Raw genomic sequence first — 115,343 nt, forward strand, 5'->3', positions numbered from 1 at the left:
CCCGGAGGTACTTCAGTCGACCGGGACCGCCGTAATTGACCACCAACGGCTCGCTCAGGGGGATATAGATCTGCCCTTGCGCGTCGTCCTCTTCCTGAGCCATTGCGACCGAGGCCAGCGTCAAAGCGAGGAGGGTGGCCATGAGGGTTGGGCCCCAAAAGTGCATAAAGGCGTTGCCACGTGCGGAACGGTTGGGTTGTAACATCATCGAATACCTGTGAATCGCTCTGGGCCGGGTGTAGCCCCAGTGTGCACCAAACGGTAGCGCAGCTGGTGCGTTTTTGCGTACCATTGTAGCCTAACAGCCATAAGAGAACAGACTATGCCATTGACCGTCCGTTTCACCAACCTTCTGATCGTGCTTGCTGTCGTGGCGATGATGGCGGTGGCGTTGTATATGGAGCACGCCATGGGGTTGGAACCCTGCCCGCTGTGTGTAAGTCAGCGTATTTTTGTGATTCTTGTGGGTTTCTGGGCACTGCTGGCGTTGTTGCACCACCCGGGGAGAGTCGGCAGAGTCGTATACGGTACCCTCGGGTTGCTCTCCGCCGTGGCAGGTGGCGCGGTCTCGAGTCGGCAGCTCTGGTTGCAGGGTTTGCCGGAAGATCAGGTTCCCGCCTGCGGTCCTGGGGTAGAATACATTCTCGACACCTTCCCGTTTATGGACGCCCTGCGGGTGATGTTGACTGGCGATGGCAACTGCGCGGAAGTGGCCTGGTCGCTGTTCGGACTCAGTATTCCGGGCTGGACACTGATCGGTTTTATTGGATTGGGGTTGCTCCATCTCTGGCAGGTGTTGCGTCGGCGCTAATGGCGCTGAAATGATTTATCTTCTGTTGTAAGGACTGGCTATGTTGGACAATTGTAAAGACGCAAAAGAGCGCTGGGGTGGTGTGAGCACCATCATCGATCGCTGGCTCGAAGAGCGACGTAAAATGCTGGTGAATTTTTGTGAGCTCAGTGCACTCAAGGCACCGCAGGCTGATGACCAAGCCCGTGGAGCCAGGTTGCGTCATCTGTGTGAGGTTATGGTTGACTACGTCTCGGCCGGTCATTTTGAGGTGTACGACCAATTGGTAAAAGAAGGTCGCGAATTCGATGACGAAGACGCGCTCCAGGAAGCCAGTAAATTGTTTGCGCTTGTCGACCAGACCACTCAGGAAGTGCTCGACTTCAATGACAAGTATCTGGAAACGGATGACCTTGAGACCCTGGACCGGGATCTCTCATTTCTGGGTGAAACCCTGGAAACCCGATTTACCGCCGAGGACCGGATGATTGCGGTATTGCATACCGCACATAAGGACCTGGTGGCCTGATGCCCGCGGCGACCCCGTCGCCGCTTTGCGTGAGCGAGGCGTAGCCTTCATGGGTCACTCTTACCTTTCTGATGCCCGCGCGCTTTCGTCCCGCGCGGGTGTCGCCACATTGCTGCTGACGCTGGGGCTCACCTCCGGTTGTGAGCGCGGAGCCGAACCCTCAGCCAGTCTCGAAGTGGCGGCGCGCAGCGTCCAGTCTGGCGCGCTCTCCTGGAACGGTGGTTGGGCGGCCGTTGGTTCCGGCTATCACGGTGGCAGCCTCTGGGAGCTTGACTCCCGGGAGCGCCTCTACAACTGGAACCACAAGGCGGACAGCTTTACATTGCTGACCACCGCCAGCTTCTCCCCCGATAATAAATACGTGCTTACCACTGATGAGCGCACCCTCGTATTGTGGAACCGTGAAAGCGGTCAGGCTCAGCAGTACTGGAGCAGCCCGACAGAAATCCTCGCGAGTCAGCTCGGTCCCGATGGTGAAAGGGCACTCCTGGGCCTGGCGGATCACCGGGCCTCGCTGTACAACGTTCAGCGTGGAGGGATTATCCGCAACCTGGAACACAGCGACCGTGTGGGCGCCGTTGCGCTTAGTGCTGACGGCGAACGTGCGCTGACCGGTTCCGATGCCGGCACGGTGACGCTGTGGAATACCCGCACCGGTGAATCCATTGCTCATCAGCAACATGAGTCTCCCATTGAACTCGTCGCCATGGCGCCGGACGGCAGCATCCTGCTGTCCTCCGGCCGCTACGAGCGGGCGAAGCTTTGGGACGCTGACGGACAGATGGTGTGGGAACTGCCCCTCGATGAGGAACATGTGCGCCGGGGGACCCAAATCACCAGCGCCCGATTCAGCGACGACGGTGCCTGGCTACTGACGGGCCAGCCCACCGGCCGGGTGGACTTGTGGGATATTGAAGGACAACAGTTGGCTTTCAGCTGGCGGCTGCCCAAGCGCAAGTCGTTTCATCCGGTATCAGTGTCGGTGGTGGATTTGGCTTTCACGGACGATCCGGACCTTTATCGAGCACTCAGCTCGGACGGCTTTGTACACGACCTCAGTTATTGAGCCCGTCAATTATTCCAGTCATAAAAAAAGCCGCTTCTAGAAGCGGCTTTTTTGTCGAATCGGTCGGCCCGGCGGTGGTTATTCGCTGGCGCTGTCCGACTCGGCTGCAGCGTCACCGGAGGCGCTTTTTTCACCGATCTCCAACAGCTCGACTTCAAAAATCAGAGCGGAATTGGGAGGAATCGGGCCGTTGCCGCCGGGGCCGTAGGCCAGTTCGGCCGGAATGTACAGTTCATACTTTGAGCCTACTCGCATCAACTGAAGCGCCTCGGTCCAACCGGCAATGACGCTGTTCAGTGCGAACGTGGCGGGTTGGTCGCGCTCATAGGAACTGTCAAACTCGGTGCCGTCGAGCAGGCGACCGCGGTAGTGCACAGTCACAGTGTCGTCCGCGCTGGGCTTGGCGCCTTCACCTTCTTCAAGCACCTTGTACTGCAGGCCGCTCTCGGTTTCCATTACGCCTTCTTTTTCCGCGTTCTCGGCGAAGAACGTCTGAGCCTCTTTCTCGTTGGCTTCCGCTTCGGCTTTCTGCTCTTTTTCCCGGCGAGCCATTTCCTGTTCCTGGAACTGCTTCATCACCTCGCGCATTTCTTCTTCGCTCAAGCGCGGCTCATTGCCATCGCGCTTGTCGCGCAGGGCCAGGGCAAAGGCTTCTGGCTCGATGGTCACGCCACCTTGCTCCAGGTTCTCGGCCAGGTTGGTGCCGAAAACATAATTGACCTTCTGTTCGAGGGTTTCCAGTTTGACGGGCTCTTGTTCGGGTTCCGACTGGCTACAGCCGACCATAATGGCCGTGGCACCGAGTAATCCCGCGAGCATTCGTACATTGCGTTTCATGCGTTGCACCTTCTTTTATAGTGGTTTGTCAGTCTGCCCAAATCACAGGCGGTTCATTTCCAGGCGCTCCATGGTACCCCAAGTGAGCGGCGAAATGGGCGCTTTTTGCGGTGAGATTGCACCGTCTGAGGACCCCGTTTGTCCACAAATGCGGCTTTAGGTTCCGCAAACGGCGCCAAACCATCGAATTTTTTGCTAAACGCGCGTAAATTACTGTGCTGCCATACACATTTTTGCCAGACGATACTACAATAACGTCAGCTGTTTTCGCTGGTAATCGTTCACTCTCCAACTGCACAGGAATTTCACTATGGCCGCCAAGAAAAAAGCTACCGTCAGCGTGACCGACCTTGAGAAGCAGGTCGAAAAAGTCCAGGGGCAGCTGGACCAGGCTCGCGCCAAAAAACTGACCCAAGCCGAGAAAGAGGTGACCCAGGCTAAAAAGACTCTGGACACCGCCAAGCGCAAATTGAAAACGCTCCGGAACAAGAAGGTCGCCGCCGGCAAAGTGAAATCCAAAACCGCCGCCTCCCGCCAGCGTCTGAGCAAGGCCTCTGAGGCGGTGACCGCCCAGCAGAAGGTGGTAGATGCTGCACAGACAACGCTGGATGCGGCCAAGCAGGTTCACGAGGCTGCCAAAGCGGATAAGAAGCAGGCAGACCAACTGGCCCGTGAAATCAAAAAGGCCACCAAAGCGGTTGAGAAGAAGCTGAAGAAAAAAGCCAGCAGCAAGCGCACGACCCGTAAAAAAGCGGCAAGCAAAAGCCCGGGAGCAAGTAAGAAGGCCGCTTCGAAAAAGGCCACAGCCAAAAAAGCGACCGCGAAAAAAGCCACTGCCAAGAAAGCAACGGCCAAGAAGACCACCGCCAAGAAAGCAGCGGCTAAAAAGGCTTCTGTGACAAAAGCCGGTACCAAAAAGGCAGCCACCAAGAAAACAACCAGCAAAGCGGCCGCCAAAAAGGCGAGCGCTAAGAAGACGACGGCCAAAAAGGCGGCAAGCAAGACCTCCACCGCGAAGAAAGCCGCCAGCAAGAAAACGACGGCCAAGAAGGCGCCGGCTAAAAAGGCATCGACCGGTACGAAAGCCAGCGCCGCGTCCTCCACCAGTGCAGTCGCGCAAAGCAAAAAGCCGACAGCGACCGAAAAGCGGGCTCCCAAGGCTGCTCCCAAGCCCGAACCGACCCCCCCCGCACCGGGCTCTACCAGTGAGACCGGCTCAGGCGTTGATCGTAACCCCGAAGCGCCTCCGGTCGAAAAGGAGCGTCCGACCCCACCGGTCCCGGGGCATCAGAGTACACACCTGGTGGAGCCTGAGGATAAGGACAAGCCCAAGGCGGAGCCGGTATCTGATCGGCCCTCGTCCGGCAGCCTGTTCGGTCGGGACTTCTTTAACAGTGACGACAAGTTCTGATCGACAGCGATGCTGAAATCAAAACGGGAGGCGAAAGCCTCCCGTTTTTTTTGATGAGGTCATCGGAAAAAACCGTTTAACGGGTCAATAACAGTTGGCGCATTTCCTGCTCTTTCTCATCCGGTAAAGACAGCAGCCGGGCGTAGACGCTCAGGTTGGCGCCGGGCAGTATCCGCGTACGCTGCCCGCTTCCGAGCCAGGTGCGGGCGAGCTTTTCCAGCCGCTCTTGTACCGCGTGTTCCGCGTTCAACTCGGCGGCCTTGATGGCCTGGCGGCTGGCTTCCACGGCGGGGTCCCGGGTGCCGTAGTGGCGTTTGATGTGTTGGCGCATTCGCCGCAGGGGCTCGACGACTTCAGTGCGCCAGGGCGCGATATAGGCCTGGGCAAGGCGCAAGCGGGTCTCGTTGATCGCCAGGCCCTCCTTCTCCAGCCAGCACAGCCACAGCAGTATGTTCACATCCGCCCCCCAGCCGTCCTGAAGGGACAGGCACAGCGTCTCCACTCCGGGCCGTTTGTACAGTCCGAGGGAGAAGTCCCATAAATGGGTATTGAGTCGGGCGAGATTCACAGTCGCGTTCCTTCGACGTGGTTGGTTAAGGGGTTAAATGGGGGCGAGGGGGTGAGCCCCCTCCCGATAAGACCTGATAGAATACCGGCCATGATCCAATTTCAGCAAGTTTCTCTTCAACGCGGCCGGCAGTTTCTGCTCGAGCACGCGGACCTTACGCTGTTCCCCGGCCAGAAAGCGGGGCTGATCGGCCCCAATGGCAGTGGCAAATCCAGCTTCTTCCAACTGTTGCTCGGCGGCCTGCAAGCGGACGGCGGCCAGTGGGACATGCCCCGACAGTGGCGGGTGGCCCACATGGCCCAGGAGGTGGAAACCCTCGACCGCAGCGCCGTGGATTACGTGCTCGATGGCGATACCGAGTTGCGCCGTCTGGAGGCGGCCATCGACGAGGCGCAGCACGATGGCGAGCGGCTCGCAAAACTGTATGCCGAGATGGAGAACATCCAGGCTTACTCGGCGCCGGCGCGCGCCCAGCAACTACTGAGCGGCCTGGGGTTTGCGCCCGGCGACGAGGGGCGACCGGTCTCCGCTTTTTCCGGGGGCTGGCGCATTCGCCTGAACCTGGCTCAGGCCTTGATGTGTCCCTCGGACCTGTTGCTGCTGGACGAACCCACCAACCACCTGGACCTGGACGCGACCCTCTGGCTCGAGCAGTGGCTGCTGCGCTACCCGGGGACTTTGATCATCATTTCCCATGACCGGGACTTTCTCGATAACGTCGTGGATCGTATCGTCGCCCTCGAGGGGGCGAAGCTCAATCTGTACGTGGGCAACTACTCGGCGTACGAGCGCCAGCGGGCCGAGAAGCTGGCCCAGCAGGACGCCGCGTTCAAGAAACAGCAGGAGCAGATCGCGCATATGGAGGCCTACGTTCGGCGCTTTCGCGCTCAGGCCAACAAAGCCCGTCAGGCCCAAAGCCGCCTGAAGGCCATCGAGCGCATGGAAACCATCGCGCCCGCCCATGTGGATTCGCCCTTCAACTTTCGCTTTCTGCCTTCCGGGAAAATGTCCCGGCCGTTGATCAACCTCAACGATGCGGATATCGGCTATGGAGCCGCGCCGGTTCTGGCCAATGTGAACCTGGGGATTCTGCCTGAGACCCGCATCGGTCTGCTCGGCCCCAACGGCGCGGGCAAGTCCAGCCTGATCAAAACCCTGGCGGGGGAATTGTCGCTGAAACGGGGTGAATGCCACACCGGGGACAACTTCAAGCTCGGTTACTTCGCCCAGCACCAACTGGATGCGCTCGATCTTAACGCCTCTGCCGCGCAACACATCCTGCGCCTGTCTCCCGAAACCCGAGAGCAGGAAGTACGCAATTTTCTGGGCGGGTTCGATTTTCGGGGCGATATGGCGTTCGAGCCCATCACCCATTTCTCCGGCGGCGAAAAGGCGCGCCTGGCACTGGCGCTGATTGTCTGGCAAAAGCCCAACGTGTTGTTGTTGGATGAGCCCACCAACCACCTGGACCTGGAAATGCGCCAGGCCTTGACCTTGGCGCTGCAGGATTTTGAAGGCGCGGTACTGGTGGTGTCACACGATCGTCACTTGCTGCGCAGTACCGTTGATGAATTCCTGCTGGTGGCGGATGGCCGGGTGCAAGCCTTTGAGGGCGACCTGGACGACTATTATCGCTGGCTGTTGACGCGTCGGCAGGAGGACAACGCCGCCGAAGCCGCAGCCGCCCCCGCACCGGCTCAGGACAAAAAAGCGCAGCGACAGGAAGCCGCCGCACGCCGGGCCAAGCTCAAGCCGTTGACCGACAAGCTGAAAAAGCTTGAACGTCGCATGGAACAGCTCAACGCCACGCTGGGTTCGATCGAAACCGAGCTGTCAGATCCGGCGATTTATGAGGAGTCCAACAAGCAGCGTTTACAGGAACTGCTAAAATCTCAGGGCGAGACTCAGGGGGAGCTGGACGAGTACGAGGAAGCCTGGCTCAGTTTGAGCGAAGAGTTGGAAGAATCTGCCTAGGGCCATTGAATGTTTAACTTATCCCGCCTGTTCGGCGCCCGCGCGAGCCACATTGCGGCGATTGATCTGGGCTCCAACAGCTTTCATATGATCATCGCCCGCTGGGAGAACGAGCAGGTGACCCTGCTGGACAAACTGCGCGAGCCGGTGCGCATGGGCTGGGGGCTGACCGAAGACGGCCGGCTCGATGATGACGTCCGCGATCGGGCCCTGGCCTGTCTGGAGCGCTTCGGGGAACGGTTGCGTGACTACCCCTCGCGCAGCGTCCGAATTGTGGGCACCAAAACCCTGCGCAGCATCCACGATTCCAGCGAGTTTTTGCGTGAAGCTCAAAACCGACTCGGTCACCCGGTGGAAATCATCTCCGGGGAGGAGGAAGCGCGCCTGGTGTACCTGGGCGTCGCCCACTGCATCGCTCCGGGGGAGGGCCGCCGCATTGTGGTGGATATCGGCGGCGGTAGTACGGAGATCATTCTGGGCCAGGGCATGTTGCCAGAGCTGAAGGAAAGCCTGAGCATGGGCTGTGTGGCCTTGACCAAGCGATTCTTCCTGGACGGCAAGGTCACCGACAAGCTGGTCAAGAAGGCCCGTGTGGCTTGCCAGCAGGAAGTGGCGCCGGTGGTGGAGGCGTTCACCGAGCGGGGCTGGGAAGAGGTATTGGGCGCTTCCGGCACCATCAAGGCCGCCGCCAAAGTCTGTGAACAAAACGGCTGGACGGGCGGTGATGTGACCGCCGAGGGCCTGGAGAAGATCATCAAGGCCTACCGCGATCACGGCAAGCTGGACTTGAACCTTAAAGGCCTGCCCAGCGATCGGGAACCGGTGTTTCTCGGGGGCGTGATTGTTCTGGCGACGCTTTTTGAAAGCCTTGGCTTGAAGAGCATGCAGGCCGCTGACTGGGCGCTTCGCGAGGGGCTGTTGTACGACCTTAAAGGCCGTCTGGAAAACCGTGACATCCGGCAGGAAAGTGTCGATGCCCTTGCCAAGCGGTTTCACGTCAATGTGAGCAAGGCGCAAGCGGTGGAAGCCACGGCCCGCCATCTGGTGGACTCGGTCGCCGAGGGCTGGAATCTGGAGCCGAACGAGGCGTCGAAACTACTCGGGTGGGCGGCGCGTCTGTATACCGTTGGGTTGGACATTTCCCACACCGATTATCACAAACACAGTGCCTACATCATCGACAATGTCGACCTGGCCGGTTGTTCCAAGGCGGAGCAGTCCCAGTTGGCGGCGTTGGCATTGGCACACCGCAAACGCTTTCCCGCCAAGAAATTTCCCATGGACAATACCGATCTGGTCCATCTGGCGATTCTGTTACGGCTGGCGGTGATCTTTAACCGGGCTCAGAAAAAAACCGAACTGCCTCCCCTGTCGCTCAAGGCCGATGACAAGGCGTTGACCTTGGCCATTCCGGGCAACTGGCTGGACGCCAATCCTCTGACCCAGGCGGACCTGGAAGGCGAGGCGGGTTACCTTAAAGATATCGGGTACGAGCTGACCCTGACAGCGGCCTGACGTTTCTGCGGTGGCGGATGCGCAGGCTTATCCGCCTTACGGGAAAACTCTTGTAGGGCGGATAAGCGAAGCGCATCCGCCACCCAATCTAAATCTATACCGGCGTCAATTGCCGTGCCGCCCAACGTTCCAACAGAATCGCCTGCGAATCAATCGGCTCTTCGCCCCCTTTGGGCTGTAAATGCTGATAGCTGCCATCGGACTGAAGGAGCCAGGCGTGGGTATTGTCCGCCAGATACAGCTCCAGATCTTCGATAATCCGGTCCCGTATTTTCTTGTGCTTGATGGGAAAGCAGGTTTCCACCCGGTGGAACATGTTGCGAATCATCCAGTCCGCGCTGGAGCAGTAGAGTTCCGGATTGCCGTCGTTCTCAAAATAGAACACCCGACTGTGTTCGAGCAGGCGCCCGACAATGGAGCGAACCTGAATGTTGTCGGAAAGACCCTCCATACCGGGGCGGAGCTGACAGATACCGCGAACGATCAGGTCGATTTTCACCCCGGCCCGCGCCGCTGCGTACAGCTCGTTGGTGAGCTCTTCCTCGTAGAGCGAATTCATCTTCGCGATGATGCGTGCGGGCTTTCCGTTTTCAGCGTTCTCTTTCTCGGCGCGAATACGCCGCACCATACCTTTATGCAGCGTGAAAGGCGCATACAGTAAGCACTCCATTTTGGAGGCCTTGCCCATGCTGCTCAGTTGCAGAAAGACCCGGTAGACATCTTCCCCCATGGTCCGGTCACTGGTCATCAGGCCGTAGTCGGTGTAAAGCATGGTGGTTTTGGGGTGGTAATTGCCAGTGCCCAGGTGCACGTAGTAGCGCAGGGTACTGTCTTCCTCGCGGCGGGCCACCAGTAACATTTTGGCATGGGTTTTAAACCCGACCACCCCGTAAATGACGTGAATGCCGTAGCGTTGAAGGCGCTCAGCCAGGGCCACGTTCTGCTCCTCGTCAAAGCGCGCGCGCAACTCGACGATAGCCGTGACCTCCTTGCCGGCTTTGGCGGCCGCCACCAGGGCATCGACTACGGGGGAGTTGGAGCCGGCGCGATACAGCGTCTGTTTAATGGCCAGTACGTTGGGGTCCGACGCCGCCTCGCGCAGAAAATCCACCACCGCGTGAAACGAGTCGAAGGGGTGGTGCAGCAGAATGTCCTGCTTTTTCAGGGCCGCAAAATAGCTGTTGGTGCGCTTGGGCAGCTTGGGCATGGCCTGCACAAACGGCGGAAAATAATAGCGGCTGTCCTTGATCAGATCGAACAGGTCCGATAACCGGTTCATATTGACCGGACCGTTGATGCGATAGACGCCCCGCGTGGTGATTTCACAGCGCTTGACCAGGAAATCTTCAAGCTCCTTGGGGCAAGTATCGGCTACCTCCAGGCGGACTTCATCTCCGTACTGGCGGTAGACCAGCTCGCCCTGAACGGCGCGCAGCAAATCCTCGGTTTCCTCCTCATCCAGGAAGATGTCCGAGTTGCGGGTCAGGCGAAACTGGTAACTGTCGATCACCGTCATGCCGATAAAAATTTCTGCCATGAAATAGTGAATGATCGAGGAAATGAACACAAAGGTTCGGCCCTCACCGCCCACTTCCGGGGGCAGTTCCACCATATGGTTGAGAGAGCGGGGCACTTGAACGATGGCCCGTCCGGAATTCCGGCCAAAGGCGTCTTTGCCGTCGAGCTTGACGATGAAATTCAGGCTCTTATTCAGGATGCGGGGGAACGGGTGGGCCGGGTCCAGCCCGATGGGGCTGAGCAATGGCAGGATGTCGGTCTCGAACACTTGCTTGAGATGCGCCACCTGGGCCTCGTTCCACTCCTCCCGGCGCAGCACGCGGATATCGTTATCGCGCAGCATCGGCAGCAACTGGTCGTTGAGAATGCGGTACTGCTCGTCCACCAGGGTATGGGCGCGCCCGGACACCTCGGCCAGGGTCTGCTCCTGGCTCAGACCATCGGGGCCCGTGGGGCTGGATGCGTTCAGCTCCAGCATTTCCACCAGGCCGCCGACACGAACCTCGAAGAACTCGTCCAGGTTGGTGGCGAATATGCACACAAAGCGCAGCCGCTCCATCAGCGGCAGCGAATGGTCGTAAGCCTGATAGAGAACCCGCTTGTGGAATTCAAGCAGGCTGAGTTCGCGGTTGAAGAAAGCGTTGGACACCATGTAACCCTGTTGCGTCATAAATAACGCCGCCCACCTTATGACAAAAATATGACAAGAATAAGTCAGGCGCCAAAGCGGTCCCTTCCGCCGAGGCTACTGAATGCCAGTATAGCAGCTCGTTGGCGCCTATAATTTCATGTTGAAATCGCTTGGCGAAAGGATTGGCTTGCGGTTGAATGGGAAAGGCAGGTTTTGAGCTCGCTCAATGGCGGATTTCGTCGAACCAATCGTCCAGAGTACTAATGGGTCATTGGCTTCGCGGCAGCGGCCAGGGCATCCGGTGACAATGCGACAATAAATATGACAAATAAAGATGGTTTGGAGAGCGTTTACCTCTCTGTGAGAAAGGGGTTGATTCGACTCGTCTCCCGCCTGGTGCCCCCGAAAGAGATCGAGGACATCGTGCAGGAGACGTATGTGCGTATTTGCTCGGTGAAGCAAAGCGAAGAGATACGCCATCCGCGCTCGTTCATGTACCGAACGGCCCGCAATCTGGCGTTGGACCACCTGAAGCGGGCGGAAACCCGCATGAACGTCAGTATGGAAGACGACGGGATTTTTCCGGAGGTGGGAGACAATGAACCGGATGAAGTGTATCAACAGGTCTCGGCCAGGGAGGAGTTTGAGCAGTTCTGCGAGGCGGTCCGCCAGTTACCGCTGCAGTGCCGACGCGTTTTTGTATTGAAAAAAGTATACGGTTACTCCCAGAGGGAAATCGCTGAGAGCCTGAAAATCAGTGAAAACACGGTTGAGAAACACATTGCAGCGGGTCTTCGTCGGTGCCGTCAGCATATGAACAGTGTTTCTTCCGAATCGCATGGGGGCTCCCGGGTGAGCCATGGGCGAATATCATGAGTAATGTCTATCCGTTAAGAACGGAAGAACAAATGGCCGAAGACGCCAGCCTCTGGGTGACGAGGCTTGATCGTGGTTTATCGGCGGCGGAAACCGGGGCGCTGAACCGTTGGCTGGCGCAGCACCCTCGCCACAAGCACCATTTACTGGAAACGGCGCAGCTGTGGGACCGGATGGACAGTCTGTCGGTTCTTTCGGAGTTGTTTGATCCGCCCGTGCATCCGAAGCGCAGCGCTAACCGCTCCCGGACAGTGGGTTGGGTCGTGGCGGCGTCGGTGCTCGTCGCGGTTGTCGCCTTGGGGGTGCTGACGCCGTTATCGCCCTGGGCACCGACAACGGCAATGGATGAGCCCGCGAGAAGTGCCATGGACAGCACTATTTACGAAACCGGCGTGGGCGCCCACTCCACGGTGAATCTGCCCGATGGTACCCGGATGCTACTGAACACGAATACCCTGGTCTCGGTCGTCTATACCGACGAGCAGCGCCTTCTGGAGTTGATGCGCGGAGAGCTGCATGTGGAAGTCGCCCACGAGCCCGACCGCCCCCTACGGGTAAAAGCGGGCGATAAGGTGGTGGAAGCGGTGGGTACAGCCTTTAACGTCTACCTGATGGATGAGAAAAACTTTGATGTGATCGTCACTGAAGGGCGAGTGAAAATAAAAACCCTGAACAAGCAAGCCAGCAATGATGACGGCGCCGAGGTGCAGGAGCTTGCCAAGGGCGAGAAGTTGTCGGTTCGGGCCAGTCTTCCTGCCCCGGTCGAACCCATGGAAAAGGCGACCATTGATGACCGCCTATCCTGGCGCGAAGGCAACCTGGTGTTTCGCGGAGAGACGCTGCGCGAGGCGTTGGGAGAAGTCAGTCGTTACACCCCGTTGACCTTCGAAATCGCCGATGAGCGCATTGCGGACGTCCGGATTGCTGGCCTCTACAAGGCTGGGGATGTGGATGGCCTGTTGCTCGCCCTGCGAGAAAACTTCCGTATTGGCCATAGCCGCTCCGGTGATGGCACCGTCGTGCTTTCCTTGCTCGCCGAAGACGCCGTTCAGTAGCTGCCGGCCAGCCCCTCCTGTTTTTCTACCCTCGCCAGCGCTGTGCCCAGCAGCGCTGCCTTTCCCACTCGCAGCGGCGCCTGGCTTAAAGGCCGGGCATAAAAAAGGAGGCCTTTCGGCCTCCAAGCACTGAGCGTCTCAGGAGTTGCTCAACCAATGTAATCGATGAAGGGCACCGTCTTCCCTGTGGTGCCGAGTGTGTGCCTTAGAAGGAGTAGCGGGCACCGAAGAAAAACTGCCGTCCGGTGTGGTTGTATTCGCGGGTCAGGTCCATGGTGCCGTCCCCGGTACCGTAAATCCGCTCTTCCTCGTCCGTCAGGTTGATCACTTCAAGGGTGAAGGTCAGGTTGTCATTCAAGTCGTAGAACGATGAGAAGTCCACATGGGTGGGGCCGTACTTCACCTCGGAAACGTGACCGTTGCCGCCCGGCTCACTCAGGAGGTAATCGTCTCGAGTGTTGGCCGAGAGGCGAAGACCGTAGTTCTCCTCCTCGTAGTACATCGTAAAGTTGTAGGAGTTCTCCGACAGGCCGGTCATATCCTGCGCAGTGACGTGAGTAAAGTTCGTCACGATACCCAAGTTGGAGAGCTTGCCGGGCAGGAAGCGGAACGGCTGCTGGTAAATCAGCTCGTAACCTTTCACGTCAAACCCGTCGGTGTCGTTGACAGGAATGAAGTGGGTATACATCACTTCTCGTGGGTCCGCATCGAAAGACTCATCGTATTCCGGGTCCGAAAGAATCGCGGCATGGAACTCGGGGTCGACGAATTTCTCAATGATGTCCGTCGTCAGCGAGGTGGTCACGTTCTTGTAGAAGTAGGTGGCTGCGAGCAGCGCCTCTTCGGCAAAGTACCACTCCACTGCCAGGTCCACATCGTTCGACTCGTACGGATCCAGACCGGGGTTGCCCAGGTTGCTGACCGTTCGGGTGGTATAACCGAACTGGGGGCCCGCGATGTTCAGTGAACCCAGACTGGGGCGGGTCATGGTTTGACCGTAGGAGAATCGGGTCACCAGATCATCGGTCACTTCCAGAGCGAAGTTCATGGATGGCAGGAAGTTCTTGTAATCCCGCTTGACTTCAACCGGACTGCCGTTCAGCCAGGCCTTGGAGGTAACATCCGTTTTGACGCCGCGTACCCCAAAATTGGTGCGCAACAACATATCGCCTACATCGAAGTCCGCATCCAGCTCAAGGTACGCCGCCAGGGTTTCCTCCCCGACAATCCACGCGGAGCTGAGCTCGTCCTCGTAGACTTTATTGACGATGCCGTCGTCGTAAATCGCGCCGAAATCCGCCACTGGAAACGGTACCAGCTCCCCATCGAACCCCTGACCAAAGTTGGCAATGGGGAAATCTTTGGTATAACCGACGGCGGAAAAGGCATCCGGGTAATTGCCGACGCCCTGGCGCGACTCGATTTCCCGGTCGTTGTAGGCCAGGCCAGTCTTGATCGAGTAACGGTCCTGGGTGAAGGTCAGGTCGACCTTCGACGTCAGGTTTTCCTTGCGAACATAGTTCGATCGGTTGTTAGCCGTTGTCACCTGATAGTTGGCCGGGTCGTAGTAGTCATAACCCTCGCCCCAGGATACTTCGGGAACATGCGGGTTATTGCTGAAATCAAACGAGTAGACGTGCGGTTCCGAAATATAATAGAAGCGCAGCTCTTCACGATCCGCCTCGTTGGTCGCTTTGCCGAGCATGGCATCCAGGCTCAGGGAGTCGCTCAACTCGAATTCACCGGAGAGCACATACTGGTTGAAGTCGGATTCCGAGGTCTGGTCACGGCTTTCGATCCAGGACTCGACATCATCAAAGGTGCCCGCCAGTACTTGTTTGCCATCGGGGTGCACTGTGATTTCCAGTGGCGTCACTTCGTTGTGAGTGAGGAACCACTCCATGGAATTGTAATTGAGACGTTGGTTCGACAACTCCGAGTGCAGCACATCAAAGCTGATCAGCGCGTTATCAGAGGGCTTGTACTGAAGCGATGTGGTAATGCCCAGCCGCTCCTGATCGTTGCCAAAGTAATCCGCCCGGGGTAGGCGTGGGTTCCACAGGCAGTTGATGTCAGCCACCGACTCACCATTCAGGGCGCAGTCGCCCACATCGGGGGTGCCGTTGATTACCGGATCGGCGTCGCTGGGGTAGGTGTTGTTCGTGGCCACTGGTGTGGTCCAGCGCACGGTACCGAAGCCCTCCTGGCGAACCGTGCGTTCGGAGTAGGCCACCGAGAGCAGAGCGCCAAAGGTATCGTCGGCGAAGGTATCGCTCACCATCACGGCAATGCGGGGGTCACTCTTCTCGCTCAGGTCGTTGTAACCGCCCTGCACGGAGGTGGCAAATTTGAAGCCCTCGTAGTCGAAGGGCTTGGCCGAGTACAGGTCCACGGTGCCAGCGATGCCGCCCTCTTCCATCGACGCCGTGGTGGATTTTTGAATATCCACCCGGTTGAACAGCTCTGAAGCAAATACATGAAAGTCAAAGGCCCGGCCACTGTTTAACGTCACCCCTCCCGAGTCCAGGCCGTCACTGCCGGCCGGCACTTGCATACCATTGAGAGTGGTACGGGTGAATGAGGGACTGAAACCGCGAAGGGTAATGTTGCGGCCTTCACCTCCTTCGCGGGAGATGGCCACCCCCGGAACCCGCTGGATGGATTCGGCAATATTCAGGTCGGGGAATTTACCAATGTCCTCGGCCATGATGGTTTCTTTAACGTTCACCGCCTCCCGCTTCTGTTCAAGGCTCTTGAGCAGAGAGCCGCGATAGCCAGTGACCAGCACTTCTTCCAGACCATTGGGTTGAGCGTCCTGGGCAACGGCCTGGGCCCCTGCGAGTGACGACATGGCCAATACGACGGCCCGTGACAGTTGGTTTTTTTGTAGGAACATGGAATGTTCTCCCTCTATATCGTTATTCGTTCGTATAAAGAGCTGGCCATTGCGGTTGATTGACAGATGCAGGCCGGAACCTTCCAGAAGGGTGATGGCTGCATCAATCAGCGAGTAAGACCCCACAAGCTCCCGGGTTTGTGTCGAAATGACCTGGTCATAAGGCACGATCAGGGTCAGGTCGGACTGCCGGGCAAACTCAGTGAGTGCAATGTCCGCTCTCGTTTCGGGTATGTCGAACTGCGTTATTTTTGACAGGTCGTTATCCACCGGCTGTGCCTGACAGACACAGGTAGTGACAGAAACAGCCAATGTGCAAAACGTCTTGTTCAATTCAACAGACTCCGACGCGGTTTTTTACCGCTATTAACGATGACGAGTTAGAGAGAAGTTTCCTCCATACCCTTGAAAGTTTGTTCGGTTTTCGAAGCTCAGGGAATGGCTATTGTGAAGTATAGTCTTCTTGCGTGAGTTCATTTTGCTTATAGTCCTTTACTGATAAAGCATGCCCTTCCTTGTGGAAATACAATAACCCGTAGTACCTGGACGATTCAGTACCGGTTTTCCGCCAGAGATTGCCAAATGGGGGAAAAGAGGGTAAAACTCAATGAAAGCCGACGCGCTGAGATCGGCATACTTGTTGATTTACCTGAGCCTGTGGCCCAGCCGCCGCAGGACAATAATAATTATCGTTTCTGACGCGCCGCCATGGCTGGCGCCCGTCGCTGCCAGGGCCAACCAAACATCAACGCAATGCTTATCTGTATTTTTCGCTATCTGCTATCTCGCTCCGTGGTACTGCTGCAATCGGGGCTGTTGCTCGTTGGGCTATCGGCGGGAAGCTGGGCGGCAACCGCCAATTTGGCACCTGGCCTGTCGTTGACCTTGCCTGAACCGCTGGCCGTCCGGGTCGTTGAGCTTGAGGAGAAAGAGGGCGAGCTTATTCTGGTGGGTGAGATCGAAGAGCGGGAAAGCTACTTTATGGCCGCGCTCAAAATTGGCGCCTGGGAGCGCAATCACGTGTTATGGCGGCGTCTTGAGGATGCCATCCGCAAGCGCAGTGACAGCGGCAATTTCGTAACCGGTGTTCGGGGCAGTTTCACCACAGCAGAGGGAGAGGGCGTCTGGTACACGCTCTATGAGTACGAGTCCAATGAACGGCCGCTCAGACAGATTTACTACCTGCTCAAAAGCGATCAATCGGCTTACTGGATCACCTTGACGGTGGTGGAGGGGGTGGATGTGGCGCTGGTGCTGCCCGTTGTCAGAGCATTGATCCGGCGCGTGCAGCTAGCGCCGTAACGCGGCCGGACCTGTGCCTTGCGGTGTTACTGGCAATTATAAATGGAAAAGGTCTGACGGCCGTCTTTGGGCTCGGTCTTGGGCACGATGGTATCGCCCCCCAGCTCAACCGCTTCGTTCTTACCCATTGCTTCCAGCTCTTTGGCCACTTTCTCTTCGCTGCGCGCGATCGGCCCAAGGCTGTCCGCGACGCTGACGTTGGTGTCACTCAGCTTTTCGCAGCCGCGCACGTTGCCCATGGTGCCCACCACCACATCTTCCGCCTTTTCCGAGACGTTAACCCAGGTGCAGGCGCTGGCGGCAAAACAGGCGCTCAGGAGGAGCAGAGACAGTTTCTTCATGGAGGTATCCTCTCAATCAGTGAATAGGGTCCGTTCAACGTCCGGTGAGACTCCACCGTTGTGAGCAGGTTCCCCGAAGGGTGTGAACCCTTATACCAAAGGGCGCCCCCGCATCACAAGCGAGAGCGCCACAAAGCGGACGTGAACGGGGCGCTTCTAGTTGACTGGTTGGCGTTTTGCCAGCAGGGCCATGACCCCGGCTACCACAATCAAACCGCCGTTGATGACGGGGGCGATGCCCTCGAAGCTGTCACTGCCAAAACGCAGCGTGTGTCCGAGTACCAGTGCGACCAGCCCCGCCGCAGTCGCGGCCTGCAGCCAACGCCGGGTCTGGGCGTCCCGATCCCGCCACTGGGCCAGGGCGGCCGAGGCGAGAATTACGCCCCAGAAGATCAGCACTGATGGCAAGCCCAATACCACCTGGGTGATGGCGCTCAGCACAAAAGCCAGGGGCGTGCCCCAGACAATGCCGTTCCAGAGGTTGTTGAGGTAGTCCCGGTGTTTGCGCTTGGTGAGCCAGATGTTGATACCGCTGACGGAGACCACTGTCAGGGCCAGCCCCAGCGCGATGTAAAGCAACCGAACGCCGTAGCCGCCGAAGTGCCCGAAGTGGAGGCGGTAGACGGAAAAGATGGCCTGGCGGCCCGGCTCGCCGTCGCTGAAACCCACGCGGTTGAGGAAGTTGCCGGCGCCGTCGAACTGGAACTGTTCGGCGTAGATGAGCCGATCCGGGTAGTGGGTACCCACCAGCAGGTGTTCTTCCTCGGTGTCCGGGTGTTCGACGGTGACGTAAATGGGCGTGGCCCCTTCCGGCGACATCTCAATGGTCTGCCTGAGCGCCTTGCCGATTTCCAAGGGACCGTCGTGGGGCGTGACCTCCGGGTGGCCGCCGTACACGGCTTCAATGACCTCTTCTCGATCGCCGTCGAAAAACGCCTCGGACACCGCGAGGTTCAGCGGCCCCGCCAGACCGAAAAACGCCCCGGTGATGGCGATCATGATATGAAACGGTATGCCCCATACGCTCAGGCGGTTGTGCAGATCGGTCTGTTCCAGGCGCGCGTTGCCTTTGCGGCGGAAGTGAAAGGCATCCTTGAACAGCCGGGGGTGGGATAACAAACCGGAGATGATCAGGCCGCAGAGCATGGCCCCCAGGGCGCTGACCAGAATCATCCCCCAGCTTTGCGGCAGATGCAGGTACAGGTGCAGGTCCGTCAGCAGGTGCGTCCAGGGGTGTTCGGCGGTCTCACCGAGAGAGCCATCCGGATTCAGGGCCCGGGCGCTGTGATCGGACATCAACACCGTTCGGGGCATGCCGGGACGGGGCAGAAGCACGTAGGCGTGTTCAGTGGCTTCCTGGCCTTCCATAAAGGTCTGGTAGGCGCTGTCGATGGCGCTGGTATCGATGGTCTCGCTCTCCTCGACACTCGCAGTTTCCCAGCGCTCCAGTTCCGGGTAGACCACCGCCAGGGTGCCCGACAGGCAGACCCAGTACATAAGCACGCCGGTGAGCAGCCCCAGCCAGCTGTGGCTGGAAAGGGAGTTTTTCACCAGATTTGGAGACAGTTTAAAGGCCATGGGACAACACTGTATTTAGAGGAAGAGGTAAGCCGCTGCCAGAAGCCCGGCAACCAGCAGGAATAGAGTCGGGCGCCAGAGCTTGGGGTCGGCACACACCCAATAACTGGCGGCGCCCCAGACCACGGGGGCGATCAGTACGCCCAGAACCAGATAGTTGACGGGCTCCCAGGGCAACCAGCTGGTAACCGTGATGGTGACCAGGGCGCTGGCGAGCGCCGCCAGGGGCACACTGATGACAAAAACCAGAAGCTGGTAACCGAAGGCGCTCAGGCGCGGGAGCTGGAAGCCGCGTTGTTCGAGTTTGGTGTCACGGCTGGGCTGGCGGTCACGGGCCGTGCCATAAATCAGCCCCCAGGCCAGCAGGGCGGGCGCAAACAGCGCGAAGGTGACTCCGAATTCTATTGGCTGAGCCCAGACCCAGACCCCAACGGACAGGCACAACAATAACCAGCCGAAGGTTCGAATGGCCAGAGGCTTGGGTTGGCGGGCGCGCCAGCTGTAGAAAAGGCTCGCGATACCCGCAAGACCGGTGAGAGTGGCGGTGGTGCCGAGAATCCAGCTCATGATGTGCAGTTCACTCCAGGGTGAAAGGGTCACTGCCCACCCTTCCTGCGAGCGGGGATGTGAGCAATCGACATCGGTAAGGGTGCTTAGCGTAATTTTCGACATGATAACGAGATGACTTCTCATTATCAATATATTCCCAGCCGTGGCCCCTTGCGGATTCCTCTTGAGGCATTTCGCGACGGCCTGTCGCTAAATCGTCATTTAAACGACACGGTCCTGTCACAACGGGAACCTAGCCTCGGAGCGCGACTATTTCATTTGAAACGCGACAAAACTGAGGGAAAACACGATGATGCCTAGTTGGTTAAGACTCCTGATGGTGCTGTTTCTCGCAACCCTACTGGTTGCCTGCGGCAGTGACGATGACGACAACGACACAGAGGATGATGGCCCGGGCACCGAACAGCCGGGTGATGACGACGACACTGACGATGATGACGATTCGGATGATGATCAGAACACCACTCCGTCCAGCGTCTCGTTGAGCCTGATCGGGCGTTACGCCACCGGTCAGTTTGACGAGTCCGCCGCCGAAATCACCGCCTTCCACGCGGGCTCCCAGCGGGCGTTTGTTGTAAATGCCCAGGCCGGTGCGGTGGACGTGCTGGACCTGAGCGATCCCGCCAGCCCCACAAAAGCCGGCACCATCGAAACCACCGAGATTGAAGAAGGCTCTGTGGTGAACAGCGTGGCCGTCCACGGCGATCTGATTGCGATTGCCGTTCAGGCCCCGGTCAAAACCGACACGGGCTATGTGGCGCTGCATAATGCCGAGAGCCTGGAACTGATCACCTTGGTCGAGGTGGGGGCGCAGCCGGACATGGTGACCTTCACTCCCGATGGCGAGTACGTTCTCGCCGCCAATGAAGGCGAGCCCAGCGATGACTACAGCGTGGACCCGGAAGGCTCCGTCAGCATCCTGACCATCACCGACCTGGACGACATTCAGGTGCGTACTGCCGGCTTCCAGTCGTTCAACGAGCGCCAGGCAGAGCTGAAGGCAGAGGGCGTTCGCATTTTCGGGCCCAACGCCTCCGTGGCTCAGGACCTGGAGCCGGAGTACATCACCGTGTCTGAAGACAGCGGCCTGGCGTTCGTCTCGTTGCAGGAGAACAACGCCCTGGCCCGTATCGACCTCGCCTCCGCCACCGTTACCGACGTGTTCCCGCTGGGTTACCGGGAATCCGGTCTTGAAGACCTGACGTATGGCGGCAGCCGTGCCTTTGATGCCAGCGACGATGACGGCGAAATCAACATTCAAAACTGGCCGGGTGTGTGGGGCACCTATCATCCGGATGCTATCGCCAGCTACAGCGCCGGTGGGCAGACCTATGTTGTCACCGCCAACGAAGGCGACGCGCGCGCCTGGAGTGAAGACACTCAGGAATATTGGGACGGCGATACCACCAAAGGCTTTGTCGAGGAAATCCGGGTCAAGCACCTGGTTCATGCTGATGGCTTCGAGCGTCGCGTGGGTGACGACATGCCAGCGCACCTCGCGGCCATGGCCAGCGGAGCGCTCCTAAACCCGGAGACTTTTGGCTACTGTGGCGCGACTGCCGGCGACCCGGGCGATTGCCGGGAAGATGAAAACCTTGGGCGCCTGAACGTCACCTGGACGCAAGGCTACCGCGTGGACGACGCGGGTGAGCCGGTCATGTTCAACGCCCAGGGCATCGAGGACCCGGAAGGCGACCGCCTGATGTACGACCGGCTCTACGCCTTCGGAACCCGTGACTTCGCCATCTGGAATGCCGAGGGCGAATTGGTGTGGGAATCGCGCGATGGCTTTGAGCAGTACATCGCCAGTGATGATTGCATGGCAGGCTCCGAGCGCGACATCCCCTGCGCGGATTACTTCAACTCCGGCCACGACGATGGCGATGATTTCGACAGCCGCAGTGATGCCAAAGGCCCGGAGCCGGAAGGCGTCAGCATCGGCCATATTGGCGAAAAGGTGTTTGCTTTCATCAATCTGGAACGTATGGGCGGCATTATGGTGTACGACGTGACCGATCCGGCCGACGCCCAGTTTGTGGACTACTACAACTCCCGCGATAACTGGGTAGACAACCCGGAAGAGAATCTGGAAGCGGCGGGCGATCTGGGCCCGGAGGGTTCCACCTTCATCTCGGCGGAAGACTCCCCCAGCGGTGAGCCTCTGCTGATCGTGGGTAACGAAGTCAGTGGCACTACCGCCGTGTACCGGATCAACCTCGAATTCGAAGAATAAAATCTCACAACCATAACGGGTTGGGGGCACTCCCCCGGGCGCCAGGGACGGCGCCGTTTTCCCTTTCCTCCTGCGGCTTCGCCCGCGCCTGTCGTTAAATTCATTATTTTTCGCCTCCGGCCATCCAATGGCGACCGGTCATCGTATATAGGCGATATGTCTGCGTCTTGTTTTTGGAGAACCCTATGGTCGATCTCGTTCAGGTGGTCTATATCAGCCGCGCCACCTTCAAGCCGGCAGCGGCGTCCGGGGGTGTGGAGCCCCATGTCGCGCGCATCCTTCAGCAGTCTCGCACCAACAACCCACGCCTGGGGTTGGGCGGCGTGCTGTACTACGGAAACGGTTATTTCTTCCAGTGCCTGGAGGGCGATCGGCCTGTGGTGGAGGAGCTGCTCGGCAAGCTCAAGAAAGATGAGCGCCACAAAGACGTGCGAATCGTAATGGAGCAGAAGATACAGAAGCGAGAGTTCACGGACTGGTCCATGAAGTACATTCCCTCCAATGCGACGGTGAAGGGCCTCTTGTCCCGGCTTGGGTATAAATCATTCAATCCCTATGAGTTCGATGACAACGCCATCCGCAAGTTGCTCAGTACGCTGCAGGAGCTGCGTTCGAGGGCGGAAACCGTTGCCCCCAAGCCCTCCAGGCCCCCAGTCAAAAGCGTGGATGACACCTCGCCCCTGCCTTACATATTGGCCGGGGGTGTGGTGTTGGTGTGTGGGGTCCTGGTCGCGGTGCTGGTGCTTTGAGGGACGCGCTTGGGCCCCCAAGCGTCCTTACCACATGAGGTCGTCGGGAATGACGTAGTCCTTGTAAGGGTCGTCCTCGTCCACGCTGTCTTCAGTTTTCTGGTTGGCGACCACAATGTAGTCGGGGTCCCGCTCGGCGATTTTGTTGGACACCACTTTCGGGATCAGCTCGTAGTGCTCCCCCACGCGCACGATCACCAGCTGCCCGCGAATAATCTGCTGCTGCACCCGGGGGCTGACCAGGAGCTTCTTGATCTTGGTGCCGTCGGTAAAATTGTATTCGACTTCCCCTTCGCCACTGCTCCGTTTGGTTTGCCGGTGGGTCTCAATGAGTTGGCGAATCTGCGCTTCAATGGCCTTTTTCTCTGCCGCGGCCTGACGCTCGCGGTTCAGGGCCCGGTCCCGCTCGATTTTCTCTTCCCGAGCGGCCTGGGCCGACTGGCGAATCTCCGCATGGGGATCTTCACCTGTGTGGCGGGCCTGCTTTTTCTGCTTGCGCTGCTCTTTCTTGACCTGCTTGGCCTTTTTGTCGTCCACCAGGCCGGCTTTCTGCAGTTGATCCTGTAGGGAGGGCATAATCGTTACCGTTAGGTTGTGCTCGTTGGTGGTCATTATGCCAGCTCGGCGCGCAGCGGGAAACGGCGGGCCTCACACCTTCAAGGCGGCGAGTTGGGCCCCCAGATCCTGAGTGTCTTTCTGCAGGTGACGGGCCGAGTTGCGCAGCTCGCCGCTGGTGCGTGTGCTCTCACCGGCCGATCGGGAAATGTTGGTAATGTTCTGGTCAATCTCTTGGGAGACCTGGGACTGTTGCTGGGCGGCCGTGGCGATCAAGGTGCTCATTTCCTGGATCCGGTCGATGGACGAGAGAACGTTCTCCAGTGCCCGGTTGGCTTCACTGATCTGCTCGGAGCTGCTGTGCGCTTTCTCCGTGCTTGATGCCATGGAAGTTACCGCGCGCCGGGATTGGGTCTGCAGGCGCTCGATAATGCCCTGAATATCCGCCGTGGACTGTTGCGTGCGCTGGGCCAGCGTTCGTACTTCGTCGGCCACCACGGCAAAGCCGCGCCCCTGCTCTCCGGCACGGGCCGCTTCAATGGCGGCATTGAGCGCAAGCAGGTTGGTCTGCTCCGCAATGCCGGTAATGACCGTCAACACCTTGTCGATTTCCTGACTGTTGCGATCGAGCTCCTGCATGATGCTGACCGTGTCCGCCATGGTGGTATTGAGCTCATCGAAGGTGCGGCGGGCATCGCCCACGACGGTGTGCGTCCGGCCGACCTCTCGGTTGGCCTCGTCAGCCTGGGTGGCGGCATCGGAAGCGTGGCTGGCGACTTCGCCCACGCTGGCCGACATTTCGTTCATGGCTGAGGCGGCCTGTTCGAGCTCCCGGCTTTGGTGATGGCTGCTCTGCTCAGTGTTCGCGGCGGCCTGCTCCAGCGTCGCCATCTGAGTGACAATGGTGCCCGACAGTTGCTGAATGCCCCGCGTCAGATCCCCCACCTGCTGTATCACTGCGTTATACGCCGAGAACATCTGGCCCACTTCGTTGTCGCTGCTCTCGATCGTGATGGGGGTGGAAAAGTCGCCGTCGGACATCAGGTTCAGGCGCTCTCTGAGCAGGTTGATTTGCTGCATGAGCCAGTTTAAACCGAAAAAATAGCTGATCAGGGCAATGGCGGTGATGGCTACGCTGAGTCCGAGAACAATCGCCTGTTGTTGTTTCACGCCGGCATTGGCCGCCTCCGCCATCTGTCCCACGGCCTGATTCATGGTCTGAAAGGTGTGCTCGCTTTGCTGGTTAAGCGCCGCCAGCGTAGCGTTGGGGTCTGCGCCGATATAGTCGAAGATGATCGCTTTGTATTGATTCCACTCTTGCAAAACGTTCAGAAGGGACTGGTTGATCTCGGCTGTTTGGGGCGGCTGGATGCCTGCGCTCTCGTTGCCGTTGAGTAGATTCTGGTGGGACTGTTCAAACAGCTCAATGGTGGCGTTCAGCCCTGACGCGTCGAGTGCACCTTGCTCAGTGAGCATCGCCTCTTTCGCGAGACGCTGTATCAACATGCGTTGGCGGCCTGCCACATCGACCGTTTCGGCCGTGGCGCTCAAGGAGAGGTAAGACACCCCTGAAGCGGACAGCGCCAAAAGAATAATTAGGGAAAAAGACGCTGAGAACTGGGCATTGATGGATTTAAAGCCCAGGGCGCGCATGAACGCGTTCAAGGCGTAGGCGAGCTGGTTGCGCATGCTGAAGAACCACTGTGAATGAAAAACAAAAGCCAATGGGAGTGCCGAGGAGACGTCGACCCTTTTACGGGGTATCGTCACAGGCACGCCAATCTTAAGGGTTATGTTCTAGGAGTGAAGCAGAGCGGGGTGGAATTCGCCACCGCTTTGACCTTGGTCAAACTTTGCTAAAGATGATTTATGCCTCGGCTGTCAGGGAGACGGGGACGGACTTGAAAGCCGGGGTCTGGCTGCGTGGGTCCTGCTCCGTGCCGATCAGCACATTGGCTTCGGGATAGTAGGCGAGCAGAGAGCCGGCAGGCAGACTGAAGGGATACACCGTGAGCCCGGCCATCTCGCCGTGCGCGGAACGCAGGGTGGCAAGGCCTCCGGCCTTGAGCCCCAGGCTTGTCATGTCCTCCGGGCCCACCAGCACGCACCAGCGCTGCTCGGTTCCCCGGTAGCTGTCACTCTCTTCGTAAATGATGGAATTGAACTGGCCCTCGCTGCGAACGCTGGCCAGGGTAAAGGGGAAGCGCTCGTTCCCGCCCTGTTCGGGCAGGCGATGAACGTGAAAACGGGCCCGGCCGTTGGGGGTGTTAAAGCCGGGCCGGCTGATCAGCCGGCCGTGAATGGTGAACTCTTCCTTACTGTCGTCTATCAGGGCCAGTGGCGCCATGCCCGGTACCGTGGCGGCGATGGCGGAGCGCAATTGACGGTGCTCCCTGAGCGCCCCGAAATTCAGAGGGCTGCCGGGCATTAGCCGCTCGCCCAGTTCCGCCAGAATCGCGACTTCGGAGCGGACGTTGCTCAAGCGCCGAATGCCGCCGTCGCTCAGGCGAATGTAATTGAACATGGACTCCTGGGTGGTGCTCTGGGGCTCTTCATCCCGGGCCGCGACCGGAAGCACCAGCGCCTCGCTGTTTTCCATGCCGGTGACGTGGCCCCGGTTCAGGGTCGTGGTCAGGTATAGCTTGAACCCGATCCGGTCCAGCGCGCGGCGGGCAAAGGCGGCGTCGGGTGTGGCCGCGAACAGGTTGCCCCCCATTAACAGGGCCGCGTCCATCTCGCCCGCCTCGGCGGCGCGCAGGCAGGCGAGGGTATCCAGTCCTTTGCTGCGCGGCAGGGGCACCTCGAAATGCTGCTCCAGCGCCGTCAATACATCCTCAGCCAGCACTGGCTTGACGCCGATGGTGCCGATGCCCTGCACGTTGCTGTGGCCGCGCAGTGGCAACAGGCCGGCCGAGGGTTTACCCACCATGCCCCGCAACAGCGCCAGGTTGGCGATGGCCTCGACATTGTCCACGCCGTTGCGGTGGTGGGTGATGCCCATGCCCCAGGCAAAAATGGCGTTTTCCGCCCGGGCGTAGTCGCTCGCCAGCGCTCCAATATCGTCCCGGCTCAGTCCGCAGGCGTGGGTCAGGCTCTGCCATTCGGTGCTCTCCAGGTCTGCCCGGTAGGCCTCAAAACCTTCGGTATGCTGTTCGATAAATGCCGAGTCCAGGGTCGCCTGTTCAAGCAAGGCCTTGCCAATCCCTTTCAACAGCGCCAGGTCCGAGCCGATTTTGGGCTGGACGTAGCGCGAGGCGATCCAGGTACCCCCGCTGAGCATGGAGCGGGCGCTCTTGGGCACGGCGAAGCGCACCAGCCCCGGCTCCCGGGCAGGGTTGATCACGATCACCTGGCCGCCCCGTTCCCGGCAGTGCTGGAGCTGGTGCACAAAGCGCGGATGGTTGGAGGCCGGGTTGGCCCCGATCACGAACACCAGGTCGGCGCCGCCCAGCGCTTCCAGGCTGACCGTCGAGGTTCCCGTTCCCAGCGCGTTCCCCAGTCCGACCCCGGTGGCCTGATGGCAATAGTAGGAGCAGTTGTTGACGTTATTGGTGCCGTAAAGCCGCGCGAGTAACTGCAACAGAAAGCCGGCTTCGTTCGAAGAGCGGCCGGAAGAATAGAAAAAACTGCGGTCGGGCTCAGTGGCGGAAAAACGCTGAGCGGCCAGTTCCAGCGCCCGATCCCATTCGATGGGGATGTAGCGGTCGCTCTCCGCCGCTTTGTATAACGGGGTGTTCAATCGACCCAGATGCTCAAGCTCGTGGGCTGACAACTCCTTGAAATCAGTCAGGTTGTGCTGGAACAGCTCCCTGGGGATCGGAGGTTGGATATCCGTGGATTGAGCCTGAATGCTTTTGTTGCACACCGAAGGAAATTCATCCAGCTCATTGGTCATGCCCCCGCGTTGCCCGCCCATACCGAGGCCGCACGCCTTGCAGGCGTTGCGGGACTTCAACGCCTTGGTGGAATTCAACAGCCCAATCCGGCTCAGGGTCCGCAGGGTGTAGAGAACCTTCTTGGGGCCTCCGCCCACGATCCGGACGGGGTCGACGCTGGTGGGGGCTTGGGGACGTTCAGACATGCCGACCTCGGCTGATATTCGGTCCTTCAAGAGTAAGCGCGGCGGTGCGCCGATGCAATACGTCATTTAAGGGTTTGTGTGGATGTTAATAAAAATGCCACACAAGCAGGCTACCTTGCAGCTGCCTTTTATTTCCGGGTTGGAGCACACGTAAGGGATTTCCTCCTGACTGTACTGAAATAGAAGTTTTCCCAACACCTTCGTTGTAACCACGGATAGCGGCTAAGAGGGCCATATTTTGAATACCAGAACCAAGAATGCGGTAAGTTTTAATCGGCACAACCTGTCATTGGCGGTCGCCAAAGTGGCGCTGGGCTCAAGCCTTGTGGCCCTGCCTTTGTGGGCGAGTGCTCAGACCGAACCCAGTTCTCAACCACTGGAAGAAGTGGTGGTCACGGGGAGCTACTCCCGAAGCCTCGAGCGGGCTGTTGATATCAAGCGCGAAGTGGTCGGCTTCTCCGATTCGATTGTTGCCACTGATATCGCTGATTTCCCCGAACAAAACCTCGCCGAAGCCCTGCAGCGTATTCCGGGCGTGACCATCGAGCGCAACAAAGGCCTGGGACGTAAGGTCAATGTGCGTAGTCTGCCCAGCGAATTTACCCATGTTTCCATCAACGGTGTCTCAACCGCTTCGGGCAGTGGCGGTCGTGATGTGGAATTCGATATTTTTGCCTCCGAAATCATTCAGAGCGTTACGGTGAAAAAATCCCCGTCGGCAGCGGATGAAGAAGGTGGCATTGCCGGGTCGGTACTGATCTCCACCGCTCGTCCCTTTGATTACAATGAACCGCAACTCGTGGTGTCCACCGAGGCGGCCTACAACTCCATTTCGGAAGAAATTGACCCCAAGTACTCATTCCTGGCGAGCAATACCTTCGGCGATTGGGGCGCGCTGGTGTCCTTCTCCGCCGCTGAACGCACCAACCGCACCGACGCCAACTCCGGCGTGGACTTTCGCCCGATATCGCGCTGGCTGGAAAAAACCGGTGACTCCGAATGGCAGGCCGACCAGACCGCTGAAGTCCTGGAGCGTGATGCCGGTATCGTGATTGAAGACCGATTCAATACGGATGAAACCAATCGCGTGGTTTTCCTGAACAAAGTGGGCGATCGCGCTTATTTGAACGATCAGGACAAGTGGGGCGCGACCGCCGCACTGCAGTACCAGCCCAGTAGCGACTTCAGCCTGACCTTCGACGCCATGCTCGGGGGTTACGACACGGTGGAAGATGAGTACGACGCGGCGGCCTATTCGGCGTCCAGCATCAGTGCTCTGGAAAGAATTCATGCGTATGACAGCACCACTTTGTCGGACTACGGCGTGACCGTTCTGCGGGACGCCTCCTACGCGGCGACCCAGCATGAATTCCTGAGCAAGGAAAACGTTCACGAGACGGACTACAGCCAATTCAGTGTGGATATGGACTGGTTCCTGGGAGAGTGGGAAATCAATGCTCTGTTGGGTTACTCCGGGGCGGAAAAATTCTCGGACACCAGCAACCTGAAGCATGTCGCCTACGCCCCCTCGCGCTCGCGCTATACCGCGACTGGTGGTGAAACCATTCCGAGCGACAACCCGGATACCATCGATATGTACAACTCCCCGGAGTCGTACATTTTTGAATCCTACGAGGTCAACCAGGAAGCCATTCAGGACGACAAATACGCGGCGCAGCTGGATGTTATTCGCCCGCTAAACCTCGAGTTCATGCCGGCGTTGGCTCAAGTCCAGTTCGGGGCCCGCTACACAGATAAGTCCAAAGAGCGGAATCGGGGTACAACGGAAGTCACCGGCCCGACCGAAGGGGATAGTTCCTGGGTGGGGACTCGCACCCTGCAGGACAGCGAGCTGACAGAGATTTCGGACTTGGTGCCCGGCGGCGCCTATCTGTCGGAGCTGTCCGGCAGCCCGAGTTGGTCCCAGATCTCCAACGGCTACGCCCGTGACACCTTCCGTTACAGCGGCTTCGGGGTGGACTTTGCCGATGACCAGTACTACCGCGTCGACGAAGAAGTGCTGAGCCTCTACGCCATGGCGGACCTGGAATTTGATATCGCTCAGGTACCGGTCACCATGAACGCGGGCGTGCGCTCGGTGGATACCTCGGTGCTCTCGTTCGGCTATCACCAGGTTCAGAACAGCGACGGTTCGACCGGCTACACACCGGAGCCGATCTCTAAAGACGGCAGCTATACCGACCTGCTGCCCAGCTTCAACATGACCGCCGAACTGACCGACAGTGTTATTTTCCGCGCGGCCGCCTCCGAAACCCTGATGCGACCGGCCCTGACCGACATCGCTTACAAACGAACCGTGAGCGTCAGCGAATTCAAATACCGCGACGGCAACCCGGACCTGCAACCCACCTACGCGGACCAGTGGGAGCTGGGCCTGGAATGGTATCTGGATAACGGCGGCCTGCTGGCGGCCTCCTACTTTGAGAAAACCATCGAAGGCGTGGTTCGTGAATCCCTGACGGGTATCGTGCCCGACGTGACCAAGTACAACGCCAATGGCACCGTTGATGGCGTCTACGACTTTGAGGTCTATCAGAAGGTCAACGGCGAGGGTGACTACGATATCTCCGGCGTCGAGTTGATCGCCCAGTTCCCCTTGAGCGTCGTGCACTCCTCACTCGAAGGGTTCGGGATCAACGCCAACTACACGATGTTGGACAATTCTCTCACCGGCGAGTCCGACCTGGACATTCCGACACCGCCGGCCGGGTTGACCGACAGCACTTACAACTTCACGGTTTACTACGAACGCGGCGCCTTTGATGGCCGCGTGTCTTACAACTACAAGGACAAGTACGTGGAGCGGATCGAGCGCGACATGTACCCTGTGTACCGGGATGAATATGGTCAGACGGATGTGTCCTTCGGCTATCGTGTGACCGACACCATCAAACTGGTGCTGGAAGGCATCAACGTCACCGATGAAGAAACCACGGGTTACACTATCGATCCATCCTTCCCGACCATGTACGAAGTTTCTGGCCGCCGCATCATGTTCGGTGCAAGGGCCAGCTTCTAAACGCTCGGTAAGGTTGTGCTTATGACCCTCCCCCCTCGGGGGAGGGTTTTTTATTGGCCCCGCGTTGGCGGACGACGCTCAACATTCCCTCATTGCTATGATAAAACGGCTCTACTCAATTCCTCTGTACTGGTATTCGCTGGCTCTGTTCTGCACCGCTGCCCTGTTGATGCCAGGCTGTGCTTCGACGGTTCGCCCCCAGGAAGCATCGACCGGGGCAGGTACACCGGTCCGGATTGCCTTTATGCCGGATATTCATTTTCACGATGTCTACGCGACCTTCGAAGACGGCTCCTTCGACGGTATCGAGAACAGCATCAGTGGTGAGCGGGCGACCATACGAACCATGCAGGCGCAAATGACCTCCACGCGCCTGTTTAACGAGAGTTACTTCGCATTGTTGGCCGCCCTGGACGACGTGGTGGACAAAGGCATCACCCTGGTTGCCCTGCCGGGGGACTTCAGCGATGACGGCCAGCCGATTCATATCCGGGGGTTGCGCCGTATTCTGGAGCGTTACCACCGGGAGCATGGAATCGAATTCTTTGCCACACCGGGCAATCACGATCCGGTTAGACCTTTTGACACCCCTGGGGGTGAGTCGGACTTTCTGGGCGCGGATGGACGGGAGCAACGCATCTACAGCAAGGGGGCTCAGGAATGCGTGGGCTATGACACCGACTGGGCGCTGATCGACAGCGGGCGCCCCCTCAAAACCATTTGCACGGAAGAGATTCGGCACTTGGGTTACGAGGGCATCATGACGGAACTTGGCGATTTCGGTTTCTACCCCAAGCCGAACTACCGGTACTGGGAGACGCCGTACTCTCATTACGAACACTACACGTTTGAGCAGGCCCGAAAACAATCGGTTCTGGAGTACCGACAGTTTGAGATCTGCCGCAACGAGACGGAGCGCCGGAACTGCCATCAGGTGCCGGACGCCAGCTACCTTGTCGAGCCGGTTCCGGGCCTTTGGCTCCTGGCCATCGACGCCAACGTCTATATTCCCAAAGCAGACGCGGGCGACGGGGCCGCCAGTCAGCGCTTTGACGGCTCCGGTAACGCGGGGTACAACGCGATGCTCAGCCACAAGCGCCATGTGCTGGATTGGGTTCGAGAGGTGGTCGAAAGAGCCGAGCGTTCGCAAAAGCAACTGATTGCGTTCAGTCACTTTCCCATGACCGAGTTTTACGACAACCAATCGGATGCGATCGCCACGCTATTCGGTACTGATACCTTCCAGCTCAAGCGCCGCCCGAAGAGCCACGTGAGCCAGGTCTTGGCAGAGACCGGGCTCAAGGTGCATGTGGGCGGCCACATGCATATGAACGATACCGGTATCGTCCGTACTGAGCAGGGCAACACATTGGTGAACATTCAGGCTCCGTCCCTGGCCGCGTATCTGCCTGCCTACAAAGTTTTGACGTTGCACTCCGCGCGCGAGCTTGAAGTGGAAACCATCGTGCTGGATGAGGTGCCGCGCTTCGCGGAGCTGTTTGAGCATTATCAACGGGAGCATCAGCTCCTGGAGGCGTCCGAGCGAAAAACGGCCTGGAGTAAGGGCGTTCTTGACTCCACCAGCTACCGGGAATTTACCGAGTGGCATCTCCGTGAGCTGACCCGGCAGCGTTTTCTTCCGAAGGAATGGCCGGAATCGCTGAAGCAGCGGCTGTTGGCCTTGACCGGTGATCAGCTCTTGGCATTTTCGCAGTGGCCGGAGAACGAGTCGCTCGAATCGTTGCAGCGCCATGCCTCCTCCGATACTGAAAACTGGAGGCAGGCACAAGAACGAGCCCGAACATTGGCACAGGGAGCCGATCTGCAATTTGAATCGTTTGCCGGTTGGACCGGTTTTGAGTTGGCCGTCGACTTCTACCGCCTCCGCAATGCCGGAAGCCTGGCTTTGAATGATATCGACCGCGCCCGACTGTTGCAGTATGAATTGCTCGCCCGGGCGATGAAGAGCTCTGAGGGTGGGGTCAACCAGGAATCGATTTTCCGGCAACGCCTGGCGGAGCTGTTGGCTATTCTGCAAGGCTTAAAGGTCGGAGAGCCGGACAATCACTTCCGATTGCACCTGGATACCGGAGAAGTGATGCCCTGGGATTCACAGCAATCGCGTCGCTGACGCCTATTGCTCCACCTCACTCAGAGGACAGTACCGTGAAGGTGGGTTCTTTTGGTACACTCCGCGCCTTTTCTGATCGAGGTATTTATGCTGTTGCCCCGCATTGTTCTTTGTTCGGCGCTGCTGTCCAGCGCCAGCGCTTTTGCCATCTCCAATATTGAAAGTCAGCGCCCCGGTCCGCCGCCGGAGGGCTGGAGTGGTCAGTTGGAGTTCACCGCCAGCGGAAAGAGCGGCAATGTCGAGGAAAATCGCTACGCACTCGGCGGCCGCCTGGCCCATAAGACGGGTGACAACCTGGTATTTGCCATCGTGGAAGCGGCGGAGGCCAAGAGCCTGGGCACCAAAACCGCCGACGATGCTTTCGTGCACACCCGCTGGATGCATGAGCAAACCGATCGCGTCACGTTTGAGGGCTTCCTGCAGTGGCAGGAAAATGCATTTGCCAATCTGGTGTCACGTTACCTGGTAGGTGGTGGTGTACGCCTGCAACTGTTGGAAGAGCCGGACGTGTACGAGTTGGCGGTCGGCATTGGCGGTTTCCGAGAGTGGGAAGAAACCGATCTGGGGACGTTCAACCGTAGTACTGATACGTGGCGTATCAACAATTACTGGTCTTACCGCCAGAGTCTCAATGACCAGGTAAACTGGTATGCCACGGCGTATTATCAGCCCAGCGCGGAAGACTTTGATGATTATCGGGTGTTGTTTGATACTGGGCTGACCGTGCGTCTGACCGGATCGTTGCAGCTGCGGGTCAGCTACAATCTCGACCACAACAGCCACCCGCCCAGAAATTTGGACGCCACTCCACCGATTGACCGGGCCGAGACCAATACCCAGTACGCCACGACTTTCCTCTACGAGTTTTAGGGGAGGGACCGGGCCCAAGGCGCGTGGAAAGCGAGTACCGCGCGCTCCCCGCGACAGGGCCCTCAAGGGAGCTCATTTCAGGCTGGATCTGAAATGGGATACCGATTATTGTGTACGCTTCACCTGACACCCATGAAAAAGAGTCACGATTATGCCTCAAGCCGCTGCACGCCATATCCTGGTCGACAACGAAAACACCTGTAATGAGCTGAAAGCCAAAATCGAAGCGGGCGAAGATTTCGCTAAGCTGGCGCAAGACCACTCCAAATGCCCCTCGGGCCGCAGTGGCGGTGATTTGGGGACTTTCGGTCCCGGCCAAATGGTGCCGGAGTTCGACAAAGTCGTTTTCAGCGCACCGGTCAACGAAGTCCAGGGCCCGGTCAAAACCCAGTTTGGCTACCACCTGCTGGAAGTGACCCAGCGCCAGGACTAGTCAAGAATAGACAACCACCGCGCCCGATCCATTCTCCGGGGTCGGGCGTATGGTGTTAGTTGAGCAGGAAAGCCATTTCTTCGCTGGCTTTGCTCGGCGTCACTTCGAGAACCTCCGCGCTGACCACCTTCTCCGCCACAAACGGATCCCGGTTCACTCGCTCCTTTAGCGCCTCCATAGAGCAGTTGTGCGCGAGTATGGCGCCACCCTGCTTGGGCTGCAGAGTCCCCGACACCAGAAATACGCCGTCGTCAAAACCCTGGGCGAGCCATTGATTGTGGCCCTCCATCAACTCGCCCGCGCGGGACTTATTGTCTGAAAACTTCAAGAACACAATAAACATGGGGTCTCCTTCCTAATGAGGCCGTTGTTGTTGGCCGTTCTAAGTTTTAGCTGTGATCGCTTGAGCGTCCAGCCAGTCGCAGAGTTGCTGCACTTCCTGATTGATGAATGTTTCGTCGTGAAAAGCATTGGCTAGAGTCGCGACGCCCTGGCTGCGGGCCAGCAGGTGCATGGCCAGGTCATCAGCATCCTTTGCATGCCCCATTTTGACAAACTGATGGCGAAGCCAAACCCGGAACAGAGTGAACAGTTTATTGGCGTCGGCTTGAAGTGGGTGGCCGAGCTTTGCCAGCTCGGAACACAGGGTGCCGACAGGGCATCCGTAGCTCAGAATTTTGGCTTGGTTGACGATCAAAATTCGAATGAAGCAACGAATGCGTTCTTCGGGTCGGTCTCCCTCGGTTTCCCACAGGGACAGCATCTGCTGGGTATACGCCAGACGGGCCTGTATCACCGCGTCGAGAATCTCGTCCTTGGTCTTGAAGTGATAGTAAAAGTTGCCCCGCGAGATCTGGACATCCTGGGCGATATCCGAAAAAGACGTATGCTCGTAACCCCGTCGGTAGAACAGCCGGTCGGCGGCTTGGATAATTTCTTCGCGTTTGGTTGTTCGAGCCATTGTTGGGCCTGGTACGTTCTTTCTCTGCTTAAGCGGAGTTTGGGGGGAATGTAAAATGGATTTTAGGACGATTGTCCTAATTGGTCAAGGCGCTCTTCCGAGGAAAGAGTCTTTGGCCTTGAGCAGGGGAATGCGAAGAGGTGTTGATGTGGACTGGCGCGTCACCTCAACCAGGGACAGCCTCTCGTCTCCAGGCCTCACAGAAACTCTCGGCGCACCTCCATGACGCGCCCATCCACAGAGCGTTCGAGCTTATTTTCAATATCACTGCACAGCGACTCGACCTCCTTCCTGGACAGCGCCGTCACCACGAATGACCACTCGCTTGCCTCATGACGGCTGCGCTCGCCGCTTTCACAGACCGCAACGGCGGGGTTGCGTCCCAAGCGCTCATGCAGCCCACCCATACGTTGACGCTTTTCTTTGAGAGAGCCGCAGCCTGGGAGGGAAATTGTGCAGGTCAGAATGGCGATATGCATGGTTCACCTTCTTTGCGGTATACAGACTTGGTCATGGCTACTCTCTCCTAGAGAGAGGTATCCTTCCGCTCCGGGGCCGAGATGGCGTCCGCAACGGCCTTACCGTGGTGGTTTGAGCGTTTTAGCCTCTGAGCTGTTGGTAAAGATGGTCATTGTAGATGTGCAGAGTTAAGACCTTTCCTGTGGGAACGGTGATAACCAAGTCTTGGAGGTGGGTGTTTTCGTCTCCTTCAAGCAGCTTCTCTAGTTCTTGTTCGTAGTCATTAACCAGAACGAAGGAAAGGGGGCCGCTGCTCCGGTAGCCGCTATAGGCGGGTAAAAATGTAAGGTAATCGGATTCCGGAGCAGGAGTGTCGATAATCATTCCTACGTAAACTTTTCGAGACTCCAGGGTAATGGCTATTGGTTTGAAGGTTTGCGAAGCGTACAGACAAGTCGCATCAAAATCATTTTTCTTTAGCTCCCTGGAGAGAGCTTTGGTACGAGCTTTTGGAAGTTTATTGCACAGGGCTGCCGCAAGCCAGCCCCAAAAGAGCATGTGAATGGCAAAGGCAAAATTGTTGAGTTCTTCAGAAGCTGGGATGCAGTATGTGGACGCAGTAGCGTCGCAAGCCCAGTAGCTAGCAGTAAGAGAGAACCAGGCCAAAGGGGAAAGTACGAAGCCCGTCCCAAGTGCGGGGAGATAAAGCTTATGGCCGGACTGACGCGAAAGCTTGTACTTGGTAGCGTAGCATTTGGTGCAAAACACAAACCCACCCGCAGCGATAGCCAGAAGGGTGACAACGCTGGTCCCATTCATAGGAAGTCCTTCTCTGGAGAGACGATTTACCTAAAATTACGGCTTGCCAGCTTTGCATCTATCAGCTTGCGAAGATTCTCTTTGAACTCCTCTGACTTAATAGGTGTATCTTCTTTCATTTGGAGTTTGCCGTTGCCGACGATCCGATAAAACTTTTCGAGTGTCTCTTGGCGCCTAGTGCTAGGTCTCTCAGACTTATGTAAGTCGCATACGGTGCTCATGGTTTGTCCCTCCTTTCTATATTCTTGTGCTTTGACTATAGCACTTTGAGGGGGTTTAAGGCTTTAAATAACAAGTTGTTATATTGTTTTAATCGTAATTCATTTTTGTTATAACGGAGGAGTGCGGGGCAGGGGGCCTTTGTCTAAGGGTATCCCATGTGCCCTTGGCGGTGCGCAGCCTTGGCGCCAAATTCCCTTCTGAATCTCTGGGTTGGTTAGGTATACTGGGACACTTACTCGATAACGACTTTTTATGCTTGGAGGCGTTAATGAGTATAAAAAGGTAACGTAAATGACGGATCACCCAAAAGGAGCACGCCGCATGGTAACGGAAGAGGAAAAAGCAGTACTGCGCAAGAATCTGGAGAAGTACGAAGGGAAAGTGTCGCATATGTACTTGGATTCAAAAGGTTTTGTGACGGTAGGGGTCGGACACCTTTTAAGTACAGTCGCTTCCGCTCAGCTCCTGGCCTTCAAAAACAGCAAGAACCTGGCGGCGACCAAGGAAGAAATAAAAACGGATTACGACAACGTTAAGAAGCAGCCCGCAAATCGGTTGGCATCAATGTATAAAAAACATACAAAATTGAGACTGCCCGACGCTGAAATAGATAAGCTGACGAATAAGCATATCCAAAGCTTTGAGAGTGAGCTAAAGAGAATATATAGCGATTTTGACAGTTTTCCCAGCAAGGCCAGATTGGCTTTATTTGATTTGATATTTAATCTCGGAATGACCGAGCTCAATAACAACTGGCCAAACTTCAATGCCGCGGTAAAAGCAAAGGATTGGCAAAAAGCTGCAGATAGTTCGAACCGAAAATCCCCCATATCCGACGCGCGAAATAAATACGTTAAAGACCTTCTGGAAGCGTGCGTGGACAACTCCAAGAAAACCGCTGCTGCGGGAAACTCCAAATAGTAGGATACATTTATGCTTTCTCGTAAAGGCATTGACGGTGCTTTATCGTTACTGGTTACGATATTTTTATTTAATTTGGTGGGTTGTTCGGAAGGTCAGACTAATAACGAAGAAGCACATGCCATATCCTGGTACCCTGGCTTTACAATGCCGGAACTCCTGGCTGCCAACGTGGACATCGAAAAAAGGGAAGACCTAGCGGCCCTCTTGAGCAAGGATTGGTATGCTTCTATTGATGTGGCCAATACTCGCAGTGCTGAAGAGGACGCTTTTTCAAACTGCCAAGAGTACTTTCGAGAAGCTACGCCAAAAACCCGAACCTTGCGTGAACATGAGATGAATGCTTTTGTTGAGCTGGCCGTAATGTGCCGAGCAACAGAGCTGATGGTTGGCGCGAAGACCCCCAGAAAGTCCTATATTCCAGAGGATATTCTGACTGCATCCAGCCCGGAAAAATTTCCTTCGGAGATAGCGTTTGAGACGTCGAAGACGGAATCAGAGAAAAATCGCAACGATCCGCTGGTTAAGCATTGGGGTGATATAAATAAAATCCGGGAGGTGAACGCTGTATCTCCGTACGCTGTAGATTTCTATACGATGGGGGGAGTGCAGCGATTGGAGTTGGTCGGTCGTGGAGATTTTGATGGCGATGGGGTGGAGGACGTCCTTCTTTCATCTCGGGACTCCGTCGATGGAGGGAGTTACCAGCATCTGCGACTTTTCGTTCTGTCTGTTGACGCTGATGGAGACTGGAGGACAATTAAAAGTTACCAGTAAATTGATGACATGCTGAAGGCTCTTTTTGCTGTGTGCGTGCTTGTGCTATCGAGTGCGACCCGTTCGGATGAAGGTATCGATATTGGTTGCCTATATTCTGGCCAAGTCACCCAGGATCTAGAAGTTCCCGTTTCTGCCGGAGTCGTTAGTGAGAGCAGGGAACGTGACGAGAGCAGCGGTGAACACCTAAAGAGTCAAGAGTTGAGATTAGATAACGGCGATTTCGTATACATCGAGCAGAAGTATTGCTCCATGTATAACCTGACGGTCGTTTATCGTCTAACGGAGCTCAACGAGTCCAGCTTCTCGAGAGGGTTGGACGTTATTCATCGTATTATTGAAAGTGTGGATCAGGGCTATCATTTAAAGTCTCCTCTTAAAGATATCGTCAATATGACGATGAATCAGCGAGGCCTGACACTGAATGAATCCTTCGAGTATGGGCTGCCCCTGCAAGCGGCGCGGTCCTCGGATAATGTGGAGCATACCATCAGCTTTGTGCGGCTTGCGGAGAGCAACGACTTTCCCGCCGAAATTCAGTTCTATCTGGGGATTGGCGGCTTGTAGAGTGGCCGTGTTCGAGCCCTCGCGTTAAGAGCCGGGACCGAGGGCGTTCTAAAAGCAGGGTACGCCTTTAAAACGCCCCGTCGATGACTCAAGAGGTTCCAGAGGTTGCTCAGGTCGAGGGCCTCATGACTTCCACTGAGGGCCTGAGGTTAAGAACTGAATAGCGGCCGTCCCCGAGTAGTGACTGTACCCCGGCAAGTGCTGAGAGCAGCAGTGGGTATTCCCAGCCTCCCCCTTCATTGGTAAAAAGCCAGCCGTTGCCGGCGTGCGCCCATGTTGCCCCCAGTAGCACCGGAATCATCGCGAGCGCGAACCACCGCGTGTGGATACCCAGAAGGATCGCGATGCCCGCGGTCGCCTCCCCCGCGAAAACCACGTAAGCCAGCCAACTCGGCAGTCCGATACCGGAAAAGAAGGCGGCTGTGCCGGGTAGAGTGAAAATCACCAGTTTCAGATAGACGCTATGAGCCAGCAGCACGGCTCCAAGAGAGAGTCTCAGTAGCAGGGTGGCCAAATCGTGTTTTTGCAGTGCATTCATGGTTGAAGCTCCTCGGTTGATTGGTTCCCCTCCATATTGGTGCTTGCGAAAAGAAAAATAAATTGGCAATTTAGGAAAGTTGAGTTTGCATTTTTGCAAAGAGCGGCGAGGGGAGGCACTGTGGACTGGAACGCACTCAAGGTTTTTCTGGCGGTTGAACATACCGGCTCGTTGGCGGGCGCGGCCCGGGAGTTGGGCGTCAATCACTCAACAGTCTTCAGGCGGCTCAATGCGTTTGAAGACTCATTGGGAGTGCGCCTTTTTGAACGGCTCCCGACGGGCTACCAGTTGACGCCCTTGGGGGAGGAAATGCTGGAGCTCGCCCGGAGCATTGAAAGTGGCTTCGGAGACTTGGACCGACGCATAGCCGGCAGGGATGTTCAGCCGCGCGGGCGGGTGCGTATCACCGCGCCCAACAATATCGCCTACCGTTACTTGCCTCGTTATCTGGCCGACTTTCGCACCCGCTACCCGGATATTCGAATAGAGCTTCTGGTCAGCAACCTGGAACTGAATATGACCAATCGCCAAGCGGATATTGCTGTGCGTGCGACCTCGTCACCACCGCCGGAGCACCTTGTCGGTCGGCTGGTGAAGAAGTTGGACTGGGGTGTCTATGCCAGTCCGGCTTATCTGCGGCGATGGGGTACTCCCCGCGATTTGGAAGTGCTGCGTGCTCATCAGTCAATAGGCGCAACTGGTGGCATGCGATCCCTGCCGGCCTTTGTTTGGCAGGAAAGCCACTTGGCGGAGACCATAGTGGCACGTGCGGATGACCTGGTGGCCATGGCGGGGTTGGCCGAATCCGGTCAGGGCTTGGCCCTGCTGCCCAGCGATCAGGCAAGAGAGGGGCTTGAGTCCGTACTTCCTTTTCATCCCGGCAAGACATCCAACCTGTGGCTGCTGACGCACCCGGACCTTCGAAACGTGGAGCGCATACGTTTGGTAATGCAACATCTTGCGACCGAGTTTGAGAGCGACTCGACGCTGTAGACGGCCTGCAAACCTTCGCTACGTAGGGCAATAAAAAACGCTTGACTCCGCTCTTATTGCAAAGTACTTTGTTTTGCAAAGTTAATGTAAACCCACTGGAAAGGACGCTTGACCATGAAAAATGACGCTAAAAACGACCTCGCTTATATCCGTGAGCTGATGCTCGATACCCGCCGTGCCGCCTGTCTCAGTGGTGGTTACTTTATTGTCTGGGGCATTGCGGTGGGCGCTGCGCTCCTCGTGACCTGGCTGCAACTGACCCAAGACTGGGCCCCGACGCCTTTTATTACCTGGACGGCGTGTTTTGTGTTGGGCAGTCTGGGGAATTTCTACCTGGTTCGGCAGGACATGCGCGAACCGGTGCAGGCTCCGGCCGGCCGGTTGATCGGCATGGTCTGGCTGGCGCTTGGGGTGACGCAACTGATTCTGTTTTTTGCCGGACTGGGTACGGGTGCCATACCCGGCCAACACATGCCGGCGCTGTTTTGCGCCTTGATCGGTACCGGTGTCTTCCTGACCGGCGTGCTCGCCGGCTACCCCTGGTTGCGTAACCTGGCGTTTGGCTGGTGGCTCGGTTCGGTGGTGATGTTCGTGTGGCCGGGGCTGTATGTCTTGTTGCTGATGAGCTTGATGCTGTTGATTCTGTACGTGGTTCCCGGCACGATTCTGATTCGGATGAAACAGCGCCAGCAAGCTGCAGCGGGAGTATGACGGTGTCGGAGTTTGACCACACCCAGTTGGATGACCTGATTCACTCGCGCATCCGGCTGGCCGTCATGGCCGTGTTGGCTGGCGTGGAAAAGGCGGAGTTCACCTTTATTCGCGACAAGATCAAAACCACGGATGGCAATTTGAGCACTCACTTGAGAAAGCTCGAAGACAAGCAATACATCACCATTCAGAAAAAGTTCGAAGGGCGAAAGCCGGTCACTGAGGTGTCGCTAACGGACCTTGGAAGAAAAGCCTTTTCAGCGTACCTGAGCCATTTGGAAACCATGCTGGGGACTGCGGGGCTTGCCGGTCGCTGATAACTTTTTTATGCGAGTTTTCTAGGGCTTTCGCACCAGTTCGTTGTCCTCCCAAAGCCAATCTTGACGCTCGTAAGAGGCAGCGTTCAGCTTTACGTGAGAGGTAAGCGTTTTGTTTTCAGGAACTGGTCTTAACTCCGGGAAGTTCCCGATGTAACGAAAGCTATTTTTGTCGGCTTCAAACACCCAGTAGTCTAAATATAGGTTGGCGACGCCAAAGCTGGTGGTAATGGCAAGATCCCGGTGGCCATCGAAGTTGATGTCCTGAAACTCTACATACCCCTTGTCGCCTTCGATGATCGTGACGCCCGCCGATAGAGGTAGTTCTTGTTTCGCGCCGTCGATCTCTATATCGATTGCCGTCAGTGGCCTCTCATCGTACTCTGCGAGACCCAAATTCAATGTGACGTCTATGGAGTGTCCGTCTATAGCGACACTACAGTTGTTGATGCCATTGAAGGAAAAAAGGCAGCGGTATCGGGCATTATCGGCTAGGCCGTTATCTGAAGACTGCAATGGCTGTGCGCAAGCACACAAGCTGAAACTGACGAAAGCGAGGAGAATACATTTCATGCGTTGAGTTACACTTAAAGTAGGAAAAACTTTGCCCGGTTCAGGTACTTTCTTCGGTCGTCAAGACCGTTGTATCCACCATTAACACGGCGGGTCACGGCTCTCAGGTCGTCGTTATCGGCATATCTGTTCAGGTTTCTGCTATTCCAGAACCATAAGCTTACGTCCACTGCGTACTTGGGAAACCTGGAGATCATGGTTTCGTTACCTTTTTTCATCAAGTTCAGGCAAGAATGTTGTCCATATTCGGCGTAGTTGCTTCGCCCTGTTAGCTGGATAAGGCCTCTGCCCTTGAATCGCACACCATCACCTTTCTCGGTATTTCCCAAGTCGGTTCGACCCTCGTATGCTTGGCCGCTTGCGATCTCTTCTGTATAAGTGAGAGAAAGGCTCTCATGGCCGACTTGGGCCAAAAAATGAGCGATTCTGAGCGGTGTGTTGATGCTGTACTGCCCCATTAAGGAGGAGAATAGAGGATAGTAGGGATCCACGGTGCGGGTGGCGCTAAGAGCCATTATGGCGCGTAAGACGTTCAGGTTGAAACCTTTGGGTACCGAAGTTCGGATATGCCGTATCGTCGCTCCACCTGGGTCGACGCGCGAGTCCGGGCTTCCCATACGGACAACTTCTTTCTGGAAGCGTTGAATGGCAGTGTTGGTACTCTCCCCAATCATCCCGTCCACTGCGAGTTCTGGTGCTGAGGAAAGCCGACAGGCGTTGATCAAGTTTAGGGCAGCCTGAACTAGCTTGATATCCACGCTGTTGTTGGACCCTCCAACTCCTACACTTCCTTCTATATCCATGGTGCCTGTCATCTCCTTATTGGATTAAGTTGCTGTTAAACGCCAGAAAGCTTCTCTTTGGCTTTATATAGGCCTTAAGCATACTTCTTAAAATCGCTATTGAGCAATAGAAGTGATGGTTTTCAGGAGCTAAATGGCGAGCACGATTCCATATGTGCGAAATATGTGACCTCCGTCACGTGAATTATCTGTACGCACAGTGTTGTTGTAGTCGCATTCGTGCGATTTCGTCCGGTAGTGCTCCGCTTTGTAGCCGCCTTGGTGGGGGAGAGCTATTGAACAATAGGGGGGAGTTTTTTGGAGCTTCACGCAGAAGCGTGAGGAATCATCGGCCAAATAAAAAACGGAGGCGCCACTTATTATGGCGCCTCCGTTTTCGTGTGCGATTTAGAACGGACGAATGATCACTCGTTCTCGATGGCGTTGCGATAGCCATCGGCGTCGAGCGCATCGCTCAGCTCATCGGTGTCTTCCGGTTTGACCTTGAAGAACCAGCCGTCGTCGTAGGGCGATTCGTTGACGGTTTCCGGCGCATCTTCCAACGCTTCGTTGATGGCGATGACCTCACCGGAGACGGGAGAGTAAATGTCCGAGGCGGCTTTGACCGACTCGACTACGCCGGCTTCTTCGCCTTTGCTGACTGAGCTGCCCACTTCGGGTAGCTCGACAAATACCACGTCGCCCAGGCTGTCCTGAGCGTGGTCGCTGATGCCGATGGTGACGGTGCCGTCCTCTTCCACGCGGGCCCATTCGTGGCTGGGCAGGTATTTCAGTTCGTTGCGAATCTCGCTCATGGCTCGCTTCCTGTGGTCAGTATGAATGTGGTCAGAAAAAATTAAATGATCGATTGGCCGTGACGGACAAACGCTGGTTTGGTAATGGCGACGTTCACCCATTTGCCGCGCAGCTCCACTTCCGCCTCACCGTCGGCGTCCACCGGGATGCGGGCCAACGCAATGCTGTGCCCCAGGGTGGGGGAGAAGCTGCCGCTGGTAATGACGCCTTCGCACTCGCTGCCGTTGACCCGGACTTTTTGTCCGGCGCGCAGAACGCCGCGGCTGGTCAGCGTCAGGCCCACCAGTTTGTCTTGCACGCCCGCCGCTTTCTGGTCGGTAACGGCCTGGCGGCCGACAAAGTCCCGCTGCTCCGGAATCCAGGCGATGGTCCAGCCCATGTTGGCCACCAGGGGCGAGGTCTGCTCGTCCATTTCGTGCCCGTACAGATTCATACCCGCTTCCAGACGCAGGGTGTCCCGCGCGCCCAGGCCGCAGGGGGCCACGCCTACATCGGCCAGCGCCTGCCAGAAGGTGGCTGCCTGCTCATCGGGCATCAGTATTTCCAGGCCATCTTCACCGGTGTAGCCGGTCCGGCCGATAAACCAGTCTTTCTCTTCCAGTGCCTGGAATACCGAGAGCTGCTCAATACCTTCGGCAAACTGCGGTAGCACTTGAGTGACCTTCGCGCGGGCCTCGGGGCCCTGCACGGCAATCATGGCCAGGTGCGGCCGCTCGCTGATCTCGACATCATAGTCGGCGCTGATGTGCCTGATCCAGTCGAGGTCTTTTTCCCGGGTGGCGCAGTTGACGATCAGGCGGTAGTGACCCTCGCGCAGGAAATGTCCTTCCCGATTGTAGACGATCAAATCGTCCACGACGCCGCCGTCGTGGTTGAGCATGCCGCTGTAGAGGGCCTTGCCCGGCTTGCCGTCGAGTTTGCCGACATCGTTGGCCAGCAGATACTGCAAAAACGGTTTGGCGTGTTCGCCGTCAATGTCCACGATGGTCATGTGGGAGACGTCGAACATGCCAGCGGCTTTGCGCACTTGATGGTGTTCTTCCATCTGCGAGCCGTAGTGTAGCGGCATGTCCCAGCCGCCGAAATCAACGATTTTTCCGCCCATGGCCTGGTGGCGGTCGAACAGGGGGGTGCGGTTGCCCATAATGCGTCGGTCCCGAGCTGGAGTGGGCGGGAAGCGGTGCTTCCGTCAGACCCGTAAAAGCCCGCTATTTTAGCGACCTGGAGGCGCTTTAACCAGTGCGGTATTCGCCGCCGCTCCCGGGGCTCAAATCCCCGGAGTGTGACGTGGTTCACGGGGGGCTTGTTGTCCGATTGGAAATTTGGTTATTTCTCGCTTTCACGCCAGGGGTTGTTTAACTACAGTTAGGGCCCTTTCTCAGAAAGGGGCGCGCCCGGCTTGGGTCTCGGTTTGCAGTGGTGGCGCGCCATACAACAAATCAATAACAAGGAGTTTCCCATGCAATCGGCAATTAAAAAGCGTTCGGTCTGGGGGCGCTATGTGCGCAACTCAGCGCTCGCCGTGGCGGCGGTCACCGCCTTGGCGGGGCATCAGGTAGAGGCGGCTCAGTGCGAGCACGTGATCGTCAACGAATGGAGCGACGGCTATACCGCCGCCATTCGTATTCACAACGATAGTGGCAGTTCTATTGATGGCTGGAGCGTCAGTTGGCAGTACCAGACCAACCGGATGACCAACGGCTGGAACGCTCAGTTCAGCGGCAGCAATCCCTACACCGCCAGCGATATGGGTTGGAACGGTACCATCCAGTCCGGCCAGAGTGTCGAGTTCGGTTTTCAGGTGTCGAAAAACGGTGGCGCGGCGGAAAACCCGGAGGTGACCGGCGCCGTATGCACCGGTGGTATGTCTTCCAGTGCGCCGGCTTCCTCAAGCTCGGCGGCGGCCGAGTCCAGCGTTGCGCAATCCTCCGAAGCTTCCTCTGAGGCGATTTCCTCCAGTGTGGCGCAGTCGAGCTCGGAGCAGGCCAGCTCTGCTCAAAGCACGGCGCCCGGCGGCGCGCAGTGTAACTGGTACGGCACGCTCTACCCGCTCTGCGACAATCAGAACAGTGGCTGGGGTTACGAGAATAGCGAAAGCTGTATCGGGATTGACACCTGTTCCGGCCAACCCGACCCCTACGGACCTACTCAGGGCGGGGGTGGGCAGTCCTCCGCCGCCAGTGAATCCAGCGAGGCGCAATCGTCCAGCGTTGCTTCCAGTGTGGCGTCCTCAGCAGCGTCCAGCGCTTCCTCCACGGCCAGTGAGCTCGGGGACTTCGAGGGCGGCTGTGACGGCTACGCTACCCGCTACTGGGACTGCTGCAAACCCCACTGCGGCTGGTCCGGCAATGTGCCCTCCGGCGTGGAGCCAATGAACAGTTGTGGCCCCAACAACCAGGTCCTGTCTGACCCGGACGCAGCCAGCAGCTGTGACGGTGGCAATGCCCATATGTGCTACGGCCTGGCGCCCTACGAGGTGAGCGACAACCTGTCCTACGGCTATGCGGCCACCTCGAACGGTGATGTCTGCGGGCGTTGTTTCCAGATTCAGTTCACGGGTCAGTCTGAAAATGCTCCGGGAGACCCCGGCTCCTCGGCGTTGGCGGGCAAGCAGATGATTGTTCAGGCCATCAATATCGGCCATGACGTGGCGGGTGGGCAGTTCGATATCATGATTCCCGGAGGTGGTGTAGGCGCCTTCAACGGCTGCAGTAACCAGTGGGGCGTGTCCAACAGCGAGCTGGGTGCCCAGTACGGCGGCTTCCTCTCTGCCTGCAAAAGCGAGCTGGGCTACAACGCCAGCCTGGAGCAGTACAAGTCCTGCGTGACCAACCGGTGCGACAACATCTTCGGCAGCCGCGGGCTCACCAAGCTGCATGAAGGTTGCCTCTGGTTTGCCGAGTGGTTCGAAGCGGCGGATAACCCGTCGCTGCGCTATCGCGAAGTGGCCTGTCCCGCCGAGTTGTCCAACGGCTCGGGCATGAATCGCAGCGCCCTGGGCGATATCAGCCAGAGCTGCAACTGAGTTAACCTTAAGGCGTGAATGGCTCAGGGATGAGCGCTGTTTGAGCGACGCCGTCAGGGCTTGGAGTTGACGCTGACGGCGGATCTGGCGCGGGCCGGAATCCGGCTCTGTCGGATCATCAACATCACCGGTGGTGTGCTCAGCACTACCAGCGTCAGGGCGGGCAGGGCGGCCATGCGCCACCGTCCCTCACCGGTCAACTCATAGATTCTCACTGCCAAGGTATCCCACCCGAACGGCCGCAGCAGAAGCGTGGCCGGCATTTCTTTCATGGTATCCACCAACACCAGCAGGCCAGCGGTCAGCAACCCCGGTGTGAGCAACGGCAAATAGACCCGCCAAAGCACCCGCCACTGAGTGGCGCCCAGGCTGTGGGCGGCTTCCTGGTAGCTGGGGCGAATCCGCTCAAGGCTCGACTGCACCGGCCCGAAGGCCACCGAGAAAAACCGGATGGCGTAGGCCAGAATCAGGGCGAGCAGGGTCCCCACCAGCAGCTGTTGCTCGGGCTGCCCGGTCAGGCGCTGCAGGGGGTTGATGAACTCCCGGTCGATAAAGGCGAAAGCAATCATGATTCCCACGGCGAGCACAGAACCGGGCAGGGCGTAGCCCAGGCTGGCCAGGCGCACAGCGCCGCTGATCTGATGCCGGCCCAACAAACGTTGGCCATAGGCCACTGCCAGCGCGAGAGTCGTGGTGGTCACCGCAGCGGTGCCGCCCAGGACAAAGGTGTGTTGGACCAGGCTCCAGTAGCGATGGGTCAGGGCCTCAAGTCCCTGATGCCAGGTCCAGAGCACGAGTTGGCTAATGGGAATCACAAACGCCATTACAAACACCGTGAGGCAAAAGCCGCTGGCGAGCCAGGCGGCGAGGCCTTTGAGCTCGTAGCGTTGGACGTCGCGTTTGGGCGTCTGGTGAAAGCGACTCCGCCCACGGCCCTTCTGCTCGGCAAACAGAGCGAGGGCGACGAACAGCAACAGCAGTGAGGCCAGTTGCGCCGCAGCGGTGAGATTGAAAAAGCCGAACCAGGATTTGTAGATCGCCGTGGTAAAGGTGTCGTAATTGAACACCGCCACTGCCCCGAAGTCTGCCAGGGTCTCCATCAGCGCCAGAGACACGCCCACGGCAATGGCGGGGCGGGCCATGGGCAGGGCCACATGCCAGAAAGCGCCCCAGGGCCCCTGGCCCAGCAGGCGGGCGGCGTCGGTCAGGCCTCGGCCCTGAGCCATAAAAGCGCTGCGCGCGAGCATATAGACGTAGGGATAGAGCACGCAGGTCATGATAAAGACCACGCCCAGTGGCCCGCGCACCGGCAGGAACGGCGTTTCCGGCCCGAGCCAGCTGCGCCAGAGGGTCTGGATCGGGCCGGCGTAGTCGGTTACGGCGAGAAAGACAAAGGCCACCACGTAGGTGGGAACCGCTAACGGTAACATCAGCGCCCAGTCCAGCCAGCGTCGGCCGGGGAAGTCGCATACCGCGACCAACCAGCCCAGGCTGACCCCCAGCAATAGGGTCCACAGGCCCACGCCCACCACCAGAATCAGGGTGTTCTCCAATAACCGCCCGAGTTGGGTCTGAATCAGGTGTTGCCAGATATCGGTTTGGGCATCGCCCCAACTCAGGACGATGACGCTGACCGGCATCAGCACCAGCGCCGCCATAAACCAGACGGGCAGGTGCCAGAGCCGGGCCTGCCAGTAGTGGCGGCGCCGCTCTCGGGGCGGGACGGTGTCAGCCGTGGCAGTGTGGGTCAAACGCCAACCTTACAGTGGGTCAACAAAACAGTGGGAGGCGCCGGCGGGCACCTCCCGGGCGGGGGCCGGGCCTCTCCGCTTAACGGTAGCCGGCGCGGTCCATCAGTTTGATGGCCTCTTCCTGCAGCCGGCCCGCGGATTCTACATTGACCGAGTCGGCTTTGAAATCGCCCCACGCTGCCACAAAGTCGGAGGGCTCAACCTCGCTGTTGGCGGGGTATTCCTGGTTGAGCTCAGCGAATTGGTGCTGTGCTTCTGGGCTGGAGAGCCACTCGAGCAACTCGACCGCGGCTTCCGGGTTTTTGGCGTGCTTGGCCAACCCGGCACCGGAGACGTTGATATGAACACCGCGACCGCCCTGGTTGGGCCAGAACAGCGCCAGCTTGATGTCCGGGTTTTCTTTTTGCATCCGCCCAAAGTAGTAAGTATTCACTAGCGTGACATCGCACTGACCCGCGAGTACAGCCTCCATGGCGGAGGTGTCGTTCGAGTGGGGGGCCGTAGCGAGGTTCTCGACCCAGCCGCTGACGATTTCCTCGGTTTTCTCTTCACCCAGGGTGTTGATCATGGTGGCGACGAGGGACTGGTTGTAGACCTTCTTCGCCGTGCGCAGGCAGAGGCGCCCTTCCCACTGGTCATCCGCCAGGGCTTCGTAAGTGCTCAGTTCGCTCGGATCGACCCGCTCGGTGGAGTACACGATGGTGCGGGCGCGCACAGACAGGGCAAACCATTCGTTGTTGGCCGACTGCAGGTGGTCGGGGATGTTGTTCTCCAGCACGTTGGAGTCGATCGGTTGCAGTACGCCGGCCTGCTCTGCTTGCCAGAGGTTACCTGCATCCACGGTCAGCAGCAGGTCCGCCGGGGTGTTGCTGCCTTCGGCTTTCAAGCGCTGGATCAGAGCGCCGGCGCTGTCGGTGATGTACCGGACTTTTACACCGGTCTCTTCGGTATACCGGTCAAACATGGGCTGAATCAGATGCTCGGCCCTGGCGGAGTATACGGTGACGGTCGGCTTGGGCTTTTCGGCTGCTTGGGAGGGCGGCGCAGCCTGCTCGGCCGAATCGCTACAGGCGGTCAGTGCGAGGCCGGCCGCCGCGACAAACAGGCTTCCGAGCAGCGTGCGGGACAGAGTTTTCATAAGTAACAACCTATAAGAAACATCGGTAGATTAGAGGTGACTAAGGAGAAGTGTAACTTTGTCATTGATGATAAATATTCTTATTTACATAAGCAAACCCTTTCTTAACAAATTCCTACGGCCACAGTACCGGCTAAAAGCGACGCTGTTGATACCCGCACTTGGGGGAAGACTGCTTTGCGCTTACACTGAGGCCACGATTCAGGTACAGGGGAGTTCCCGGTGAAATTTTTACGACGCTTTCTCAAAGTTTTCGTGGGGCTGGTGCTGCTGCTCGTTATCGCCGCGGTGGCCCTGGTGTTTGTGTTCGATCCCAACATGTTCAAACCCCGCTTGGAGGCCATGGCCCGGGAGCAGGGTATTGCGCTGAACATTGACGGCAACCTCGGCTGGCAGCTCTGGCCGGCGCTGGGTGTCGAGGTGAACGATATTCGGGTGGCGGCGGTAGCGGCGCCCGAGGACACCATAGCCGCTATGGACCAGGCCAGCCTGCGGTTGGCGATTCGCCCGCTACTCGGTGGCGAGGTCTCGGTTCACCATGTTCTGGTAGACGGCGCAATGTTCGACCTTCAGGTAGATGACTCGGGCAAAGGCAATTGGGAGCAATTGCTGCCTGAGGAGACCCCCGCGAGTGAGGCTACGGTTTCGGACGCGTCTTCCTCTGAATCTCCGGCGGAGCCTCCGGCCGAAGAGGCGGCGAGTATGCAACTGGCGGTGGAGAAAATCACCATTGCCAATGCCTCTCTGCGCTACCGCGACCCGGCCCGGGGCCAGGACGTGTCGCTCTCGCCTCTGAACTTGGACGTTGTGGGGTTTAATCTTCAGGGCAACGCTTTCGATCTGGATCTGGGCTGGGAGGCCTCGGTGGAGGACCGGGAGCTGTTTGGCGATGACCCACTTGAAATGCAGGGTGAGCTGGCCGCGCAGGTCACTCTGGCCGAAGACTTTTCCCGCTTGGCCCTGGCCGACGGCCAACTGCGCCTTGATCTGGCCCGGGCGGGTGCCTCCGACGACATTCGCCTGGCTTTGAGTGCCACCGTAGAAGAGTTGCTGACCAGCCCGAGCTTTAGTGGCGAGTTGAATCTGCAGCCGTTCAGTCCCAGAACGCTGATGGCGGTTCTCTCGCTGCCCGCTCCGGAAATGGCCAGCGCCGAGGCGCTGACCCGAGTGGCACTCAGTGCGTCCCTGGAGGGCTCGGCTGAACGCATTACCGTGGACCCGTTGCGCTTGGAACTGGATGAGACCACCATCGAGGGCCGGGCCGCCGTGACCGACCTCAGTCGGGGCGCCATTGATGTCGCCCTGAGTGGCGACCGGATCAACATCGACCACTACTTGCCGCCGCCCTCCGAGGAGGACACACCGGATCCCGAAGCGGACGCCTCGGGAGACGAGCCCATTATCCCGCTGGAGACGATACGCGAGCTGGATGTCGCCTTTGGCCTCGACTTTGGCTCGCTCACCGTGATGGATCTGTCCATGTCCGAACTGAGCCTTCGGTTGTTGGCGGGCGAGGGCATCGTGAATCTGGAGCGCGCTCAGTTGCAGGCCTATGAGGGCCGCCTGGATGCGGGCGGGCAGTTGGATGCCACCGGCGATACTGCCGTGATTGATCTGGTGGCCGACCTGAGCGGTCTGGCCCTGGGCCCTCTGCTGAGCGATCTGGAGCTGGACGAAAAGGTTCAGTTGACCGGCGCGCTGAATGCCGATGTGTCCGCCGAAACCCTAGGCGTCACCATGAATCAGTTGACCGAATCGCTCACGGCGGAAGTCGCTTTCTCCGGGGCGCAGGTTCGCCTGGCACCGTTGAATGTGGAGCAAAAATTCTGTGAAATCGTCAGCCGCGTGACCAACAGCGATGCGGCCGCTCAAAAAGACTGGGCGGACTACACCGAGCTTACCGCTCTGTCCGGTCGCCTGACCGTGAATAACCAGGTCTTCACCCTGGAGTCTCTGCAGGCCGGGGTCGAGCGCTTGACGGTGGGGGCGCAAGGCGTACTTAACCTCAAGGAGTCCTTTTACGACTTTACCTTGCCACTGCGCCTGGGCAGTGAGAGCACCAGCGAAGGCGGCTGCCGGATCAGCAGCAACTACTGGCTGGACCGCAGCCTTTCGTTGCTGCGCTGCCGGGGGGATCTTGAAACGCTGAATCCGGTCAGCGACTGTCGCCCGGATGCCGAGGGCCTCAAGTCCCTGGTGAAGGATTTTGCCACCTACAAGCTCAAGGCGCAGCACGGTGAGAGTATCGAGGCGGAAAAGGCCCGCGCTGAGCAGAAAATCAAGGAAGAGAAAGCCCGGGCGAAGGAAAAGCTGGAGCAAGAAAAGCGCGAGCTGGAAGAGAAAGTGCGCGACAAACTCCTCGGCGGCGGTGAGAAAAGCGGCGATGGCGAAGATCCCGACGCCGAGCCGAGCGCCGAGGAACGACTGAAAAACCTATTCCGCCGCTAAGGCACGAGTTGCAATGACTGATACCGCTTTTGCCCGCGCCGTACTGCGCTGGTTCGATCGCCACGGGCGAAAACACTTGCCCTGGCAACAGGGCATCAATGCCTACCGGGTCTGGCTTTCGGAGATCATGCTCCAGCAGACCCAGGTGACCACGGTGATCCCTTACTTCGAGCGTTTTATGGAGCGTTTCCCGACGGTGGAGGCGCTCGCCCAGGCGCCGGTGGATGAAGTGTTGCACCTCTGGACCGGGCTTGGGTACTACGCCCGAGCCCGCAATCTGCACCGCTGTGCTCGCGAGGTCGTTGAACAGCATCGGGGTGAGTTTCCCCGCCACGTGGAAGCCTTGAGCGCGCTGCCCGGCATTGGCCGCTCCACCGCCGGGGCCATCGCCAGTATCGCCTACGGCGAGCATGCCGCCATACTCGATGGCAACGTCAAACGGGTATTGGCCCGCCATTACGCCGTTGACGGTTGGCCGGGGAAAACGGCGGTTCAGAAGGCGTTGTGGGAGTATGCCGAGCAGAACACACCCAAACGACGCGTGGCCGATTATACTCAGGCCATGATGGATCTCGGCGCCATGGTCTGCACCCGCTCCCGGCCGGCCTGCGAACAGTGCCCGGTGAATGACAGCTGCATCGCCCGGGCTCAGGGGAATATCGAGGAGTACCCCGGCAAAAAACCCAAAAAGGAAAAACCGGTCAAGGCGGTCCAGTTTCTGATGATGCGCAACCCCGCCGGGGATATACTGTTGCGGCAGCGCCCCTCCCAGGGCATCTGGGGCGGGCTATGGGGCTTCCCGGAACTGTCGCTGGAGCAGACGCCCGAGGCCTTCATCGAGGATCATTATGGCGTCTCCGTGGTCGAACAGGAACCCTGGGACACCTACCGACATACATTCAGTCACTACCATCTGGACATCACGCCGGTACTGTTGCAACTGGAACGGGAGCCGGAGCGTATCGCCGAAGCCGGTTCGCTCTGGTACCGCCTGGACCAGCCGAGTGAAGTCGGTCTGGCGGCCCCGGTCAAAAAGCTGCTGCGCCAACTGGCGGATCTGGACCCCCGGCAACTGTCACTGGTCGGGTAATTCACTCAGGAGGAAAACCATGAAAACAATAATAACCACCGTTTTGACAGGCGTGATACTGCTGGCAGGTTGGGCCCAGGCCGCGCCCGCCTTCAAGCCTTTTCAGGCTTACACGCGCCCGGCGGTGTCGCTTAACGGCGAATGGAAAATCATCGTGGATCCGTATGAAAACGGCTATTACAACTATCGTTATCAACCGTTCGATCAAATGGAGCAACCCTCTCGCAACGCCTACTTCATGGATGCCAAAGCCAAGCACGGGGGCGACCTGATCGAGTATAGCTTCGACGATGCCGACAGCCTGACCGTCCCCGGAGACTGGAATACCCAGAAAGAAAAGCTCTATTACTACGAGGGCTCCATCTGGTATCGCAAGTTGTTTAATGCTCCCAAAATTGAAGAAGGCCAACGCAGTTTTATTTATTTTGGCGCGGCCAACTATCGCACGGATGTGTACCTCAACGGGGAAAAGCTCGGGCAGCACATCGGCGGTTTCACCCCCTTTCATTTTGAAGTCACGGGAAAGCTCAAACCACAGAACAACTCCCTGGTCGTGAAAGTGGATAACGAGCGCCATAAAGACGGCGTTCCCACCCTCAACACCGACTGGTGGAATTACGGTGGCATTACCCGAAGCGTACGCCTGATTGTTACCCCCAAAGTTTTTGTGCGCGACTATAAGGTTGAACTGGAAAATCACGAAACCGGTGAAATCTCCGCCTATGCCCTGGTTGATGGCGCCGGCGCCGGGCAGGAGGTTCGCCTGACACTGCCGCAACTGGGCATCGATGAGACCGCCAAGACTGACGTCGATGGCGTAGCCCGGTTTCAGACCCAGACCGTCGGCACCCAGTTCTGGTCGCCCCAGAGCCCCCGCATGTACCAGTTGACCCTGCGCACCGGCAGCGACCGTCTGGATGATGAAGTTGGGCTGCGCACCATTGAAACCCGCGGCAAGCAGATACTGCTCAACGGCAAACCGATTTTCCTGCGGGGTATTTCCTTGCACGAAGAGTATGCCGTTGACGGCGGAGGCCGGGTGACTTCCGCCGAAGAGGCTCGGCACCAACTTCAGTGGGCCTCCGACTTGGGGGTAAACTTTGTCCGCCTGGCGCACTACCCGCACAACGAGCACATCGTGCGTTTGGCCGATCAGTTGGGCATCATGCTCTGGTCGGAAATTCCCGTGTACTGGACCATTAACTGGGAGAGTGAAGCCACCTACCAGAACGCCCAGGCGCAGCTCGAGGAGATGATCAACCGGGACAAAAACCGGGCGTCGATCATTGTCTGGTCCCTGGCCAATGAAACCCCGGTCAGCGAGGCGCGCAACCGGTTCATCTCCCGGCTCGCCGCGCACGCGCGGGAGCTCGACGACAGCCGCCTGCTGAGCGCCGCCCTGGAAAAACATTACAGCGAGGAAGACCCCGAGCTGGCCATTGTGGAGGACCCGTTGGCAGAGCTGATGGACATCGTCAGCTTCAACCAGTACATCGGCTGGTACGATGGCCGCCACGAAAAGGCTGCCCGGGTGCGCTGGCGTATTCCCTATGACAAGCCGGTCTTTGTCAGCGAGTTCGGTGCCGGTGCAAAGCAGGGCCTACAGGGCGATGCCAACACCCTCTGGACCGAAGCCTACCAGGCCGAGCTGTATCGCAAGACATTGGCGATGCTTGAAAAAATCGACGGATTTGCCGGCACCTCCCCCTGGATTCTGACCGATTTCCGTTCGCCCCGGCGGCCGCTGCCGGGCATTCAGGACGAGTTCAATCGCAAGGGGCTGATGTCTGAAACCGGCACGCCCAAGGCGGCGTTTCAGGTGCTCAAAGACTATTACCGACAGAAGGCACAAGAGCCCCGTGCCCTGGAAAACCCGTCGGAGAGTCAGTAGTATCCCGGGCCCGGCCAGACCGGCCTTAACCCCGGGCAGACCGGACTAACCAAAGGAGCCACGGCTTTATGTCCCGCACCGTATTATGCCGCAAGTACCAACGCGAACTCGAAGGGCTGGAGCAGCCACCGCTGCCTGGCCCCAAAGGCCAGGACATTTACGACAATATCTCCAGGCAGGCGTGGCAGGAGTGGCTGGCCCACCAGACCATGCTGATTAACGAGAAACACCTTAACCTCATGGACATGGGCTCGCGCACTTACCTCAACGAGCAGATGGACAAGTTCCTCTCCGGCGAGGCTTATGACAAAGCGGAAGGGTATGTTCCGCCGGAGTCGTCCACCTAGGGAGGCCCTACCCGTGCCGTCATCACAGACCGTTCGAGCGCTGCTGATTGTCAACCCGAAAAGCCGTCAGGGCGCTGAAGCTGCGCTGGAGGATGGCCTTGAGCGGCTTCGCCAGGCCGGCTTTACCGTGGAAAAACTGGTCTCCCAGGGCCCGGAAGAAAGCCGCCAGGCCGTGCTCGATCGCTGCAGCGAGCTGGACCTGGTGATCATGGGTGGGGGGGATGGCACCATCAGCTCCATGGCGCAGGTGCTCTACGACTGCAAAATGGCGCTGGCGGTGCTGCCTCTGGGCACCGCCAATGACCTGGCGCGCTCGTTGGCGGTGCCTGAAACACTTGAAGAGGCTTTTGCTGTCATCGCCGCCAACCACCGGCGCCGGATCGATCTGGGCATTGTGAATGGCCACTACTTCTTCAACGTCGCCAACCTGGGGCTGGGCGTGACCGTCTCCGAAGAGCTGACCGATCAGGTCAAAAAGCAGTGGGGGGTGTTCAGCTACCTCAAGGCGTTCTTTGCCGCCCTGGCCCGCATCCGCCAATTCAAGATAAAACTGACCGTCGATGGGGAACATAAACGCCTTCGCTCGATCCATATGGCGGTAGGCAACGGGCACTACTATGGCGGCGGCAACGTCCTGCGCGATTGCAACGAAATTGATGACGGGCTTCTGTCGTTGTACAGCCTGCGCCCCCAGAAAGTGTGGGAATTGCTGACGCTCGCACCGTTGTTGCGCGAAGGCCAGTACGACCTGGATAAACGGGTGTTCACCGCACAGGGACGCGACATTCACATCGAGACCCGGCCCTCGGGCATGGCGATTCATGCCGATGGCGAACCGGTCACCCGGACCCCGGCGCACTTCGAGGTGTTGCCGGGCGCGCTAGAAGTGGTGGCACCACGCCCGGTGCCCGATCCCAGCAACCCAGAAGGTTTTACACCATGAATTTACTGCGCACGGACCTGCAAACTGCCCTACATGACCTGCATGTCGCGCTGCAGGAAAGCGTCGACAACTACCAGGACGCGGCGGACTTTGTCGAAGACAGCGACGTCAGCGAGCTGTTTGACAGCATCGCCGATGAACGCGAGGCATTGAGAAGTGACGTTGAACAAGCCATCCGACAGGCGGACGACCTGCCGGCCGCGCCGGATTCCGAAAAAGAAGCGGGCGAGCAACTGATCCACCGTCTGCACGCCCTGTTCTCCCGTGACCAGGCCGCCGATGTGATTGCCCAACGGCTCGAGAGTGAAGGCTGGATGGAGCGGGTCATGGCCGAGGGCAAGGCACTGAAGGTGGGTGAACCCTACGACAGTCTCAGCGCCCGATGCCGTGACCTGGTCGACTCTGCCCGCCGTCGTCTGGAGGAATGGCTCGAGCGGCAGGGCTAGATCCTCCCAAATTCCGTGGAATTTGTAGGGTTCGGGCCTTGACTCATCGAGTCTGAAACGGTTTAATACGCGCCTCTTGTCGGCAAGCCATAGCGGCCTGGCTGATCAAGAATTGCCCGGATAGCTCAGTCGGTAGAGCAGTGGATTGAAAATCCTCGTGTCGGTGGTTCGATTCCGCCTCCGGGCACCATACAAAAACCCTCGCCCGAAAAGGCGGGGGTTTTTTATTGTTAGGGCTCTCTTTGAGGCCGGTCTTCAGCAGAAACTCTCTGGAGCGAGTTGACACCGAAATCTCCGCGATGATAAAACCGCTACTCATCCAAATGGTAGGATGACAAATAACGATACAATGGAGCTTCTTATGAAAACAAAAATGGTATTGATCGGTGGTTTCGCCGCAGCAATGTCTCTCGCAGGCCCGGCCGCTCTGGCTCAGAGCGGTGAGCCCGGTTCTGGCCCCAACCCTTTTTCTGACTGCGGTATTGGTGCTGCACTGTTCCCCACAAACGGCGTTGCGGCGGCTCTGTCGAACGTAATCTGGGATGTGGGTACCACCGCAGTGACTTCTGCGACGGCCAGCCCTGAAACTTGCAATGGCAAAAATACCCAGGCCGCCGCATTTATCATGGAAAGCTACGACAACCTGATTGAAGAGTCTGCACAAGGCCAAGGCCAAAACTTGGCTACCCTGATGAACATTATGGAAGTGTCCGAGCAGCAGCGTAGCGCCGTTATACTTACGCTGCGCCAAGAAGCGGCCAGTGTAGTGGCAACCGATGGTTACCTCTCCTTGACGGCTCAGCAAAAAGCGGAAGCTTATTACAATGGTCTCCTGAAAGCCGTATCTCAGGCAGGCTAAGCATCTCAAGTTGAGGCTCTCGGGCCTCAACTCCCTTCCTGTGCTTCGTATGTGCTGTTGCTAATGCCTTACCGTTGGCTTGTATTGACGGTGAGCTGGTTCCTGGTGTCTTGTTCCTGGGCTGGAACTCGACCGTTTGATGCCAGCAAGCCCCCAGACCGTCAGCTCACCGCCCTAAGCGAGAATGTGCAATGGCGCGGATTGTTGGGTTTTGCCGCCGGGTCGGAGCGTGAAAGCGCTATCAAGTCCGACGCTTTCTTTCTCTCGGATCGCGGACGTTATGACCCTCGTGAGGAGTTGTTGGCGACGCTCTCCGCGTTTGCCGATGAGCGAAAGGACGATTTGAATGACCACGCCGTTTGCCGGTTTCCCGCCCGCTACCTTTGGCTCGCAGAAAGACTGAGCATCAATGGTGCGAGTGTTCGGCCGGAGGAGTGCACGGAATTTCGAGAATTCTCTCTGAATGGAAAGGTTGACTCTATCAGCCTCGTCTATGCGACCGGTTATTTGGGCAACCCCGCTTCTTACTACGGTCACCTGCTGGTTAAGCTGAATCAGCGCGGTGAAGGTATCCAGTCCAGCCTGGATGAGACTGCCATTAATTTTGGCGCGATCATTCCCGAACATGAAAACATGCTCGTTTATATCGGAAAAGGAATACTGGGCGGCTATGATGCGGGCTACACCCATCGCGAATACTTTTATCACACCCACAATTATGGCGAGAATGAACTGAGAGATCTCTGGGAGTATCGCTTATCGCTTTCCGCCGCTGACCGCAAGCTTTTCGTCGCGCACCTGTGGGAGTTGTTAGCGAAGGAGTATCAGTATTACTTCTTCAATCGAAATTGCGCCTACCAAATCGCTCGACTGTTGTCCGTGGTGACGGGGGAGGAGTATGTGAACCCTCGGCGTCCTTGGGTTTTACCGCAAGAGGTCGTACAGGCAGCGTCTGAATCTACCTACCGGGGCGGCTCTCTTATCAGTTCGGTGAATTATCTCCCATCCAGACAGTCACGGCTATACGCTCGTTATCGCCAGCTAAGTGGCGATGAAAGGGACGCTGTAGACCGTGTGGTCTCGTCGGAGCTGGAAGCTCTCGGCGATACCTTGGGCCAGCAAAGTATCGGCAGTCGGCAAAGAACCCTGGATACATTGATGGATTACTACCAATTCCGGAAAACCAAAGCGGATTCAGAGCAACTCGCTCAGATCGAAGAATGGCATCGCGCGGTTTTGTTGGAGCGCTACCGGCTCCCGCCGGGCATGGAAGCATTGGATCAAGGCAGCGCACGTGCCCCGCACCTCGGCCGGGCGCCGAGCTATTTCTCTTTGGGAGTAAGGGAGGATTCTGTGGGAAGTCCTCGTTATCACCTGCGTCTGCGCCCCGCCTATTACGATGCACTGGATGCGGAGGGCGAGAGTGTGCGCTTTTCCACGTTGGTAATGGGCGAGGTGACTGCCTCTTTCGGTCAGGGTGGGGCCCGCTTGGAGCAGCTTACGATTGTCGAGGTGGAGAACCTCAGCCGAAATGTGACAGGTCTGCCGGGCGATCAGAACTACTCCTGGAGGCTCGAAGTCGGGGCCGAGCAACGGGACCCGCGCTGTGATGATTGCTTGGGGTTCAAGGCGCAGGCCGCCGCGGGTTATACCCTGCCCCTGGGTAGCGAGAGGTGGATGCTTTCCGGGTTTTTCGGCGGAGGCTACTTTGCCAAAACCGACACTTCAGAAGGGTGGTTTGTGGAGCCCTCAGTGCAGTTAAATGTGCGATTGACTGAAAGGATCAGCGCCCGCGCCCAGTGGCGGGAAAGGCACTTTTACCGAGGAGCGCTTGAACGGGTTAAAAGCGCGGAGGCGCGTTTCTCGTTGACGACAAATACCGACGTGCGACTGTCTTATCGCCACTTTAAAGAGGGGCAGCTCGGCCTGGCATTTGGCTACTACTGGTAATCCGCCGAAACGGGCTGAACACGCGTCACTTTCCACGGTCTCAAACGAAAGCAGTAGCAAATTCTGCTTTCTTTGCGTTTCAAGGAGGCCTGTTATGACTCAGTCAAGCACAGTGACCGGCGAAGCGATCGACCATAAACTGGCCGCCGTTTTTGGCACCGATGCCGAGGCCAAAAAGGCCGCCGAGGCGGTGTTGAAGGTCACCAGTCTGGAGCAGGATCAGGTGCAGATTGTGCGGCCCGGAGATACTCAGGCCGGGTGGGAACTGGAGCCCGAAGATCGCGGTATCTGGCGAACATTGGTGCGGTCCCATATTTGGCTGGGCGCGGTGGGCGCTGTTATCGGTTTGGGCGCTTTTCTGCTCCTGTTTAGTGTGGGTGTGGGCTTCGTCGCCAACAACGGTTTCGCGGCCGCGGCTGTGCTCACCGCCCTGGGCGCTGTCTTTGGTTTGATGGCGGGCGGTCTGGTGACGCTGCGGCCGGATCACGCGCCCTATCTCGTCACGGCTCAGTCAGCGCTCAGGCGGGGAAAGACCGTGGTCGCCGTTCACGCCCGGAATCGCGCTCAGCTCGAAGCGGCCAGCAAAGAGTTGCAGCGGTGGTCGGGCAAAACGGTCTCCAGCTTCTAGCACCGTCTTGCGCCCCCTGCGTCCTCAGGTTTTCATAAACCCGAGATCCACGCTGTCGAAATTCCCGAGGTTGGGAAATACGCTCCCGAAGTCTGCGCCGGGTAAGCCAAACCAACGTGCCAGGGTGGCGCCGTATTGGTCGATAGACGTCGAGGGAATGATCCGGCCTTCGCCGATGTCATCATCGCTGTTTAAGTTCAGCGCTGGCATGCGGCCATAGAGTTCCCCGCCGTTGACGGCGCCTCCCATCATCAACTGATGTCCGCCCCAGGCGTGGTCGGTGCCGTCGCCGTTGCTGGTGAGGGTGCGGCCGAAATCGGTCATGGTAAACGTGGTGACCTGATCGGTCAGTTGCAGTTCGTCCATGGCGTTGTTGAACGCGCCCATGGCGTCGCTCAGCTCCTGAAACAGGGCCGGCTGTCGGTTGTTCTGATCACCGTGCGTATCAAAATCCCCGAAACCCACGAAAAAGACCTGTCGTTTCACATCCAGCGCCTCTCGGGCGGAGATCAGTTTGGCGACCATACGCATATTGGTGGCAAGGTTCGACGCGGGCGGAAATGCTGTCGTCAACTCCGGCTGTTCATCGAGCGCTTTGATCAGGTCCCCCGACAGTGCCCAGGCACGTTCCTGAATAGCGGCATACTCTCGCTGGAAAAGATGCGAATCGGCGCCTTCCATCAACGCACGGAAGACCTGTGCGCGGCTGACCTCCGCGTTGTCTTCACTGTCTTCATTGAAATACTTGAAGGTCTGAACGCCCTGGCCGCTCACCGAGTAAGGGAAAACGTTACGCCCGCTCTGCCAGATATTGTTGCCGCTGAGCGAAATATTCATGGACAGCTGTTGGTTGAGGTTCATCGACTGCATGACGTCGGCGGCGCGTCCAGCCCAACCGGTTTTGGCGTTGCCCCGGCTCAGTGACTGCATGAAAGTCTGTTGGTCGTTGTGGGAGAACAGTTGCGGGGGCAGTGGTGCCGAGCGGTTTTGATAGTCGCTTTTGCTGACCGGCGTGATCAGCGATCCGGCGTTGGCCAGCACCGCCAGGCGACCGTCTGCAAACAGTTGCTGGGCCTGAGTCATAGAGGGGTGCAGACCGTACTGCACCGCGCTCGGCTGAACCGGGTCAATCGGCAGGAGTTGGTCGCGGGCGATGGCCAGGTTGTTGCGCACGGATTGATAGACGTCGTACTCGGCGCTGCTGCGCGGCACGACCATGTTGTAGGAGTCATTGCCGCCAAACAGAAAAATGCAAACCAGGGCTTTGTAGTCCCCGGTGGGCGGTGTCTGTGCCAGCGCCAGTTGCAGGCGCGCCTGAGTCGCCCAGAAACCCGCGCTGCCCGCCGCGGCCCCGAGACAACCCCGCAGAAAATGTCGACGACTGGATTTGAACCGTTTCATCAAAGACCTCTGATTCGTTGCTAGCGCTGAACGGCAAAATAGGGCGAGGCCACAATCAGGCTCGCCGCTTCGAACACGCGCATGCGCCGGTCGTGGGCGCTGTAAGTGGGGTTGGGCAAGCCGTTGAGGTACTGCACCAGCAACTCGCGTGCTTCGGCGGGCAACTGACCGGCGGTGAGCAGCAGGTCGAGCCGGTCCACCAGTGCCTGGGGCTCACCGGCCAGGGCCTTTTCTTCGCTCATATTCAGAGCGGGGGGGTAGATATCCCAGCTTTGCTGGGCGTACTGGGACTGCACGTAGTCCGCGTCCATATCCCGCCAGAAAATACCGTCGGTCAACTGATTGGTTTTCGCCACCATGACGCTTTCGGTGTGAATCTGAAACTCCGGAGAGAGCAGCCCGGCATCGCTGATTGCCCCAGGGTGGCTGTAGCCGGGTCGGTAGAAATTGAAGACCGAGAACGAGCCGTAGGGTCGCTGGCCGGCGGCCCGGTCCGAACCGCGAAAACGGATGCGTTTGCCGACCGGCTCGTCCGCTTCGTCGTGTACCTCGACCCCTTGGGCCTTGAACACCCGCCACAGGTGGGAGAACTGCAAAATGGGTTCGCGCAATTTGCCGAAGGTCTCGGGCTGCTCCAGGTGGCCGGTGCGGGCTTCCTCGTCGGTCACAATGGCGCGCACCACGGCTTCGAGGTCCCCGCGTGTGCCTGCGCCGTTGTCATTGAAGACTTGCGCCACTCTCTCCACGTACTCGGGGCTGGGGTTGCTGGTGACGAGCCGTTGGATAAGCTGCTTGCCGATGAAGGGGCCGACGTTGGGGTGGTTGAACAGGTTGTCCAGTGCCTGTTCCATATCCTGCTCGGCCGTCTGGCCGCTGGGGAGTGTCTCGCCATTTAGGAGCGTTTTCTCGGCGGTGTCGTGGGTCGCCTGGAAGGCCTTCATCGGCATGGCCTCGCCCTCGGCATCGCTGGTCCACTCCCACCAGTGCTCGGCGGTGGCGAAGTTCCAGCCGGTAAACACGCGGGCGAAGGCCTTGATGGTCTCTTGGTCGTAGGTGGGGATCGGTTCGCCCTGATCGTCGGTTTTGACCGTGCCGTCCAGGTTCAACTCCTCCAGCCCGATGCTGAACAGCTGCATGACTTCCCGGGCGTAGTTTTCATCCGGGCGGATGTTTTCGGCCTCGTCGGCCTTGCGGTTGCGTACCGAGCTGAGGTATTCGCCCATCATCGGGTGAAGTGTAACCGCTTCGAGCAACTCGCGATAATTGCCAAAGGCGTGGCGAGCCAGGGTGTCGTGGTAATCGGCAATGCCCCGAGTGTCGTTGTAAAGGACATCGGAGACGTTGGAGATCACGAAAATCTGGCTGAGCGCGAAGGCGATTCGCTGACGCAGTTGATCGTCGCCGCGCAGAATGATTTCCCACCAGACGTCGCTGCGCTGCAAGTCGCGCAGGTAGCCCTCGTCATCGTCTTCCTCGGCGGGTATCGCCTCCCAGTCCAGACTTGCCACCCGCTGGTCGAGCAGCGCCAGGTTGGGCGTGAATGGCGTGTTGAACTGTGCCTCCAGCCAGGCGTCCTGACCCACCGCCATATAATGATGCAGGCTTTTGGCGGTGGGGCCGAACGTGGTCTGGGTGAGAAAGCGGCTGGCTTCGACCGCCGTCGTCCAGTCATCCTCCTCGCGCTCCGGGAGTGCCGGGTCCGGCTCGGTATCTGGTTCGAGTGTCGGTAACGGCTCTGGTTCGGGCTGGGGTTGAGGCTCGGGGGAGGGGGACGGTTCAGGCGTTGGCTCCGGCTTGGGGGAAGAGGTGGCTGGAGGCTCATCGGGGCCGGCATCTGAATCTTCAGTCGAGCCGCCCCCACAGGCGCTCAGGCTCAGCAGCGTAGAGATCAGGAGTGACCACAGAAAGCCGCGCGGCAGTAGGCGGGTAGAGCAGCGCATAGGGTTATTCGTCTTATTGAGAGTTGGCTTTGTCGTCACTATACCCGGGGCGCTATGGGGGAGACAGCGAGCCGGGGCGCAATTTTAGACGGAATCCTGATAAAAATCGGTCTTATTGTCATTTTGGTTATAAGGGGTTATGGGGAAGAGTTAGGTGAAAAGTGAATAAAAGCCTCAAAAAAAGCTTGACGCGGCTTACAGAGCCGCTACTATGGGGACTGCTAGAAAGCTTGTTTTATATTTATGCACTACCATTTCGATTCCTGCCTGTAGCAAGTCGTCCTGTCTGTCATAAGTAATAGCACCATTTCCAGCACAACCGACCTTCGGGTCACATTAATATTTTTTGATTGATTAAGGTAAGACTATGTCTACAGTTACTGGTACCGTTAAGTGGTTCAACGAAGCAAAAGGTTTTGGTTTCATTGAGCAAGAATCCGGCCCGGACGTTTTCGCCCACTTCAGCGCTATTCAGGGTTCTGGTTTCAAGACCCTGGCAGAAGGTCAAAAGGTGAGCTTCACCGTGACCCAGGGCCAGAAAGGTCCTCAGGCTGAAAACATCCAGGCTGTATAAGCCCGAATGTAGAGTCCTGTCCCCTCTCGGGGCAGGTACGGAAAACGGCGCCCTCGGGCGCCGTTTTTTTTGGCTTGGTGATTACCTGCTATCAGTACTGGGTGATATTGCTTGAACCACACTGGGCCCAATCGCCGATACAGATGTCGCCCGCATTACTCAGGCGGCTGTTACTGATAAAGGCGCTGCTGTTGGGGCTGTCGGTGCGGAAAATCCCCTCATTCATATTGGCGATGTCGCATTGGTCAAAGGTCACGTCGATAGGGAACTCGGTGCCACCGTTCTGCCGTAACGCTTTGCCAGCGTTGTGAATAATGCAATTGGTCACCGTCAGGCTACTTTCGGCGTTCACCTGGAAGAACTTATCGTCCGCGTCATAGCCTTCGATGTTACTGACGGTATAGCTGCCTTCGGATTTAACCGATACCGCGTCCTCACCGACGTCCTGGAAGTAAATGTTGTCCAGGGTGGCGTCGTTATACAGGTGAATGCCATCGGCGCCGTTGTTGCCTATAACCACATTGCGCAGGGTCGAGCCGTTCTCTACCCGGAAGACCGGATCCTGCCCCTCATCCTGACTGCCATCGCCCAGGCCGGAGCCGGCGGTGTACGTTTGGCATTGTCCGTCAAAGGTGCTGCCGTCTTCGATCACAATGGTTTCATTCACCACCTGGGCGCTGCCCGGTGTACAGGACGACCCGGTGATTTCTCCATTGTTGTTGTCAGAGGAGCTGCTTGAGGAACTGCTCGATTGGCCCCCACAATCCCCGGCGGTGGGCTCAAAGCCGTTGACCTGCAGCCGATCGATATTGGCCAGGCCGCTGCCGGTGGTGGCCGTGAGCGAGATGGTATTCGCACCGGAGGTCAAATACACGTTGTCAGCGGTGACGGTGGTATAGCTGCTCCAGGCTCCGGTACCGGGCATTGCCACACCGGAGACGCCATTGCCGTTGACCACCAGGTCCGCCGGTCGGTCGGACGCGCCATTGGCAAACCGGAAGGATAGTGAATAGTGCCCGTCGGTGGGCACATCCACCTGCCACTGAATGACGGCGCCGGAGCTGTTCTCGGTATTGGCGTAACCGGCGCCAGTGTAGCCGCTGTGCTCGCTTTCCACGGCACCGTCCAGTCGGCAGAAGCCTGTGGCGTTTTCCTGCAGAGTGAGTGTGCTGGCGCCTGAGGGTTGGCTGGAGCTGCTGCTGGACTCACTACTGGATTCACTGCTGCTCTGCGAGCTCGAACCATTCCCGTCGATAACGCCACCGTCTCCGGATTGGGACTCACAGGTGTTGATGCCGATGCAGCTTTGACTGTTTTCCCAGCCCCAGCCGCTGCTTTGCTGATCACACAGGGGGAATACATCGCCGTACCAGTCACACATTTGCCCCTCGGGCGCGGGCGCGTCGCTGCTGGACGCGCCTGAATCGCCACCAACAAGGTTCTGGCCGTTACTGGTACACTCGGTGGGACCGACACAGGATTGGTTGTTCTCCCAACCCCAGCCGGTTTCCTGATTGCAGCAGGCGGGAACATTACCGCCGTACCACTCGCAGGTGCCACAACTTTGAGACAGCGCCTGAGTGGAGGCTAGAGCCAGGGGTATTGCCGCGATAAAATGGATCGCTTTCATTTTCTCTCCCTCTTGCAAGGTTTATAGATAAAATTGATGGTTGTGGTCGATCAGGCTTGGGGCCCGAAACGACCGCGAAACGCTAACAACCTCCTAAAAAGCGCACAACGCCTCAACGAATGATGCAGTGCCAATAAAGCAAAAATTTTTCAAGGTGTGCGACGGATCATTGTCCGTGGGTGATCTGGTTTTTTTGCTGAGAAAGATTCGAGATGAAGGGCGGCGCCGGTTCTGCTATTACTGAATAATCCGGTGGAGTAGAATCCGGGTATTCCGGGATTCACCAGTACAACTCACAGGTTTAAAGGGTAATGCATGTTTGAAACGATCGGGCTCAACACCCAGGAACTGGCTACCTCGGGCACCTTGTTAAGGCTGGTGATCAGTACGGCATTGCTGGTCACAGTCGTTCTGGTGGCGCGGTGGCTGAGTGCCCGTTATATTCGACGCAATGTCGCCTCCATGGAGTTGCGCCGCCGCTGGTTGGTGTATTCGCGCAATGGTCTGATTCTGATCATGTTGCTTGGGCTGGTGATCATCTGGGCCGCGGAGTTGCGCACTTTTGCCTTGTCGGTGGTGGCCATCGCTGTGGCATTTGTGGTGGCGACCAAAGAACTGATCCTGTGCGTGACCGGCTCCATCGTGAAAACCGGCGCCGGTTCGTTCAACATCGGCGACCGGATTCAGGTAAAGGATTTTCGCGGTGATGTCATCGACCAGAACCTGCTGGCCACAACCATTCTGGAGGTGGGGCCGGGGAAGCTGACCCACCAGCGCACCGGGCGCATGACCGTTATCCCCAACGCGCTCTTTGTCTCGGAGCCGGTGGTCAATGAGAGCTATACCCACGACTATGTGTTGCACGTCTTTACCGTGCCGTTCAAGCGCAATGCCGACTGGCGAGGGGCACAGAAAGCGTTGTTGGAGGCCGCCAATCAGGCCTGCGAGCCTTTTGTGGTGGAAGCGAAACGGTATCTGAAAAAATTGAATGAATACCGGGGGCTGGATGCGCCCTCGGTGGATCCACGCGTGACCCTGCAGGTGCCCAGCGCAGAAGAAATTCACCTGATTGTGCGAATTCCGGCACTCACCGATCGGCGCAGCGCCATTGAGCAGTCGATCCTGACAGAAGTGTTCAGCCGCAACGATTTTCTGCCCCTCAAGATCGAGGAGAAAGCCTCCGACAGAGAAGAACTGTCACAGGAGGCTCCCTCCACGGTGTCGTGATTTACAGATATTGCAGCAAATGGAGGCTGAATTTTGCAGCTTCCTTGGCCGCAATCGGGCCCAGGCGCAGATAATCGTTGTTGGGCTCTTCCTGGGCCAGGTTACTGCCCGAACGGATGATCAGATAGGGCACGCCGAAGGTCTCACACACATGCCCCAGCGGGGCGGACTCCATTTCCATAATGTCGGCCTTGAACTTCTCCCGCAGCAGCGTGAGCCGGCGCTCGGTTACCCCAAACAGATCTGAAGACGTGACCACGCCGAAGCGCACGCTATTCTTATAGGTCTCATCGTTGGCACTGACAGTTTGCGCCGGGTAGCTTGCCATGGCTTTTTTCGCCAGTTCCAAAAGCGCCTCATCAGGGGTGAACTCGTTCTCTACTTCTTTGCCATCGTCCGGACTGTTCATCGGGCGGTAGGTCATGCCGGTGGAGGTCAGGCTTCCGTAATCGTGTTCATAGGTATGAGTGGCCACCACTACATCGCCGGTGCGCAATTTGTGGTTTACGCGGGCGCCGGTGCCGGTCATCAGTACCAGGCGAGGCCGGAACTCGCGAAGAAACAGGGTGGTGGTCATGCCGGTGTAGGTCTTGCCAATACCGGTAATGGCGACCACGACAGGCTTGCCGTGCAAAGTCCCCTGCCAGTAGGGAATACCCCAGAGGCTTTTCTTTTCCGGGTTCTCGAGAGCATCGGTCAGTACCGGTGTTTCCTGGGGTACAGCGCCAAGGATGACGATGGTCTCCGTTGGTTCGTACACCAGCCCGGTGTTCGCGTGGCTGAGGGCTGAAAGCACCAGCAGACACAAGATCCCGAGGGCTGCCCGCAGACTGTAGTAGAAACGTGTGTTCATAGTGAACTCTCATGTGGTGGTGAAAAAACGGGAGTGGTGAGTCTTCAAGTCGATATTGGCCCCCGGAGCCGCGCTGGAGGGTACCCGTCCGAATGAGCAATATTCGTACCCAACTCCATATTTCCTGACTATATCGTCAGTAAATGAGTGTTTGGACGGTAAGTCTGGTGTTTGAGTGAACAAAAAAGGCGCTTTTCACCTGACTAATGCCCGTTAATTGGGCGGCGTTGGTCAGTTTATAAACGCGTTGGCTGATTGACACCCGGAGTTTTCGGGGAGATTCTAAAACTCTTGTCCAATTGGACAGTAATTTGCATAAGCTGGTTTGATCTTCTTCATCCGACAAGAGAGGTATGCTTGTGCAAACAATGATTCTGCGTTCGGGGCTGTTGCTGGCCGCGTTGTTTATGTCCTTTGCCGCTCAGGCGGCAATTCCGGTCAAAGTGGTGGTGGTCGCCATGTTCGAAAATGGCGAACTCACCGGAGACGAACCGGGGGAATATCAGTTCTGGATTGAACGATTGAAGCTCAAAAAGCTCGACTTCCCGCTTGGCGCTCACGATCTTCACGTCAACGACGACGGCGTGCTCGCCATCTGCACCGGTGGGGGTGTGACCAACGCTACAGCCTCGATCATGGCCTTGGGGCTGGATGAGCGTTTCGATCTGTCCAACGCGTATTGGGTCATTGCCGGCATCGGCGGGGGCGACCCGTTGGATGTGTCCTTGGGCACCGGGGTATGGGCCAAGCACGTGGTAGACGGCGATCTTCTCTATGAAATCGATGGACGGGAAATCCCCAGCAGTTGGGAGTACGGTCTGATTCCTCTGGGCGCGAAGGAGCCCAATCAGGAAGCGACCGGATGGACGGTGGACACCATCGTGTACGACCTGAATCCGTCGCTGGTGGATTGGGCCTACGAGCTCACCAAGGACCACCCGGTAGAAGATACCCCGGCAATGAAAAATTTTCGCGCGCACTACAAAGGCTTTCCCAACGCCATGAAGCCGCCGTTTGTCACCATTGGCGATACGCTCGGAGCGAGTACCTACTGGCATGGTGAGCTGTTGAACAACTGGGCCAATGACTGGGTGCAGCTGCATGCGGGTGAGAAGGCCAACATGGTCACCACCAATATGGAAGACAATGGCACCCTCACCGCTTTGCATCGCTTGGCCAGAACCGATCGGGTCGATACCGACAGAGTGTTGGTGTTGCGCACGGTCAGTAACTACAGCTTCCCGCCTCCGGGTAAAAGCGCGGCCTGGAGCACTACCGCGCCGTATCCGGATCAGGGGTTGCCAGCTTACGAGGCGGCATTCGGCCTGGGTAATCGGGTCGTACAAACCCTGCTCGAAGGGTGGGACACCTATCGCGATACGGTGCCGGGCTCCTGACATGCTCCGGTGGTTATCTTATCTGTTAATGCTGTCGGCTTTGTCGGGGCGCGTTCAGGCGGCCCCGATGATTTTCGACAACGATATGGCCATCGACGATTGGGCGGCGTTGCTGTATTTGCTGCACCACCCAGAGGCCGATGTAAAAGCCATCACTATTTCGGCCAGTGGTGAATCCCGGTGCGAGCCAGCGCTGCGTAATACCCTGTCATTGTTGGACTTGCCGGGCGGCGTTCCCGAGATTCCCGTGGCCTGTGGCGACGATTACCCACTGGATGGCTATTTCGTGTTCCCTGAGCCCTGGCGCAAAGATTCCGACACCTTGTCGGGGGTTGAGTTGCCTGCGAGCAAGCGGCGGGCGTCTTCTCAGCATGCGGTGGAAGTCATTCATCAAACGCTGCAGTCCGCTGAGGAAGATGTGACGATCGTCGCCACCGGTCCCTTGACGAATATTGCGCAGTGGCTCGAGCGTTACCCCGAGGATGCTAAGCGTGTAGCGGCGCTCATTATCATGGGCGGGACGGTGGATGCGCCGGGGAATATCATTGTGCCCAATTTTACCGACGGCCACCCCAACACGACGGCGGAATGGAATATTTATATCGACCCGGTGGCGGCCGATCGAGTGCTGGCGGCGGATATCCCGACCGTCTTGGTGGGGCTGGATGTGACCAACGCGGTGCGGGTCACCGAGATGGTGGCGAAACAATTCAAGGCGGTGGCGGCGACCGACTCTGCCCGTTTCTGGAGTCAGGTGCTCGACAGGAATGACTGGTTCATCGCCTCCGGAGAATATTATTTCTGGGATACTCTGGCCGCCTTGATTGCTGTGGACTCAAGCCTGTGTCAGGGGGACAAGAAGGCGTTGGGGGTTGCAATCGCGGTAACCGACGACCCCTGGTGGCCCACGAGCGATAAAGTCATGCCGGCCCGGCGTTGGGATGGTCAGGCCCGCTCTCATCTTGACGCCACGTCAGCCGGAACGTTGGTGGAGAACGATCAATATCCGCGAGTGACGGTCTGTCGGGAAACGAATCCGGGTACGGTTTTTTATGAGTTTCGGGTCCGGTTGAATAGCTCGCGGCGTTAGTGTTTCAAGCGGCGCTCATGCATTGGCGGCTGCCATCAGGCGTTGGCTGGCCGCCCCATGTCGAGCGAGAATATCCCCAAGGTCGGCGTCGGTCAGCTCGGCCGACTTTACCTTCCATTGACCGGCGACCATCACGTAGTCAGCCCGATGCGCTCCACACAGCAGGAGCGCCGCCAGCGGGTCACCGTGACCGGAAAAGCGCGGTTCATCCAACCGGAACAGCGCCAAGTCGGCCTGTTGGCCCTCGGCGAGTGTGCCGAGCTCCGGGCGGTGCAACAATTCGGCCCCGCCGCGGGTTGCCATGCTTAGGGCGTCGAGATGACTGCACTGATCCGCCCCGTAGGTGAGTTTTTGCATCAGCATGGCCTGGCGGGCTTCCTGAATCATGTTGGAGCCGTCGTTGGACGCCGAACCGTCAACGCCCAGGCCGACTCGCACACCGGCGCGACGCAACTCCTGCGCGCGACATTGTCCCGAGCCAAGCAGCATATTCGAGCTGGGGCAATGGCACACACCTACCTTGCCGTGCGCCAGCGTTTGAATTTCGTCGTCATTGAAGTGGATGCCATGGGCCAGCCAGACCCGTCCGTCGAGCCAGCCCACATCGGCCAGATATTCCACCGGGCGTTGGTTGAACTGCTTTACGCAAAATGCGTTCTCGTCCTCGGTCTCACCCAGGTGCGTGTGCAGAAGTACGTCTTCTTCTTTTGCGGTTTGGGCACACTCGCGCATCAGTTCGTGGGTCACGGAAAACGGCGAGCAGGGTGCCAGGGCAATCTGACAGAGAGACTCGGGGCGGCGGTCGTGGTGCGAGCGTATAAGCCGCCGACTGTCGTCGAGAATCTGCTCCTCGGACTCGACCACCGAGTCCGGCGGCAGGCCCCCGGTGGATTGCCCCATGCTCATGGAGCCCCGAGTCAGTGTGACCCGGTTGCCAATGCTCTTTGCCGCTTCCACCTGAACATCGATGGCGCGGGGCAACAGCGTGCTGAAGATATAGTGATGGTCGGCGGCGGTGGTGCAGCCCGAGAGTAACAGCTCGCTCAGGGCCAGCTGTGTGGACGCGTACACCGCTTCGTCATCCAGATTCGCCCATACCGGATAGAGTGCCTCTAGCCAGGGGAACAGGGCTTTGTTCAGGGCCGGCTGCAATGCCCGTGTCAGAGATTGGTAAAAGTGGTGGTGACCGTTGATCAGACCGGGGATCAATACATGTTCGGACGCATCGAACGTCCGGTCGTAGGGGGTGACCGGGGTTTTACCGCGAGCCACCAGCTCGACGATGTGTTGATCGCGAACCACCAGGCCATTGTCGGCGTTTTCTCCGGTACCGGTCCAGCAGGCGAGTGGGTTGCGCAGCCACAAAGTACTCATGCGTCGGCATCATCCAGGGCGGTTTGTGGGGCTGGTCGTGCGGGTGGTTCCAGGCCACAACCGCGCAAGATCAATTGGCTCAGGAAATCAGAAATATCGCGAATCATATCTGGCTCATACTCGGCCCGGTTCATGATGGTCAGCACCTGAGTGTCGAAGTCGGCATAATGCTGGGTGGAGGACCAGATCAAAAAGATCAGTTGCATGGAATCCACATTCGCCATGCGCCCCTGCTCAATCCAGGTGTCGATGACGGCCGCTTTACGCCGCACCCACTGGCGCATTTCGGTGCGAATATAATCTTTAAGATGCGGTGCGCCTTGCACAATCTCCATGGCGAACAGCTTGGACGCGCGCGGATGAGTGTAGGACAGCTCGACTTTTTTTCGGATGAACTCATCCAGCACCACGGCCGGATCATCCTTTTCGGTAATCTCATCGAAAAAGTTATTCCACAGGTGGATCAGGTTATCCAGCACCGCGATGTACAGATTCGACTTGCTCTTGAAATAGTAATGAACGTTGGCTTTCGGAATCTGGGCCCGGTCGGCGATGGCCTGGATGCTGGTGCCCCGGTAGCCGTGTTGAACAAATTCCTCCTCCGCCGCCTTGACGATATTGGTCAGGTTGCGGTCCCGAATTTTCCCCGCCCGGTACTTGCCGGTCGGGGTTTCATTGGGGTCGAAGTCCATCGCGTTTTCCAGTGCTTTATTGACCATTGTTATTACGCTCTCCGTTGTAGGGCTCTGGTTCCCTGTTGCCTTTATCCGTCGATGCCTTTTACGTACCACTCAAGCTCTATAAGCTCTTCGTCGCTCAGCTGTTCACCCTCTTTCACCATCAGCTCGCCGGCCTGGTTGTAGATCGGGCCTTCAAAGACGGCGTGTTCGCCGTTGATGATCTGCATTTTAACCGTATTGACCTTTTCAACAACCCACTCGGGAACCGCCTCATTGAAAGGCGCCACATCCACCACGCCTTCTTTCAGGCCATGCCAGATCGCTTTCGGTTCCCAGGTGCCGTCGAGCACGGCCTGAATCTTGTCCCGATAAATGCTTTCCCAGTGCATGACCGCCGCGGTCAAATGGGACTTGGGCCCATAATGGCTCATGTCGGAGTTGAAGCCGACCGAATAGACGCCGCGTGCTTCGGCGGCCTGAATCACTGCCGGGGAATCGGTGTGCATGGTCAGTACGTCCACGTTTTGCAGAATCAGGCTGTCCGCCGCTTCGCGCTCCTTGGCCGGATCGTGCCAGGTGTTGATCCACACGACTTTCACTTTGACGTTGGGGTTGGTAGCTTGCGCACCCAGGGTAAAGGCATTGATCCCCCGAATCACCTCCGGAATGGGGAAGGCGGCCACATAACCGATCTGGTTGGTAGAACTCATGGCCCCGGCGGTCATACCGGCCAGGTAGCGGGCCTGATAGGCTCGGGCCTGATAGTTGCCGACGTTGCGCGCGGTTTTGTAACCGGTGGCGTGCTCGTATTTCACCTGAGGGAAACGCCGCGCGACTTTCAACGTCGGATTCATATAGCCGAACGAGGTGGTGAAAATCAGATCGTAACCGCGGGCGGACAGGTTGCGGATCACCCGCTCGGAGTCCGCCCCTTCAGCGACGCTTTCGACGTAGTTGGTCTCGATTTTGTCTCCGAACTCTTCTTCTACAATTTTTCGGGCCCGATCGTGCATATAGGTCCAGCCGGCATCGCCAATGGGGCTGACATAGACGAACCCGACCTTGAGCGGTTTGTCGTCTGCCTGGCTGGCCAGGCTCCAGCCCAGCAGGGCGGCGGTGAGAGCCAGTAAGGGTGTGAGTTTCATGGAGTTATCCTCGTTAATGGCAGGGCGTATAAGCGGTTATTGGGGCGGATGATACGGCTGGCCCAGGGAGCGGGGGGCAAACAACCCCTTGGCACCCTTGCGGCTCATCATGAACACCAGCACCACAATGGTGACGGCGTAGGGCAGCATCGCCAGCAGGTTCGACGGCACGTCGTACCCGAAGCCCTGCAACAACAGGTGCAGAATGCTGGCAAATCCGAACAGCCAGGCGCCCATCAGAATGCGTTCAGTACGCCAGCTGGCAAACACCACCAGCGCCAATGCGATCCAGCCCCGGCCAGCGGAAATGCCTTCGGCCCACATCGGTGTATAGGACAGTGACAGGTAAGCCCCGGCCAGCCCGGCCATGGCCCCGCCAAACAGCACCGCCGCGTATCGCACCAGCAGAACTTTGTAGCCCAGCGCGTGGGCGACCTGTGGGTTCTCGCCCACGGCGCGAATGATCAACCCCAACCGGGTCGAGCGCATGGTCCAGAACACCAGAGCAAACAAAGTCAGCCCCAGATACACCATCAGGTCCTGGCCGAACAGAGCCGGCCCGATCAATGGAATTTTGTGCAACAGTGGCAGCTCGACCCGGGTCATGCCTTCGATCGACTGGCCCACATACTCGGCGCCGAGAAAGGCGCTCAGGCCGGTCCCGAAAATCGTGAGGGCGAGACCGGTGGCTACCTGATTGGAAATCAACGTCAGGGCCACAAAGGCGAAAATCAACGAGACCAGCGCACCCGCCAGGGCGCCTATAACGACCCCTAGCATAAGAGAGTCAGCGCTGTAGGCGGCGATAAACGCGCAGGCCGCACCCACCAGGATCATGCCTTCCTGCCCCAGGTTGAGTACTCCGGAGCGCTCGGAAATCATGGCCCCCAAAGCCACCAGCAACAGAGGCGTGCCGGTACGGACGGTCGCGAACAGAATGTTTTCAAGTAATGCGAGATCCATAATGGGTCCTCAGGTGGTCGCGACGCCAAAGGCCCGTTCTTTCAGAACGAGGCGGTAGTGAATAAGCAGGTCGCAGCCGAGCAGAAAGAACAACAGCATGCCCTGGAACAGACCCGTGATCGACTTGGGCAAGCCCAGGTCGATCTGGGCCATCTCGCCCCCGAGGTAGGTCAGCCCCAACAGCATGCTGGCGAGCACGATACCCAACGGGTGCATGCGCCCCATGAACACCACAATAATGGCGGCGTAGCCATAGCCCAGCGACAACGTCGGAATCAGTTGCCCCACCGGGCCGTTGGTTTCGGAAATGGCCGCCAGGCCCGCCATGGCGCCGCTGAATAGCAGCAAAAACCAGATGATCGCCCGGCTATTGAAACCGGCGAAACGGGCGGCGTTACGGTTTTCCCCTAGCACGCGCAGTTGGAAACCCAGTAGGGAGCGGGCCAATAGTACCCAGATCACCACGACCATAAACAGCGCGATAAACAAGGCGACAGTGACCCGGTAATCGAAAGAGAGCAAAGGCAACAGGGTGTGTTCGGCGAACAGGGCCGATTCCGGAAAATTGAAGCCGGCCGGGTCTTTCAGTGGCCCGTGAACGCCCCAGAGCAGAAGGTTGACCGCGATGTAGTTGAGCATGATCGTGGTCAGAATTTCATTGGTGTTGAAGTGGGTGAGCAACAATGCGGCGATACCGGCCCAGGCCATGCCCGCGAGTGCGCCGCTGAGCAGAATGACCGGTAGCACCCAAAAGCCCTGTACCTCGGTTAGCTGCAGGGACACCGCTCCACCAATCAGAGCGGCGAACACAAACTGCCCCTCAGCGCCGATGTTCCAGATCTTTGCCTTGAAGCACAGCGTCAACCCGGTCGCGCACAGCAGCAGGGGGGTAACCTTGACCGCCAGCTCTGACCAGCCGTAGGTATCGCGCAGCGGTTCGATAAAAAAGATCGCCAGGCTCTCGAGCGGCGGGTGCCCCAGGGCGGCGAACAGCAGACCACCGGCGAACACCGTGAGGACCAGGGCCAGAATCGGCGACAGGTACACCATCGTCTGGGAAGGCTGCAGTCGTTTTTCAATGCGCATGGGCGACCTCCTCTTGTGCATTCCCGAAGGCGCCGGCCATCCACTCGCCCAACTGCTCCAGCGGAACCTCGGCCTTGGGACGAACCGGTGAGAGGCGGCCGCCACAAAGCGCCCCGAGGCGATCCCCCAGAAGGTAGAGCTCATCGAGATCTTCGCTGATCACCAGTACCGCGGTACCGCGATCACGCAGTGCCACCAATTCCTTGTGAATATGATTGGCGGCTCCCACGTCCACGCCCCAGGTCGGGTGAAAGCAGATCAACACTTTGGGCTGCTGTTCGATTTCCCGACCGATAATGAACTTTTGCAGGTTGCCCCCGGACAAGCTGCCCGCCATCGATGCGGGCCCGGTCGCTTTCACGCCGTAGTCTCCGATAATATCGGCGGCGCGCTGACGCACGGCGGCCCAGTTCACCAAAGAGTGGCGAACGCCGTGGTTCACATAGCCGGTCAATAACTGGTTCTCGGTCAGTGACATTGAAGCCACCGAACCTCGGCCCACCCGGTCCGCCGGCACTGTACCCAACCCGCGCCTGCGCCGAGCCACAATACTGCAGTCGGCGAGGGCCACGTCGTCCAGGGTTAAGGTGCCGCGGTCGGGTTTGAGCTCACCGTTGATCAGATCCACCAGCTCATCCTGACCGTTGCCCGCGACCCCCGCCAGCCCCAGAATTTCGCCCGCCTTCAGCTCCAGGTTGATGTTGTGCAAGTGGATGGCGAACTGGCTGGTGGGGCGCACCTCGATATCGCACAGCGTCAGGCGCGTTGCCCCAGCGTTGCCCGGAGGCAGATCGTGATCCAGAACCAGCTCGTCCCCGAGCATCAATTTGGCCAGCTCCCCGGCGCTGGTTTCCGACGGGATGCAGGAGCCGGTGACCTTGCCCCCGCGTAGGATGGTGGCGCGGTCACACAATGCATTCACTTCGTGCAATTTGTGGGAAATAAACAGAATGCTGCACCCTTTGCGGGCAAGCTGCTTTAGCATATCAATCAGTTGCGCGACTTCCGCCGGGGTGAGCACAGCGGTGGGTTCATCCAGTATCAGCAACTGAATATCCTGCAAAAGGCAGCGGATGATCTCCACGCGTTGTTGTTCCCCCACTGACAGGGTATGCACCTCCCGGTCCGGGTTGATAGCCAAGCCGTATTCCTCGCCGACCTCCACAATGCGTTGACGCAATGCGCTCACAGAGCCGTACTCCGCCGGTGAGAGGTAAAGGGCGATATTTTCCGTCACCGTCAGGGTGTCGAACAGCGAGAAGTGTTGGAACACCATTCCCATTCCGAGGGCTCGGGCCTGGGCGGGGCCCTCGATCGCTATCTCCTTGTTGTTCCATAACACCTGTCCGGCATCGGGCTTGACCACCCCGTAAATCATTTTCATCAGGGTGCTCTTACCCGCGCCATTCTCTCCGAGTAGCGCGTGAATCTCACCCGCCGCTACTTTGAGGCTCACGGCATCATTGGCCACGCAGCCGGGGTAGGCCTTGGTGATGCCAATCAACTCTAATCGTGTTGGATTCTCTTGAGACATAAACCTGACTATTTAGACAAAATTGGTCTCAAGCTTGTAGCAAGGAGTATGCCATGGGCTTATTTCGAGCCGATTTCCCAGGAAAACCAAAAAAATTGTCCCTCTGGCCAGATTTTTGCTTTGTCTGAATGAGACAGGGTTTGGCGAAAGCGAAAACCCGCCCGAATGAATGTCTGCTGGAGGAGCCATAGTGCGTTTGGTTGTTAACAAGGTTTCGGTCGAAACCGGCCCGCAGGCACCGGAGATGACGCTGCTTCGTTTCCTTCGCGAGCAACGGCGGCTGACCGGTACCAAAGAAGGCTGCGCCTCGGGGGATTGCGGCGCCTGTACCGTCATGGTGGTGGAGCAGGGGCCTGACGGCCCGATCAGCCGCACCGTCAATAGCTGTATCTGCCCCCTGGGCAGCGTTGCCGGCCAGGAAGTGGTTACCGTTGAGGGCCTGGCGAGCGACGGGGAGTTGCACCCGGTGCAGGAAGCCATGGTCAATTGTCACGGCTCCCAGTGCGGTTTCTGCACCCCGGGCTTTGTGATGTCCCTGGCCTCGTTGCATTCTGAGCAGGCCGCATTGCTGGAAGCGGATGACGGCGAGCGGCGCCATCGCATTCTTGATGCCATCTCCGGAAATCTGTGTCGCTGTACCGGTTACCGACCCATTGTGGAGGCGGGTTTTCAGGCCCTTAAAAAACCTGCCCAATTGGCCAATATTGTGCAAGAGCAGGGCGAGGGTGCACCGTTTGCGAGCAACGAAACCGCTTCGGAGGCGGGCAACGGCTACTATCGCCCCGCGACAGAGGAAGCGTTGCAACAGTGCTTGCGCGACCAGCCAACAGCGCGTCTGATCGCTGGTGGTACCGATCTGATGCTGGAAGCCACCCAGCTCTACCGCACGTTTGACGTGCTGATCGATCTCAATGCCATTGGCAGTCTTAAACAGGTCTCGGTGACGAGCGAACACATCGCCGTCGGCGCCGCCGTCACCTACACCGAACTGGAGCGAACCCTCGGCGCCCGTTGCTCCGAACTGATGCAGATGTTGAATCGCCTCGGTTCCCGCCAGATCCGCAATCGCGGCACGGTCGGCGGCAACATTGGCAACGCTTCTCCCATCGCCGATATGCCTCCTTACTTATTGGTACTGGAGGCGGAGTTGATCATTCGCAATAGCCGCGGAAAGGAGCGACGCGAAAGGCTGATCGATTTTTATAGAGGCTATAAGCAAACCACCCTGGGGGCGGGGGAATACCTGGCGGAAGTGGTGTTCGACCGCGCCGCTTTCGAGGAGCCACTCAAGCTGATCAAACTCAGCAAACGCTACGAGGACGATATCTCTGCGGTGATGGGGGCATTCCGCTGGCGCGCCGATGGTTCCCTCGCGATCGCTTACGGTGGCATGGCCGCCACACCCAAGCGTGCACTGGAGACCGAAGCGCTGCTTAATCGGTCGATCTGGCAGCGCGAGGGCGAGCTCGATCAGGTCGTTCTGGACCTAGCCTGTGAACAGTTGGCCCGCGAATTTACCCCCATGACCGACGTGCGCGCCTCGGCGGATTACCGCATGGCCATGGCCGGCACTCTGCTGCGTAAAGCCTGTCGGGCATTGGTGGCAGAGCGCGTTGGGAAAGCCACGGAGCCGGGGGTATTCAGCCATGCGTAAACTGACCGACAGTCGCCCCAAAGACAGTGCTTCGGTGCTCGCCTCGGGTCGGGCGGTGGCTCACGAATCCGCCCGAAAACATGTGGCCGGCGCGGCGCGCTACATTGATGACCTGCCGGTACCGGTCGATCTGGTGTACGTGGCCACCGGTCAGTCGAGCCAGGCCCATGCGCGCATCAAGCGTCTGGACCTGAGCCGCGTCAAAGCGGCCTCTGGCGTGCTGGATGTGGTAGTGCAGGCCGACATTCCCGGCAAGATTGATGTGGCCCCCGTGTACGGCGGGGACCCGTTGCTCGCCGGAGACCTGGTGGAATATGTGGGCCAACCCATTTTCGCGGTGGCGGCCACCAGTCAGGAAGCCGCGCTGCGAGCGGTGGCCCTGGCCGACGTGGAATACGAACCTCTTGCCGCGCAGCTGACGGTAGAACAATCGATCGCCGCGGACAGCTACGTCCTGCCCGAGCATCACTTGATGATGGGCGACCCCGATGGTGAATTGATGCACTCGCCCCACCGGGTGGAAGGGGAGATTTATGTGCGCGGCCAGGAACACTTTTATCTCGAAGGGCAGATCGGCCAGGCCAGCCTCACCGAGGATGGCGGCATTCATGTCATCAGCTCGACCCAGCATCCGTCCGAGATTCAAAAGCTGGTGGCGGAAGTACTGGCGTTGCCTTTTCATCACGTCGTCGCCGAGGTCCGTCGCATGGGCGGTGGGTTCGGTGGCAAGGAGAGTCAGGCCGGTCCGCTGGCGTGCCTTTGCGCGCTGTTCGCGCATCGGCTGCGCCGCCCGGTTCGCTACCGGATGCCGCGCCGGGATGACATGGTCCAGACCGGAAAGCGTCACGATTTTCTGAACCGTTGGCAGGTGGGCTTTGATGACGACGGCCGGATTCGTGCGGCGAAAATGGTGCTGGCGGGAAAGTGCGGTTACTCTCCGGACCTGTCCGAAGGCATTGTCGATCGGGCCATGTTCCATGCCGACAACGCATACTACCTGAACAGTGCTTCCATACTCGGGTTGCGCTGCAAAACCCACACGGTTTCCAATACCGCCTTTCGGGGCTTCGGTGGTCCCCAGGGCATGATGGCGGTCGAAGCCATCGTCGAGGATATTGCCCGAGCTCTGGGGAAAGATCCGCTCGATGTCCGCAAAGCCAACCTCTATCAGCCGGGTCGAAACGAAACGCCTTATGGTCAGGCCATCGAGCAGCACATCCTCTCGGACCTGATGGAACGGCTGGAGGACAGCTCGAACTATCGTGCCCGGCGTACGGCCATCACCGAATTCAATCGCTCCCATGTCTGTCTGAAAAAAGGCCTGGCGTTGACGCCGGTAAAGTTCGGCATTTCCTTTACCGCCAAACACCTCAACCAGGCTGGCGCCCTGTTGCAGATCTACACCGACGGCACGCTGCTGATCAATCATGGCGGGACTGAAATGGGGCAGGGGTTGTACACCAAAGTTCAACAAATTGTGGCCGGCGCATTCGGCCTGTCGGTCGAGCGGGTGCAGGTCAGCTCGACCCGGACTGACAAGGTGCCCAATACCTCGCCCACGGCGGCCTCCTCCGGCACCGACCTCAACGGTATGGCCGCACAGGATGCCTGCGACCGGATCAAAGCCGACCTTCTCGCCTTTGCCGAAAGTCACTATCAGGTTTCGCCCACCGCCGTGCGCTTTGACAACAATCGGGTCTATCTCGACAAAGACTCTATGGCGTTCGAGGACTTTATCAAAGAAGCCTATCTCAATCGGGTGCCGCTGTTTTCCACCGGTTACTATCGCACGCCGAAAATTCATTACGACCGCACTACCGCCAAAGGCCAGCCGTTTCTGTACTTCGCCAACGGCGCGGCGGTGTCGGAAGTGACCCTCGATACCGACACCGGCGAATACAAAGTGGGCCGGGTCGACATACTGCACGATGTGGGTCAGTCCATTAATCCCGCCATTGATATTGGACAGATCGAAGGCGGTTTCATTCAAGGGATGGGTTGGCTCACCACTGAAGAGTTGTTGTGGGACGATGCCGGCCGAGTCATTTCCAACAGCCCGGCCAATTACAAAATTCCCACCGCCTTCGACACGCCCGAAACGTTCAATGTGGCGCTGTACGATCGCCCCAACAACGAGGAAACCGTCTACCACTCTAAAGCGGTGGGCGAGCCGCCACTGATGCTGGCGATTTCCGTTTGGGCGGCGCTGCGCGATGCCTGCGCCAGCACCACGGATTACCGGTTCAGCCCGCGACTCGATACCCCGGCAACACCCGAGCGGGTGTACTGGGCCTTGCGCGCTTGCGAAGCCTTCAATCGCTCCAATGAGCAGGCCGGGGAGGTGAGCGAATGAACTCGCGTATGAACTGGCAGGAGGCCATAGCCGCTTGCGCACGCCAGGGGCGCGGCTACGTGATCGCTACCGTGATCAGTACCCAGGGTTCCACCCCGCGCGATGGCGGCAGCAAAATGGTGATCGATGCCGAACGGACTTACGATACCTTGGGTGGCGGCCGGTTGGAATTTCTCATTGTTCAGCAGGCTCGGGATTATCTGGCAAAGGGTGAGTGCGGCCAGTGGCTAAAGCCCTTTCCGCTGGCCGCCGAGGCCGCGCAATGCTGCGGCGGTAATGTCACCGTATTGCTGGAAAGTTACCCCGCCAGCGACTGGTCCGTGGCGTTGTTCGGAGCGGGCCACGTCAGTCGGGCGTTGACGACCATTCTGGGGGAGCTGCCCTGCCGGGTGGAAGTCATCGACAACCGCCCCGAACTGATGACCGAAGCGCTACCGGACAATGCGAGTTATCACTACTGCGAATCCCCGGTGCGCCGGATCGATGAATTGGCGGACGACACCTGGGTGGTGATCTTCACCCACGACCACGCGCTGGATTTTTCCCTCTGCGACCGGTTGTTGGCGAATTATCGGTGGGCGTTTACCGGGTTGATCGGGTCGGAGACCAAAGCGCTTCGCTTTCGCAAGCGGCTGGCCCAGGCAGGCCACGACACCGCCGTTATTGATCGTCTGGCCAGCCCGGTTGGTCTGCCGAACGTCAAAGGCAAACGTCCCATGGAGGTTGCGGTTTCCATCGCGGCGCAACTCCAAAGCCTTTATTACGCCGAGGCACGCCCACGCCAGGGAACTTCCTGGCGGGAAATCAAGCGACTGTTCGCCGCTCCCGAAACTCGAACCGCCGCCAGAACGGACCGCAACGCCGCCCGCCATAATAAGGAACCATCGAAATGACCCCCACTGACGCGCTCGATGAACTCAACCTCGCTTCGACCGAGACCGCTTTCGAACAGCTGTATGACTGTTGCCACTGTCGCCGCTGGGCCCACGATATGGTCGCCGCGCGGCCCTTCGAGAACGCGTTGGAGGTACTCACCCACGCCGAGCGATTCTGGGCGGGCGCCACTGAAGCGGAAATTCTGGAGGCTTTTTCCGGTCATGCCCGAATCGGGGATATCGAGAAGCTTCGCTCGCGTTTTGCGGGCCGAGCGAAAGACGAACAGGGCCAGGTGCTACAGACCGATGAGTCGGTACTACGCGAGCTGCACCAGTTGAATATTGACTACGAACAGCGTCACGGTTTCATCTTCATTGTCTGTGCCAAGGGCCGAAGCGCGGAGGCGATGCTTCAGACGCTGCGCGAGCGCATCGACAACTATCGCACCGAGGAATTGCGCAACGGCGCCCGGGAGCAAGGACAGATCACCCGCCTGCGACTTCTGCAGTGGCTTCAACCAACCGAGCAGTGAACACTATGACACGAGCCCCCATAACCACGCATATTCTCAATCTGGATACCGGCAGACCGGCTGCAGGCGTCGGCGTTCAGCTGTTTCTCGCGAACGACGAGCAACCCATGGTGACGGGCGTCACCAACAGCGACGGCCGCATCGGCCAATGGTCGGCGCCTTTTTCGGTCGACCCCGGTGTGTATAGGCTGAGCTTTGCCGTTGCCGAGTGGTTCGCCTCCCAGGGCCAGAGCAGCTTTTACCCTCAGGTGGACATTTACTTCAACGTCGGCACTGACCAGGAGCACTATCATGTGCCGCTGTTACTGAATCGTTTCGGTTACTCGACGTACCGTGGAAGCTGACAGGGCGAATTATGACAGCAGCATTTGATAAAGCCTATCGAGCCACCATCGTGCACTTTACCGACGCGCCCAACCCGCAAACCGGTGCGGGTCTCGAATACTTTGAAGACGGTGTGCTGCTGGTCGATGCCCAGGGCCACGTAGTCACGGTGGGGCACGCCTGGAATCTGGAGCGCCAGGGCCTGGATCTGAATCTATGTCAGCACAGCCCCGACCAGTTGCTTATGCCCGGGTTGATCGACAGTCATATTCATTATCCCCAGACCGAAGTCATCGCCTCCTACGGTGAACAGTTGATCGACTGGTTGAACCATTACACCTTCCCCGCCGAGCAGGCGTTTTCCGATGTCGAGTACGCCCGGCATGAGGCTGAGCGGTTTGTTGACCTTCTGCTGGCCCATGGCACCACCACCGCCATGGTCTACACCACCGTCTACCCGCAATCCACCGACGCCTTCTTTGACGTCGCCCGACAACGCGATCTGTGCATGCTGGCGGGTAAGGTCATGATGGACCGCAACGCTCCCGACGCCCTGCTGGATACCGCCACCGACAGCGAGCGACAGTGTCGGGCGTTGATTGAACGCTGGCATCACACGGGCCGACTGCACTATGCGCTGACGCCCCGCTTCGCACCCACCAGCACACCGGAACAACTGCGCTTGACCGGCGAGCTCTATCGAGCCTATGAGGGTCTCTATCTGCAGACCCACCTGTCGGAGAACCTGAATGAAGTCGAGTGGGTAAAAACGCTCTTTCCCGACGCACGGGACTACCTCGATGTGTACGATCGTTACGGCCTTTTGGGGGAGCGGAGTGTCTTTGGGCACGGTCTGCACCTGAGCGATGTCGAGCTGCAGCGCCTGGCCGATACGGGTTCCTCGGTGGCCTTCTGTCCAACTTCCAACCTCTTTCTCGGCAGTGGCCTGTTGAATGCACGACGGCTGAAGGAGGCGGGAGTGAGCATCAGTATTGCCACCGATGTGGGCGGCGGAACCAGCTTTTCCATGCTGCGCACACTGGCCGAGGGCTACAAGGTGCTTCAGCTTCAGGGGCAAAGTCTGCATCCGCTACAGGCGTTCTACTGGATCACCCTGGGCAACGCCCGAGCACTCAAACTGGACCACCGTATCGGAAACTTCGCCCCCGGAAAAGACGCGGACTTTATTCTCATCGACCGATCGCCCTCACCGCTTCAGGCTTACCGACAGACAAGAACCAAAACGTTGGCGGAGTCTCTGTTTGCTTTGATGATGCTGGGCGACGAAAACAATATTGCGAGCACTTACGTCATGGGACAGCGACAGTTTCAACGACAATCAGCCCGGGCCTGACAACCGGCTTGCGCGTAAAAGGGGAACGGATTTGGAAACAGTATTGATTGATTGGCTGAACCTGGCGGTACGCTGGTTTCACGTTGTGGCGGGTATCGCCTGGATCGGAGCCTCTTTCTACTTCATCTGGCTCGATCTGAACCTGCGGGAACCGCCGGAGTGGAAAAGGACAAAAGGTATCAAGGGCGATCTGTGGGCGATACACGGGGGCGGCATCTACGAAATTGGAAAGTATCGTCTTCGTCCAGAAACCATGCCGGAAAAGCTGCACTGGTTCAAGTGGGAGGCCTACAGTACCTGGTTGAGCGGCACTCTCCTACTGATCCTTTTGTACTATGTGCAGGCTCGCACCTACCTGGTGGGCCCTGATGCCTGGGTCGACACCCCGGGCGCGGCGATCGCGGCGAGCGTGCTGTTTATCGCGCTGGGGCAGCTGTCCTATGAAGCGCTGTTGAGAACACCGCTGGTAAAAAAGGGTTGGGCGTTTGCCGTAGCGTTGGTACTGTTCATTACCCTGGCGAGCTGGCTTGCCCAGCAACTGTTCTCCGGCCGCGCCGCTTACCTTCATGTGGGCGCGATGATTGCTACCTGGATGGCTGGCAATGTTTTCTGGGGAATAATTCCCGCGCAAAAATCCTTTGTCGCCGCCGTGAGCGAGGGGCGGGAGCCAGACCCGGCTAAAGCCCAGTTCGCCAAGTTGCGCTCGACTCATAACAACTATCTTACCTTGCCGGTCATTTTCTGCATGATCAGCAATCACTATCCGTTTCTTTACGGGCATCCGCAGGCCTGGCTGGTGCTGTCGGCCGTGGGAATTCTGCTGGCCTGGGGGCGGCATTACTTCAACCTTAAACATCAGGGCCAGCACCGTCCGGCGGTGCTTATTTCCAGCGCCGCGGGCCTGGTCTTTGTGGCGGTCCTGGCCTCCTGGTCCGATGCGGGCCCTTCGGCCAACGCCTCTGTGCCAGTGCCCGAGCATGAGCAGATACAAACGTTGGTCACCCGTCACTGCGCCAACTGCCACGGGTGGAATCCGGTCCAGCCCGGTTTCCAGGCGGCCCCTGCGGGGTTGGTCATTGAATCGCCGGAGCAACTGATCGCGCACGGTAATCTGGCCCTACCCGCTATTCAGTCGGAGTACATGCCGCTTGGCAATATGACCGGGCTGACCGACCAGGAGCGAACTGCGCTGGTGGTGTGGCTACGGGCTCAAGGGGCTACAACCGGGGAGCTGCAGTGATGCCTGCCTATATTATTGTCGACATCAAGGTCCACCACCCCGAACCGTATCGTGACTACCTGAAAAAGATTACGCCGACCGTGGCGGAATGTGGCGGTCGCTACCTGGTGCGTGGCGCCGAGACCGAAGTGTTGCATGGCGACTGGCAACCCGCACGGATGGTGGTCATGGAATTTCCCGACTGGGAACGCGCTCACTACTGGGCGACCTGTGAGGAATACCAACCCATTCATCAACTGCGTCAGGCCAACGCCAGCGTCCGGATGATTCTGGTGGACGGCGCCGTGGAAACCGTTTTACCGTCGTTCAATTCCAGGGGGTAAATGCCCAAAAAGTACTTGCCATAACAGGAAAATTGGGAGCAGAATTCGCGCTCGCAAACCTGAGCCTTTACCATCCATGCGTCTGATCAGTTTCGATGTCTTTCGCACCCTGGGTTTTCCTGAAACCCGGAACCTGAAGCCCGAGCATTTTTTGCGTCACCGTCCGGAGTTGACCGGCGCGGACTGGGTTCTTTTCCCCGAATACTGGCAACTGAATGCGCTGGTCTACGGCATGGGTTGCCGTATCTTCCCCAGCGAAGCCAGCTACCGGATCGGTCATAACAAAATCGAAATGACCCGTGCCTTCCAGGCCGTGGCACCGGAGCACATTCCGCAGACCCATATCCTGGCCAATACCCCCGAGAACGCCGATCGGCTCTGGCAGGAAATGTCTACGCCGTTTGTGGCCAAACAGGCCAAGAGCAGCATGGGGGAAGGTGTCTGGTTGATCGAAGATCGGGAGCAGTGGCGCGAGTACCAGCAGCGAGTGGATACTCTGTATGTGCAGGAATGGCTGCCTATCGATCGGGACATTCGCGTGGTGGTGGTCGGGGACCAGGTATTGACCGCCTACTGGCGCCTGCAGTCCGGCTACAGCTTTCACAACAATGTCGCGCGCGGCGGCAGTGTGGATTACAGCCCGGTACCGGAAGCGGCCACTCGTCTGGCGTTGCGTGTCGCCCGCCAGCTCGGAGTGGACCACGCCGGCTTTGATATTGCCATGGTAGGCGATCACCCCTACCTGTTCGAATTCAACCGGCTGTTTGGTAATCAGGGTATTCCCGGCGGAGGTGAGCGTCTGCGTGAAGCCATTCTCGGTTACCTTGATCGGCGCAGCCGCTCCGGCGACGATCCCAGTCGCCCGCCCAGGTCGGTGGCGGCCTGAGCCGGTCAGTGTCGGGTGAGGGCCTCGATCAGTGCGCCGTGCTGAGGGAACTGTTCGGTCAATCCGGCGCGCTCGCCCAGTGTCATATCGGCAAAATCAAACCCCGGTGACACTGCCTCGCTGATCAATCCGTAGCCGTGGGCTCCCGGCAACAGACGGGAGGCTTTCCAGATACCGCCTGGCACCGTCAGCTGCAGACGTTGCCCCTCGCCGACGTCTGAACCCATGACCACACGCTCCAACTCGCCGTCGGGATGAATCAGGAAATACTCGATCGGATCGCCCAGATGATAGTAATGAACAATGTCCGAACGGTTCAGGTGGAAGTGGCCTACCGGTGAGTTGTCAGTGAGCAAATAATGAATGGACGTCATTAAATACCGCTCGCCGTCGCGGGTCATGATCGGGTCGCGATCGTCGGCCTGAAACGTGCGGCGGTAATAACCGCCCTCCACATGGCGCTCCAGGTCCAGAGCCCGGATGACGGTTTCGGCGCTGGGTGTGGCCATCGGTTTTTCTCCCCGCTCGGTGGGGCTTTGGCAGGCGGCAAGCGCCCATAGGCAAAGCCCGAGTATCAAACACCGGTAAACCATAGCATCAATTCTCCTGTTCGGTGGCGGGATGGTGCTGGTGCCAATGGCGGGCGATATCCACCCGGCGGCAGCACCAGACGTCTTCGTGGCTGAGTGCGTAGCGGACAAAGCGCTCAAGCGCCTGAAATCGACCGGGCCGACCGACAATGCGGCAGTGCAGCCCGACGCTCATCATCTTGGGGGCCTCGGCGCCCTCGGCGTAAAGGGTATCGAAGCTGTCTTTGAGGTAGGTGTAGAACTGCTCGCCGCAGTTAAAGCCCTGAGGCGAGGCGAAGCGCATGTCGTTGTTATCCAGCGTGTAGGGAATGATCAGGTGCGGCGGCTTTTCTTGGGTGCAGTGCCAGTAAGGCAGATCGTCAGCGTAGGAGTCGGAGTCATACAGAAAGCCGCCGCGCTCCATGATCAGGGACCGGGTGTTCGGGCTGTCTCGCCCGGTGTACCAGCCCAGGGGCCGTTCGCCCGTGACTCGGGTATGGACGTCAATGGCTTTCTCGATCTGCGCCCGCTCCTGCTCGATCGGCATGAACTGGTGATCAATCCATCGGTAGGCGTGGCTGGCGATCTCCCAGCCGGCGGATTGCATGGCTTCCACGGCGGCGGGGTTGCGCTCCAGGGCCATGGCCACCCCGTACACCGTCACCGGCACCTGCAACTCGCTGAACAGCCGGTGCAGCCGCCAGAAGCCGGCCCGGCTGCCGTACTCGTAAATGGACTCCATGCTCATATGGCGATCAGCGTAGGCCTTGGCCCCGATGATTTCGGACAGGAAAGTTTCTGAGGCATCGTCGCCGTGCAGCACACAGTTCTCTGCCCCTTCCTCGTAATTGATCACAAACTGTAAGGCCAGTCGGGCACCGCCCGGCCAGTTGACCTTTGGGGGCCGACCGGCGTAACCGATCATGTCTCTGGGGTAATGGCTTTCCATCATGGGCTCTCGGTTGGGCGAAGACAGCGTAAGGGAATCCGCTGATCAACATAGGCTATTCATATGTTGTTCAAAAACTGTGCCACCGGACAGGGTATCAATAGCGCCTTTATAACGATCCGGGCGCTGTATTTCGGGGCACGCGGGGAGCGAGTGCACCAGCAAATAACAAATCCCGACCAATTGGACAGGTTATTGGCCGGCCGAGGGTCGCGCCAGTGGCGGTTTAGCGGGGCTGCCATAAACCTGGTACCACAATTGCTAGCCAGCAAGGTGAGTATTGACTCAAACGAACGCTGGCGTGTGTTTTGTGCGCCCCCCATTATTTGAACGGACGACTGAATGAACACCACACCGCTATCCAAGACCCTGATCCTCGCCTGGTTGTCAGCGGCTTTCTGGCTGGTACTCGGCGCTGTACAGGCCAAAGCCGAGGACGATTGGTTTGAACGCTTCAAGGCCGAGGCGTCTGATCGGGAGCTGTACACCTTCCTGTACGCCATGCCCAAAGGTGGCGACCTGCACAACCATATGAGTGGTTCAGGGCTGCCCGAATGGTGGTATGAGCTGGCCCTGGAGCAGAAGGCCCATGGTTACGAGTTTTACACCAAGGTCAAAATCAACAACTGCAAACCCTATGGTCACAACGAGTTTGGCCGCCAACCCTACTTGCTGTTGTTTCACAATATTCTGGCATCGACCTACGACACCCTGCCCGAGTGCGAGCGCTCGGAATACAAGCGGCTGTCAGAGCTCAATGAGAAGGAGATTGAAGGCTGGAAGAACAGCCTGGTGCTCAATCACGATCACGAAGGACGGGATGAATTCTTCTCCACCCACTGGCAACGCTTTGACGAGCTGCTCAACAGCCCCTACCTGATGATGGAAATTCTCTATCGCAACATGGAGGCGTTCGGGCGTGAGGGGCTGATTTACCTGGAAACGATGATGGGCGCCAAAGGATTTACCGAGCCTGACGGCACGCCCATTCCCGCCGGTGAAGTCGTGGCCCTGTACAAGGAGCGGCTGAAGCAAAAGGACGCCCGCGATACCGGCGTCACCGTGCGCTTCCAGGAGTCGATTCTGCGCTTTGCGCCCAATGCCGAACAGCAACTGATCGACGCCTACGAGTTCGTTTCAGAGTACCGGGATCTTTACCTGGCGGTGAATATGGTTGGGCGTGAGGATAACGACAAAGGCTACCCCATGCGCTTCAAGGACACCCTGCGGGACCTGCGTCGCACCCACAGCAATGTTCGCCTGTCGGTCCACGCCGGTGAGTTGGATGAGCCAAACCGCCACATTCGGGACACTCTGATGTTGGGGGCCGATCGCATCGGTCACGGTATTCAATTGATCAACGACGAAGAGCTGCTGCGCGAATTGCGCCACGGCCCTTATCTGATCGAGATCAACCTGATTTCCAACCTCTTGCTCGAATACGTCGACGACTACTCGGAGCACCCCTTCCCCGAGTATCTGCGTATCGGCATTCCGGTAGCGCTGTCCACCGATGACCGAGGCATGTGGGACTCCAATATTACCGATGAATTTTTTGTCGCGGTTAAGGAATACAACCTTTCCTGGGAAGAACTCAAGCTGTTGAGCCGAAACTCCCTGACTCACGCCTTCGTCGAAGACGAGGTCAAGCGGCAACTGGTCGAAACCTTTGATGAGCGCATCGCGAACTTTGAGTCCCGTTTCAAGCGCCGCGGATTTTCGACGGTAAAGGATGCGGAACCGCTCAGCCATGGTTTTATCTGTAACCACTACCAACTGTGCGATTGGGAATAAGCCATTCTCTCCCCTTCGTGGAAGACCCTCTTCTCTCACCGATGCAGGTGACTCTCCCTTCACCGGCGGGCTTAGGCCCAGCCGGTGTTTTTTTTGAAAAAGTCACCAATTGGTGCACCTTGGTGCAGTGTGCATCAGCAGTGACCTCCACATTTCCCGTCGCACCGGCAGAAGACGGCCCGGCTCTCCCAAATAATCATTTGAATCAAATTTTAATATCCTTAACTAATTGATTTTAATGAGTTATTCCCGATAAAAACAAAATCGTAACCAAGTGGACAGGAAATGGCATGGCGCTTGCAATCTCTTCTGTAGCTGTTCAGGCAAACACAAAACAGACTTTGGAGTGCACGTACTATGACCACGAACACCCGCTTTAAATACAAAGAGCTTGCGTTAGTCATCGGACTTGGCTGCGGTTTGGCGAGTGCCGGTGCTGTCGCTCAGGAGGAGGAAACGGAAGAAGATTCCGTGGATCTCGGCACCTACACTACTGAAGGTTCGGTGGAAGACACCATGGGGTTGATGCCCACCGAGCCGGTCGAATCCGTATTCGGGTTTGGTAAAACCCTACTCGAAACACCGCGGGGTGTGACGTCCGTCAGTGCCTCTATGATGGACAGCTTCAACATCACCGATATTGACGACCTGGTGTTGATTGCTCCCGGTTCATTCACCCAATCCTTCTTCGGCGTCGCAGGCTCTCTGGACGTGCGCGGGACGCCGGGTGAAGTCTACTTCCGCGGCGTCCGTCGCGTGAACAACCCCGGTAACTATCCAACGCCCATTGGTGCGTCTGACCGCATTGATGTGGTGCGCGGCCCGGCAAGTCCGATTTATGGCCCTTCCAAAATTGGGGGTTACCTCAACTTCGAGCCCAAGTCAGCGCGTGCGGAAACCGGCCAATACCTGACTGAGCCGACCGGCGAGCTGTCCATTACCCGTGGCAGTTGGGACAAGAACATACTGACGGCCGAAGTGGGTGGCCCGGCCAGCGTGGGCGACAAACCCATGGGCTATTACATCTATGCGGAAACGGAAAACTCCGGTAGCTACTACCAGAACAGCCACACCGACCAGAATATTCTCCAAGCCTCATTCAATATGGACATCAGTGCGAATACGCGTTTTGAATTCGGTGGCATGTACCACGAGTTTGATGGCAACCAGGTAGCCGGTTGGAACCGTCTGACCCAGGAGCTGATCGATAACGGCACCTACATAACCGGTACCGCACAGTCGGTTGATCTTAATGGCGACGGCTATAACTCTCCAGACGAGTATGACGCCTGGAAAGAAACCTTTCAGAGTACCTCCAACAACTTCTTCGTGCCAGCCTCGGCGGCGACCGAGGCGGATCTGGACCCGGCCTGGGCGTTGGAAAATACCGGCACTACGACATTGGATGGCAGCCAGGTACTGGTAGCACCGGAAGACAAGCTGATCACCACCGTGGAAACCGTGTATTTTGATGTAATCCACAGCGTGAACGACAACTTCACCATTACCAACAAAACGTTTTATGAGTCGCTGGAGAACATCAACGAGAACCTCTACGGCTTCTCGCAGAAGGTGGATACCTACGCCTTTGAAAACCAGACCATTTTCGCGTTCGATGTTGCCCACTCCGACAGTATTCGGGGTAGCTACCAGATTTCCCCGAGCATTCGCTACACCGACTTTGAGCAGGCCGACGAATTCGACTATGAGTACTTTGACCGGCGCGACCTGAGCCAGCCCATTGCTGGCGCTGACGACATGTTGTTGGCCACCGTGACTGATTCGGATTATTCCAACTATCTGGTTGGGGATCACCTCGATTATGGCCTCGCTTTCCTGGCCGACTACAGCTTGGGTGAAAGTCTGGACGTTCTGCTGGGCGCCCGTTACGACAGCGTCGAGTTCAATACTGACGTGGTCACCGAGAAGCTCCATGTGCCCCCCGCTGCGGATGCGGTCACCTCTGCCTCGGAAACTGACGACGGTGTCTCCTGGACGGCGAGTATCTCCTACGAGCTGCCCGGCGGCATTACGCCTTACGTTACGGTTTCCGAGCAGGCCACCATCATTATGGGGCAGGGTTCCGAAGTGGCGCCGGGCCTGATCGCCGATGGCAACGCCCTGGCAGACTCCGAGCTGGAAGAGGTGGGTTTCAAAGCCAGCTTCCTGGATGATCGGTTGTACACCGCCGCCGCGTGGTTTACTCAAACCCGTACCAACTACAGCGCTCAGGATCTGGTGAGCAACAACACCACCGAGAGCGAAGGCTATGAGTTCGAGGCCCGCTTTCTGGTGACCGACTCCCTGACGCTGACCACCGCGCTGACTCACGTAGAGGTGGTCAACCTGACTGCTTTGGAGAACGGAACGCAGTTCGGCTTCCAGGGGGCTGAGGATTTGACCGGCATTGATGATCCGTCGCTGTTCTACGGCTATGTCATGCAGGGGCTGACGCTGGTCGGCTCCGAAGATGATGCCAAGAAGACCGGTATCCCGGAAAACATGATCAGCGTCACCGGCTCCTATGAGTTTGCTGATGGCTACCGGTTTACTGCCAGTGCCGTGCACGCCGACTCGACCTTCACGGGCTTTTCGAAGGCGGTGGAGCTTCCCTCCTACACCTTGTTCAACGCGGGCCTCAGTTACAGCAATGACAGTTGGAGCGTGAGCGCTCAGGTGAAGAACCTGACCGACGAGACCTACTTCCGCGCCAACTTCCCGGATCTGTTCGGGGGCACCATTGTGTTGCCGGAACTGCCGCGCCACTACTCCGTCAGCCTGGCTTACAAGTTCTAAGGTATCTGAGTGTAAAAGGGGCCGGTACTGCCGGCCCCGTACTTGATAGAGGTTAATTATGCGACTTCGTAACTCTCTGCTCCTGGCCGCTCTGTCGGTGTCGGCAATGCCCGCGCTGGCCGTTGATGACAGCATGGCTCGCCAGGAGCAAATGGACCGTGACGGCGCCGCCAGCCAGGAGCGGATCGATCAACTGGACGATCAGGCAAAGAGCGATTTCCAGGAATTTCGCATTGCCTCCCGACGCCTGGAGAGTCTGAAAATCTACAACCAGCAGATGGACAAGCTGATTCAGTCCCAGAATACGGAAATGGAAAGCATCCGAAATCAGATTGACACCATCGATGATATTGAAACCGGAGCGCTGCCGCTGATGCTGGAGATGACCGAGATGCTCTCGGAAGTGGTGGCCTCGGATGTGCCCTTTTTGCAGAACGAGCGGGAAGAGCGTGTCGCGAACTTGAGTGAATTGATCGATCGCGCCGACGTCAGTGCCGGGGAAAAATATCGGCGCATTCTTGAAGCCTACCAGGTGGAAGTCGAATACGGCCGAACCATCGAAGCCTATCGGGGTGATCTGGTGATGGACGGGGAGCCGCGCAAGGTTGAGTTCTTGCGCATCGGCCGCGTCGGACTTTACTACCAGACTATTGACGGCAACCGCGTCGGTCGCTGGAACAGCGACCGAGACAGCTGGGAAGCGCTGGATGCGGGTTATCGCACCGCCATCCGCGATGGCCTTCGGGTCGCCCGCAAACAGGCGCCGCCTGAACTACTAACGCTTCCCATCAACGCGCCGGAGCAGTGAGGAAACCGTATGAAATCAATGATTCGACCGTTTAAGGGATGGGCCTTTGCCGCGTTGACAGTGGCCTTGGCAGCGCCCGCTCTGGCTCAGGAGTCGCTCGAGGCGCTGTATCAGAAGGTCAGTTCTGATGCGCGCGCCGAGGCCGCCTACAACAGCACGCGGGAGCAGGAGTTTCTGGCCCGGGCCAATGATCGCGAACAGATGCTCGAAGAGGTTCAAGCCCAACTGGCGGCCGAGGAACGTCGCCGGGAAGAAATGAAAACCGTCTTTGACGAGAACGAAACCGTGCTCTCGGATCTGACCGAACAGCTCGACCGCCGGGTCGGAAACCTCGGGGAGCTGTTCGGCGTTTTCCGTCAGGTGGCTGGCGACATGCAGTCGATCTTCTTCGATTCCATTGTCTCAGCGGAATTTCCCGAGCGACTGGAGACCATTGAACGGCTGGCGGAGGCCGAGGAAGTTCCAACCATTCCCGAAATGCAGGAGCTCTGGTCGGTCATGTTGCAGGAAATCGCCGAGTCCGGGAACGTCAGCCGGTTCGACAGCGATGTGGTGCGGGCGTCAGGGGAAACCTACAGTACGCCAGTGGTCAGGGTCGGTACCTTCAATGTCATTACCGAAGACACCTATCTTGACTACGAGTCCTCTTCGCAGGAACTGATTGAGTTGCCGCGTCAGCCCGCCGGCTCCGTGCGCTCCACCGCGGAGGAGCTCTACTCTGCCTCGGGAGATGCCACGGTTGCGTTTGCGCTCGACCCCTCGCGCGGTTCGCTGTTGGGCTTGCTGGTTCAATCCCCGAGCCTGGGCGAGCGGGTGCAGCAGGGTAAAGAAGTGGGGTACGCCATCATTATCGTGGGCATCATCGGCATACTCATTGTGATCGAGCGCTTGATCAAGCTGTCGCGCGTTTCCAAACGCATGCGCCGCCAGCTCAAGGATATGGAACACGCCGAGAGCGACAACCCGCTCGGGCGCATGATGCAGGCCTACTATGAGAATAAGCACCTGAACGATCTCGATGCGCTCAGCAAAAAACTCGAAGAGGTCATTTTCAAGGATCTCGCGGAATTGCGCCGGGGTTTGTCGATTATCAAAGTACTTGCCGCCATCGCGCCGCTGATGGGTCTGCTGGGTACGGTCACCGGCATGATCGGCACCTTCCAGGCGATCACCCTGTTTGGCACGGGCGATCCCAAGCTGATGGCCGGTGGTATCTCACAAGCGTTGATTACCACCGTGCTCGGCCTGGTTGTCGCCATCCCCTTGTTGCTCTCCAGCAGCCTGCTCAGCAGCCGGGTGCAGCAGCTGAGCAAAATGATTGGCGAGCAGGCCTCGGGCATGATCGCCGATAAAGCGGTCGACATTGCCAAGACCAAAGCTTAAGCGGAGGCCGAGATGGAAGTCTTATCCAAACTGACCGACTTCCTGGATGCCGGTGGTGATGTGCTCTGGGTCATTCTGGCCGTCACCATCTGGCTCTGGTGCCTGATCGTCGAGCGCTACTGGTTCTTCCTGCGCGAGTTGCCGGAGAACCGGTCGGGCCAGCTCAATCATTGGCGGGAAGTCAGCGGCGGTTCGCGCTGGTTCAACCAGCAAAAACGCCGCCAGCTTTTCTCTGAAGTGGAGTGCTCGATGCTACGCAACCTGAAGCTGATCACCGCGCTGATTGCATTGCTGCCCATGCTCGGGTTGCTCGGCACCGTGACCGGCATGATCCAGGTCTTTGATGTGATGGCGTACATGGGTTCCGGGAACCCACGCGCTATGGCGGATGGCGTCAGTGCCGCCACCATTCCCACTATGGCGGGCATGGTGGTGGCGATTCTCGCCATCCCTTTTGCGACGGAGCTGAACCGTCGCTACCAGCGCGAACGGCGGCGCTTGCATACCGCCATGTCGCGCGACGAATGACAGGCCACCGAGGTTGCTATGAGTGATAACCAGTTTTTCATGAACGAAGACGACGATAACGATATCGATATGACGCCCATGCTAGATGTGGTGTTCATCATGCTGATTTTCTTTATCGTCACATCGACGTTTGTTAAAGAGGCGGGCGTCGATGTCACTCGGCCCCAGGCGGATACGGCCGTACAGGCGGAGTCCAACAGCATCCAGATTGGCATCGACGCCGCCAACCAGGTGTTTATGGACAAACGCCAGATCGACAAACGTGCGATTCGCGCCAATGTCGAGCGCGGCCTGGCGGAAAGTCCGGGAGCGGCGGTCATTATTGTCGCCGACCGGGATTCCAATACGGACACCTTGATTCAGGTGATGGACCAGGCCCGGCTTGCCGGCGCCGAATCGGTATCGGTGGCGTCGGAGAATAACTGATGTGGGTGAAATATTCGGTAAGTTTGGGCGCGGCGGCGCTGCTGGGGTTGTTGATCTTTATCGGCATGCAGGTGCTGATTGCCACCGACGGTCGGTTCGCCGACGGCGGCGGTGACAGCCCGGCACTGAATTTCGTTCGCATCGATGCGGCGGAAGACAAGGTGGAAACCAAGGACCGACGTACCCCCGAGGAGCCTCCGGAGCCGGACACGCCGCCGGAAACCCCCACCGCGGCGGTTCAGGATAACCAGGTGCAGAACCAGGCCGCACTGTCCATGGACATGCCCAGTATGGATATGCCCCTGCAGACCGGCAGCGGTCCCAATATGGCGGGCCTCTCCGGGAGTGGTGGTACCGGCATGGGTGGTTTTGATTCGGATGTGATTCCGACGGTGAGAATTCCGCCGAATTATCCACAGCGTGCTCGTCAGGCCAAGCTCGAAGGCTACGTCACCATGCATGTGCAGATTCGCGCTGACGGCACGGTTGCGGATGTGGAGGTGGTCGACTCCAATCCGCCGCGCTTGTTCGATCAGGCCGCGGTTCAGGCGATGCAGCGTTGGCGCTTCCGGCCAAAAATGGTGAACGGCGAACCTCAGCCTCAACAGGCGCAACAGACCATTGAATTCAAGTTGGGAGAGTGACCGACATGCGTAATGTGATTGCCAAGTGCCTGCACCGCCTCTGTCGACCGCTGATGGTAGTGCTTCTTCTCGGCGGTAGCGCTTTGGCGTTTGCTCAGGGGGAGTCACTGAGCGGCAGTACCTACAACAAGCTCACGGATATTCAGGCGCTGATGGCCGAAGAAAAAACCGCGGAGGCACTCACCGAACTGCGCGAGCTGCGTGAAGCGGTGGACCCGGATACCATGGACCTGGCCATGGTATTGCAGATGCTCGGCTACCTCGAACTCGGTCGGGACAATTATCCAAAGGCATTGGAATTGATGCGAGCCAGCCTGGATATCGGAAAGCTGCCGGAGCAGATGAAAGTGGAGCTGGGGTACATGGTCGCCCAGCTGTACGCCGCCCAGGAACAGTTTGCCGAAGCCATCCGCTTTGCTCGGGAATGGTTTGAGACACTCGAGGACCCGCAACCGCAACAACTGATGTTCATGGCCAACCTGCTGGCGCAGACCGAACGCTATGCCGATGCGATTCCTTTTGCCGAGCAGGCGGTCACCATGACCGACGACCCCCAGGAGAGTTGGTACCAATTGCTGATCGCTGCCACCTTCCAGCTGGAGGAGTACGACAAGGCCGCCCGCTTCTTGCGTGGTGCGGCGGGTCACTGGCCGGAAAAACCCCAATACTGGGAGCAACTGGCCAGCGTGTACCTGATGCTCGAACAGCAGGACAAAGCACTGGCCAGCCTGCAACTCGCCTGGCGCAACGGCGTGTTGGAAAAGGAAAACTCTGTGCGCTCCCTGGTCCAGCTGGCTATCGCCGAAGGCATTCCCGATCGCGCCGGTCGTTTTCTGGAAGCGGCGTTCGAACAGGAATTGATTCCGCGCGAGGAGACGTTTCTCGGACTGAGTGTCAGCGCCTGGAACAGCGCTCGCGAATACGATAAAGCCGTGGCCGCGTTACAAGCATTGGCCGAAGCCACCGGGGAGGGTGACCCCTACCTGCGCATTGCCAACATCCGCGTGGAGCAGGCCCGCTGGGCCGATGCGGTGGCGGCCCTGGAGCGCGCGCAAAAACTGCCTCTGGAGAAACCGGGGCAGGTCTGGCTGACCCTGGGCATCGCCCTGACCGAACAGGAAAACTTCGAAGCGGGACTGGACGCCCTGCGCAAGGCGCGCGCCTACGATGACACCCGCGAGCAGGCCAGCGGTTGGCTCAAATACGCTGAAGGCCTGCGCCGTCAAAGTCGGTGGCAGAGTCGCAACAACAGCTGAGCCCGCTCTCTCATTTATTTGGAGTCACCTTCATGTTCCATACATTCTTTCGACCGTTCCGTCTCGTCGTGACCGTGTTCTTCCTGTTGGCCGCCGGTATGGCCGATGCAGCCCAACCCAAGGCCCGCATCGCCATACTGGGTGGCACTTTTTTGAACGACATCATTTTTCATCGTGACGGTCTGATTCAATCCGAATTCACGATTGATACCAAGGTGGGAACATCCCCCACCATCTACTATGCCGAGCACAAAGGCATTCCGTTTTACTACATTCATGCCCACGGCCAGGGCAAGTGGTTGGAAACCTGGGTGGCGCTGTACGACCTGGGCGTCGAGGAAGCCGTCGGCGGCGCCACCGCCGGCGCCATCAACCGCAGCATGGAAGTGTACGATTACATTCTGGTAGACGACTTTATCGATCTTAATATCGATCGGCCCATCAGCATTCCCCACGAAGTCTATCGGGACCCGAACGCCATTCCCCTGCCGCGTTTCGTCCCGGCGGTGGATACCGACATTCGCGATATTCTGTTGGAGCAGACTCGTAAAGCGATCTTGGACAACCCCGACTACGAAGATATCAGTATTCACGATGGTGGCACGGTTCTGCAAAGTCGCGGCGGCCGTTTTGAAACTGTGGCCGAAGTGGAAATGATGGCGCGCATGGGCGGCGACCTGGTCACCATGAACCTTGCCTCGGAAATGGCTTACTCGCGCATGCTCGGGATCAACTACGCCGCCATTGGCGTGATCTCCAATCCGGCCGAAGGGCGCGCGGACTGGGATTTCTCCCTGATGGAGGAACTCTACCCGCGCGTCAATCCATTGAGCCTGGATATCGTACTGGCTTCGCTGCCCGCCATCGCCAAACTCAAAGGCAAGCCCCGGGTGTCCGACGGCTTGATCAACCACCCCGAAATGACCTCCCAAAAGAAACAGGACTGACTTCATGTTGAAATTGACTAAATTTTCTGTGACCGGTTTGCTGTGTGCGTTGCTGCTCGGCGGCTGTGCCCAGCAGAGCACCAAGGCGCCCGAGCCGATCAAAATCAAATTCGTGGTGGTCTCCATGTTTGAGATTGGCGATGTGGAAGGCGACCAGGCGGGGGAGTTCCAGCTGTGGAAGGAGCGCGCAGATCTGGATACCGTGCTGCCTTTTAAAAACTCACCGCACGATATTTACTTGAACGAAGAGACCGGCGTACTCGGTATCATCACCGGCATTGGCACGGCCTATTCCGCCGGGACCGCCATGGCGCTGGGGATGGACCCGCGCTTTGATTTGACCGACGCCTATTGGCTGGTGGCCGGGATTGCGGGCATTGACCCGGAAGATGCCTCCATCGGTTCCGCCGCCTGGGCCGAGTACCTGGTTGATGGCGACCTGGCTCACCAGATCGATATGCGCGAAGTGCCGGAGGATTGGGACATCGGTATTTTCCCGCGGCACACACGCAAACCCTATGACCCCAACAAACCCGAACCCACGTTCGAAATGCTGAAGCTCAACTCCGAACTCTTCAACTGGGCGTTCGAGCTGACCAAGGACGCCGATCTGCCGGATATGGAAGGGCTGGAAGAACCCCGCTCCCTGTACACCGAGCACCCCAACGCGCAAAAGCCGCCGTTTGTTCTGAAGGGTGATCAACTGGCCGCCATGCGCTTCTGGCATGGGGAAATTCTCAACGGTTGGGCCAACAAATGGGTTGAATACTGGACCGAGGGCGAGGGTGAATTTGTTACCTCCGCGATGGAAGATACCGGGACCTTCCTGTCACTGAGCCTGTTGGACAATCTGGGCAAAGTGGACAAGGATCGGGTCATGGTGCTGCGCACCGGCAGCAACTACACCATGCCGCCTCCGGGCGTGACCGCGGTGGAGAACCTGCTGGCTGAAAACGACGGTTACGCCGGGCTGGATGCAGCGCTCGAAAGTGCCTACATCGTCGGTTCCGAAGTAATGGAAGAAATCCTGACCAACTGGGATACTTACCAGAATCGCATCCCCTCGGTGGCTGATTTGCCCTAAATGCCTATGGACCCGCGCGCGTACACCTGGCGGCCTGAAAAACGGGCCGTTCCCGCCCCCGGTCGCGGCCCCCTGTCGGGACTGCGGCTGGCGGTCAAGGATCTGTTCCATATTGCCGGTATTCCCACCGGTGCCGGTAACCCGGACTGGCTCGCCAGCCATCCGCTGCCCACCCGCACCGCACCGGTGGTCGCGCAATTGTTGAGCGCCGGGGCCGAACTGGTGGGCAAAACCCTCACCGACGAGTTGGCCTACAGCCTCAACGGCCAGAATATTCACTACGGCACGCCTTTGAACCCGCGCGCCAAGGACCGCCTGCCCGGCGGCTCCAGCTCCGGCTCCGCCGTGGTGGTGGCCGCCGGGGAGGCGGACATCGGTCTGGGTACTGACACCGGGGGCTCCATTCGCGTGCCAGCGAGCTATAACGGCCTGTTCGGGCTGAGACCCACCCACGGCGAACTGAGCCTGGAGGAGACCGTCCCCCTGGCTCCGCGATTCGACACCGTGGGCTGGATGACGAACACTGCCGCCCTGCTAAAGCGTGTAGGGGACATCCTGTTGCCTGAGGATCTGCCAACCCGATCGAACAATGGCTCGGCCACTCTGGCGGTGTTGGTACCGGAGCAGGGCGGTCAGCCCCTCTGGCGCGAAGAGCATGACGCCTGGCTTCAGTCCCTAGACACCTCGGCGGTCGTTCTCCGGCGCATTGAAGTGAACGGCGACTGGCTCAACCACGCCAGTGACTGTTTCCGAACCTTGCAGGGGCGGGAAATCTGGCGCACCCATGGCCGCTGGCTCACCGAGCGCAAGCCGGTGTTCGCTCCGGACATACAGGCGCGGCTGCAATGGAGCCGGGGCCTGACCGAGGCCGATGAGGTCGGTGCCGAGCGCGACCGGGCGCAGCTGTGTGCCACCATCGCCAGTTGGTTTGAAGGTGTGGAGGCGGTGCTCATGCCCACCACGCCCGGTCCGGCCCCGCGTCTCGATGCCGCCAGTGACCGGATTGCGGTTTATCGCAGCCAACTGATGGGCCTGACGGCCCCGGCGGGGCTTTGCAGCCTGCCGCAGTTGCATATGCCGGTGCTCGCGCGCGATGGGGCGCCCATGGGCGTCTCACTGTTGGGCGCGCACCGGCACGACAAGGTGCTGCTCGAATTGGCCCACACCCTGACGGAGACCCGCTCATGACCCAAGTGGCATTCAGTGCACCGCACCGCGAGGCGTCGAACATTGGGCTGAAGGTACTGGAAGACGGCGGCAACGCGGTGGATGCCATGATCGCCGCTGCTGCGGCCATCAGCGTGCTTTACCCCCACATGAACAGCCTCGCCGGCGACGGCTTCTGGCTGATTCACGAGCCGGGCCACGCGCCCCGGGCCATCGACGCTTGCGGCACGGCCGCCGAGCGGGCGAGTATCGATTACTACCGGAACCAGGGGCTTGAGGCCATACCCGCTCGAGGTGCCCAATCGGCCCTGACCATGGCCGGCACTCTGGCCGGTTGGCAGCGGGCCCGGGAGCTGATCGGCGAAACCCGCCACCTGAAACCACTGAATGAACTACTGGCGCCGGCCGCTTCCCTGGCACGCGAAGGTGTTCTGGTGACGGACTCACTGGCTGCGGCCAGTCGCAAGGTAGCCGCCGAGCTCCAGGGGGAAGCCGAATACCAGTGGCTTTTTACCCGAAACGGACAACCGCTTGCCTCCGGCGACACCCTGCGCAATCCGGAACTGGGGGACTTCCTCGATCGTCTCGCCCGCCAGGGGCTGAAGAGCTTCTATCGAGGCGACATTGCCGACGATCTGGCGGCCGCGCTGGAGGCGGCGGGCAGCCCGCTGCGTCTGACCGATTTCGAAAATTATCACGCCAAGCTGGTCACGCCCCTGTCGCTCACCACCCGCTTTGGCGAGTGTTACAACCTGCCGGCCCCCACCCAGGGGCTGGCCTCGCTGATCATCCTGGCCCTGTACGACCGCCTCTATCGGGACGATTGGTCTGAGGCGAAAAAAATTCACACCCTGGTGGAAGCCACCAAGCAGGCCTTCCTGATCCGGGACCGGGAAATCACTGACCCTCGCTATATGCGCCAGCTCGGCCAACTGTGGCTGGCGGACCAGACCCTGGACGAACTGGCCGGGCGAATTGGCGATACCGCCTCGCCCTGGCCGAGAGTGGCCGAGCCCGGCGATACCGTCTGGATGGGCTGCGTGGACCGCCGCGGCACCATGGTCAGCTTTATTCAGAGCCTCTACTGGGAGTTCGGCTCCGGTTTGGTGCTTCCCGGCACTGGCCTGGTCTGGAACAACCGGGGGCTGAGTTTCCGGTTGGATCCGAACCACCACAACGCCCTGCGCCCGGGCGCTCGCCCCCTGCACACCCTCAACCCGGCTTTGGCCCTGTTCAACGACGGTCGGCGCATGGCCTACGGCACCATGGGCGGCGAGGGCCAGCCGCAAACCCAGGCGGCGCTGCTGACTCGCTACTGGTACGACGGAATGCCGTTGGATGAGGCCATCAGCCGCGGCCGTTGGCTGCTGGGCCGAACCTGGGGCGAGACCGATGAGGATCTCAAACTCGAAGCCGACCTGGCCGACGCGGTAGGTGATGACCTGGCCCGAATGGGTCATCGGACCCGCACCGTGCCCTCGCACAGTGAGATGATGGGCCACGCCGGCGCGGTGGTTGCGCTCAACGGCGGCCCGGTCACCGCTGCCAGCGACCCGCGCAGCGATGGTGCCGGGCTGGTGGGGAGGTCCCCCGCTTGAGTGCATTTTTGAACGAATGGCTGCCCACGATTCTGGCCATGCTGGCGACCGGCGCTCTCGCCGGGGTGCTCGCCGGCCTGCTCGGGGTGGGCGGTGGCATCGTCATCGTGCCGGTCTTGTATTTCGTGTTGCAGGGCCTGGGAGTGGACCCCGATGTCGCGATTCGGGTCGCGACCGGCACCTCCCTCTTGGTGATTGTCCCCACCAGTTTGTCCTCGGTTCGATCCCACCACCGGCGGGGTAATGTCGACTGGGCGCTGATCAAACGCTGGTGGCCGTTTATGGTGCTCGGCGTCATTGCCGGTAGCGCTACGGCTCTGGTGGTAAAGGGCCAGGTCATCAGCGGCGTGTTCGGTGTTATCGCCCTCTTGGTGGCTGCCAATATGCTCTTCCGCCCCAAGGCGCCGCCGGTCGCCGACTCGCTGCCCGGCCTGCCGGGGCAGGGGCTGATGGCCAGTGGCATCGGCTATTTCTCAGTGATGATCGGCATCGGCGGCGGCACCCTGGGCGTGCCTTTGCTCACCGCCTGCAATGTCGCTCCGCACCGGGCCGTGGGCACCGCCGCCTTCTTCGGCCTTCTGATCGCCCTGCCGGGCGCCACCGCCATGCTGCTGGCCCAGACGCCGACCGGCGCACCGGCCGGCATGGTCGGTTTGGTCAACCTCGCCGGCTTTGCCGCCATAGTGCCGCTCACGGTGCTGCTGGCACCGGTGGGCACCTGGCTGGGCTCCAAACTGGATGCGCTCTGGCTCAAGCGCGTGTTCGCCATCTTTTTGTGCATCAGCGGCGCTCGCATGCTGATGCAGACCCTGGGAGTGTGATATGTCCGAAACGCTTCAACCCGCCTCCAAACTGATGCGGCCTTTCTCTCCACCCCCGCGCCTGCTGATGGGCCCGGGGCCGATTACCGTGGACCCGCGGGTCCTTCGGGCCATGTCTGCGCAGCTGGTGGGCCAGTACGACCCGGCCATGACCCAATGCATGAACGACACCATGGCCCTGTACCGGGCGGTGTTCGAGACCGACAACGAGTGGACCTTCCTGGTGGACGGCACCTCGCGCGCGGGCATCGAAGCGGTACTGGTGTCCCTGCTGGAACCGGGAGACCGGGTCCTGGTACCTATTTTTGGTCGCTTCGGCCACCTGCTCACCGAAATTGCCGAGCGCTGCGGCGCCGAGGTGCACACTCTCAGCAAGGAGTGGGGCCAGGTCTTCACCCCGGAGGAAATTGAAACCGCCATCCGTGAAGTGCAGCCCAAAGTGCTTGCCGTGGTGCAGGGCGATACCTCCACCACCATGCTCCAACCGTTGGAAGACCTGGGAGCCATCTGTCGTGAGCACGGCGTCCTGTTCTACTCCGACGCCACCGCCTCCATTGGCGGCAACCCGTTCCGCACCGATGCCTGGGGCCTGGATGCGGTGTCCGTCGGCCTGCAGAAGTGCCTCTGCGGCCCCTCCGGCAGTGCGCCCCTGACCCTGAGCACGCGAGCCGTGGAAGTGATTCGCCGGCGCAAACACGTGGAAGCGGGCATTCGCAGCGACCATCACCGGGACGGCAAGGGGCCGCGTATTCCCTCCAACTATTTCGATTTGGGCATGATCATGGACTACTGGGGCGATGAGCGGCTCAACCACCACACCGAGGCCACCACCATGCTCTACGGCGCCCGGGAGTGCGCCCGCATCCTGCTCGAAGAAGGCGTCAGTAATGCCATTGAGCGTCACCGGATTCACGGCCTCGCCATGGCCCGGGGGCTGGCTGCCATGAACCTGAGCCTGTTTGGCGACCAGACGAACAAGATGCACAACGTGGTGGGTATTCATATTCCCGACGGCGTTCCGGGGGAGCCGATACGGCAAACCATGCTGAATGACTTCGGCATCGAAATCGGTACCTCTTTCGGACCTTTGCACGGCAAAATCTGGCGTATCGGCACCATGGGCTACAACGCCCGCAAAGACGCCGTCCTGCAAACTCTGGCCTGCCTGGAAGCCGTATTGCGCCGAGGTGGACACTCCCTCACCGCCGGTGCGGGTGTCGAGACGGCCCTGGATGTCTACACCGGGGAGGGCGTATGAGTCTGAACCTATCGGATAAGGCCCTGAACGAACCGGCCGCGCGCCTGATGGCCCGCTGCGATGCCTTGGCAGAGATCAGCTCGGACCCGACCAGCCTCAGCCGTTTTTACCTCACCCCGGAACACCGGCGGGTCAATGATCAGGTGGCGGAGTGGATGCAGGCGGCGGGCCTGAAAACCTGGGAGGATGCCGCCGGCAACCTCTGGGGGCGTTGTGTTGCGGCCGATCCGGCGGCCAACCGGACATTGGTTCTGGGGTCTCACCTGGACACGGTGCCCAATGCCGGTCGCTACGACGGCATGCTGGGGGTGCTGACCGCGCTCTCCGCTGTGGAGCAACTGCAAGCGGCCGGGGTACGCCTGCCGTTTCATATCGATATTGTCGGCTTCGGGGATGAAGAGGGCTCGCGCTTTGGCACCACGTTGCTGGGTAGCCGCGCCGTGGCTGGTACCTGGCAGGATGCCTGGTGGGAGCTGACCGACGCCGAGGGCGTTTCCTTGCATTCAGCGTTTGAGCAATTTGGCCTGGACCCGGCAAAGATCGGTAACGCGGCACGCTCGTCGGAGGCCTTGCTCGGCTATCTGGAGCTGCACATTGAGCAGGGCCCGGTGTTGGAACAGCGCAATGAGCCTATGGGGGTGGTGACCGCCATCGCCGGCGCCCGCCGCTATCAGATTGAGCTGACCGGCTATGCCGGTCACGCGGGCACGGTGCCCATGGCGATGCGCCAGGACGCCCTGGTCGGTGCAGCGGAATGGATACTGGCGGTGGAACGGGCGGCAAAGGAATTCGATGTGGTGGCCACCGTCGGTCAATGCCAGGCGCAGCCCGGTGGCGTGAACGTGATTCCCGGTGCGGTGCAGCTGTCACTGGACATTCGCTCGGGAGACGACCGTCGGCGCGATGAAGCCTTGGAGTCGATTCGGGGCAGCATGGCCCGCATCGAACAGGCCCGTCACTTGAGCTCGCAGTGGCGGGAAATCCACAACGCGCCCGCGGTGGCCTGCGCCGACTGGTGGCAGCAGCTGCAGTGCGCGGTATTGTCGGAGCTGAACCTTCAGCCGCTGTGCCTGATGAGCGGTGCGGGCCACGATGCCATGGCCATGGCGGAGATCGCCGATTGCGCCATGTACTTTGTGCGCTGCAAGGGCGGCGTCAGCCATCATCCGGACGAAGCCATTCAACAGGCCGACCTGATACCCGCCATCGCCACCATGACACAAACTCTGATCCGCCTGGCCCAGCGTTTCACCGACTGAGGTTTGCCCGGGCGGAGCGTCTCAGCTATTTGGTATGGGCCTCACCAAAGCGCAAATACATGGCCGGGACCACCACCATATTCAAGGCGGTGGAGGTGAATAGCCCCCACAGAATAACGACCGCCATGGGTGCCTGGATTTCGCTGCCGGGTTCACCGGCGGCGAGTGCCAGAGGCACCAACGCCAGTGCTGTGCCCAGTGCGGTCATCAGGATGGGAATCAAGCGTTCTTCGGCGCCTTGCATAATGGCCGCGCGCCTCGCCACGCCTTCATCGCGAATCAGGCGTTGGATATGGTCAATCAGAATAATGCCGTTGCGGGTGGCGATGCCAAACAGAGTGATAAAACCGATGACCGCAGCAATGGTCAAAGTCCCACCGGTCAACCACACGCCCGCAATACCCCCGATGACAGCCAGAGGAAGGTTCAGCATGATCAGGCCGGCGTCGCGCATCGAGCCGAAAGCGGTCACCAACAGTAAAAAAATTCCTAGAATCACCGCCGCGCCCAGAAGCAGCAGCCGCGTTCCCGCCGACTGGGCACTCTCGAATTGACCGCCGTACTCTATGTGGTATCCCGCCGGCAAGGGCACGTTCTCGCGCACCACCGTCTGAATATCCTCCACTACGCTGACCAGAGCGCGGTCCGCCACGTTGGCCATGACCACCAGCTTGCGCTGCACATCTTCCCGGGAGATGGTGTTGGGCCCGCGCCGTTTTTCAATCGTGGCCAGGGCGCTCAACGAGGTCACCGCGCCGGAGGGCAGGGTAACCAGAGTTTGCTTCAGCGTTTCTACGGATGACTTGGCCTGCTCGGGTAAACGCACCACCAGATCAAAGGTCGATTGCCCTTCCATGATCTGGCTGACCACTGTTCCGGTAAAGGCCGTTTCCAGCAGCTCCGCCGCCTGCGACATACTCAAGCCGTAATTGGCCAGGGCCGGACGGTCGAACTTGACCGACACAAACGGAATTTCGCTCTGCTGCTCCATGGCCACATCGACCGCGCCGGGGACCTCGCTCACCAGGCTTTCCACTTCTTTGCCCAAGCGGCGAAGTTCAAACAAGTCCGCGCCAAAGATTTTGATGGCGATATTCGCCCGCGTACCGGACAGCATGTGATCGATGCGATGGGAAATGGGTTGGCCGATGATGACATTGGTGCCGGGAATCGAGGCGAAGCGTTGGCGCAGTGCGGCGAGCATCGCCTCTTTGCTGCGCTCGCCCATGTCCAGGGTCACATCAATCTCCGAGGCGAACACCTGCTGTGCATGGGGGTCGAGTTCGGCCCGACCGGTGCGCCGGGCGGTGGCGACGACTTCGGGCTGCTCCAGCAGAATGTGTTCGACCCGCGCGCCAATCTCATCGGACGTTTCCAGAGCGGTTCCGGGCAGGGTGACCACGCTCAGGGTCAGGCTGCCCTCATTGAACTCGGGCAGAAACCCTCTTCCCGCGAAGCCCAAAGCGATCAGTGCCAACACGAGCGTTGCGGCGGCCCCGCCAACGACCCATCGGGTATGGTTCAACGAGGCTTTCAACAACGGCCGATAACGCCGTTTGAGCCAGCCGATTAAGCGAGAGTCGTGGTCCTGTCGCACGGCCTTGCTGCCCGGCAGAAAATACAGACACAACACCGGTGTCACCGTCAGGGCCACCAGCAAGGAGGCGGCCAGAGAAATGACGTAGGCAAAACCGAGCGGTTCCAGTAGTCGGCCTTCCACCCCGTCGAGGAAAAACAGCGGCAGAAACACCAGAACAATAATCAGCGTGGCGAAGACGATGGAGCTTTGAATTTCATGGGTGGCCCTTAGAACAACGGGCAGGGCCGGTTCGCGTTCCGGCTCGGGGCGTTGGGTGTTTTCCCGCAGGCGGCGGACAATGTTTTCCACGACTATGATGGCATCGTCCACGAGCGCGCCCATGGCGATGGCGATGCCGCCCAGAGTCATGGTGTTCAGCGTACCCCCCAGCCAGCGGATGGCCAGTACGGTCACCAGAACCGACAGGGGAATCGCCATCAGGGCAATACCCGTGGCCCGGGCGCTGACGAGAAAGATGAACATGATGGCGACTACCAGCACGGCGCCGTCGCGCAGGGCCACCAGAAGGTTGTCGATGGCGTTATCGATAAAACTCGCCTGGCGGAAGGCGTTGGTTTCAATACGCATACCCTCGGGCAGGCTTTGGCCCAGATCCGCAATGACGGTATCCAGGGATTCGGTCAATGCCAGGGTGTTTACATTGGGTTGCTTCTGAATGCCGAGCACCACCGCCGGATCGCCGTTGTAGGCGGCCGTGCCCCGGCGCGGTGCCGGCCCGATCACGACTTCGGCTACATCGCGTACCAGAACCGGGGTGCCCTCGCGTTGGGTAATGACCGCCTCGCCGATGTCCTCAATGGTGTGGACGCGACCCAGTCCCTGAATCAGATACTCCTGCCGGTTTTCCGTGACGAAGCCCGCCGCCGCATTGGCGTTGGACTCGCCCACTGATGTGCGCAGCTGGTTCAGGGAAATACCGTAGGCAGAGAGACGCTCGGGAGAGGCCACTACCTGGTATTGGCGGGTCTCTCCCCCAATGGGAATCACTTCCGCCACGCCCGGCACGGCGAGTAGGCGACGGCGCACGGTCCAGTCTGCGGCCGTTTTCAGGGCCATCTCATCGTGGCGATCGGAGACCAGGGCAATGAACATGATCTCCCCCATAATCGACGATACCGGCGCCAGCACCGGCGCAGGCAGTTCCGGTGGCAAGGCCGCCCTGGTGGTTTGCAGCTTCTCCGACACGATCTGCCGGGCGCGATAGATGTCCGTGCCCCACTCGAATTCGACACTGATTACCGAGATGCCTACGCCGGTATTTGAGCGAACGCGGCGAACCCCGCTGGCGCCGTTCATGGCGGTTTCGATGGGGAAGGTCACTCGCCGTTCGACATCCTCCGGGGGCATGCCATGGGCTTCGGCGACAATGGTCACCACCGGTGCGGTCAGGTCCGGGAACACGTCCACCGGCGTGCGGCTGGCCATCCAGCCCCCGCCGACGAGCAGCGCGCCGGCTACCGCCAGAATCAACAAGCGGTTGCCGAGCGACCAGCGAATGATGGATTCAATCATGGGCGGGGACTTGCAGCGTTGGGTTAGTGGGCGTGGCCATGGCCGATCTCCTCGCCACCGGCCGCGGCCAGTTTGACGTAATAGGCGCCTTCGGAAACCACCCGATCCCCTTCGGCGATACCGCTCAGGACCTCTACCCAGGGGCCGTCGTGCACCCCGAGCCGCACGGTGCGACGCTCGAAGGTTTCGCCCCCGGTCTGGACATAGACGACCGGTTGGCCGCTGTCGTCAATGATGGCGCTGCGTGGCATCGCCAGGCGCGCCGAGGGTTGGCCATAGAACACATGTGCCGGCATGCGGGCACCGATCAGTGTGGGCCCGATCTCGCTCGGGTACTCAAGTGTCACGGCGGCGGTGCGGGTGGCCGGGTCGATGACCGAGCGGGTGGAGACCAGGCGGGCCCGGTGTTGGGCATCCAGCACCAGGGGGCTGGCCTGCGAGTCCGAGGGCAACCAGGCGCCACTGGCGCGGCGCAGGTGTTCGGCGTGTTTTTCCGGGACCTGCACTTCCAGCCAGCGCCGCTCCGGCACGGCCAGTGTGAACAGGGCATCGCCCGCGCGCACGAACGCTCCGGGTCTGACTCTGGCTTCCACCACTTCGGCGGCAATGGGCGCGCGCAGGGCAATGCCCGCTTGTTCGCGGCCGCCCCGGCGCTGCTGCAGGCGGGACTGGGCCGTCTGCATTTCCACCTCGGCGATTTCCAGGGCCTGCCGGGCTTCGAGCAATCGCCGCTCGGGAATGGCGCCCTGCTCGAACAGGGTCTGGAGCCGTTCCACATCCTGCCGGGCCAGTGCCAGGCGCGAGCGGGCGCGCTCCAGCTCAACCAGTAGGTTGCCGATATCCGCGCCTTCGCCCAAGCGGGGCACCAGATAACCGAGTGACTGATCGGCCTCGACGCTGTCACCGGCATTGATCAGGGCCGTGGTGGTGTAGTAGCCGTCGGAAGGGGCCCGCACGATGGCGCTGCCGTCAGCGGGAGCCTGCACGGTTCCGAAGCCGGGCACGGAGGGGCGCAGCGGCTGAACGCTAACGGGTCGCGTCGCGAAGGGGTTGTCCCATTGCTGTTCCTTCAGATAGCTGATCTCACCGGGTGGCTCGCTCTGGCCGATGTGGGCGGACGCCGGGTCGGCGAACACCGTCACCTCACCGAGCTCGTGAACCGCCTGCAGGTCACCGTCGCGCACCGTCACCCGCAGTTGGTAGGTTCCGGCCTCGCGGGGCGTAACGGTCGGGGTGAAAATGCCCCGGCGAGCGGGCGCTTTGACGCGAAAGCGGGCCACGGTTTTGTCGCCCTGCAGAAGCGACACATCCATGATTCCGCGGGTAAGCGGCTCGAAGTCGGACAGCCGTGTGACATGGGCGGCCAGGGTCGATGGCTGGCCCACGACCAAGGGCGGAAATTCGACGAACAGCTCCGTCGATTCGCTGTAGTCGGTGTAGACCAGGGCGGGTTCGTCACTGTGCCCGTCCGCCTCGTCGTGGCTGCCACCGGCACCATGGGGGTGTCCGCCGCCGGCCTGAGAGCAGAGGCTCAGAGTGAGAGTGCCGAGCAGTAACGCCCAGCGTGCCCCCGTCTTAATGCTGGTGATCATCCGCCCCGTCCCCGTCCCCGTGGTCGTGATGATCGTGGCCTTCCTCGTGGTCCTCATGGTGATCGGTCGAGGTTTCCATGGACATCTCTTCTGTGGAGGACTCGTCGGCCTCGTCGCCGTAATAAGCTTCGGTCTCGGGTTCATCGTGGCTGTGATCGCCCCCCTCATGCTCATGGGGCGCTTCGCCGTCGTGACTGTGATCGCCCTCGGCGTGTTCGTGGGCTTCGTCGCCGTTGTGGGGGTGGCCGTGGTCGTCGGCATCACTGCAGCCCGCGAGCAGACCAGCGGAGACCAGTAGTGCCATCAGTGTCGTGCTCAAGGTGTTCATGGTGGTTTTCTTCATCATTGACCCTCCAACTGTTGTAATTGAATAAATGTCGTGCGCGCCGCTCGGGCGCTGTCGATATATTGAAGCCGGGTGTCCAGCTCGGTGCGATAGGCGTCCACCAGTTCCATCACGCTCAGTTCACCGGCCTGGTAGCTCGCCTCGGCGATGGCACTGAGCGAATCGTCTCCGGTGTTCATGGCCCGGCGTAACTCTTGGGCCGATTCCCGTTGGGCCGCGAGCGTGAGGCGCAGCGCCCGGAGCTGTGCCCGCAGGCGATTGTGTGTCAGGGCATGGTCGGCGGCGTACTCATGGGCCAGGCCCCGCGCCCGCTGAACATCTCCCTCGTTTCGGTCGAACAGAGGAATTTCCACGCTGAGTGCGATGGCATTGCCCTCGGCGGAATAGCCCCCCTCATCCAGCGTTTTGCGGCCCACGCCCAGGGAGACCTCTGGCCAGGCGGCCCGTCGCGCGGCTTTGGCTTTCAGCGTCGCGCTTTGCTCCAGCGCCGTCAGCATTTTCAGTTCCGGGTGCTGTTTCAGGGGGTGCTCTTCGTACGCCACCGCCGGGGGGAGCAGGGCACCGCCCAGGCGCTCCGGGTCACCGCCCACCAGGCTGAATAACTGCTCTCGTTGGGCCCGATGCCTGGCTTGTGCTTCGGTGGCGGCGCTCTGGGCACGGGTGCGTTCCTGGTTCATGCGCAGGCTGTCGTACCGAGAGGCGTCGCCTTGGGCGACCCGCTGTTCGATCACGGTTGCCATCCGCTGCAGGCGTTGGCTGTGATCCGTCAGCGCCTGCGCGCGAATCTGGGCGGCAAGGGCGTCGTAAAATTGCTCGCGAATGCGCGCCCGCCATTGGCGACGCTCCATGACGACCCGGGTCTCGGCAGCCTCTTCGGTCATGGCCGCCGCGTCGCGTTCCAGTCCTTTACTGCCTGCCAGATCCAGCCGTTGGCGCACCCACCAGGTCGTCTCTTCACTCTGGCCGGACCGCAGGTCAAGGCTTTCTCGGCTGTATTCAATGTCCGGATTGTCCCAGCGCCCGGCGCTCAGACGCTCGCCTTCGGCCTGGTCCTGCTGGGCTTCAAGCAGGGACTGGATAGCCGGTTGCGCCATGCCTTGCTCGATCGCGGCGGCTTCGGTCAGCTCGGCGTTGGCAAAAGGCGCAGTCAGCAGCGTCGCCATCACACAGAGAAGATAACCGGGCGTTTTCATAGTCGAACCACCAGGCCAAGCAAGGTTTCCAGTGTGTGATGGTTGGCCGAGAGGCCGGCCAGCAGCGCCACTAAAAAAATGGCGATAACCGCTTCGAAAACCGGCGTATCCCGGCCGCTTGGGGTGTCGGTCTTTAGCAGGGTCTGAATCCGTAGGGTGAGGTTTCCACCCCCGAACGCCGTCGGCACCGGAGCCGCTTGCGTACCCTGGGCGAACCGCAGAAGCAGTTCAGCGGTATCGGTTTTTCCGAAACGACGTGCCACCCGTTCGTCGGCGCGAAGCTCTATCGCCTCATGCCAAAGGTGCCGTAATGCTTGGGCGAAGGGTTTGAAATGCAAGAGCAGCAGGGTTTCCAATAGAGCACCGGCCTGTAGGTCCCGGTACCGAATGTGAGCGGCTTCGTGGGCAATAACCATTCGCCGCTCCCTTGGGGTGAGCTCGCCCAGCAGCCCTTGGGAGAGGTAGATGTGAGGCGCTGTGCCGCCGGCGGCAAACGCCATCAGCCGAGAGTCGTCCAGTACGCGCAGCACGCCTTTGCCGCGGGATAGGGCGGTCAGGGCGCAAAGGCGGGTGGACTGCCGACGGTGCCGGTACCCATGCCGTAGGCACAACAGAGCGAAAACCGATAAAGCGGCCGCGGTGATGGCCACATGCCAATGGCCGTGCGCGAGCAGCATTTCCGGCAGATGTTCGAAGCAGAAGTGCGGGTGGTGCGGCGCGTGAAGGGTGCAGTGGTCGTGCACCCAGCCGAGGCGTTTGGCGCTCGCCAACAGGGCCATGGCAAGAGCGGCCGTCATAGGAACGAGCCACGGTAAGGCTGCCACCAGGAGAATACGGCGTGGTTGCGATCGCCCTTGGGCAGGGCACCTTTTTAGCCACTCGATAGTGAAAGGAACGAGCGTCTGTGCCAGCGCCCAGCCCAGTAATCCCAGCAGAGCAAACAGCCAGAGAAGCGTCATTGTCTGGCCTCCTGCTGCCGACGCTCACGGATTGCCTGCTCCAGCAACTCCAGCGTCTGGCTATCGATACGCTCGGCCGCATCGAGCATGGCCGCGACCGAGGAGGCCGAGTCGCCACCAAAACGGCCCAGCACCTGGTTGATCAGCGAGGATAAAAACGCCTGGCGGGTGATCGCCGCGCGGTAGCAGTAAGCGTGGCTTTCCTTGTGTCGGGTCAGCAGTTGCTTGCGAAACAACCGCTCCAGCGTGGACTGTACGGTGTTGAGGGTAACGCCGCGCGCCTGCCCGAATGCCTCGTGAGCCTGCTTGGCGGTGCTGCCGCCTGGTTCTGCCCATAGGTGTTCCATGGCGAGCGTTTCCAGGTCTCCCAACGGCATGGAGCTGACAGGTTTTACTGACATAGGGTGGCTACTTCACAAGGGTGATGGTTGGGAGCATGCTACGCCGCCAAAAAACCGACCGTCAATCGGTTTTTTGGCGGCCTCTCAATCACGAGAGGACATGAACACCATGCTCCTGATCAGCGTCATCGCCTGAACTCTTTGCAAAACGACGTAAAGTGAATAACAACAAATTATTTTAATAACAAATTAGTCTATTTTTTTAAGTTCCATTTTTGAATATTAACAGTCTCTTTTAATTACTGTTGCTTCTCTAAACCGTCCTGAACTGTGACAGGGCCCGCATTTATCGGGCGGTGCCACGGAGAGCCACGAGTTTTTGTTGTGTTAATAACTAACAAATAATACTTATTAATTTGAAAATAACTATCCGGTGTGCTTTTATCGACCCTGCCTTTCGAAACAAAACTTGTGCGAAACAAGCTTGGGCTGTTTTTGAAAGGCCTTGTGTCCATTCACACTTCACACCACGAAAAAGAGGGTAGATAACAATGAAGACACAGTGGTTAAGCCGCGTCGTAATCAAAACATTCAGCATCGGGTGCCTGGCACTGGCGGGGACGGCCGCGTCTCAGCTGGCCAGCGCTCACGGTACCATCACCTCTCCGGAAAGCCGGATCTGGAACTGTAAAGAGCAGGGCCAGAACCCGAGCTCTGCCGCGTGTGCGGCGGCGATTGCCGAAAGCGGCACTCAGCAGATTTATGACTGGAACGGCATTCGCCAGGGGGCGGCCGACGGTCAGCACGAGACTGTGGTTCCGGACGGCCAGCTGTGTAGCGGTGGCGACCCCGGTACCTTTGGGGGCCAGGACCTGGCCCGCACCGACTGGGAAGCGACGCCGGTGTCCGGCTCACAGACGTTCACCTGGTACAACTCCGCGCCGCACAAGTCGCTTTACTACCGCTATTACATCACCAAGTCTTCCTATGATCCTTCACAGCCACTGACCTGGGACGATCTGGAATACCTGATGGAAACCGACCCCAAGCCGGGTGAAACTTACCCGAGCCACACTGTCAGCCTGCCGAACCGCAATGGCAAACACGTGGTGTACGCCGTATGGCAGCGTTCGGACAGCCCGGAAGCCTTCTACGCCTGTGTGGATGTGGTGTTCAATGGGGACGGCGGTGGCTCCTCCAGTAGTTCGTCCTCCTCCAGCGAGAGCTCTTCGAGCAGCTCCAGCTCGTCTGATGGCAATGACAACAACGTCTGCGTCGGCATCCCGAACTGGAGCTCCAATGCTGTGTACACCCAGGGTGACCAGGTTCGTTACAACGACAACCGTTACGAAGCCAAATGGTGGACTCAGGGTCAGCCGCCGGCCGATCACAGCTCCCAGTGGGCCGTGTGGATCGACCAGGGCGCTTGCGCTCAGTAACCTGAAAACAACAGCCCGCAAGGGTTGATGGGATAACAGCCGGTGGCCATGCGGTCACCGGCTGTTTTTTTATTCTTCCAATGGTCGCGGCGCCTGGTCGGGTTTGGCGTAGGCCAAGCGTTCGAGCCGTGAGGTTCGGTGGTAACTGTCCAGCCCGGAAATAGTGACGCTCTCCAGCGCCTCGATGTCGACGTAGCCATCCGCCCTCACCACGTCGTCTTGCAGGTGCACCGTCATTATCTCGCCGATGATGAACTCCGTGTTATTGATTTCCAGGTGTTTGCACTCTCGCAGCTTCAGGCCGATGCTCAGGCGGCTTTCGCGCACAAAAGGCGCGGGAAAATCTCCCTGGTACTCGGGCGTCAAACCGGTGTGTTCAAATTCCGACTCGTGCCGGGCGTAGCGGGCGGAGGTCTGGTGGGCGGGGCGTATCATATCGGCGCTGACGTGGTTCAGGGTGTAGTAGCCGGTGCTCAGCAGGTTCTCCACACTGTGACGTTCCACCGTTCGCGGGCGGGTCATCATTCCCACCAAAGGCGGGTTGGCGCCCAGGTGGATCACCGAGCTGACAATGGCCAGGTTGGTGTGGCCTTCAGCGTCAACGGTACCGACCAGGTTGGCGCTTTTGAAGCCGGCGAGGGAATTGATGAATTGCGCACGATACCGTTGGTCCATGCGATCGATGTCGTGGCGGTCATAGCGAAAAGACATAGCGGCTCCAATCGTTGGCGTGTGGGCTCACTATACGTCAAGGCAGGCGTTCTGGATAAAAAAATGGGTGGCCGGAGCCACCCCAACGAGTCGACTTCATGAAGCAATGAAGAAGTCGGTTCGGGCTGATGAAACACGCTGCGGGGACAGCGGCTGTTATTTTCAGCAGCCCGTAAAGTGAAAACGGCTGTGCTAGATTTTGATCTCCACTCGATCGTTGTGAACGCGCACCTCGTATGCCGGCACCGTGTGCTCCGGTGAATCGATACACTCGCCGGTGCGCAGGTCAAAGTGCTGCTTGTACAGCGGGGAGGCGACCACAGTGTGGTCCCCGATGGAGCCGATCATTCCCCGGCTCAGTACATTGGCCTTGCCGATCGGATCGTAATTGCCGATGGCGAACACC

At 58.9% G+C, this 115,343-nt stretch carries 102 protein-coding genes and 1 tRNA gene (2 of these 103 running past the window's edge); 61 read left to right on the forward strand and 42 right to left on the reverse strand.

Features of this window, described 5'->3' with window-relative positions:
- A protein-coding gene (locus G547_RS0100790) for a flagellar basal body-associated FliL family protein (protein ID WP_051234688.1) crosses the window boundary here: on the reverse strand, positions 1-142 show its beginning. The gene continues 248 nt to the left of window position 1, outside the view; 142 of the gene's 390 nt are visible here — the first part of the coding sequence; the start codon lies at positions 140-142; the stop codon falls past the left edge of the window.
- A 180-nt stretch (positions 143-322) separates the two neighbouring features.
- Here G547_RS0100790 and G547_RS0100795 point away from each other — a divergent pair, with 180 nt between their 5' ends.
- The 3 genes from G547_RS0100795 to G547_RS0100805 are packed head-to-tail and all read left to right on the forward strand — an operon-like array spanning position 323 to position 2,385.
- Entirely contained in the window at positions 323-811 is a 489-nt protein-coding gene (locus tag G547_RS0100795) for a disulfide bond formation protein B (protein ID WP_027328222.1), read from the forward strand.
- 40 nt (positions 812-851) lie between these two features.
- Positions 852-1,319, forward strand: a complete 468-nt coding sequence (locus G547_RS0100800) for an Rsd/AlgQ family anti-sigma factor (RefSeq protein ID WP_027328223.1) — start codon at positions 852-854, stop codon at positions 1,317-1,319.
- Between the two features lie 49 nt (positions 1,320-1,368).
- Positions 1,369-2,385, forward strand: coding sequence for a WD40 repeat domain-containing protein (locus G547_RS0100805; protein ID WP_051234516.1), 1,017 nt, complete (start codon positions 1,369-1,371; stop codon positions 2,383-2,385).
- A 78-nt stretch (positions 2,386-2,463) separates the two neighbouring features.
- Here the strand turns inward: G547_RS0100805 and bamJ are convergent, their stop codons facing one another.
- A complete protein-coding gene (bamJ, locus tag G547_RS0100810) occupies positions 2,464-3,222 on the reverse strand; it encodes a BamJ family beta-barrel-assembly machinery protein (protein WP_027328225.1) in 759 nt (252 codons plus the stop codon).
- Between the two features lie 310 nt (positions 3,223-3,532).
- Here bamJ and G547_RS23270 point away from each other — a divergent pair, with 310 nt between their 5' ends.
- Complete coding sequence (locus tag G547_RS23270; protein WP_027328226.1) at positions 3,533-4,633, forward strand: histone H1-like repetitive region-containing protein; 1,101 nt, start codon at positions 3,533-3,535, stop codon at positions 4,631-4,633.
- 76 nt (positions 4,634-4,709) lie between these two features.
- Here the strand turns inward: G547_RS23270 and G547_RS19420 are convergent, their stop codons facing one another.
- Complete coding sequence (locus G547_RS19420; protein WP_051234517.1) at positions 4,710-5,201, reverse strand: TIGR02444 family protein; 492 nt, start codon at positions 5,199-5,201, stop codon at positions 4,710-4,712.
- A 90-nt stretch (positions 5,202-5,291) separates the two neighbouring features.
- On the opposite strand from G547_RS19420, the gene G547_RS0100825 reads away from it, so the two are divergent.
- Both G547_RS0100825 and G547_RS0100830 read left to right on the forward strand, forming a co-directional pair.
- The gene (locus tag G547_RS0100825) at positions 5,292-7,175 is read left to right on the forward strand and encodes an ATP-binding cassette domain-containing protein (RefSeq protein WP_027328227.1); all 1,884 of its coding nucleotides are present in this window, start codon (positions 5,292-5,294) and stop codon (positions 7,173-7,175) included.
- Positions 7,176-7,184: 9 nt separating this feature from the next.
- Positions 7,185-8,690, forward strand: coding sequence for a Ppx/GppA phosphatase family protein (locus G547_RS0100830; protein WP_027328228.1), 1,506 nt, complete (start codon positions 7,185-7,187; stop codon positions 8,688-8,690).
- A gap of 94 nt (positions 8,691-8,784) precedes the next feature.
- On the opposite strand, the gene ppk1 is transcribed toward G547_RS0100830, so the two are convergent.
- A complete protein-coding gene (gene ppk1 / locus G547_RS0100835) occupies positions 8,785-10,878 on the reverse strand; it encodes a polyphosphate kinase 1 (RefSeq protein WP_027328229.1) in 2,094 nt (697 codons plus the stop codon).
- Positions 10,879-11,160: 282 nt separating this feature from the next.
- On the opposite strand from ppk1, the gene G547_RS0100840 reads away from it, so the two are divergent.
- Both G547_RS0100840 and G547_RS19425 read left to right on the forward strand, forming a co-directional pair.
- Entirely contained in the window at positions 11,161-11,715 is a 555-nt protein-coding gene (locus G547_RS0100840) for an RNA polymerase sigma factor (RefSeq protein WP_027328230.1), read from the forward strand.
- The gene (locus G547_RS19425) at positions 11,712-12,770 is read left to right on the forward strand and encodes a FecR family protein (protein WP_084645503.1); all 1,059 of its coding nucleotides are present in this window, start codon (positions 11,712-11,714) and stop codon (positions 12,768-12,770) included. The genes G547_RS0100840 and G547_RS19425 overlap by 4 nt, the downstream gene beginning before the upstream one ends.
- Positions 12,771-12,975: 205 nt before the next feature.
- Here the strand turns inward: G547_RS19425 and G547_RS0100850 are convergent, their stop codons facing one another.
- Positions 12,976-15,999: a TonB-dependent receptor gene (locus G547_RS0100850; protein ID WP_211224466.1), complete on the reverse strand. Its 3,024-nt coding sequence runs from the start codon at positions 15,997-15,999 to the stop codon at positions 12,976-12,978.
- Positions 16,000-16,374: 375 nt separating this feature from the next.
- Here G547_RS0100850 and G547_RS0100855 point away from each other — a divergent pair, with 375 nt between their 5' ends.
- Positions 16,375-16,968 carry a hypothetical protein gene (locus tag G547_RS0100855; protein ID WP_027328232.1) on the forward strand — a complete coding sequence of 198 codons (594 nt, stop codon included), beginning with the start codon at positions 16,375-16,377 and terminating at the stop codon, positions 16,966-16,968.
- A 26-nt stretch (positions 16,969-16,994) separates the two neighbouring features.
- On the opposite strand, the gene G547_RS0100860 is transcribed toward G547_RS0100855, so the two are convergent.
- From G547_RS0100860 to G547_RS0100870, 3 genes are all read right to left on the reverse strand, one after another.
- Positions 16,995-17,309 (reverse strand): DUF4156 domain-containing protein, encoded by a 315-nt coding sequence (locus G547_RS0100860; RefSeq protein ID WP_027328233.1) that lies wholly within the window; start codon positions 17,307-17,309, stop codon positions 16,995-16,997.
- A 156-nt stretch (positions 17,310-17,465) separates the two neighbouring features.
- Entirely contained in the window at positions 17,466-18,887 is a 1,422-nt protein-coding gene (locus G547_RS0100865; RefSeq protein WP_027328234.1) for a PepSY-associated TM helix domain-containing protein, read from the reverse strand.
- A 15-nt stretch (positions 18,888-18,902) separates the two neighbouring features.
- Positions 18,903-19,487 carry a hypothetical protein gene (locus G547_RS0100870; protein WP_027328235.1) on the reverse strand — a complete coding sequence of 195 codons (585 nt, stop codon included), beginning with the start codon at positions 19,485-19,487 and terminating at the stop codon, positions 18,903-18,905.
- A gap of 259 nt (positions 19,488-19,746) precedes the next feature.
- On the opposite strand from G547_RS0100870, the gene G547_RS0100875 reads away from it, so the two are divergent.
- Entirely contained in the window at positions 19,747-21,690 is a 1,944-nt protein-coding gene (locus G547_RS0100875; RefSeq protein WP_027328236.1) for a choice-of-anchor I family protein, read from the forward strand.
- A 185-nt stretch (positions 21,691-21,875) separates the two neighbouring features.
- Entirely contained in the window at positions 21,876-22,439 is a 564-nt protein-coding gene (locus G547_RS19430) for a BLUF domain-containing protein (protein WP_051234519.1), read from the forward strand.
- Between the two features lie 27 nt (positions 22,440-22,466).
- Here G547_RS19430 and G547_RS0100885 read toward each other — a convergent pair whose 3' ends face one another.
- The 3 genes from G547_RS0100885 to G547_RS0100895 all read right to left on the reverse strand — a co-directional run bounded on the left by G547_RS0100885 (position 22,467) and on the right by G547_RS0100895 (position 27,075).
- Positions 22,467-23,051, reverse strand: coding sequence for a DUF2058 domain-containing protein (locus G547_RS0100885; RefSeq protein WP_425411479.1), 585 nt, complete (start codon positions 23,049-23,051; stop codon positions 22,467-22,469).
- A gap of 36 nt (positions 23,052-23,087) precedes the next feature.
- Positions 23,088-24,683, reverse strand: a complete 1,596-nt coding sequence (locus G547_RS0100890; RefSeq protein WP_027328238.1) for a methyl-accepting chemotaxis protein — start codon at positions 24,681-24,683, stop codon at positions 23,088-23,090.
- A gap of 178 nt (positions 24,684-24,861) precedes the next feature.
- Entirely contained in the window at positions 24,862-27,075 is a 2,214-nt protein-coding gene (locus G547_RS0100895) for an FdhF/YdeP family oxidoreductase (protein ID WP_027328239.1), read from the reverse strand.
- Positions 27,076-27,313: 238 nt separating this feature from the next.
- Here G547_RS0100895 and G547_RS0100900 point away from each other — a divergent pair, with 238 nt between their 5' ends.
- The 4 genes from G547_RS0100900 (at position 27,314) to G547_RS0100915 (ending at position 33,549) form a co-directional block, all read left to right on the forward strand.
- Positions 27,314-30,115, forward strand: a complete 2,802-nt coding sequence (locus tag G547_RS0100900; protein WP_211224467.1) for a TonB-dependent receptor — start codon at positions 27,314-27,316, stop codon at positions 30,113-30,115.
- 244 nt (positions 30,116-30,359) lie between these two features.
- Positions 30,360-32,246, forward strand: coding sequence for a metallophosphoesterase (locus G547_RS19435; RefSeq protein WP_051234520.1), 1,887 nt, complete (start codon positions 30,360-30,362; stop codon positions 32,244-32,246).
- Between the two features lie 87 nt (positions 32,247-32,333).
- Positions 32,334-33,116: a DUF481 domain-containing protein gene (locus G547_RS0100910; RefSeq protein ID WP_157209739.1), complete on the forward strand. Its 783-nt coding sequence runs from the start codon at positions 32,334-32,336 to the stop codon at positions 33,114-33,116.
- A 151-nt stretch (positions 33,117-33,267) separates the two neighbouring features.
- Positions 33,268-33,549, forward strand: coding sequence for a peptidylprolyl isomerase (locus G547_RS0100915; RefSeq protein ID WP_027328242.1), 282 nt, complete (start codon positions 33,268-33,270; stop codon positions 33,547-33,549).
- A gap of 55 nt (positions 33,550-33,604) precedes the next feature.
- On the opposite strand, the gene G547_RS0100920 is transcribed toward G547_RS0100915, so the two are convergent.
- The 4 genes from G547_RS0100920 to G547_RS0100935 all read right to left on the reverse strand — a co-directional run bounded on the left by G547_RS0100920 (position 33,605) and on the right by G547_RS0100935 (position 35,788).
- Complete coding sequence (locus G547_RS0100920; protein WP_027328243.1) at positions 33,605-33,892, reverse strand: YciI family protein; 288 nt, start codon at positions 33,890-33,892, stop codon at positions 33,605-33,607.
- A 39-nt stretch (positions 33,893-33,931) separates the two neighbouring features.
- Positions 33,932-34,510 (reverse strand): TetR/AcrR family transcriptional regulator, encoded by a 579-nt coding sequence (locus G547_RS0100925; RefSeq protein ID WP_027328244.1) that lies wholly within the window; start codon positions 34,508-34,510, stop codon positions 33,932-33,934.
- A 197-nt stretch (positions 34,511-34,707) separates the two neighbouring features.
- Entirely contained in the window at positions 34,708-34,989 is a 282-nt protein-coding gene (locus G547_RS0100930) for a DUF503 domain-containing protein (protein ID WP_027328245.1), read from the reverse strand.
- Positions 34,990-35,110: 121 nt separating this feature from the next.
- Complete coding sequence (locus G547_RS0100935; protein WP_027328246.1) at positions 35,111-35,788, reverse strand: hypothetical protein; 678 nt, start codon at positions 35,786-35,788, stop codon at positions 35,111-35,113.
- Between the two features lie 513 nt (positions 35,789-36,301).
- Between G547_RS0100935 and G547_RS19440 the strand changes: the two genes are divergently transcribed.
- The 3 genes from G547_RS19440 (at position 36,302) to G547_RS0100955 (ending at position 38,275) form a co-directional block, all read left to right on the forward strand.
- Positions 36,302-36,931, forward strand: a complete 630-nt coding sequence (locus G547_RS19440; RefSeq protein WP_211224468.1) for a pesticin C-terminus-like muramidase — start codon at positions 36,302-36,304, stop codon at positions 36,929-36,931.
- Between the two features lie 12 nt (positions 36,932-36,943).
- Positions 36,944-37,708, forward strand: coding sequence for a hypothetical protein (locus G547_RS0100950; protein ID WP_027328248.1), 765 nt, complete (start codon positions 36,944-36,946; stop codon positions 37,706-37,708).
- Positions 37,709-37,909: 201 nt separating this feature from the next.
- Positions 37,910-38,275, forward strand: a complete 366-nt coding sequence (locus G547_RS0100955; protein ID WP_157209740.1) for a hypothetical protein — start codon at positions 37,910-37,912, stop codon at positions 38,273-38,275.
- Positions 38,276-38,384: 109 nt separating this feature from the next.
- Here the strand turns inward: G547_RS0100955 and G547_RS0100960 are convergent, their stop codons facing one another.
- Positions 38,385-38,813: a DoxX family protein gene (locus G547_RS0100960; protein WP_027328250.1), complete on the reverse strand. Its 429-nt coding sequence runs from the start codon at positions 38,811-38,813 to the stop codon at positions 38,385-38,387.
- Between the two features lie 120 nt (positions 38,814-38,933).
- Between G547_RS0100960 and G547_RS0100965 the strand changes: the two genes are divergently transcribed.
- The 3 genes from G547_RS0100965 (at position 38,934) to G547_RS0100975 (ending at position 40,834) form a co-directional block, all read left to right on the forward strand.
- A complete protein-coding gene (locus G547_RS0100965; protein WP_036186359.1) occupies positions 38,934-39,806 on the forward strand; it encodes a LysR family transcriptional regulator in 873 nt (290 codons plus the stop codon).
- Between the two features lie 114 nt (positions 39,807-39,920).
- Positions 39,921-40,517 (forward strand): hypothetical protein, encoded by a 597-nt coding sequence (locus G547_RS0100970; RefSeq protein WP_027328252.1) that lies wholly within the window; start codon positions 39,921-39,923, stop codon positions 40,515-40,517.
- 2 nt (positions 40,518-40,519) lie between these two features.
- Positions 40,520-40,834 (forward strand): winged helix-turn-helix domain-containing protein, encoded by a 315-nt coding sequence (locus tag G547_RS0100975; RefSeq protein WP_245573291.1) that lies wholly within the window; start codon positions 40,520-40,522, stop codon positions 40,832-40,834.
- 21 nt (positions 40,835-40,855) lie between these two features.
- Here the strand turns inward: G547_RS0100975 and G547_RS0100980 are convergent, their stop codons facing one another.
- The 4 genes from G547_RS0100980 to gcvT all read right to left on the reverse strand — a co-directional run bounded on the left by G547_RS0100980 (position 40,856) and on the right by gcvT (position 44,149).
- Complete coding sequence (locus G547_RS0100980; protein WP_027328254.1) at positions 40,856-41,407, reverse strand: XAC2610-related protein; 552 nt, start codon at positions 41,405-41,407, stop codon at positions 40,856-40,858.
- A 14-nt stretch (positions 41,408-41,421) separates the two neighbouring features.
- Positions 41,422-42,210, reverse strand: a complete 789-nt coding sequence (locus tag G547_RS0100985) for a hypothetical protein (protein WP_027328255.1) — start codon at positions 42,208-42,210, stop codon at positions 41,422-41,424.
- Positions 42,211-42,614: 404 nt separating this feature from the next.
- Positions 42,615-43,004, reverse strand: coding sequence for a glycine cleavage system protein GcvH (gene gcvH / locus G547_RS0100990; RefSeq protein ID WP_027328256.1), 390 nt, complete (start codon positions 43,002-43,004; stop codon positions 42,615-42,617).
- A gap of 41 nt (positions 43,005-43,045) precedes the next feature.
- Complete coding sequence (gene gcvT / locus G547_RS0100995; protein ID WP_027328257.1) at positions 43,046-44,149, reverse strand: glycine cleavage system aminomethyltransferase GcvT; 1,104 nt, start codon at positions 44,147-44,149, stop codon at positions 43,046-43,048.
- A 315-nt stretch (positions 44,150-44,464) separates the two neighbouring features.
- Between gcvT and G547_RS22920 the strand changes: the two genes are divergently transcribed.
- Positions 44,465-46,030, forward strand: coding sequence for a cellulose binding domain-containing protein (locus tag G547_RS22920; RefSeq protein WP_084645509.1), 1,566 nt, complete (start codon positions 44,465-44,467; stop codon positions 46,028-46,030).
- Between the two features lie 53 nt (positions 46,031-46,083).
- Here G547_RS22920 and G547_RS19445 read toward each other — a convergent pair whose 3' ends face one another.
- A complete protein-coding gene (locus G547_RS19445; RefSeq protein WP_211224469.1) occupies positions 46,084-47,781 on the reverse strand; it encodes an ABC transporter permease in 1,698 nt (565 codons plus the stop codon).
- Positions 47,782-47,860: 79 nt separating this feature from the next.
- Positions 47,861-48,919: a Fe(3+) ABC transporter substrate-binding protein gene (locus G547_RS0101010; protein ID WP_084645511.1), complete on the reverse strand. Its 1,059-nt coding sequence runs from the start codon at positions 48,917-48,919 to the stop codon at positions 47,861-47,863.
- A 222-nt stretch (positions 48,920-49,141) separates the two neighbouring features.
- Here G547_RS0101010 and G547_RS19450 point away from each other — a divergent pair, with 222 nt between their 5' ends.
- The 10 genes from G547_RS19450 (at position 49,142) to G547_RS0101065 (ending at position 59,521) form a co-directional block, all read left to right on the forward strand.
- A complete protein-coding gene (locus G547_RS19450) occupies positions 49,142-51,367 on the forward strand; it encodes an AsmA family protein (RefSeq protein ID WP_051234522.1) in 2,226 nt (741 codons plus the stop codon).
- 13 nt (positions 51,368-51,380) lie between these two features.
- Positions 51,381-52,457 carry an A/G-specific adenine glycosylase gene (mutY, locus tag G547_RS0101025; protein ID WP_027328260.1) on the forward strand — a complete coding sequence of 359 codons (1,077 nt, stop codon included), beginning with the start codon at positions 51,381-51,383 and terminating at the stop codon, positions 52,455-52,457.
- Between the two features lie 19 nt (positions 52,458-52,476).
- On the forward strand, positions 52,477-54,348 hold the full coding sequence (locus tag G547_RS19455) for a glycoside hydrolase family 2 protein (protein ID WP_051234523.1): 1,872 nt from the start codon (positions 52,477-52,479) through the stop codon (positions 54,346-54,348).
- Positions 54,349-54,416: 68 nt separating this feature from the next.
- Positions 54,417-54,695, forward strand: a complete 279-nt coding sequence (locus tag G547_RS0101035) for an oxidative damage protection protein (protein WP_027328261.1) — start codon at positions 54,417-54,419, stop codon at positions 54,693-54,695.
- A gap of 13 nt (positions 54,696-54,708) precedes the next feature.
- The gene (locus G547_RS19460; RefSeq protein ID WP_036186363.1) at positions 54,709-55,638 is read left to right on the forward strand and encodes a lipid kinase; all 930 of its coding nucleotides are present in this window, start codon (positions 54,709-54,711) and stop codon (positions 55,636-55,638) included.
- Complete coding sequence (locus G547_RS0101045; RefSeq protein WP_027328262.1) at positions 55,635-56,084, forward strand: hypothetical protein; 450 nt, start codon at positions 55,635-55,637, stop codon at positions 56,082-56,084. The genes G547_RS19460 and G547_RS0101045 overlap by 4 nt, the downstream gene beginning before the upstream one ends.
- A gap of 114 nt (positions 56,085-56,198) precedes the next feature.
- Positions 56,199-56,274: transfer RNA gene (locus tag G547_RS0101050), tRNA-Phe, on the forward strand.
- Between the two features lie 171 nt (positions 56,275-56,445).
- Entirely contained in the window at positions 56,446-56,943 is a 498-nt protein-coding gene (locus G547_RS0101055; protein ID WP_027328263.1) for a DUF3015 family protein, read from the forward strand.
- Positions 56,944-57,006: 63 nt separating this feature from the next.
- Positions 57,007-58,893 (forward strand): Lnb N-terminal periplasmic domain-containing protein, encoded by a 1,887-nt coding sequence (locus tag G547_RS0101060; RefSeq protein WP_027328264.1) that lies wholly within the window; start codon positions 57,007-57,009, stop codon positions 58,891-58,893.
- A 94-nt stretch (positions 58,894-58,987) separates the two neighbouring features.
- Entirely contained in the window at positions 58,988-59,521 is a 534-nt protein-coding gene (locus G547_RS0101065; RefSeq protein WP_027328265.1) for a hypothetical protein, read from the forward strand.
- Between the two features lie 24 nt (positions 59,522-59,545).
- Here the strand turns inward: G547_RS0101065 and G547_RS0101070 are convergent, their stop codons facing one another.
- Both G547_RS0101070 and G547_RS0101075 read right to left on the reverse strand, forming a co-directional pair.
- Positions 59,546-60,922, reverse strand: a complete 1,377-nt coding sequence (locus G547_RS0101070; protein WP_027328266.1) for a DUF1501 domain-containing protein — start codon at positions 60,920-60,922, stop codon at positions 59,546-59,548.
- Positions 60,923-60,942: 20 nt separating this feature from the next.
- The gene (locus G547_RS0101075; RefSeq protein WP_084645514.1) at positions 60,943-62,862 is read right to left on the reverse strand and encodes a DUF1800 domain-containing protein; all 1,920 of its coding nucleotides are present in this window, start codon (positions 62,860-62,862) and stop codon (positions 60,943-60,945) included.
- Positions 62,863-63,229: 367 nt separating this feature from the next.
- Here G547_RS0101075 and G547_RS0101085 point away from each other — a divergent pair, with 367 nt between their 5' ends.
- On the forward strand, positions 63,230-63,436 hold the full coding sequence (locus tag G547_RS0101085) for a cold-shock protein (RefSeq protein WP_027328268.1): 207 nt from the start codon (positions 63,230-63,232) through the stop codon (positions 63,434-63,436).
- A gap of 91 nt (positions 63,437-63,527) precedes the next feature.
- Here the strand turns inward: G547_RS0101085 and G547_RS22385 are convergent, their stop codons facing one another.
- On the reverse strand, positions 63,528-65,066 hold the full coding sequence (locus G547_RS22385; protein WP_051234525.1) for a pectate lyase: 1,539 nt from the start codon (positions 65,064-65,066) through the stop codon (positions 63,528-63,530).
- A 315-nt stretch (positions 65,067-65,381) separates the two neighbouring features.
- Between G547_RS22385 and G547_RS0101095 the strand changes: the two genes are divergently transcribed.
- Positions 65,382-66,293, forward strand: a complete 912-nt coding sequence (locus tag G547_RS0101095) for a mechanosensitive ion channel domain-containing protein (RefSeq protein ID WP_027328269.1) — start codon at positions 65,382-65,384, stop codon at positions 66,291-66,293.
- A gap of 1 nt (position 66,294) precedes the next feature.
- Here the strand turns inward: G547_RS0101095 and mtnN are convergent, their stop codons facing one another.
- Positions 66,295-67,146 (reverse strand): 5'-methylthioadenosine/S-adenosylhomocysteine nucleosidase, encoded by an 852-nt coding sequence (mtnN, locus tag G547_RS19470; protein WP_051234526.1) that lies wholly within the window; start codon positions 67,144-67,146, stop codon positions 66,295-66,297.
- Between the two features lie 368 nt (positions 67,147-67,514).
- On the opposite strand from mtnN, the gene G547_RS0101105 reads away from it, so the two are divergent.
- Complete coding sequence (locus G547_RS0101105) at positions 67,515-68,543, forward strand: purine-nucleoside phosphorylase (RefSeq protein WP_027328270.1); 1,029 nt, start codon at positions 67,515-67,517, stop codon at positions 68,541-68,543.
- A gap of 67 nt (positions 68,544-68,610) precedes the next feature.
- Complete coding sequence (locus tag G547_RS19475) at positions 68,611-69,633, forward strand: nucleoside hydrolase (RefSeq protein WP_051234527.1); 1,023 nt, start codon at positions 68,611-68,613, stop codon at positions 69,631-69,633.
- A 15-nt stretch (positions 69,634-69,648) separates the two neighbouring features.
- Here G547_RS19475 and G547_RS0101115 read toward each other — a convergent pair whose 3' ends face one another.
- From G547_RS0101115 to G547_RS0101140, 6 genes are read right to left on the reverse strand one after another with little or no spacing between them, the layout of a single operon-like run.
- Positions 69,649-71,007: an 8-oxoguanine deaminase gene (locus G547_RS0101115; RefSeq protein ID WP_027328271.1), complete on the reverse strand. Its 1,359-nt coding sequence runs from the start codon at positions 71,005-71,007 to the stop codon at positions 69,649-69,651.
- On the reverse strand, positions 71,004-71,726 hold the full coding sequence (locus tag G547_RS0101120; RefSeq protein WP_036186366.1) for a TetR/AcrR family transcriptional regulator: 723 nt from the start codon (positions 71,724-71,726) through the stop codon (positions 71,004-71,006). Before G547_RS0101120 ends, G547_RS0101115 begins: the two co-directional genes overlap by 4 nt.
- A 44-nt stretch (positions 71,727-71,770) precedes the next feature.
- Positions 71,771-72,832 carry a BMP family ABC transporter substrate-binding protein gene (locus G547_RS0101125; RefSeq protein WP_027328273.1) on the reverse strand — a complete coding sequence of 354 codons (1,062 nt, stop codon included), beginning with the start codon at positions 72,830-72,832 and terminating at the stop codon, positions 71,771-71,773.
- Between the two features lie 36 nt (positions 72,833-72,868).
- On the reverse strand, positions 72,869-73,795 hold the full coding sequence (locus tag G547_RS0101130; protein ID WP_027328274.1) for an ABC transporter permease: 927 nt from the start codon (positions 73,793-73,795) through the stop codon (positions 72,869-72,871).
- A 9-nt stretch (positions 73,796-73,804) separates the two neighbouring features.
- Complete coding sequence (locus G547_RS0101135; RefSeq protein ID WP_027328275.1) at positions 73,805-74,881, reverse strand: ABC transporter permease; 1,077 nt, start codon at positions 74,879-74,881, stop codon at positions 73,805-73,807.
- Complete coding sequence (locus G547_RS0101140) at positions 74,871-76,415, reverse strand: ABC transporter ATP-binding protein (protein ID WP_027328276.1); 1,545 nt, start codon at positions 76,413-76,415, stop codon at positions 74,871-74,873. The genes G547_RS0101135 and G547_RS0101140 overlap by 11 nt, the downstream gene beginning before the upstream one ends.
- A gap of 190 nt (positions 76,416-76,605) precedes the next feature.
- On the opposite strand from G547_RS0101140, the gene xdhA reads away from it, so the two are divergent.
- From xdhA to G547_RS0101185, 9 genes are all read left to right on the forward strand, one after another.
- Positions 76,606-78,069: a xanthine dehydrogenase small subunit gene (xdhA, locus tag G547_RS19480; RefSeq protein ID WP_051234528.1), complete on the forward strand. Its 1,464-nt coding sequence runs from the start codon at positions 76,606-76,608 to the stop codon at positions 78,067-78,069.
- Complete coding sequence (gene xdhB / locus G547_RS0101150) at positions 78,062-80,422, forward strand: xanthine dehydrogenase molybdopterin binding subunit (protein ID WP_027328277.1); 2,361 nt, start codon at positions 78,062-78,064, stop codon at positions 80,420-80,422. The genes xdhA and xdhB overlap by 8 nt, the downstream gene beginning before the upstream one ends.
- Positions 80,419-81,315, forward strand: coding sequence for a xanthine dehydrogenase accessory protein XdhC (xdhC, locus tag G547_RS19485; RefSeq protein WP_051234529.1), 897 nt, complete (start codon positions 80,419-80,421; stop codon positions 81,313-81,315). Before xdhB ends, xdhC begins: the two co-directional genes overlap by 4 nt.
- Positions 81,312-81,830: a 2-oxo-4-hydroxy-4-carboxy-5-ureidoimidazoline decarboxylase gene (uraD, locus tag G547_RS0101160; RefSeq protein ID WP_036186369.1), complete on the forward strand. Its 519-nt coding sequence runs from the start codon at positions 81,312-81,314 to the stop codon at positions 81,828-81,830. Before xdhC ends, uraD begins: the two co-directional genes overlap by 4 nt.
- A 5-nt stretch (positions 81,831-81,835) precedes the next feature.
- Positions 81,836-82,174 (forward strand): hydroxyisourate hydrolase, encoded by a 339-nt coding sequence (gene uraH / locus G547_RS0101165; RefSeq protein WP_245573294.1) that lies wholly within the window; start codon positions 81,836-81,838, stop codon positions 82,172-82,174.
- A gap of 11 nt (positions 82,175-82,185) precedes the next feature.
- A complete protein-coding gene (gene guaD / locus G547_RS0101170) occupies positions 82,186-83,508 on the forward strand; it encodes a guanine deaminase (protein ID WP_027328280.1) in 1,323 nt (440 codons plus the stop codon).
- A gap of 31 nt (positions 83,509-83,539) precedes the next feature.
- Positions 83,540-84,748 carry a urate hydroxylase PuuD gene (locus G547_RS0101175; RefSeq protein WP_027328281.1) on the forward strand — a complete coding sequence of 403 codons (1,209 nt, stop codon included), beginning with the start codon at positions 83,540-83,542 and terminating at the stop codon, positions 84,746-84,748.
- Complete coding sequence (locus G547_RS0101180) at positions 84,748-85,071, forward strand: DUF1330 domain-containing protein (protein ID WP_027328282.1); 324 nt, start codon at positions 84,748-84,750, stop codon at positions 85,069-85,071. Before G547_RS0101175 ends, G547_RS0101180 begins: the two co-directional genes overlap by 1 nt.
- A gap of 76 nt (positions 85,072-85,147) precedes the next feature.
- Positions 85,148-85,957 (forward strand): ATP-grasp domain-containing protein, encoded by an 810-nt coding sequence (locus G547_RS0101185; protein WP_027328283.1) that lies wholly within the window; start codon positions 85,148-85,150, stop codon positions 85,955-85,957.
- 5 nt (positions 85,958-85,962) lie between these two features.
- Here G547_RS0101185 and G547_RS0101190 read toward each other — a convergent pair whose 3' ends face one another.
- Together G547_RS0101190 and puuE are read right to left on the reverse strand one after the other, a co-directional pair.
- Positions 85,963-86,466: a cupin domain-containing protein gene (locus G547_RS0101190; protein WP_027328284.1), complete on the reverse strand. Its 504-nt coding sequence runs from the start codon at positions 86,464-86,466 to the stop codon at positions 85,963-85,965.
- An 88-nt stretch (positions 86,467-86,554) separates the two neighbouring features.
- Complete coding sequence (puuE, locus tag G547_RS0101195) at positions 86,555-87,478, reverse strand: allantoinase PuuE (RefSeq protein WP_245573300.1); 924 nt, start codon at positions 87,476-87,478, stop codon at positions 86,555-86,557.
- 339 nt (positions 87,479-87,817) lie between these two features.
- Here puuE and G547_RS0101205 point away from each other — a divergent pair, with 339 nt between their 5' ends.
- The 15 genes from G547_RS0101205 to G547_RS0101275 all read left to right on the forward strand — a co-directional run bounded on the left by G547_RS0101205 (position 87,818) and on the right by G547_RS0101275 (position 105,244).
- Positions 87,818-89,269 carry an adenosine deaminase family protein gene (locus G547_RS0101205; protein WP_084645518.1) on the forward strand — a complete coding sequence of 484 codons (1,452 nt, stop codon included), beginning with the start codon at positions 87,818-87,820 and terminating at the stop codon, positions 89,267-89,269.
- A gap of 357 nt (positions 89,270-89,626) precedes the next feature.
- Positions 89,627-92,065 (forward strand): TonB-dependent siderophore receptor, encoded by a 2,439-nt coding sequence (locus G547_RS0101210; RefSeq protein ID WP_027328288.1) that lies wholly within the window; start codon positions 89,627-89,629, stop codon positions 92,063-92,065.
- 58 nt (positions 92,066-92,123) lie between these two features.
- Positions 92,124-92,873 carry a DUF3450 domain-containing protein gene (locus G547_RS0101215; RefSeq protein ID WP_027328289.1) on the forward strand — a complete coding sequence of 250 codons (750 nt, stop codon included), beginning with the start codon at positions 92,124-92,126 and terminating at the stop codon, positions 92,871-92,873.
- A gap of 9 nt (positions 92,874-92,882) precedes the next feature.
- A complete protein-coding gene (locus G547_RS0101220; protein ID WP_051234530.1) occupies positions 92,883-94,256 on the forward strand; it encodes a MotA/TolQ/ExbB proton channel family protein in 1,374 nt (457 codons plus the stop codon).
- Between the two features lie 12 nt (positions 94,257-94,268).
- On the forward strand, positions 94,269-94,784 hold the full coding sequence (locus G547_RS0101225; protein ID WP_027328291.1) for a MotA/TolQ/ExbB proton channel family protein: 516 nt from the start codon (positions 94,269-94,271) through the stop codon (positions 94,782-94,784).
- A gap of 18 nt (positions 94,785-94,802) precedes the next feature.
- Complete coding sequence (locus G547_RS0101230; protein WP_027328292.1) at positions 94,803-95,210, forward strand: ExbD/TolR family protein; 408 nt, start codon at positions 94,803-94,805, stop codon at positions 95,208-95,210.
- The gene (locus tag G547_RS0101235) at positions 95,210-95,854 is read left to right on the forward strand and encodes an energy transducer TonB (RefSeq protein ID WP_027328293.1); all 645 of its coding nucleotides are present in this window, start codon (positions 95,210-95,212) and stop codon (positions 95,852-95,854) included. Before G547_RS0101230 ends, G547_RS0101235 begins: the two co-directional genes overlap by 1 nt.
- A gap of 5 nt (positions 95,855-95,859) precedes the next feature.
- Positions 95,860-97,110 carry a tetratricopeptide repeat protein gene (locus tag G547_RS0101240; protein WP_036186374.1) on the forward strand — a complete coding sequence of 417 codons (1,251 nt, stop codon included), beginning with the start codon at positions 95,860-95,862 and terminating at the stop codon, positions 97,108-97,110.
- Between the two features lie 32 nt (positions 97,111-97,142).
- Complete coding sequence (locus G547_RS0101245; RefSeq protein WP_027328295.1) at positions 97,143-98,057, forward strand: phosphorylase family protein; 915 nt, start codon at positions 97,143-97,145, stop codon at positions 98,055-98,057.
- A 4-nt stretch (positions 98,058-98,061) separates the two neighbouring features.
- Positions 98,062-99,141: a purine nucleoside permease gene (locus tag G547_RS0101250; protein WP_027328296.1), complete on the forward strand. Its 1,080-nt coding sequence runs from the start codon at positions 98,062-98,064 to the stop codon at positions 99,139-99,141.
- A complete protein-coding gene (locus G547_RS0101255; RefSeq protein ID WP_027328297.1) occupies positions 99,142-100,329 on the forward strand; it encodes an amidase in 1,188 nt (395 codons plus the stop codon).
- Complete coding sequence (locus G547_RS0101260) at positions 100,326-101,906, forward strand: gamma-glutamyltransferase family protein (RefSeq protein WP_027328298.1); 1,581 nt, start codon at positions 100,326-100,328, stop codon at positions 101,904-101,906. Before G547_RS0101255 ends, G547_RS0101260 begins: the two co-directional genes overlap by 4 nt.
- 8 nt (positions 101,907-101,914) lie before the next feature.
- A complete protein-coding gene (locus tag G547_RS0101265; protein WP_036186377.1) occupies positions 101,915-102,727 on the forward strand; it encodes a TSUP family transporter in 813 nt (270 codons plus the stop codon).
- A 1-nt stretch (position 102,728) separates the two neighbouring features.
- The gene (locus tag G547_RS0101270) at positions 102,729-103,985 is read left to right on the forward strand and encodes a pyridoxal-phosphate-dependent aminotransferase family protein (protein WP_051234531.1); all 1,257 of its coding nucleotides are present in this window, start codon (positions 102,729-102,731) and stop codon (positions 103,983-103,985) included.
- Complete coding sequence (locus G547_RS0101275; RefSeq protein WP_027328301.1) at positions 103,982-105,244, forward strand: allantoate amidohydrolase; 1,263 nt, start codon at positions 103,982-103,984, stop codon at positions 105,242-105,244. The genes G547_RS0101270 and G547_RS0101275 overlap by 4 nt, the downstream gene beginning before the upstream one ends.
- A gap of 25 nt (positions 105,245-105,269) precedes the next feature.
- Here G547_RS0101275 and G547_RS0101280 read toward each other — a convergent pair whose 3' ends face one another.
- From G547_RS0101280 to G547_RS0101305, 6 genes are all read right to left on the reverse strand, one after another.
- Positions 105,270-108,356 carry an efflux RND transporter permease subunit gene (locus G547_RS0101280; protein ID WP_027328302.1) on the reverse strand — a complete coding sequence of 1,029 codons (3,087 nt, stop codon included), beginning with the start codon at positions 108,354-108,356 and terminating at the stop codon, positions 105,270-105,272.
- Between the two features lie 23 nt (positions 108,357-108,379).
- Complete coding sequence (locus G547_RS0101285; RefSeq protein WP_027328303.1) at positions 108,380-109,948, reverse strand: efflux RND transporter periplasmic adaptor subunit; 1,569 nt, start codon at positions 109,946-109,948, stop codon at positions 108,380-108,382.
- Positions 109,932-110,294: a hypothetical protein gene (locus G547_RS23580; RefSeq protein WP_169449414.1), complete on the reverse strand. Its 363-nt coding sequence runs from the start codon at positions 110,292-110,294 to the stop codon at positions 109,932-109,934. The genes G547_RS0101285 and G547_RS23580 overlap by 17 nt, the downstream gene beginning before the upstream one ends.
- Entirely contained in the window at positions 110,291-111,487 is a 1,197-nt protein-coding gene (locus G547_RS0101295; protein WP_027328305.1) for a TolC family protein, read from the reverse strand. The genes G547_RS23580 and G547_RS0101295 overlap by 4 nt, the downstream gene beginning before the upstream one ends.
- Positions 111,484-112,284 (reverse strand): M56 family metallopeptidase, encoded by an 801-nt coding sequence (locus G547_RS0101300; protein ID WP_027328306.1) that lies wholly within the window; start codon positions 112,282-112,284, stop codon positions 111,484-111,486. Before G547_RS0101300 ends, G547_RS0101295 begins: the two co-directional genes overlap by 4 nt.
- A gap of 158 nt (positions 112,285-112,442) precedes the next feature.
- Positions 112,443-112,847 carry a BlaI/MecI/CopY family transcriptional regulator gene (locus G547_RS0101305; RefSeq protein WP_084645524.1) on the reverse strand — a complete coding sequence of 135 codons (405 nt, stop codon included), beginning with the start codon at positions 112,845-112,847 and terminating at the stop codon, positions 112,443-112,445.
- Between the two features lie 491 nt (positions 112,848-113,338).
- Between G547_RS0101305 and G547_RS19490 the strand changes: the two genes are divergently transcribed.
- A complete protein-coding gene (locus G547_RS19490) occupies positions 113,339-114,226 on the forward strand; it encodes a lytic polysaccharide monooxygenase (RefSeq protein ID WP_051234534.1) in 888 nt (295 codons plus the stop codon).
- Positions 114,227-114,295: 69 nt separating this feature from the next.
- Here G547_RS19490 and G547_RS0101315 read toward each other — a convergent pair whose 3' ends face one another.
- A complete protein-coding gene (locus G547_RS0101315) occupies positions 114,296-114,937 on the reverse strand; it encodes a flavin reductase family protein (RefSeq protein WP_036186380.1) in 642 nt (213 codons plus the stop codon).
- A 192-nt stretch (positions 114,938-115,129) separates the two neighbouring features.
- A protein-coding gene (nirD, locus tag G547_RS0101320; protein ID WP_027328309.1) for a nitrite reductase small subunit NirD crosses the window boundary here: on the reverse strand, positions 115,130-115,343 show its 3' portion. 164 nt of this gene lie beyond the right edge of the window; only the last 214 of its 378 coding nucleotides appear in the window; its start codon lies off the right edge, out of view; it ends in the stop codon at positions 115,130-115,132.

The sequence above is a fragment of the Marinimicrobium agarilyticum DSM 16975 genome (assembly GCF_000423345.1).
GTDB classification, from domain to species: domain Bacteria; phylum Pseudomonadota; class Gammaproteobacteria; order Pseudomonadales; family Cellvibrionaceae; genus Marinimicrobium; species Marinimicrobium agarilyticum.

Excerpts from the sequence above, each read along its gene's own strand:
- G547_RS0101285 (WP_027328303.1), bottom strand. The coding sequence starts at position 109,948 with ATGATCACCAGCATTAAGACGGGGGCACGCTGGGCGTTACTGCTCGGC.
- G547_RS0100935 (WP_027328246.1), bottom strand. The coding sequence starts at position 35,788 with ATGAATGGGACCAGCGTTGTCACCCTTCTGGCTATCGCTGCGGGTGGG.
- G547_RS0101115 (WP_027328271.1), bottom strand. The coding sequence starts at position 71,007 with ATGAGTACTTTGTGGCTGCGCAACCCACTCGCCTGCTGGACCGGTACC.
- G547_RS0100840 (WP_027328230.1), top strand. The coding sequence starts at position 11,161 with ATGACAAATAAAGATGGTTTGGAGAGCGTTTACCTCTCTGTGAGAAAG.
- G547_RS0101010 (WP_084645511.1), bottom strand. The coding sequence starts at position 48,919 with ATGAAAACTCTGTCCCGCACGCTGCTCGGAAGCCTGTTTGTCGCGGCG.
- G547_RS0100805 (WP_051234516.1), top strand. The coding sequence starts at position 1,369 with ATGGGTCACTCTTACCTTTCTGATGCCCGCGCGCTTTCGTCCCGCGCG.
- G547_RS0101220 (WP_051234530.1), top strand. The coding sequence starts at position 92,883 with ATGAAATCAATGATTCGACCGTTTAAGGGATGGGCCTTTGCCGCGTTG.
- G547_RS0101185 (WP_027328283.1), top strand. The coding sequence starts at position 85,148 with ATGCGTCTGATCAGTTTCGATGTCTTTCGCACCCTGGGTTTTCCTGAA.
- G547_RS0100895 (WP_027328239.1), bottom strand. The coding sequence starts at position 27,075 with ATGTCTGAACGTCCCCAAGCCCCCACCAGCGTCGACCCCGTCCGGATC.
- G547_RS0100855 (WP_027328232.1), top strand. The coding sequence starts at position 16,375 with ATGGCTGGCGCCCGTCGCTGCCAGGGCCAACCAAACATCAACGCAATG.
- G547_RS0100885 (WP_425411479.1), bottom strand. The coding sequence starts at position 23,051 with ATGACCACCAACGAGCACAACCTAACGGTAACGATTATGCCCTCCCTA.
- G547_RS0100890 (WP_027328238.1), bottom strand. The coding sequence starts at position 24,683 with ATGCGCAACCAGCTCGCCTACGCCTTGAACGCGTTCATGCGCGCCCTG.
- puuE (WP_245573300.1), bottom strand. The coding sequence starts at position 87,478 with ATGATGGAAAGCCATTACCCCAGAGACATGATCGGTTACGCCGGTCGG.
- G547_RS0101190 (WP_027328284.1), bottom strand. The coding sequence starts at position 86,466 with ATGGCCACACCCAGCGCCGAAACCGTCATCCGGGCTCTGGACCTGGAG.
- G547_RS22385 (WP_051234525.1), bottom strand. The coding sequence starts at position 65,066 with ATGAAAGCGATCCATTTTATCGCGGCAATACCCCTGGCTCTAGCCTCC.
- G547_RS0101075 (WP_084645514.1), bottom strand. The coding sequence starts at position 62,862 with ATGCGCTGCTCTACCCGCCTACTGCCGCGCGGCTTTCTGTGGTCACTC.
- G547_RS0101210 (WP_027328288.1), top strand. The coding sequence starts at position 89,627 with ATGACCACGAACACCCGCTTTAAATACAAAGAGCTTGCGTTAGTCATC.
- G547_RS0101260 (WP_027328298.1), top strand. The coding sequence starts at position 100,326 with ATGACCCAAGTGGCATTCAGTGCACCGCACCGCGAGGCGTCGAACATT.
- G547_RS19455 (WP_051234523.1), top strand. The coding sequence starts at position 52,477 with ATGAAAACAATAATAACCACCGTTTTGACAGGCGTGATACTGCTGGCA.
- uraH (WP_245573294.1), top strand. The coding sequence starts at position 81,836 with ATGACACGAGCCCCCATAACCACGCATATTCTCAATCTGGATACCGGC.
- G547_RS0101235 (WP_027328293.1), top strand. The coding sequence starts at position 95,210 with ATGTGGGTGAAATATTCGGTAAGTTTGGGCGCGGCGGCGCTGCTGGGG.
- G547_RS19430 (WP_051234519.1), top strand. The coding sequence starts at position 21,876 with ATGGTCGATCTCGTTCAGGTGGTCTATATCAGCCGCGCCACCTTCAAG.
- G547_RS0101035 (WP_027328261.1), top strand. The coding sequence starts at position 54,417 with ATGTCCCGCACCGTATTATGCCGCAAGTACCAACGCGAACTCGAAGGG.
- G547_RS0101245 (WP_027328295.1), top strand. The coding sequence starts at position 97,143 with ATGTTCCATACATTCTTTCGACCGTTCCGTCTCGTCGTGACCGTGTTC.
- G547_RS23270 (WP_027328226.1), top strand. The coding sequence starts at position 3,533 with ATGGCCGCCAAGAAAAAAGCTACCGTCAGCGTGACCGACCTTGAGAAG.
- gcvH (WP_027328256.1), bottom strand. The coding sequence starts at position 43,004 with ATGAGCGAGATTCGCAACGAACTGAAATACCTGCCCAGCCACGAATGG.
- G547_RS0100865 (WP_027328234.1), bottom strand. The coding sequence starts at position 18,887 with ATGGCCTTTAAACTGTCTCCAAATCTGGTGAAAAACTCCCTTTCCAGC.
- bamJ (WP_027328225.1), bottom strand. The coding sequence starts at position 3,222 with ATGAAACGCAATGTACGAATGCTCGCGGGATTACTCGGTGCCACGGCC.
- G547_RS0101295 (WP_027328305.1), bottom strand. The coding sequence starts at position 111,487 with ATGAAAACGCCCGGTTATCTTCTCTGTGTGATGGCGACGCTGCTGACT.
- G547_RS0100860 (WP_027328233.1), bottom strand. The coding sequence starts at position 17,309 with ATGAAGAAACTGTCTCTGCTCCTCCTGAGCGCCTGTTTTGCCGCCAGC.
- G547_RS0100950 (WP_027328248.1), top strand. The coding sequence starts at position 36,944 with ATGCTTTCTCGTAAAGGCATTGACGGTGCTTTATCGTTACTGGTTACG.
- guaD (WP_027328280.1), top strand. The coding sequence starts at position 82,186 with ATGACAGCAGCATTTGATAAAGCCTATCGAGCCACCATCGTGCACTTT.
- G547_RS0101305 (WP_084645524.1), bottom strand. The coding sequence starts at position 112,847 with ATGTCAGTAAAACCTGTCAGCTCCATGCCGTTGGGAGACCTGGAAACG.
- G547_RS0101315 (WP_036186380.1), bottom strand. The coding sequence starts at position 114,937 with ATGTCTTTTCGCTATGACCGCCACGACATCGATCGCATGGACCAACGG.
- G547_RS0101140 (WP_027328276.1), bottom strand. The coding sequence starts at position 76,415 with ATGTCTCAAGAGAATCCAACACGATTAGAGTTGATTGGCATCACCAAG.
- uraD (WP_036186369.1), top strand. The coding sequence starts at position 81,312 with ATGACCCCCACTGACGCGCTCGATGAACTCAACCTCGCTTCGACCGAG.
- G547_RS0101105 (WP_027328270.1), top strand. The coding sequence starts at position 67,515 with ATGATTCTGCGTTCGGGGCTGTTGCTGGCCGCGTTGTTTATGTCCTTT.
- G547_RS0101230 (WP_027328292.1), top strand. The coding sequence starts at position 94,803 with ATGAGTGATAACCAGTTTTTCATGAACGAAGACGACGATAACGATATC.
- G547_RS0101070 (WP_027328266.1), bottom strand. The coding sequence starts at position 60,922 with ATGAAACGGTTCAAATCCAGTCGTCGACATTTTCTGCGGGGTTGTCTC.
- G547_RS0101180 (WP_027328282.1), top strand. The coding sequence starts at position 84,748 with ATGCCTGCCTATATTATTGTCGACATCAAGGTCCACCACCCCGAACCG.
- G547_RS0101045 (WP_027328262.1), top strand. The coding sequence starts at position 55,635 with ATGAATTTACTGCGCACGGACCTGCAAACTGCCCTACATGACCTGCAT.
- mutY (WP_027328260.1), top strand. The coding sequence starts at position 51,381 with ATGACTGATACCGCTTTTGCCCGCGCCGTACTGCGCTGGTTCGATCGC.
- G547_RS0100980 (WP_027328254.1), bottom strand. The coding sequence starts at position 41,407 with ATGAAATGTATTCTCCTCGCTTTCGTCAGTTTCAGCTTGTGTGCTTGC.
- G547_RS0101275 (WP_027328301.1), top strand. The coding sequence starts at position 103,982 with ATGAGTCTGAACCTATCGGATAAGGCCCTGAACGAACCGGCCGCGCGC.
- G547_RS0101300 (WP_027328306.1), bottom strand. The coding sequence starts at position 112,284 with ATGACGGCCGCTCTTGCCATGGCCCTGTTGGCGAGCGCCAAACGCCTC.
- G547_RS0100875 (WP_027328236.1), top strand. The coding sequence starts at position 19,747 with ATGATGCCTAGTTGGTTAAGACTCCTGATGGTGCTGTTTCTCGCAACC.
- G547_RS0100925 (WP_027328244.1), bottom strand. The coding sequence starts at position 34,510 with ATGGCTCGAACAACCAAACGCGAAGAAATTATCCAAGCCGCCGACCGG.
- G547_RS22920 (WP_084645509.1), top strand. The coding sequence starts at position 44,465 with ATGCAATCGGCAATTAAAAAGCGTTCGGTCTGGGGGCGCTATGTGCGC.
- G547_RS0100800 (WP_027328223.1), top strand. The coding sequence starts at position 852 with ATGTTGGACAATTGTAAAGACGCAAAAGAGCGCTGGGGTGGTGTGAGC.
- G547_RS19440 (WP_211224468.1), top strand. The coding sequence starts at position 36,302 with ATGACGGATCACCCAAAAGGAGCACGCCGCATGGTAACGGAAGAGGAA.
- ppk1 (WP_027328229.1), bottom strand. The coding sequence starts at position 10,878 with ATGACGCAACAGGGTTACATGGTGTCCAACGCTTTCTTCAACCGCGAA.
- G547_RS0101240 (WP_036186374.1), top strand. The coding sequence starts at position 95,860 with ATGCGTAATGTGATTGCCAAGTGCCTGCACCGCCTCTGTCGACCGCTG.
- G547_RS0101205 (WP_084645518.1), top strand. The coding sequence starts at position 87,818 with ATGAACACCACACCGCTATCCAAGACCCTGATCCTCGCCTGGTTGTCA.
- G547_RS19475 (WP_051234527.1), top strand. The coding sequence starts at position 68,611 with ATGATTTTCGACAACGATATGGCCATCGACGATTGGGCGGCGTTGCTG.
- G547_RS0101120 (WP_036186366.1), bottom strand. The coding sequence starts at position 71,726 with ATGGTCAATAAAGCACTGGAAAACGCGATGGACTTCGACCCCAATGAA.
- G547_RS0101060 (WP_027328264.1), top strand. The coding sequence starts at position 57,007 with ATGCCTTACCGTTGGCTTGTATTGACGGTGAGCTGGTTCCTGGTGTCT.
- G547_RS0100825 (WP_027328227.1), top strand. The coding sequence starts at position 5,292 with ATGATCCAATTTCAGCAAGTTTCTCTTCAACGCGGCCGGCAGTTTCTG.
- G547_RS0101280 (WP_027328302.1), bottom strand. The coding sequence starts at position 108,356 with ATGATTGAATCCATCATTCGCTGGTCGCTCGGCAACCGCTTGTTGATT.
- G547_RS19435 (WP_051234520.1), top strand. The coding sequence starts at position 30,360 with ATGCCGGATATTCATTTTCACGATGTCTACGCGACCTTCGAAGACGGC.
- G547_RS19425 (WP_084645503.1), top strand. The coding sequence starts at position 11,712 with ATGAGTAATGTCTATCCGTTAAGAACGGAAGAACAAATGGCCGAAGAC.
- xdhC (WP_051234529.1), top strand. The coding sequence starts at position 80,419 with ATGAACTCGCGTATGAACTGGCAGGAGGCCATAGCCGCTTGCGCACGC.
- G547_RS0101065 (WP_027328265.1), top strand. The coding sequence starts at position 58,988 with ATGACTCAGTCAAGCACAGTGACCGGCGAAGCGATCGACCATAAACTG.
- G547_RS0101255 (WP_027328297.1), top strand. The coding sequence starts at position 99,142 with ATGCCTATGGACCCGCGCGCGTACACCTGGCGGCCTGAAAAACGGGCC.
- G547_RS0100830 (WP_027328228.1), top strand. The coding sequence starts at position 7,185 with ATGTTTAACTTATCCCGCCTGTTCGGCGCCCGCGCGAGCCACATTGCG.
- G547_RS0101085 (WP_027328268.1), top strand. The coding sequence starts at position 63,230 with ATGTCTACAGTTACTGGTACCGTTAAGTGGTTCAACGAAGCAAAAGGT.
- xdhB (WP_027328277.1), top strand. The coding sequence starts at position 78,062 with ATGCGTAAACTGACCGACAGTCGCCCCAAAGACAGTGCTTCGGTGCTC.
- G547_RS0101250 (WP_027328296.1), top strand. The coding sequence starts at position 98,062 with ATGTTGAAATTGACTAAATTTTCTGTGACCGGTTTGCTGTGTGCGTTG.
- G547_RS0101055 (WP_027328263.1), top strand. The coding sequence starts at position 56,446 with ATGAAAACAAAAATGGTATTGATCGGTGGTTTCGCCGCAGCAATGTCT.
- G547_RS0101095 (WP_027328269.1), top strand. The coding sequence starts at position 65,382 with ATGTTTGAAACGATCGGGCTCAACACCCAGGAACTGGCTACCTCGGGC.
- G547_RS23580 (WP_169449414.1), bottom strand. The coding sequence starts at position 110,294 with ATGATGAAGAAAACCACCATGAACACCTTGAGCACGACACTGATGGCA.
- G547_RS0100930 (WP_027328245.1), bottom strand. The coding sequence starts at position 34,989 with ATGCATATCGCCATTCTGACCTGCACAATTTCCCTCCCAGGCTGCGGC.
- G547_RS0100985 (WP_027328255.1), bottom strand. The coding sequence starts at position 42,210 with ATGGATATAGAAGGAAGTGTAGGAGTTGGAGGGTCCAACAACAGCGTG.
- mtnN (WP_051234526.1), bottom strand. The coding sequence starts at position 67,146 with ATGAACACACGTTTCTACTACAGTCTGCGGGCAGCCCTCGGGATCTTG.
- G547_RS0100970 (WP_027328252.1), top strand. The coding sequence starts at position 39,921 with ATGAAAAATGACGCTAAAAACGACCTCGCTTATATCCGTGAGCTGATG.
- G547_RS0100915 (WP_027328242.1), top strand. The coding sequence starts at position 33,268 with ATGCCTCAAGCCGCTGCACGCCATATCCTGGTCGACAACGAAAACACC.
- G547_RS0100795 (WP_027328222.1), top strand. The coding sequence starts at position 323 with ATGCCATTGACCGTCCGTTTCACCAACCTTCTGATCGTGCTTGCTGTC.
- G547_RS0101225 (WP_027328291.1), top strand. The coding sequence starts at position 94,269 with ATGGAAGTCTTATCCAAACTGACCGACTTCCTGGATGCCGGTGGTGAT.
- G547_RS0100910 (WP_157209739.1), top strand. The coding sequence starts at position 32,334 with ATGCTGTTGCCCCGCATTGTTCTTTGTTCGGCGCTGCTGTCCAGCGCC.
- G547_RS0100960 (WP_027328250.1), bottom strand. The coding sequence starts at position 38,813 with ATGAATGCACTGCAAAAACACGATTTGGCCACCCTGCTACTGAGACTC.
- G547_RS19490 (WP_051234534.1), top strand. The coding sequence starts at position 113,339 with ATGAAGACACAGTGGTTAAGCCGCGTCGTAATCAAAACATTCAGCATC.
- gcvT (WP_027328257.1), bottom strand. The coding sequence starts at position 44,149 with ATGGGCAACCGCACCCCCCTGTTCGACCGCCACCAGGCCATGGGCGGA.
- G547_RS0101135 (WP_027328275.1), bottom strand. The coding sequence starts at position 74,881 with ATGCGCATTGAAAAACGACTGCAGCCTTCCCAGACGATGGTGTACCTG.
- G547_RS0101215 (WP_027328289.1), top strand. The coding sequence starts at position 92,124 with ATGCGACTTCGTAACTCTCTGCTCCTGGCCGCTCTGTCGGTGTCGGCA.
- G547_RS0100920 (WP_027328243.1), bottom strand. The coding sequence starts at position 33,892 with ATGTTTATTGTGTTCTTGAAGTTTTCAGACAATAAGTCCCGCGCGGGC.
- G547_RS0101125 (WP_027328273.1), bottom strand. The coding sequence starts at position 72,832 with ATGAAACTCACACCCTTACTGGCTCTCACCGCCGCCCTGCTGGGCTGG.
- G547_RS0101270 (WP_051234531.1), top strand. The coding sequence starts at position 102,729 with ATGTCCGAAACGCTTCAACCCGCCTCCAAACTGATGCGGCCTTTCTCT.
- G547_RS0101130 (WP_027328274.1), bottom strand. The coding sequence starts at position 73,795 with ATGGATCTCGCATTACTTGAAAACATTCTGTTCGCGACCGTCCGTACC.